The sequence below is a fragment of the Pseudomonas sp. NPDC090208 genome, from assembly GCF_044746785.1.
GTDB lineage: Bacteria > Pseudomonadota > Gammaproteobacteria > Pseudomonadales > Pseudomonadaceae > Aquipseudomonas.
The window spans coordinates 211660-327002 of the sequence record NZ_JBIVCU010000001.1; the positions used below are offsets into that span (position 1 = coordinate 211660).

Below are 115343 nucleotides of genomic sequence, written 5' to 3' on the forward strand. Positions count from 1 at the left end.
CCGTCGAGGGTGGTGTCGCAATCCGGATGGATGGCAATGCCGATACTGACACCCATGGTCGCCTCGATGCCGTCGATCTGCCGCCGCACAGAGATTCGCTCGATCAGTTTTTCCGCGACCTTGGCTGCGTGCTCCGGGTAATCGAGCGCATCGACCACCACCACGAACTCGTCACCTCCCAGACGCGCCAGCACATCGTAAGGGCGCAGGCTTTCCTTCAACTGTTCGGCGACCCACAGCAGTACCTGATCGCCGACGTCATGGCCGAGGGAGTCGTTGACGTGCTTGAAGCCATCCAGATCCAGATACAGCACCACGAGGTATTTGCCGGCGTGCTCGTTGCGCAGCAGCATGCCTTCGACCGCCTGGTACAAGCCGCGACGGTTGAGCAGCCCGGTCAGCGCATCGGTCACCGCCTGTTGTTCCAGTTGCCGATAGAGGTCGCGCACCACGGACATGTCGAGCACGCTCAGGACCATGCCTTTCTGTTCTTCCGGCAATGGCGCGCAGGACAACGCCACCGGGATCTGTCGGCCATCGGGGGAACACATGACCGCATCGTGAACGCGGTAGGTGTCGGCACGCCGGTAATGGTGATAGAAGCCGGAGTCGCGCCATTCGTTGATGACGGGGTCTTGAAGGTAGCGGCGCAATTCGGTGCTGCGCAGCTCGCCATCGGTCATGTTCAGCAGGCGGCAGATGGCCGGGTTGGCGAAGCTGATGATGCCGTCTTCGCTGACCACCAGAATGCCCTCGCCGACGTTGGCCAGCACCGAGGCGTTGAAGGCCCGTGCCGATTCCAGTTCGCGGCTGAGTTTCTGCAGGGCGCGGCGGTTGTGCTGATGCTCCAGCAGCGCCTGCACCTTGGGCTTGAGAATGTTGGGGTCGAACGGCTTGAACAGGTAATCCACAGCGCCGCTGGCATAGCCTTTATGCACGGCATCCCGGGACTGCTCATTGGCGGTCAGAAAGATGATCGGGGTCAGTCGGGTCCGCTGGCTGCCGCGCATCAACCGCGCGACCTCGAAGCCGTCCATCTCCGGCATCTGCACATCGAGCAGTACCAGATCGACGTCCACGTCCAGCAACAGACCCAATGCTTCCATGCCTGAACTGGCCGTTACGATCTCCCAGTCCTGGCGCTGCAGGACCGCCCGCATCGTCACCAGGTTTTCCGGATAATCATCTACGACCAACAGAACTGACTTGCCAATAGGTGGCTGGGATTGCACGCATTCCATGCTGCTTCTCATTCACTTGACTGCCCAGGTGACAGGCTCTGCCCATGATCCGAATGGACTTCACTCTAGTCCTGAATAAGAAAAAGGGTAGCGACGCCACTGTTATGCCATCCCTAAAGGGGCCATTAGCCGACTAACGGTATCTTCGCTGTACGGCAGGACCACCCTGCCCCACAGGAAAAATGGCGGCACATTGACGCCAGCCACTCGACGGATTCACGTTAACAAACCCTCCCCCCAACCGTATAAGGAGCACCCCTCAAACCCTTGCGCCAGACACGTTACTGGCAAAGAGACACATCGGACGAAAGACACAATGATTGATCTGGGATCGTGGAATCTGAGCATTCCCGTGGGCTCGCCCCCCGCCACTGTAGAAACCGCACAACTGCTGAGAGGCTACGACGACAAATATTTCAAATCCGGCTCATCGAACATCAGCTTCTGGGCGCCGGTGACCGGCTCGAAAACCGCCAACGCCATCTACCCGCGCACCGAGTTGCGTGAAACCTGGTCCGACGGCAGCCTGCACAACTGGCATTACTCCGACGCCGACAACTTCCTCAACGCCAAACTCAAGGTCCTGCAGGTTCCGTCGTCGGGCCGCATCGTCATCGGCCAGATTCACGTCTATGAAAGCAACCAGCCGCTGCTCAAGGTCGAGTACCAATATCGGGACGCCACCAAGGACGGCGCCATCGTCGCCAAAGTCCGCTTCCACCCCGATGACAAGAAAGCGCGCATCTTCACGATTGCCGAAGGCATTCACATCAATGAAACCTTCAACTATGAAATTCACTTGAACAAGGCCGGCCTGCTCAGCGTCAAGGCCTTCGGCATGGCCTGGAACGATCGCATCAGCGCGACCTGGAGCAAAGAACAGCTGTACTTCAAGGCCGGCGTCTATACCCAGGACAACACCGGCTACACCAGCGAGGGTGGCAAAGCGATGTTCTTCAACCTCGATATCGATCACAACAAGACGTAATGGGCACCTAACGCAGGACCTGTAGGAGTGAGCTCTGCTCGCGATGACGTATCTGCATCCAGCACTGCGGCGACTGACCTGACGCTATCGTCCGAGTGGGGCCCAGACCAAGCTCACTCCTACAAAGATCAATGCGATTCAATCCGCACCGGATCCTCAACCCGCCTTATAAGCCTTTTCCGCCGCGGCGAAGCGTTCCAGCATGTTCGCCGTCGGGCCGCGGCCTTTGCGGCTGAAGACCACGATGGCGATGCTGGCGAAGATAAAGCCCGGGATGATTTCGTACAGCCCCAGCACCTCAAAGTGTTTCCACGCCACGACAGTGATCGCACCGACGAGAATCCCGGCCAGGGCACCGTTGCGGGTCATGCCTTTCCAGATCACCGAAATCAGCACCACTGGGCCGAATGCCGCGCCGAAACCGGCCCATGCGTAACTCACCAGCCCCAGCACTTGATTGTCCGGATTGGATGCCAGGGCGATGGCAATCAGCGCCACCACCAGCACCATTGCCCGACCGACCCAGACCAGCTCACGCTGAGAAGCGCGCTTACGCAGCAGCACTTTGTATAGATCTTCGGTCAGGGCGCTGGAGCACACCAGCAACTGGCAACTCAGGGTGCTCATGACCGCCGCCAGAATGGCCGACAGCAGAACACCCGCCACCCAGGGGTTGAACAGCAGCTTGGCGAGCTCGATGAACACACGCTCATGATTGCCATTGACGGGGCCGGCCACGTCCGGGTTCGCCGAGAAATAGGCAATGCCGAAAAAGCCGACCGCCACGGTGCCGCCCAGGCAGAGAATCATCCACGCCATGGAAATACGGCGCGCCTTGGCAATCGACCTGACCGAGTCGGCCGCCATGAACCGCGCCAGGATGTGCGGCTGACCGAAGTACCCCAGCCCCCAGCCCAGAAGCGAGACGATACCGATGAAGCTGGTGTTCTTGAGCATGTCGAAATGGCTCGGATCTTCGACCTCGATGGCCAGGAGCGTCGTGTCGACGCCACCGGTCGCCAGCAGCACGATGATCGGTGTGAGGATCAGGGCGAAGATCACCAGCGTGGCCTGCACCGTGTCGGTCCAGCTCACGGCCAGGAAACCGCCGATGAAGGTGTAGGCGATCGTCGCAGCAGCACCAGCCCATAAGGCGGTTTCGTAGGACATGCCGAAGGTGCTTTCAAACAGCCGGGCGCCGGCGACGATGCCCGATGCGCAATAAATGGTGAAGAACAGCAGGATCACCAGCGCCGAGATGAAGCGCAGGATGCCGCTGTGATCGTCGAAACGGCTGGAGAAATAGTCCGGCAGGGTCAACGCGTCGCCGTTGTGCTCGGTCTGCACACGCAGGCGGCCGGCCACGAACAGCCAGTTCAGGTAGGCGCCGACGACCAGGCCGATGGCGATCCAGCTCGCCGACAACCCGGACAGATAAATCGCCCCCGGCAAGCCCATGAGCAGCCAGCCACTCATGTCCGAAGCGCCGGCCGACAGAGCAGTGACCACACTGCCGAGGCTGCGTCCGCCAAGAATGTAGTCCGACAGGTTGTTGGTGGAGCGGTAAGCCATCAGGCCGATCAGGACCATGGCGACGATATAGATCACGAAGGTGATCAGGGTGGGATTACTGACGCTCAAAAGCATGCCCCTTCTGTTGTTGTTATGGTCACGGCACGGTGGCAGCGCAGGCTCCTGAACGACCACTTGCACCAAAGGCGGGCATGCTAGTGAACGTGGCCGACAGGGTGCAACCCAAGAGCAACATCAAGTTGCACCTTCATCGAACAAAAATGTAACAGTCTGGATTTGCTGCACTTTTCTGGCGCAGGCGGCAAACCGCCACGTCGCCGTAGGAAAACGCCAGAGGTTAGGTAATACCTGATCTTTAATAGCGTTGCGCCATCCACAACCCTCGGCAGAAATATCTCGCAGAAACAGGTTGCACCCGGTTGCACCCCGCTCATCTCGCGGCTAATCTTGCTGCCAGCTATAGCCACGGCCAACGTGGCCCATAAGAGGACTAGACATGGCGACCACCACCCTCGGTGTCAAACTCGACGACCCGACCCGCGAACGACTGAAAGCCGCGGCAGCATCCATTGACCGGACGCCGCACTGGCTGATCAAGCAGGCGATCTTCAACTACCTGGAGAAGCTGGAGGGTGGTGCAACCCTGAACGAACTCAACGGTTTTGCCGGCAAGGACAACGACGACTCCGGTGACCTGCCGGCAGATGCGACCCATCAGGCATTCCTCGAATTCGCCGAAAGCATCCTGCCGCAGTCCGTGCTACGCGCCGCCATCACCTCGGCTTACCGTCGTCCTGAGCCGGAAGTCGTGCCGATGCTGCTGGAACAGGCTCGCCTGCCCGCCCCGATCGCTGACGCCACTCACAAGCTGGCTGCCTCCATCGCCGAAAAACTGCGCAATCAGAAGAGCGCCGGTGGCCGTGCCGGTATCGTTCAGGGCCTGTTGCAGGAATTTTCCCTGTCGTCCCAGGAAGGCGTGGCATTGATGTGCCTGGCCGAAGCCCTGCTGCGCATTCCCGACAAGGGCACCCGCGACGCCCTGATCCGCGACAAGATCAGCACCGGCAACTGGCAGCCGCACCTGGGCAACAGCCCGTCGCTGTTCGTCAACGCCGCGACCTGGGGTCTGCTGTTGACCGGCAAGCTGGTCAGCACCCATAACGAAGCCGGCCTGACGTCGTCGCTGAGCCGCATCATCGGCAAGTCCGGCGAGCCGATGATCCGCAAGGGCGTCGACATGGCCATGCGCCTGATGGGCGAGCAGTTCGTCACCGGCGAAACCATCGCCGAAGCGCTCGCCAACGCCAGCCGTTTTGAAGCCAAAGGCTTCCGCTATTCCTACGACATGCTCGGTGAAGCTGCACTGACCGAGCACGACGCGCAGAAATATCTGGCGTCCTACGAGCAGGCCATCCACTCCATTGGCAAGGCCTCCCACGGTCGCGGCATCTACGAAGGCCCGGGTATCTCGATCAAGCTGTCGGCACTGCACCCGCGCTACAGCCGCGCCCAGTACGAGCGCGTGATGGAAGAGCTGTACCCGCGTCTGCTGTCGCTGACCCTGCTCGCCAAGCAGTACGACATCGGCCTGAACATCGACGCCGAGGAAGCCGACCGCCTGGAGCTGTCGCTGGACCTGCTTGAACGCCTGTGCTTCGAACCGCAATTGACCGGCTGGAACGGCATCGGCTTCGTGATCCAGGCCTATCAGAAGCGCTGCCCGTACGTGATCGATTACGTCATCGATCTGGCCCGTCGCAGCCGCCATCGCCTGATGATCCGTCTGGTCAAAGGTGCGTACTGGGACAGTGAAATCAAGCGCGCCCAGGTCGAAGGCCTGGAAGGCTATCCGGTCTACACGCGCAAGGTGTACACCGACGTTTCCTACATCGCCTGCGCCCGCAAACTGCTGTCTGTGCCGGAAGTCATCTACCCACAATTCGCCACCCACAACGCCCACACGCTGTCGGCGATCTATCACATTGCCGGTCAGAACTATTACCCCGGCCAGTACGAATTCCAGTGCCTCCACGGCATGGGCGAGCCGCTGTACGAGCAGGTGGTCGGCAAGGTTGCCGATGGCAAGCTGAACCGACCGTGCCGTGTCTATGCCCCGGTCGGCACCCATGAAACGCTGCTGGCCTATCTGGTTCGCCGCCTGCTGGAAAACGGCGCCAACACCTCGTTCGTCAACCGTATCGCCGATCAGTCGATCTCGATCCAGGAACTGGTCGCCGACCCGGTCGCCAGCATCGAGCGCATGGCCACTCAGGAAGGCGGTTTCGGTCTGCCGCACCCGCGCATTCCACTGCCGCGTGATCTGTATGGCAGCGAACGGGCCAACTCGGCCGGTATCGACATGGCCAACGAACACCGTCTGGCCTCGCTGTCTTCGGCGTTGCTGGCGACCGCCCACAACGACTGGAAAGCCGTGCCGATGCTCGGCGCTCCGGTCAGCGAAGGTGCGCAGGCGCCGGTGCTGAACCCGTCCGACCTGCGCGATCTGGTCGGCCACGTTCAGGAAGCCACGCTGGAAGATGTCGACGCCGCCCTGCTCAGCGCCCTGAGCGCCGGACCGATCTGGCAGGCCACGCCACCGGCCGAGCGCGCAGCGATCCTTGAGCGCGCTGCCGACCTCATGGAAGCCGAGATCCAGCCACTGATGGGCCTGTTGGTCCGCGAGGCCGGCAAGACTTTCGCCAACGCCATCGCCGAAGTCCGCGAAGCGGTGGACTTCCTGCGCTACTACGCGGTGCAGGCACGCAATGATTTCAGCAACGACAGCCATCGCCCGCTGGGTCCGGTGGTGTGCATCAGCCCGTGGAACTTCCCGCTGGCGATCTTCAGCGGTCAGGTCGCCGCAGCGCTGGCCGCCGGTAACCCGGTGCTGGCAAAACCCGCCGAACAGACCCCGCTGATCGCTGCCCAGGCCGTGCGCCTGCTGCTGGAAGCCGGGATTCCCGAAGGTGTGGTGCAACTGCTGCCGGGCCGTGGTGAAACCGTCGGTGCGCGGCTGGTCGGCGACGAGCGCGTCAAGGGCGTGATGTTCACCGGCTCCACCGAAGTGGCCCGCCTGCTGCAACGCAACATCGCCGGTCGTCTGGACGCTCAGGGCCGTCCGATTCCGCTGATTGCCGAAACCGGCGGCCAGAACGCAATGATCGTCGACTCCTCGGCACTGACCGAACAGGTGGTCATCGACGTAGTGTCTTCGGCCTTCGACAGCGCCGGTCAGCGTTGCTCGGCCCTGCGCGTGCTGTGCCTGCAGGAAGACTCCGCCGACCGTGTCATCGAAATGCTCAAGGGCGCCATGGCCGAAAGCCGTCTGGGCAACCCGGAGCGTCTGTCGGTAGACATCGGTCCTGTGATCGACGCCGAAGCCAAGGCCGGTATCGAGAAGCACATTCAGGGCATGCGCGACAAAGGCCGCACCGTGTATCAGGTGGCGCAGGCCGACAGCGATGAGATCAAGCGCGGCACCTACGTGATGCCGACCCTGATCGAGCTGGAAAGCTTCGACGAACTGCAACGCGAGATCTTCGGTCCGGTGCTGCACGTGGTCCGCTACAAGCGCAAGGAGCTGGATCAGTTGATCGGCCAGATCAACGCTTCCGGTTACGGCCTGACGCTGGGCGTACACACCCGCATCGACGAGACCATTGCCAAGGTCATCGATTCGGTCAACGCCGGCAACATGTACGTCAACCGCAACATCGTCGGTGCCGTGGTCGGTGTGCAGCCGTTCGGTGGCGAAGGCCTGTCGGGTACCGGTCCGAAAGCCGGCGGTCCGCTGTACCTGTACCGCCTGCTGTCTACCCGTCCGCAGGACGCCATGCAGAAGTCCTTCGCCGGTCGCGATGCCGACGTGGCGCCAGACACCCGCCTGCGCGAGAGCCTGCTCAAACCGCTGAATGCTCTGAAAACCTGGGCGGCCAGCCAGCAACTGAGCGAACTGGAAGCACTCTGCGGCCAGTTCGCCGAGCAGTCGCAAAGCGGCGTGACCCGTCAACTGGCGGGCCCGACCGGTGAGCGCAACAGCTACAGCATCCTGCCGCGCGAGCATGTGCTGTGCCTGGCCGAGGATGAAGCCGATCTGCTGACCCAACTGGCCGCGGTGCTGGCGGTGGGCGGTTCGGCCATCGTGCCGGACGGCGAACCGGGCAAGTCACTGCGCAACCGTCTGCCGAAGGACGTTCAGGCACGCATCAAGCTGGTGGCCGACTGGAGCAAGGACAACATCGCGCTCGACGCGGTGCTGCACCACGGCGACTCCGACCAGTTGCGCGCCATCTGCGAGCAAGTCGCCCAGCGTGACGGCGCCATCATCGGCGTGCAGGGTCTGTCGAAAGGCGAAACCGCCATCGCGCTGGAGCGTCTGGTGATCGAACGCGCGCTGAGCGTCAACACTGCAGCGGCCGGCGGTAACGCGAGCCTGATGACCATCGGCTAACCCCCCCCCCTGTAGCAGCCTGGCTTGCCGGCGGTAGCGTCCCAAGATCGCTACCGCCGCCAATCCCGACGGCTACGGAGCGGCGCTATTTCCCACCGCAGCCAGACTGCGCTGCCTCACTCCCCCTTCAGCGGAAAGAACCGGTCTACCAGTTCGCCGCCGTCCTGCCCCAGCATCTTCGCGTACTGCTCCCTGTCGAACAGCGCTCCGGTACGCAGATCATAAGCGGGGCCACTGACAGTCCCCGGCGGCACCTCACGCAGAATGACATGCATGAAGCGGTACTGATTGCCGGTGACCTCTTCGATACGCTGGATCTGGAAATAGCGCCCCGGCAGGAAGATCGACTCTGCCTCCTCTGGCGTCGCTGAAAACGGGCTGATCGGCCGGGCGTTCAGGTATTCCTTGGCGGGCAGCTCGAACACCACCGAAGTGTCATCGAAGGCAAACGGGCCGTCGCCGGTGAACTGGGCATCCGGGTGGGCGTTGGCGAAGATTCTCGCGTTGTAGGGGTTCTCGCTGAACGAGGTGATATCGGTGTTGACCAGCACGTCGCCCGGTTTCAACTGGCTATTGCGAAACACCACGCCCGACGTACCGCGCTCACCACTGCCGCCCCGATACAACGCCACATCGTTGTTGCAGGGGATCAGTTCCAGATCTTCGCTGAAGCGTCGGATCAGACCCACCTGATCGCGGCCCTGACGCTCGCCCATCCGCAAAAAGTTGTTGAACGCCCTGGAGTCGTGGCTGTAAAGCGTGATGTTGCCGCCGATGTAGGCGTTATCCGAGTTCTTGAACACTCGGTGCTTGTTGCCCGCCTCGTCCCTGACCGCGTCTTCATTGTCGGAATCGACAAAGACATCGTCTTCGCCTTCGGCCTGAAAGACATCAAGCAAACCTTCGTGGCGTTCGGTGGCCGCCTGCGAGAGTCTTTCCGAGCGAGCCGGGTTGGCCTGCATGTACATATCCCAGAACGGCGAGGTCGTCGTCGGATAGGCTTCGTCGGTAGGTGGTGCCGGCGGCGTGCCATCCTCCCCTGGCAGGCCGCCGCCCTGCAATCGTGGCGGCAGCATCAACTCCCAGTCGCCACCCTCGTTCAAGCGCACTGGCCGCACATTGGCAAACGCATAGGGATTTTCCGCATCCACCACCGCCCAGCAACCCAAGTCGTTGAGGTAACGCACGCGATACGGCAGGTGGTTGATCTCGATCCAGGTTTCACCATCGGCACGCACAGAAACACCACGGGCCACACCGTTGCCGCCGACCACCGAAGCGCCGTCAAGGATTTCATTGCCTTCAAAACCTGCCAGGGAAAGCTGGGCGGACGACTCACCGGCTTTCACGCCGCGGGCTGCAGCCCCAATGCTTGCCAGTAACGGCAGGTTGAGGAACACGAACACTGAATCGAAGACGGCACCGATGACTCCCGCCTTACGCTGCGCAGCAGTACGCCCGTTGACCGCCTGATCAATGTGCAAACCAAGACTGGATACACCCGCACCCACGGCAACCAATGCCAGTGGCCAGCACAGCAACGAACCCACACCTGCCACCAGCGCAAGGAAACCGAGATGCCCCATCCAGATCTGCTTGCGCAGTTCGGCGTTACTGGTCAATTGCTGACGTACGTCAGCCTCCGTCTCGCGGATGGCGTGGTCACGCAATTGCGCGAAGACGTCTGCTACGCCCTCTGGCCGCCCGATCAACGGTTGAATGGACGTCCAGGTGTGCTCGCTTCGGCGCAGCAGTTCCTCACCGAACGCAGCGTGCTGCCCCGGATCACGGACAAACTCGGCGACCAGCGCCGCACGGCTTTTCGGCTCGACAATCTGCTGTTGCAACCACTGATACAGGTGCGGCTCGTCCTCGAAAACCTGAAACACCTGTGCGGCATTGGGGCGATAGAGGATCTGCCGGCCACGACCGTCGATGATCTGCAGGACGCTTCGTGAATCAGTGCCCGCCAGTTGCAGGCGATGCAGCGTCACGCCCGCCAGCGGCGCGCGATGCTCGCTCAGTGTCTGCCAGGCAATGTCGACTTGGAGATTGCCTGTCGCTGCCGCCAGGACCACGCGAAACGCGTCGTGGTCCAGCTGTCGGCAGGCGAGCGCCACGCCAGCCGCCGCGATCATCTGCGCCTTGGTCAGCATGCAGAAATCCACGCTGTATTCATCCCAGAATGCCGCCACTTTCCGCGCACAGTCGCTGGCGAAATCCAGCGCCCAGAAATCGGCCATGACCGCACTGGGCAACATGGCGACTTCGTTGGTCTCGTTGTAGTGAATGTCCGCAGGGCCAGCGAGATAGAAGCCGCCATCGACATTCAACTCGTCGCCATTGTCCTGATCATGGGGCCTGAAACGGACCATGAGCAGTTGAATGAGGGTCATCGACTCCATCGGCAGGCCAACATGCTCCCAACCGGTGAAGATCTTTGAACTGCTCTGTGCCGCAGCAAAACGGTGCCAGTACACGTTGGCGGGATCCAGCCATTTGCCGGTGTGCTTGTGGATGAGCTGACGCGCGGTGGTATAGGCCATCGCATAGACGTCGGGATAAGCCTCGATAAAGGCTGCGACGCGCTTGCGCAGCGCGCGTTCGATTTGCGTTGCAGATTGAGAAGCCAGCATGGCTCTGAGTCCTTTCAGGGTTGAGAAGCCATGCAGGTAAGCAAGTTTGTGGAGGCGCAGGGGGGTAGTTATTTATGTTTTGTGAGAGCGAATTCATTCGCGAGAGGCCAGCACATCCGACACCGCTGTATCGCCCATGCTCACGCATCGCGAATGAATTTGCTCCCACAGGGCTCTTTCAGCGCGCTGTGTATTCACCCGCAAACAGGCCTCCTGCGAGACCCACGCCGTGGTGAGTGTTTTCGCTCTCCATCACTCATATCAATCATCCTTCTACTGAAAAATCACTGCGCCTAGACTGTCGTTCATTCATCGAAGAAGGTACGCCGCCATGTCCGAGACGCTGCTCAGTTCGCGCAATCTGGCTTTCGAGCTGTATGAGGTGCTGGATGCCGAGGCGCTGACCCGCCGCGAACGCTTCGCCGAGCACAGCCGCGAAACGTTCGATGCGGCGATCACCACGGCACGGACCCTGGCCGAGAAATATTTCGCCCCGCACAACCGCAAGAACGACGAACACGAGCCGCGTTATGAAAACGGTGAGGCGAAGCTGATCCCCGAAGTGAAACCGGCGGTGGATGCCTTTCTCGAAGCCGGCTTTCTCAACGCCGCACGGGATTTCGACGTCGGCGGCATGCAGCTGCCGACCCTGCTCTCTCAGGCCTGCTTTGCGCACTTTCAGGCGGCCAATGCGGCGACCGCGTCATACCCGTTCCTGACCATGGGCGCCGCGAATCTGATCGAAAACTTCGGCAGCGAGGAACAGAAACAGCGCTTCTTGCAGCCGATGATAGAAGGCCGCTACTTCGGCACCATGGCGCTGACCGAACCTCATGCCGGCTCATCGCTGGCGGATATCCGTACCCGCGCCGAGCCCGCCGCTGACGGCAGCTATCGCCTGCGCGGCAACAAGATTTTCATTTCCGGTGGCGATCACCCGCTGTCGGAAAACATCGTCCATCTGGTCCTCGCCAAACTGCCGGACGCGCCACCCGGCGTGAAGGGTATTTCACTGTTCATCGTGCCCAAATTCCTGGTCAACGACGACGGCAGCCTCGGCCCGCGCAACGACGTGATCCTCGCCGGGCTGTTCCACAAGATGGGCTGGCGCGGCACCACGTCCACCGCCCTCAACTTTGGCGACAACGGCGCGTGCGTGGGCTATCTGGTGGGCAAGCCGCACCAGGGCCTGAGTTACATGTTCCAGATGATGAACGAGGCGCGGATCGGTGTCGGCATGGGCGCGGTGATGCTCGGTTACGCCGGTTATCTGTACTCGCTGGAGTACGCCCGCGAGCGTCCGCAGGGGCGTCTGCCGGAGAGCAAGAACCCGGACAGCGCGCCCGTGGCGATCATCAACCATGCCGACGTGCGACGCATGCTGCTGACCCAGAAAGCCTATGTGGAAGGTGCTTTCGATCTGGGTCTGTACGCCGCCCGGCTGTTCGACGATACCCAGACCGGCGAGTCCGAAGATCAGCGCGAACTGGCCCACGAACTGCTGGACCTGCTCACCCCGATCGTCAAATCCTGGCCGTCGGAGTTCTGCCTGAAGGCCAACGAACTGGCGATCCAGATTCTCGGTGGCCACGGTTACACCCGCGAATACCCGGTGGAGCAGTACTACCGTGACAACCGCCTGAATCCGATCCATGAAGGCACACACGGCATCCAGTCGCTCGACCTGCTGGGGCGCAAGCTGGCGCAGAACGGTGGCGCCGGGCTCAAGCAACTGATTCGCCTGATCGCCAACACCTGCGCAGCCGCCCAGAGCCATGCCTCGCTTGAAGCACTGCGCCAGCCGCTGGAACAACTGGTCGCCCGCCTGCAAACCATCACCCTGGAACTGCTGGGTGACCTGGCGCGGGGCGACGTCACGGCCACGCTGGCCAATTCGGCGCTTTACCTGAAGGCATTCGGGCACACCGTCATTGGCTGGCGCTGGCTGGAACAAGCCATTCGCGCCGAGCGCGGGCTGATCGAAGGCCGTCCGGCAGACGCCGACTTCTACCGGGGCAAACTGCAGGCAGCGCGTTATTTTCTGACCTGGGAAGTGCCCGCGTGCCATCACGAACTGGCGATTCTGCAAGCCCGTGATGACCTTTGCCTGTCAATGCAGAACGACTGGTTTTAAGCCGCAATCACGCCTGTGGGAAGAAGATGTCTGCCAGCACGCTGGCATCTTCACCAAGCATTTGCGCGTAGCGCTCGCGGCTGAACAGTTCGCCCGTGCGCAGATCGTAGGCCGGGCCCTTGACCTGCTCGGCCGGGATTTGCCGGAGTTGTACGCGCATGAAGCGATAGCTCGGCCCCTTGACCTCCTCGATGCGCTGGATGCGGAAGTAATTACCGGGCATGAACAGCGATTCGACCTCATCCGGACTGGCCGAAAACGGGCTGACCGGGCGGGCACCGAAGTACTGTTTGGCCGGTAGCTGGAAGACCACCGAGGTGTCATCGAAGGTGATCGGGTCGTCCGTTGCCAACGTACTTTCGCCACCCTGGCTGCTGGAAAAGGTTCGCGCGACGTAAGGGTTTTCGCTGAACGAGGTAAAGTCGGTGTTGACCAGAACATCACCGGCCTTGAGGCGACCTTCGCGAAACACCACGCCGGACGTGCCGCGTTCGCTGCTGCCGCCGCGATACAACGGCACATCGTTGTTGCACTCGATCATGCTCAGGTCTTCGATCAGGCGCCCGATCATCGTGACCTGATCATTCCCCACGCGCTCGCCACTGCGCAGCAGCCGGTTGAACGGACGTCCGTCACGGCTGTAACGGGTGATGTAGCCACCATAGAAAACATCGTCGTGACTCTTGAAGACGCGGATCTTTTCGCCGAAGGGGTCGATCACCGCGTCGTCACGGCTGGAGTCTGAAAACATCTCGTCATCCTCCGCCTGATAGATGTCCATCAACGTCTCCTGACGCAGGTTGCCCCTATCAGACAGGCGCTCCTCTTCGAAGGGGTTCACCTGCATGTAGATGTCCCAGAACGGCGAATCCGTGGTGACGAAGGGGTGCTCCGCCGTTGGCATCGGCTCAGGCTCTGGGGTGCCGGGCTCCTCGGGCATGAAACTCAGTTGCCAGCGGTCCTGCGCATTCAGGTGTACGGGGCGCACGTTGTTGAATTCGAATGGGTTGTCGGGGTCGATGATGGCCCAGGACTTCAGGTCGCTGAAGTAGCTCACGCGGTAGGCATTGCCGGCGAGCACGATCCAGTCTTCCCCGTTGCTCAGCTCATGCACCCCACGGGCATGGCCTGTAGCGGTGACCATGGGCACATCTTCCAGGCTTTGCCCGCCGGCCAGTCTCTCCAGCAGGAAGTCATCCCCCACGCTCGCCATCGCTGGCAAAGCCCTGGTCACGCGCCCCAGAGACGCCATCAACGGCAGGTTGAAAAACATGAAAATAGAATTGAAGATCGCGCCCTGCAGGCCGGACTTGCGCAGTTGCGCAGTGCGGCCGTTGAGGGCCTGGTCGATGTTCAGGCCCACGACGGCGAGTCCTGCGCCCACCACGCTCAACGCAATCGGCCACGACAGCGGAGACAACCCGCCCGCCACTTGCATGAAAGCGCCGAGAAAGCCGATCCAGTACTGCTTGCGCAGGCTCGAACCCGTGGTCAATTGGTGTTCGACGTCCTCTTCCATTTCCTTGCGCGCCTTGTCACGCAGTTGGTTGAAGACCGCTGTCGACGTCTGTGCAGCAGAGCGCCGGACCAACTGCTGCGCGATGCTCCAGGGGTGCAGCGTGTGCTGGGCGACATTCTTGATGAACAGCCCCTGAGCCTCGGGGTCACGGGCGAACTGCACCGCCAGCATCTTCGCGGCCGCAGGGTCCGCGGCCTGGTCGCGCAAGTGTTCGTACAGCGCACTTTCATCGGCAAAACACTGGAATGGCCTTACGACGTCGGGGCAATAAATGATCTGTCGCCCCTGCGGATCGGTGATGTGCAGCGCACCGCGTGACTCGGTGCCGGCCACAGTGAGCAACTGGATGGTCACCCCTTCGGGTGGCATCCGGCTTTCGCTCAGATAGCTCAGCGCGGCATCGATGTCGCGGGTGCCGACGGCGGCGCTGAATAGAGTCAGAAAATCTCGGCTATCAAGGTGGCCGCGGCTCATTTCCGAAGCCGCTGCGCCAATCAACTGGATCTTGGCGAACAGCGAGAAGTCTTCGCTGTGATCACGCCAGAACACCTTGATCTGGTCACTGCATTTCGCGGCGAAATCCAGTTCCCAGAAGTCGGCGAGCACGCTGCTGGGCCGAATCTTCACCTCATTGGTGTCGTTATAAAGGGCTTCATGGGCGTCCACCCAGTAGAAACCGCCCCAACTGTCCAGTTCGTCTGGCGACGCAGCATCGCCCACCTTGAAGCGGCGCATGACCAGCTCGACCATGGTCATCGACTCGATCGGTGGCCCGGAATGCTGCCAGCCCGATATGCAGAGCTTGTTGTCGTCGGCGTTGTTGAAGCGGTGCCAATAGATCTTGGCCGGGTCCAGATATTTGCCAGTGTGCTTGTGTACGATCTTGCGGGCGGTCTCGTACGCCAGGGCGTAGAGATCCGGGTACGCGGTGACGAACACCGCTGCACGCTTCTGCAGATACTGTTCGCTCAGGGGAATTGATGACATCGCATTGAGTCCTTTTGTCATGGGGATGTCATGCAACTAATCAGCTTGCTACGAAGAGGGGCGGTAACTATCTATCGGACAGTCACACTGCTAGCGTCTCGTTGCCGCGCGGCTGCCCGGGCAACGGCAGCCCCCGATGCCTCCTCATTTGGGAAGCACCGGGGCTGTCATCACGCACTGGCGATCCTGCGAGCCCGTGATGATGCGGCCTGTCGATGGCCAGCGACGGGTTCCAGCACTTACCTGGGTAGCGGGAACAGGTAATTCACCAGGTCCCGGGCATCCGGCCCCAGCTTCTCGGCGTATTCCTCGCGACTGAACTGGATACCGGTGCGCATGTCGTACGCCGCGCCGGTGACCTGCTCAGGGGGAATCTGTTTGAGCTCGACGTTCATGAAGCGATAGCTATTGCCGACGATCTCTTCAACACGCTGGATGCGGAAGTAGTTGCCCGGCAGGAACACCGATTCGGCCTCGCTGGGGGTCACGGAAAACGGCGTGATCGGTGTTGCATTGAGGTATTGCCGGGCGCCCAGCTCGAAGATGACCGAGCTGTCGTCGAAGGTGATCGGCCCACGCTCCGGCGACCAGATGCCGCCCACTTCGCTGCTGCAGAAGCTTCGGGCGACGTAGGGGTTTTCGCTGAACGACGTGATATCGGTGTTGACCAGAATGTCACCGACCCTGAATTTGCCTTCGCGAAACACTTTGCCGGAGGTGCCACGATCACCGCTGCCGCCGCGATACAGCGGTACATCGTTGTTGTAGTCGACCTCGTGCAAATCCTCGATCAGCCATTCGATGGTTTCGACCTGATCATCGCCCTGGCGCTCGCCGTCGCGCAGGAACAGGTTGTAGGCATCTCCATCTTCGGTGTAATCGCTGATCGCCCCGCCGAAGTATCGACCGTCCGTGGTCTTGAACACGCGGCGCTTTTCACCGATGACGTCGTAGATAACGTCTTCGCCTTCCGAGTCGGTGAGAATATCGGCGGTCGCATCCACCTCATAAACGTCGATCACCGCCTCCTGCCGTTGCCGGGCCACCAGCGACAGGCGCGCTTCCGCTTCCGGGTTGAACTGCATGTAGGTGTCCCAGAACCACGACTCCATGCGCACCGGCAATTGCGCACCCGTCGCAACCGACGTGCTGGCCGGCGTCATCAACTCCCAGTCGCCAGCCTCGTTCAGGCCGACCGGATAGACGTTGTCGAAGGCGAACGGCTCATCCGGGTCAACGACGGCCCAAGTGCCCATATCGTCCAGATACCGTACCCGATAGGGCAGGTTGTTCATGGTGATCCAGGTTTCACCGTCGGGCAGCGTCTGCACGCCACGCAGATGGCCCGCCGACGCCGAGGTGCCCGGCAACACCACATTGCCTCTCATCTCAGACACCGATTCGGCCGCCGCCCCCTCTTCCGCCGTTGCCGGCAGTTCTCGTGCAACACCGCCCATGCTCGCCAACAGCGGCAGGTTGAGCAGCAGATACAGGGAGTTGATGATCGCCCCCAACACGCCAGCCTTGCGTAGCTGAGGGGTGCGGCCATTGATCGCCTGATCGATGCTCAGACCGATGTTGGCAACACAAGCACCCACCACCACCAGTGCAATCGGCCACGCCAGCAACGACGCCACGCTGCCGGCCATGATGAAGAAGCTCAGAAAGCCCATCGCCATCTGTTTGCGCAGGCTGGCGTTGCTGGTCAGTTGCGAGTGGACATCTTCCTCCATCTCCTGACGGGCGCGATCACGCAGTTGCTCGAAGACATCGACCTGATCAATCCTGAAGCCGATCAGCGACTGGTCCGCGCCATAGGGCTGAGCGCAAAGCTGCGCCACGTGGTTGGCAAAAGCCGCCTGATCTTCGGCCTTGCGCACGAACTGCGCGATCAGTTCAGCCTGATGGGTAGATTCGGCCATCTGCTGCTTCACCCAGGCGTACAGGGCACCTGCCCTGTCGAAGCACTGAAAGACGTCCCTGCTGCTCGGTTGATACAGGATGTGCCGTCCCTGTGTGTTTCGGATCAGCAATGCCGTACGGGCATCGGTACCGGCCAGCTGGAATACCTGGATCGACACCCCGGCGGCAGGCTGCTTGTATTCCTTCAGTGCCGGCCAGGGTACATCGACCCCTCGGGAGCCCGTCACGGCAGCCAGAACGGTCTTGAGATCCTGCGGCGTCAGTTGTCGAGTGATCACCGCCGTGCTCGCCGCAGTCAGCAAGCGAGACTTGGCGAAAATGCAGAAATTCTCGCTGTGATCGCGCCAGAACCCGGACACTTTGGTCGAGCACTCGGCGGCGAAATCCATCTTCCAGAAATCCTCGAGCACGTCGCTGGGCAGCATCGGCACTTCGTTGTGGCTGCCGAAGCGGGTCTCCTTGGGACCGGCCAGATAAAACCCGCCCCACACATTCAGCTCGTCCACATTGCTTTGGTCATGAACACCGAAACGCACCATCAGCAGTTGGATCAATGTCATCGATTCTTTCGGTGGGTCCACATGCTCCCAGCCGGTGAAACTGGTTGAACTGGTGTTGGCCGAGGTAAACCGGTGCCAATAGACCCTGGACGGGTCCAGCGACTTGCCGGTGCGCTGACGGATCAGGCGTCGCGCCGCGGCATACGCCATGGCATAGATGTCCGGGTACGCAGCGATATAGGCAGCGGCGCGGCGGCGCGCCTCGCTAACGTTTTGTGCAGAGCCGGACATCAGCGCCGAGTGGGTGACATCCTTGTTGAGTGCCGACATGGCTTCCATTCCTTTTGGTTGAGAAGCCATCACGTAAGCAACCCGTCTGGTAGCAGGTGCATTAACTATGTATTTGCCCAAGGTAAATTCGGTGCGCCGCAGACACATGTAGACAAAGCTTTGACAGCCCGGCAATTCAACGGGTTAAATCCCTTGGCACGCCGACTGCATGGTCAGTCGGCGAATGCCCTCACTCAACGCTTTTTGCTGGAGTACCGCCTTTGGATGCCACCACCATCAACAGCCTGTTCCTGATCGGCGCGTTGCTGGTAGGCGCGAGTATTCTGGTCAGCTCGCTGTCCTCGCGACTGGGCATCCCGATTCTGGTGATCATCCTGGCGGTCGGCATGGTGGCCGGGGTCGACGGCGGCGGCATCATCTTCGACAACTACCCGACGGCCTATCTGGTCGGCAACCTGGCCCTCGCGGTGATCCTGCTCGACGGCGGCCTGCGCACGCGGGTAGCGAGTTTCCGCGTGGCGCTGTGGCCGGCACTCTCGCTGGCGACCATCGGCGTACTGATCACCACGGGCCTGACCGGCATGGTCGCCGCCTGGCTGTTCGACCTGAACATCATCCAGGGCCTGCTGATCGGCGCCATCGTCGGCTCGACGGACGCCGCCGCGGTGTTCTCGCTGCTCGGCGGCAAGGGCCTCAACGAACGGGTGACCGCCAGCCTGGAAATCGAATCCGGCAGCAACGACCCTATGGCGGTGTTTCTCACCGTGACCCTGATCGACATGCTCGCCAAGGGCCAGTCCGGCCTGCACTGGAGCCTGCTGGGCCATCTGGTCCAGGAATTCGGCATCGGCAGCATCATCGGCCTGGGGGGCGGCTGGCTGATGCTGCAACTGGTCAACCGTATTCACCTGGCCAACGGCCTGTATCCGATTCTGGTGATTGCCGGCGGTCTGGCAGTGTTCGCCCTGACCAACGCCATCCACGGCAGCGGCTTCCTCGCCGTGTACCTGTGCGGTCTGGTGCTGGGCAACAAGCCGATCCGTAGCCGCCACGGCATCCTGCACATGCTCGACGGCATGGCCTGGCTGGCACAGATCGGCATGTTCCTGGTGCTGGGCCTGCTGGTCACGCCCCACGACCTGCTGCCGATTGCCGTGCCGGCGCTGGGTCTGGCGCTGTGGATGATTCTGGTGGCTCGCCCACTGTCGGTGCTGGCCGGCCTGTTGCCGTTCCGTGTGTTCCATGGCCGCGAAAAAGCCTTTATCGCCTGGGTCGGCCTGCGCGGCGCGGTGCCGATCATTCTCGCGGTGTTCCCGCTGATGGCCGGCCTGCCCCACGCCCAGCTGTATTTCAACCTGGCGTTCTTCATCGTCCTCGTGTCGCTGCTGGTGCAGGGCACGAGCCTGCCGTGGATGGCGAAATGGCTGAAAGTGACGGTTCCACCTGATCCCGCCCCGATCTCCCGCGCTGCGCTGGAAGTTCACGTGACCAGCGAGTGGGAGCTGTTCGTTTATCGCCTCGGCGCAGAAAAGTGGTGCATCGGTGCCGCCCTGCGCGAGCTGAAAATGCCGGAAGGCACCCGCATCGCGGCCCTGTTTCGCGGCGAACAACTGCTCCATCCGTCGGGAAGTACGGTTCTGGAAACCGGCGATCTGCTCTGCGTGATCGGCCACGAACACAACCTGCCGGCCCTGGGCAAGCTGTTCAGCCAGGCACCGCAGCGGGGGCTGGATCTGCGCTTCTTCGGTGACTTCGTTCTTGAGGGAGACGCTCAGCTCGGGGCTGTCGCGGCATTGTACGGTCTGAAACTCGACGGCCTGGATTCGAATATGCCGCTGAGCCAGTTCATCATTCAGAAGAATCGCGGCGAGCCAATCGTCGGCGATCAGATCGAATGGAACGGAACAATCTGGACAGTTGCCGTCATGGAAGGGAACAAGATCCTCAAAGTGGGCGTCAGATTCCCCGAAGGAAGCCGCCCGGGTCCCGGGTTGTTCCTCTAAACTGCTCCTTTTTTCCGATCGTTCGACCCGGTGTCTATGTTCACGCTGCGTACTTTCCTTGCCTCAGCCCTGCTGGGGCTCTGCCTGTCATCCCTGCCGGCGCTGGCCGCCGATACTCCTCCACCTTCCGCGGCGTCGGTCCAGCAGAGTCTGGACAAGATCGCCGACCGCAAGCTGTCGGCCGATGACCAGAAAGCCCTGACTCAGGTGCTGGAACAGACATTGGGCTTTCTCGCCAGCCAGAAGGACAACCAGCAGAAGCTGGACGACCTCAAGCGCCAGCTGGCCGATGCGCCGAAGCAGACCACCGAGAACCAGAAAGAGCTGACCCGCCTCAAGGGCGTGCGGCCGTTGCCGGTGGCCCAGCGTTATGCCAATCAGGATGTGCCCGCCCTTGAGCAGTTGCTCAGCCAGCGCAGCGCCCAGCAAGCCGATCTGCAGAAGGCCCTGAACGACGCCAACACCCTGACCATCACCGCCCAGACCCGCCCCGAGCGCGCCCAGGCGGAGATCAGCAACAGCCAGACGCGCATCCAGACCATCAACGGCATCCTCAAATCGGGTCGCGATGCCGGCAAGGCCATCAATGCCGACCAGCGCAACCAGCTGAACGCCGAGCTGGCCTCGCTCAATGCGCTGATCGCCCTGCGCCGTCAGGAGCTGGCCGGCAACAGCCAGTTGCAGGATCTGGGTGGCAGCCAGCGTGATCTGCTGACCGAGAAGGTCGCCCGCCAGGATCAGGAAATCCAGGACCTGCAGACCCTGATCAACGACAAACGCCGTGCGCAATCCCAGGAAACCGTGGAGCAGCTGTCGATCGAGGCGCAGAAAGCCGGGGGCAGCAGCCTGCTGGCGACCGAAACGGCGGCCAACCTCAAGCTGTCCGACTACCTGCTGCGCGGCACCAACCGCCTCAACGACCTGACCCAGCAGAACCTCAAGACCAAGACCCAGCTCGACGCCCTGACCCAGACCGACCAGGCGCTGGACGAGCAGATCAACGTGCTCAGCGGCAGCCTGCTGCTGTCGAAGATTCTCTACAAACAGAAGCAGTCGCTGCCGCATCTGAAGCTCGACAGCGGTCTGGCCGATGAAATCGCCGACATCCGTCTGTATCAGTTCGAGATCAACCAACAACGCGAGCAGATGAGCAACCCGGCCGCGTACGTGGAAACCCTGCTGGCGACGCAGAAGCCGGAAGACGTCACCCCGGCCCTGCGCAAGACCCTGCTCGACCTGGCGACCACCCGCAGCGAACTGCTGGAGCGCCTGAACCGCGAACTGAGCGCCCTGCTCAACGAGTCGATCACCCTGCAACTCAACCAGAAACAGCTGGTCAGCACCGCCATCAGCCTGCGCGAAACGCTGGACGAACAGATGTTCTGGATTCCCAGCAACAAGCCGCTGGATCTGGAATGGTTCCAGCGCATGCAGCCACGGCTGATGAAGCAGCTCACCACCCTGCCGTGGACCTCCAGCGTCAGCGAACTGGTCGACGGTCTGACTCAGCGGCCGCTGATTTTCCTGCCGCTGCTGCTGGTGATCGGCGGTCTGGTCTGGAAGCGCAAGGCGCTGTACGGCAAGCTCAACCGCCTGCACGGCGACATCGGTCACTTCAAGCGTGACCGCCAGTGGCAAACACCGCTGGCGATCCTCATCAATATCCTGCTGGCCATGCCGCTGGCCCTCGCGCTGGCCTTGTGCGCCTTTGCCCTGCAGATCGACGCCCGTGGGCAGAACGTCAACCTCGGCGCGGCGCTGATGCAGATCGCCCTGGCCTGGCTAGTGTTCTACACCGCCTACCGGATCCTCGCGCCAGGCGGCGTGGCACAGCTGCACTTCCGCTGGGAAAAGCCCCAGGTCGAATTCCTGCGCGGCTGGATCCGCCGCCTCGGACTGGTGGTGCTGGCGCTGGTGACGGTGGTTGCGGTGGCCGAACACGAGCCGTCGGCCCTGGCGGACGACGTGATCGGCATTGCCGTGGTGCTGACCTGTTACGCGATGATGACCTGGCTGCTGGCGCGCCTGCTGCTGACCAGCCCGACCCACCAGAACGCCTCGCTGTTCCGTCGCGCCGTGGGGCTGGCCTTCACCGCCCTGCCAGTGGCGCTGTTCATCGCGGTGTGCTTCGGCTACTACTACACCGCGCTGAAACTCAGCGACCGGCTGATCGACACCCTGTACCTGCTGATGCTCTGGCTGGTCATCGAAGCCGCCTTCGTCCGTGGTCTGAGCGTCGCCGCCCGCCGTCTGGCCTACCACCGCGCCCTGAGCAAACGCCTGGCCGCGAAAGAAGCCGGCGACGGTGAAATCCCGGTAGAAGAGCCGACCCTGGACATCGAGCAGGTCAACCAGCAGTCGCTGCGCCTGATTCGTCTGGCCCTGCTCGGCGCCTTCGTCGGTGCGCTGTATTTCGTCTGGGCCGACCTGATCACCGTGTTCTCCTACCTGGACAACATCACCCTCTACGAATACACCAGCGGCACCGGCACCAATATCAGCATGGTGCCGATCAGCCTCGGTGACCTGATCGGCGCGCTGGTGATCATCGGCATCACGTTCGTGCTGGCCGGCAACTTGCCGGGTCTGCTGGAAGTGCTGGTGCTGTCCAAGCTGAACCTCAAGCAGGGCAGCTCCTACGCCACCACCACGCTGCTGTCGTACACCATTGCCGGCGTCGGTTTCGTCTCCACGCTGTCGGCCCTGGGCGTGAGCTGGGACAAACTGCAATGGCTGGTGGCGGCGCTGTCGGTCGGGCTGGGTTTCGGCATGCAGGAGATCTTCGCCAACTTCATCTCCGGCATCATGATCCTGTTCGAGCGCCCGGTGCGCATCGGCGACACCATCACCATCGGCAACCTGTCGGGTACGGTGAGCAAGATCCGCATCCGCGCGACCACCATCACCGACTTCGACCGCAAGGACATCATTGTCCCGAACAAGACCTTCATCACCGGCCAACTGATCAACTGGTCGCTGACCGACACCATCACCCGCGTCACCCTGAAACTGGGCGTGGACTACGGCTCGGACCTGGACCTGGTGCGCAAGCTGTTGCTGCAGGCGGCCGACGAGAGTCCCCGCGTGCTCAAGGAGCCGGCACCGATCGTGTACTTCCTCAACTTCGGCGAAAGCACGCTGGACCATGAGCTGCGCATGCACGTACACGATCTGGGCGACCGTAACCCGGTGCTCGACGAGATCAACCGCTTCATCAACAAGGAGTTCAAGAAGCACAAGATCAACATCTCGTTCCGGCAGATGGAGGTCTATCTCAAGAACATGCAGGGTCAGGAGTACAAGATGGTGCCCATCGAGCCCGAGCAAAAGAGCCTGCCGGGGCCGGTAGCCACCTCGACGCCGATGCCCAAAGCGCCGAAGGATGCGCCAGAGCCTCCGGACGTCAGGCTCGACTGACGCCGTTATACCCAGCAGAATGCTCGGACATTCTGCTGGAGGCACTCCGTGAAAGCCCTCGACGAGCTGATCTTCGACAACCGTTTCGCCCGTCTGGGCGACACGTTTTCCACCAACGTCCTGCCCGAGCCGATCGCCGAGCCGCGCCTTGTGGTTTCCAGCGATGCGGCACTGGCGCTGCTCGATCTGGCACCGGAAGCGGCACAGGAGCCGGTGTTCGCCGAGCTGTTCAGCGGCCACAAGCTGTGGGCGGAGGCCGATCCACGGGCGATGGTGTATTCCGGCCACCAGTTCGGCTCGTACAACCCGCGTCTGGGCGACGGTCGCGGCCTGTTGCTCGGCGAGGTGTACAACGACGCCGGCGAGCACTGGGATCTGCACCTCAAAGGCGCCGGGCAGACACCTTACTCACGGATGGGCGACGGTCGCGCGGTACTGCGCTCGTCGATCCGCGAATTTCTTGCCTCCGAAGCCCTGCATGCCCTGGGCATTCCGACCAGCCGTGCGGGCTGCGTGATCGGCTCCAGCACCCCGGTCTGGCGTGAAACCCAAGAACGGGCGGCCATGGTGCTGCGACTGGCGCAAAGCCATGTGCGCTTCGGCAGCATGGAGTACTTCTTCTACACCAAACAGAACGAGGCGCTGCAACAGCTGACCGATCATGTGCTGGAACTGCATTACCCGGAATGCCGCGAGCAGCCCGAGCCCTATCTGGCGATGTTCAAGACCATCGTCGAGCGCCAGGCCGAACTGATCGCCAAGTGGCAGGCCTACGGTTTCTGTCACGGGGTGATGAACACCGACAACATGTCGATCCTCGGCATCACCTTCGACTTCGGCCCGTTCGCCTTCCTCGACGACTTCGACCAGAACTTCATCTGCAACCATTCCGACCACGAAGGGCGTTACTCCTTCAGCAATCAAGTGCCGATTGGCCAGTGGAACCTCAGCGCACTGGCTCAGGCCTGGACGCCGTTCATCAGTGTCGAAGCATTACGTGAGGCATTGGGACTGTTTCTACCGCTGTACCAGGCGCACTACCTGGACCTGATGCGCCGCCGTCTGGGCCTGACCACGGCCGAAGATGACGACGCCGACCTGATCGCCCGCCTGCTGCAACTGATGCAGAACAGCGGCGTGGATTACAGCCTGTTCTTCCGCCACCTGGGCGACGAAGCGGTCGATGCCGCTGTCGGCAAGCTGCGCGATGACTTCGTCGACATGCTCGGCTTCGATGCCTGGGCCGACGCCTACAAGGCACGCATCACCCGCGAAGACAACGGCACTCAAGAGGAACGCCGCGCGCGCATGCACGCGGTCAATCCGCTGTACATCCTGCGCAACTACTTGGCGCAACGCGCCATCGAAGCCGCCGAACAAGGCGACTACAGCGAAGTGCGCCGCCTGCATCAGGTGCTGTGCAAACCGTTCGAGGAGCAGCCCGACATGGAAAGTTATGCACAGCGGCCGCCGGACTGGGGCAAGCATCTGGAGATCAGTTGCTCCTCGTGACCGAGGGGCTGTAGGAACGCGCTTGGCCGCGATTGCGGTGTGTCAGCAGACAGAGGCGCTGGAGATCCGGCGCAATCGCGGGCAAGCGCGCTCCTACAGGAGGATGCGGTTCATTGTTTGATTTGCGCCATGCTCGTTGGCACGGCAGACGTTCTGGGCGTGGCCTTTCTGATGGTGGTAAGGCTGCCCGGACTGCTTTCTTTGTCCTTGCGGTTGCTGCTGTCGACAATGCCGGCCAGGACGTCGTAGAGGGTATGTTTGCGCGCCGGCGCACCCCGGGTGTTGATGCCTGACAAGCCCGGCAGGGTCTGGTCGGTTTTGATACGGGCTTCGATGATCGCTTCGGCCTGCTGTGGATAATCAACGGCCTTTTCGATCCCCGGCAGGGATTTCAGGTAGTTGAGCGCCTCGTTGTAGAACCCGGTGGCCTTGCCGGTGCGGGCCTGCTCCAGGACGCCTTGTGGAATGTGCGCGTCGCGCCATTCTTCATTCAACTTCTGCACGCCATGCCAGGCCGCGCGCCGCTCGTTCAGCGTGAAGGTGCCACTGTCGTCGTAGGCGATCAGATTGAGCTGCTCACGGGACAGGTTTTCGAACGGGCTCTTGGCGCTCCTGTCGCCGCCCAAGGTGCGAGTCACAAACTCGCTGGCGCGGCGGGCACGGTCGTGCAATTCAGGGTCATTGCTCTTGGGCAGCTCCATTGCCCGCGTGCCGCTGTTGGCGTCCTTGGTTTCGATCATGAATTCGCTGATTCGCAGCACACCGTGCTTTCTCAACTCGTCATGGCTCAGCCGCGCATCACGGGCAGCCGCGCGGGTGGCGCTTTCATCCAGCTGCCGGGCGAGGGTGGAAAAACTGGCTTTGTCCGCTCCGGGCTTCACGGTCTGTGCGACCGCTGTCTCTGGTTTGCCCGGGGTATTTGTAACAGTGGCGGGCTTGTTGGCGAGCGCGGTCGAAGCCGCCGCGACGAGGTGATTGATCATTGGCAGTCCCTGTAATGATTGAGCAGGGGCTGCTGCGTCGAATACGTCCCTGTATGGCCCCTTGAGGGAGAGGCTATCGCCGGACGTGGCCGAGGCACAGTTGGGCGAACGGATAGTCCGATGGGGTTAACCGGTTATAAACCGGCGTCCAAACCGTTGTTCAAAAAGAATAAAAATTTTCGGATTGAAGTATTGGAAGCTTCTTCAACGTCGGAAATTCATGATCGCGAAATGCTCGAAAAGCGACCGGAGTCTCAATGATTGACGCCGTCAGATGAAAACTTCCACCGGCACGGAAAAACGCTCGGACAGTTGTCGAACCTGCCTGAGATTGATCTGCCGTTTACCGGAAAGAATTTCAGAAATCACAGATTGGGTCCCCACTTCTGGAAGATCACCCTGATTCAACCCATGTTCGCGCATCAGATAACGCAATGTCTCAATACCCGAAACCTGAGGCATTGGCCTGTGCTCATGATCGTAGGCCTCTATCGCGTTGCCAATCAGGATAGCCAGGCGATTGAGCGGGTGAATCTCACTCTCACCGATGATATCCAGCAGCTCGTCCAGAGAGCGGACAAGCAGATCGTATTCTTCTTCTGTCTCAGGCTTGTTCAGTAATGGCGCCACGTGATGCCAGTATTCTGTAGCCTGCTTGACCAGAGCGCTCATCGCCTACTCCTTCCATTTGCCGTTGTCGTACTCGCGGTGATCCAGAACATGTTTGATGTAAAGGCGCTGCGACGAGTAGTGGACTGACGCTATCAGCCTGATCTTATTCCCGCCAATATCAAAAACGTGGAACTGCGCGACTTTATCGGTGGCAGGAAAAATTGCCCTCATGGCAGCAAAGTCGGCGGGACGGCATGCCTTGATCAATCTGTACCAGGTATCCAGAGCTGTTGCAGCGTGAGGCCATTTTGCCTTTGCTTCCCAGATTCGCTTTTCCGTGATCACATGCATCCGATGTTCCATATCGCACTTTGCGATAGACAGCATAGCCTTCGCTGAAAAAAATCGCAAATTGCGATATCACTATGAGCGTCGAGCGCTTGCCAACCACCCCAACCCCATCGCCACATGCTCTTCGGCGCTGTCCACCAGTGGCAGCGGGCTTTCCACGCCTTCCAGCAGCAGACCGATTTCCGTACAGCCGAGAATCGCGGCTTCTGCACCTTGATCGCGCAGCGTCTCCAGCACACCAAGATAGAAATCACGCGCCGGCTTATGGAATTGCCCCACGCACAGCTCGGCAAAGATCACCCGGTCAACCTCCGCCATCGCTTCGGCATCCGGCACGATCACCTCGATGTCGAAACGCTCGGCCAGGCGCCGCTTGTAGAAATCTTCCTGCATGGTGAAACGAGTGCCGAGCAGCGCCGCACGGCTGGCCTTGCGGGCTTGTAGCGCCTGACCGACAGCATCGCCGATGTGCAGCAGCGGAATATCCACGGCAGCCTCGATGGCGGCAGCGACCTTGTGCATGGTGTTGGTCGCCAGCAGGATCGCGCCGGCCCCGGCACGCTCAAGCCCGCGCGCGGCATCGGCCAGTTGCTCGCCGGCCAGGTCCCATTGCCCGGACTTCTGCAGCGCGGCGATGCCGGCGAAGTCCACCGAATGCAGCAACAGCGGCGCCGAATGCAGACCGCCCAGACGGTCGCGCACGCCTTCGTTGAGCAACTTGTAGTAGGTCACCGTGGATTCCCAGCTCATCCCGCCCAGTACGCCGAGGGTCTGCATGTGCTTCTCCGCTTTATGAATGATCAGAACAGCCTAGGCCCGATCCATTCGTTGTGGACAGAGACAGCGGCGCGGCAAGCAGGCGGTACAGTCGCGCTTGATAACGGCAACCCATGACACCATCTACAGCGCCATTGGCCTTTATCGAGGAGCCTGCCATGTCCGAACCTTTAGTGATCCCCTGCCCGCAGTGCAATGGTCTCAACCGCATCCCCGCCGACCGTCTGGGCGATTCGCCCAAATGCGGGCGCTGCAAGCAGCCGGTGCTGCTGAGCAAGCCTTTCGACCTGACTCAGGGCGACTACGCCAGTCAGATCAAGGGCGATCTGCCGCTGCTGGTGGATGTCTGGGCCGACTGGTGCGGGCCGTGCAAATCCTTCGCGCCGACCTTTGAACAGGCCGCCGCACAACTGAGCGGCCGCGTGCGCCTGGCGAAGCTGGACAGCGAAGCCAATCAGCAGCTGTCGGCGCAACTGGGCATCCGTTCGATTCCCAGCCTGATCCTGTTCAAGAACGGTCGCGAAGTGGCACGTCAAAGCGGTGCCATGCCGCTGCAACAACTCACCGCGTGGCTCGCCAGCCAGGGAATCTGACGGTTTATTCCTCGCACGACGAAGCCTGTGCCTGCGTTTGCGGTAGGACAACTCCGAAAACGCGGGACAGCGCCCTGAGCGTCGATTTCGCGACCTAGGCTTAGCCACTTTCAATGGCAGTCAGGAGCGCAAACGATGACATTCGTGATCAGGGAAGGCGATACCACCAGCACCGGCGGCATGGTGCTAAAAACCTCGGCAAGCCAGGTCTGGGAAGAACGCAGACTGGCTTGCATGGGCGATCCGGTGTGGTGTGCCGCGTGTCAGCGCATAGGGTTTATCGCTCAAGGCAATCCGACCTATATCGATCAGATCACAGCCGTGGCGACCGACGGTCAAATCGTTCGCTGTGACTGCCCGGACGGCAGCCATCGCTTGTTGTCCAGCCAGGATCAGCTCAAGGCAGATCTGGAAGCCACCATCGACATCCCGGCGGACCTGGCAGACAGGGCCCGCAAGCGGGCGAAGCAATTGATGAAGGCGATGCAACAAAATCCTGAGCCGTAGGAACCGAGCTTGTCCCGCGACCGGCGGGGAACCCGTCGTAAAGCCTGCACATGCGATCTGTCTGATGTACCGCGTTTGCCGATTCACGACGACTTCGGTCGGACGCGACCCCGGCGCAATCGCAGGCAAGCGCGCTCCTACAGATGAACGCGGCTTATCCCGTCGCATTGTTCTCCAGCCACTGGTGCAACTCGACGAACTGCAAGCTGAGCTTGTGCCGTGGTTCGAGGTGGATCAGTGGCAGATTGGCCTGATGGGATTCGCGCATCTTCACCGAGCTGTTGAGGTAGATCGGCAGCACGGGCAGGCCTTCAGCGATCAGCTCGTCGAGCATTTGCTGCGGCAGACTGGCCCGCGACTGGAACTGGTTGACGATGATGCCCTCCACTTCCAGTTCTTCGTTATGGTCTTCCTTCAGCTCTTCGACTTCCTTGAGCAGGCCGTACAGCGCCTGGCGAGAAAAACTGTCGCAATCGAAGGGAATCAGCACACGATCAGCAGCGATCAACGCCGAAACCGCATAGAAATTCAGCGCAGGTGGAGTGTCCAGATAAATCCTGTCGTAGTCGTCATCCAGCTCGTCGAGCAACTTGCGCAGCTTGTTGATCTTGTGCTTGGCCTCAAGCTTGGGCTGCAGGTCGGCCAGCTCGGCGGTGGCGGTCACCACATGCAGGTTGTCGAAAGGCGTTTCATAGATATCGACCTGGTTCTTTTTCGAGAAAGGCCCGGATGACAGGGTCTGCTTGAAGAAGTCGGCAATCCCCATGGGAATGTCTTCACCGGTAAGCCCGGTCAGGTATTGCGTCGAATTGGCCTGAGCATCGAGGTCGATCAGCAGCGTTCGATAACCTTCATTGGCACTCACCGCCGCCAGGTTGCAGGCGATGCTCGATTTGCCGACCCCGCCCTTCTGATTGAACACCACACGCCGCATGTCGAAACTCCCTGTCGCACTGTTGCTGTAGCGAGCCCTTGATCGGCCCGGAGATGGGTCCCGAGTCTAGGCAAAGCGCATGACGGAGGCGAGGACTTCGAACAAAACCGTCGGCCAAAACTGACGAAAGCCATGTATATGGATGAAATTTCCTACTTACAAATTGCTAGATGTCGTTTTCATGAGGATCATGCGCCTGTAAAGCACATCGCTGTTTCAGCCATGCGCAAGAATCTGTCTGTAACCGCCGCGCAGGTCACTGTCGGCGCCACTGGAAGGTAATACCTGATGAACCGTGTCTTTGCGCTGGTCTGTGCCTTGTTACTGAGCGCTTGCGCCAGCCAGGTGCCGCTGCCGGCCCAGTTGCCCCACATCAAGTTCCCGCAGCAATTGCATGTCCAGCGCGAACAGGCCGGCCAGCATCTGGACTGGCAGCTGGAAATCCAGAAAGAACGCCACGGCGTGCTCTGCTCGTTGATGGACTCGGCGGGCAACACACTGTCCCGCCAGGAACTGCACGAAGACACCTGGAAGGCCGACGACCAGTCGCAGGATCCCGAGGCCCGCGAGCTGTTCGCCGCCGTGTTGTTCGCCCTGACCCCGGAAAAGGACGTGCGCTTCAACTACCCGGGCGCCGTTCTGCGCCCCCATGGCCGCAGCCTGGATGAGCGCTGGAGCGTCGACTACGCCAGCGAAGGCTTTTTCCGCATCACGCTGGAAGATGGCCTGCGTTACATCGTCAGCCCCGTGCGAGGCAAGGCCAATCAATGACCGCGTAGCTGAGCGCCCACGCCCTGAGACATCGCCCCAGACCCGCTCTCCCCCGGCGCCATCAAGCCGCTGCCGCAATAATCGACAGCGGCTTTTTGATCAAGGCTTCTTCGCGTCAATCGGCGTCTTGCCACTGCTGACGACGATCGGCTTCTCGCTGCTGAACTTGCTGGAGATCACCTTCACATCACCAAACGCACTGGCTGACTGCAAGCCATACACGTGATTGGAAATCCCCGCCCCCTCAACCTTGACCAGTTTGACGCCCTCCCTACGCAACTCTGCCTCGCTCATCCCAGCCAACCGTTGTTTCAGTCTGCGCAAATCCAGCTGCACATAATGAGTGACCTTGGCCTTCCGAGAACCACCGATCGCGGTCAGGCCGACCGTGTCCACGGCGATTGCCGACAAGCTCTTGCTGCCTGGCTTCAGATCGGTGACATAAACCAGATCAAGCCGTGACATTCTCTTCGCGGCGGCCGACGCGTCCTTACCTGGTGGAGCGGTCGGGTTGATGCGGCCCTCTTGCAGAATACCGGCACGGCCATGCTGGGTCGTGTAGTGATAAATGGAGTCCGGCCACTCATCCATGGGAATGACTCGTTCGGTGACCCTCGCAGCACTCGACCCCGGCCCTGCCTCCACCGCTGGGCGCTTGGCTGATGGCCCAGCCTGAGCATCAACCCCGACGTCCGCCGGACGCTTCTCGCCAGCCCCCGACCCAGCGCTCCCCCGAGCGTCCACCGATGGCAGCTTGGCTGCCGCGGCTCGCATCTCTTCCACCTTGACCATGGCTGCACCGTGCAACTGCTGGTGCGGGCGCGTCATGCCGTCCTTGCCCTTGGTTTCAAGGGCGGTCAGCAACTTGCTGATCTCCCTGACCTCCCGCTGCTGTTGCAGGTAGTTGAGGTAAGCAGCCGTCTCGGCAGGAGAAAGCTGCCGCAGCGCAGGATTCTGTTGCGCCTGCGCCAACAGATCGGCATCGATATGAAGGGGGCTACCGCCGCCGAGGCCGGTGTTCCGATACACCCAACGGCCCTGCGGATTACGCTCGACTTTCGGCTGGTAGTACGCGTCGGGACGGCGCGGGTCGACGACCTTCCAACTCGGTTCCAGCGCATCATTCGGGTCATAACGCACTTGAAAGGTCTGACTGCCGTCCTGAATGAAATGTTGCTTCCCGCCATGTGGGAGCGGTTTTTCCAGCACACCGTTGTAGATGCCATCCGTACGGACTTTCGTGCCCACAGGCCTGCTTTTGAGCGCCCATCGGGCATCCAGTGTGTGACCGGCCACCTTGCTACGGGCCCCAAGTCCAGGCACTGCGTCCAAAAGCATCAAGGCTGCTTCGAGACAAGGGCCCGAACGATTGTCAGCCGGCTTGCAGTCCGTCAACGCAAACATGCTGCGCCCCAGCGCCACAGGCAGCGATATCTTGAACGGTGTGAACACCAGCCCGATGTCCATCACCATGTTGGCCACAGTAAAAGCCAGTTGCAGGTTGTGCTCGGCAGTGGATGTCGTCTGCTCGTCAACACTGCCAATGGCACGTAACGCCTTGTGGTTGTAGGTCGTGTAATAGATATCTTCGGTTATCGGCCGAGTATTCAGACTGGTGGCAGAGGGCGAGGCACTTTCCAGCGCCGTACGCAACGCCTGGCGCTCCCCCAGCGGCACCCGCGCCAACAGATAATCGCGAAATGACGGGTTATTGAGAAACTCACGACGCAGGTGCGCGGCATCGGTGAACTCCTGAAAACGCTTCCCTTGCGGCCCCTCAGGGGTATACACCACGACGGCTTCGACACTGGTGGGCTCGCGAGGCCCGATCAGCATGACGTCATCCAGCACGACGCCATTGATCTCAAGCGATCTGGCTTGAATGTGATAACCATCGATGCGGGCGCGGTGACGGTCGTCAACGGGGGCATCCAGCACCGCATTGACCCAGCGCACGCCTCGGTCCCGCAGATCCGGCGCGCGTCTGGTGTTGTCGATGAAATCGCCTGCCATGCTGGCTTCGATAACGTCCACACGCATCTGCGCCGCCATGACGTTCGCATAGCGCTCGCGGCGCGCCTGCGCTTCCGGAGACGTCAGCAGATGCGTGTTGAGGAAATCCTCATAGGTTCGCCCGACGTCAAGGTCACGAAGGGTGTCATATACGTACTTGGCGGTCAGAGACGGGATCGGTTCGCCTTGCGCATCCTCGAACTTCACGGTGAGCCAGTAATCCAGGTCCAGCAGATGGAGGTTATCCAGCGCGACTTCACACAAGGTGCGATTAGTGACCTTCGGGAGCGAGGCGATCACCCCAATACTGACCGGCGGCTCTCCGGGACTCAGCAGGACGGGTCCATAGTCGGCCGGGCGAGAATCGGTCGTGATGACTCTGATCTGGTCAGGGTCCAGCGTGCTCCCCAGGTCAGCGGTGAGACGCGCGGTCAACTGCTCCTTCGCATATTCGAGCATGCGTTCGCGCTGGCCAAATTCGCTGACGTTCGGCAGCCCGGACTGCTGCGCTTCGTTAGAGGCCTGCAAGTACACACCCAGAGCCTCGTTACGCGCCCGGCGATCCGCTGGAGAAGCATCTTTCAGCCACTGCGGATAGTCCTTCTGATAGTCGACAGGTGCCCGCTGCTGCAGGTATTCCTCAACAGAAAACCAGCCACCGATCCGCTCTGCCACTACGTCGCCGACCACCTGACGAATGCCGGCGGCCTCGGTTTCAGACTGCATGCCCAACGACTGTCGCTCATGGGGCTGCAACGGCGCGCCCAGCGCAAGGTAAAGGCTGTCGCTGCCACGCGTGCACGGGATGACCCCTCCGTTGATCATGTCCTGCGCTTCATAGTTGCCGTTGCCATCGTGCCAGAGCACGACGGCGCGAGGATCGACATCACTCAGGTCGACGGGGCGCTGCTCAGGCTCGACAATCAGCAGCGTTCGATTGCAGCGCTCTTCCAACAGGCCCTGCAGCACACCGATAGCTGCTGCATCGGCATCAGGATTGAACAGCCTGGTCCGGTAGATGGCGTCCAGCGCGTTGTCGCGGCGAATCTCTTTTTTTGCCGCCTCGGCGGCCTCTGCAAAATCGACCGGCACTGTCGCATGGCTGACCAGGGATGCCTGCTCGCTTTCACTCATGGGGTTTTGCTGTCGCAGTTCATCCAGGCGAGCATCGGACAGCTCGGGAAAGCGGGCATTCAACGCGCCCATGACTGCCGACTTCGGCGCCGCCGCCTGGTGCTGCCAGAAAGGCAAGAACGGATTGCGACTGACTTCTGCCGGATCAGCCCTGAAGTGGTGGCCTTTCATGTGCGCGTCGAATAACAGCGGCTGGTTTTCGCGAGCCAGAGCGCCCATCTGCTGGCGGATGGTAACGATTTGCCCCGCGAGGCTTTCCGCACCGGGAAAATCCCCGCCCGCCCCCAGGCGTGAATCACGGGGTAACTGCCTCAGAACCAACTCCAGCAATTGCTCCTGATTGTTGGCGCCAGCCCTGCGGTCCCCCACGAAAACGAACTCACCGTTACTGAGTCGGGTGATACTCACCGTCTGCTTGATGTCTTCGATCCGCCCGCCTTTTTGATAGCTTTCAAGACGGTTGCCTGTATCGTCAAAAATGTTCAACGCGGTATCGGCCGGCCAGTCGGGCAACTGCGTGAGCAGGGCAAAGAACAATGGGCTCTTTTCTGGAATGAACCCCTTCTCCGGCAAACGCGCGCACAATTGAGCGACCGCAATGTCAGCCATGGTGCGCTGTTGTTGCTCTGCACTTTGCTCGACGCCCGCCACGAACAAGGGTTCGTCATCCAGTGCCGCGACACTCTCGGTCGTTGATTCGACGGTATCCGTGCCGGCAGTCGTTTCGCTGGCAACCTGCAATGTTGTGGCAGAGAAAGACATGTTGGTCTGCGCCGGGTTTTCAGCGGTGACAGCGGATGACGACGCCAGCGTGCGCCACAGTCGGGGAACATCTGTCCGAGCCGGTAGCGGGAGTGCCTCGGCACCCGGCATCAGCCATGACGACGATGTATCCGCGGCGATGTCTTTCACAGACTGCTCAGGCCCTGCGGGTGGTTTCAACAGTTCAGGAAACCGACTGGGATGTTTGCCCAAGGTCGAGTCTTGAGGCGGCTTATGACTTGCGCCCATCGGGGGCTTGTTATCCGTAGACTCGGCGTTTCGCGCCTGTCGGCCGAGAGTTGAAGCATCATTGGAGGCGATCGCTGTATTTGCCACGCAGGTCAGTAGTTGAGCCAAGGCAAGAAAGCCTGCAGCGTTGTTTTTTCTATCGATATTTCCTGAGTGTGCCCCGAGATGCCTGGCCAGCTGATTTACCTTATCGTCCTGCTCCGCTTTCGATCCCTGACGGCGATCATTCCTGGCCAGGTGTGCCCCCGTCATATGTCTATGCTGAACAGCAGGAGGTATATAAGAACCGCGAGATATATTCGACATATAAGGCACTCACTCTCAAAAATTGATTTGGCAATCATTAATCAGCATGGATAACGGCCAAAAATCCTAGAGAGCTGCGAAAATCAAGGCTTTCCTAAATCGCTCATACGTCCATCAATAAACATTTATTGATATAACAGAGCCGATAAACATTCTTAAAATTTCATCACACTCTGCATTTAATTCATGCACCAACAAAGTGCGCCTCGTCATGTATTGGTTATTGAACGCTCGCACTTTCGGTACATCGCAGGCGGTCATCCCGCCTGCCGTGTCACCAACTCGACAAATGCCTTGGCCATCGGCGATTTCTGGTCCTTGCGCTGCACCAGCCAGACCGCCGAGGTCGCTTCCGGGTCCAGCAGCGTGCGGTAGGCCACGCCGTCGATGCGCATGCGCCGGTACGACGCCGGCAATACGGTGACGCCCAGTCCTGCCGCCACCAGCCCGATGATGGTCATGGCCTCGCCCGCTTCCTGAGTAAACATCGGACTGAAACCGGCGTCCCGCGCCAGGCTCAGCAGCTGCGCATACAACCCGCTGCCGTAGCTGCGCGGGAAGAACACGAAAGGCTCATTGGCCAACTGGTGCAGGTAAATGCCCTGCTCGCTGCCTTCGGCCAGCGGATGGTCGGAGCGCAGGATCGCCACCAGAGGCTCGCGCAACAGTTCCACCGCCACCAGTGAATCCGGTAACGGCAGCGGGCGCATGATGCCGACCTGCATCGACTCCTCCTCCAGCCGCTCGGCCACCTCGCGACTGCTCATCTCCTGCAACGCCAGATGCACCGACGGGTACTGCTGGCGAAAGGCAAAGATGGCCTGGGGAATGCTCGACGTGAACGGCGCCGACGCGGTGAAGCCGATCTTCAACTCCCCCAGCTCCCCCAACTGCGCGCGGCGGGCGACGTCCGAGGCTTTCTCGACCTGCGCCAGCACCAGCCGCGCCTCGTCGAGAAACAGCCGCCCGGCTTCGCTCAGCGCCACTCGTCGGTTGGTGCGCTCGAACAGGCGCGCACCCAGTTCCTGCTCCAGCGCCTGAATCTGCTGGCTCAGTGGCGGTTGTGAGATGCCCAGCGATTCGGCGGCGCGTCCAAAATGCAGCTCTTCGGCGACGGCGATGAAATAGCGCAGATGACGTAATTCCATGGCATTTCCATTAGGTCGTAAAACCTATCAAACGGGTCGAACAATATATTGGATGGAATCGTTAGCCGGCTATATGCTTTTTTCCATCGCCCCTCCCGTAGCACCTTGAGGTCCACTGTGAATACTGCTGCATCCCCCGCCACGTCTGCGCCTGATCTGATCAAAGCCGCCATTCCGCTGGGTGATTCCTACATCGAAAAAGACACTCCTGCGTTCATTCGCACCGTGCTGGCGTTGTTCTCCGGCGGCTTCGCCACCTTCGCCCTGCTCTACTGCGTGCAACCGATGATGCCGGTGCTGTCCCGCGACTTTTCCATCAACGCGGCGCAAAGCAGCCTGATCCTCTCGGTAGCCACCGCCATGCTCGCCATCGGCCTGCTGATCACCGGGCCGATTTCCGACCGCCTCGGGCGCAAGCCGGTAATGGTCGTTTCGCTGTTTTCCGCCGCACTGTTCACCATCGCCAGCGCCGTAATGCCGAGCTGGGAAGGCGTGCTGGTGACGCGGGCGCTGGTCGGTCTGTCCCTAAGTGGTCTGGCGGCGGTGGCGATGACCTACCTGAGCGAAGAAATCCACCCGCAGCACATCGGCCTGGCGATGGGCCTGTACATCGGCGGCAATGCCATCGGCGGCATGAGCGGTCGATTGATCACCGGCGTGTTGAGCGACTTCGTCAGCTGGCATGCGGCGCTGTCGATCATGGGCCTGATCGCGCTGGGCGCAGCCTGTGTGTTCTGGAAAATCCTGCCGCCGTCGCGCAACTTCCGCGCCCGCCCGCTCAATGGCCGCAGCTTGCTCGAAGGCTTTGTCCTGCAATTTCGTGATGCAGGACTGCCGTGGCTGTTCCTCGAAGGCTTCCTGCTGATGGGCGCGTTCGTCACCCTGTTCAACTACATCGGCTATCGCCTGCTGGCCGATCCGTACAACCTCAGCCAGGCGGTGGTCGGGTTGTTTTCGGTGGTCTATCTGTCGGGCATCTACAGCTCGGCGAAAATCGGCGCGCTGGCCGACAAACTGGGGCGTCGCAACGTGCTGTGGGCGGTGATCGTGCTGATGCTCGCCGGCGTCGCGCTGACCCTGTTCACCCCGCTGACAGTGGTGGTCATTGGCGTGCTGATGTTCACCTTCGGCTTCTTCGGCGCCCACTCCGTAGCCAGCAGCTGGATCGGCCGCCGCGCCGTCAAGGCCAAGGGCCAGGCCTCGTCGCTGTACCTGTTCAGCTACTACGTCGGCTCCAGCATCGCCGGCACCGGCGGCGGCGTGTTCTGGCACTACGCCGGCTGGAACGGCATCGGCCTGTTCATCGGCATCCTGCTGCTGATCGCCCTGGGCGCTGCGCTGAAACTGGCGAAAGTGCCGCCGTTGCCGATGAATGTGCAGGTTTGATTGGGCTGTCACCTTCACACAAGAACAAAGCTTGTTTCCCACCTATCGCATCTTGATATCCTGATGGCAAAGCGTGAACAATCAATTCACGCTTTGCTGCTATGATCAGAACATTTCAGCACAAGGGCCTTAAAGCCTTTTTTCAGACAGGAACGACCAAGGGAATTCGTGCAGATCACGCAAAACGTCTGCGCTTTATTCTGGGTGCGCTAAGCATCGCTTCGGGGCCTGAAGAACTGGACTTGCCTGGCTTCAGGCTACATCCGTTGAAAGGATCATTGACCGGTTACTGGTCGCTGACGGTAAGCGGAAACTGGCGAGTCATTTTTAGATTCATCGAGGTTGACGTCGAGTTGGTCGACTACCTCGACTACCACTGAAGGAGTGGCCTGCGTGGACATGCACAATCCTCCCCACCCCGGCGAAATGCTGCAAGACATGTTGCCGGAGTTGAATATCAAGATTGCCGAGATGGCCCGTCGTCTTCATTTTTCGCGGGAGATGCTTTCTCGCGTCATCAACGGTCGGGCCCCCGTGAGCCCGGATCTTGCGGTCAGGCTGGAGCGTTCGGGGTTGAGCACTGCACGCTTCTGGCTGGGCCTGCAAATGAACCATGACCTCTGGCAGGCGGAGCATCGGGAACAGCCTGCCGTAGGCCGTCTGGTTGCCGCGTAAGTCGGACTGGGTGCATCGCCTCGACCTGTGGGAGCGGGCTTGCCCGCGAAGCTTCTGTCGGGTCAATGCGGTGCTGACTGACCCACCGCTTTCGCGGGCAAGCCCGCTCCCACAGGATTTGTTACGGCAGTGGCATTGATCCGCTTCAATCCAGCCGCCAGACCACGCTGGCCTGCAGGCGAGCGTCCTGTTTTTCCAGGATCAGCGACTGCATGACCGCGCCGTCGCGCTCGGCCTGGATCAACCAGTCGAGCAGCACGGACGGGTCGCCACTCAGGGTCAGGCGCAGGGTCTGCTGGTCTTCGTCCAGTTGCAGTAACTCCAGCCCGGTAGCCGTTGCGCGGTCGTTGAGGCGGCGTGACAGCGGCTGGTCGCTCGACGCCGACTGCGCGGGGGCGGCCTGCTGGATCTGCCCGGCCAGTGCCAGGCGCTGACGATAGAGTTTTTCGGCCTGCTCCAGTCTGTTTTGCGCCGGCTGCCACAGGCCGTTGAATCCGAGCACCACAAGCAAAAAGACGCCGAGCAAGGTCAGCATGCGCCGGTCTCTCGGGGCCAGTTGTTGCCAGCGTTGTTGCGCCATCGCGGGCCATTTCATGGTGTATCCGCCCCCATGATCAATACGGCCTGCACACCGTCACGGACCTTGCTGGCGCTGTCCAGGCGGATGAGCAGTCCTGCCTGTGCTGCGCGCTCGCGCAGACGCTCCAGCTCCTTGAACGACGCTGCAGACAGGGTCAGCTTCCAGCCCTCACCCGCGCCGAACTCCGTGCGCAGCACCTCGACGTCGCCGCCGCCGATGACCTGCTCGGCCAACTGGACCAGCCGTTTCATTTGCCCCTGCTCCTGCACGACACTGCCTTGCGCAGCGCTGAATTGCGCGTCGAGATCGACGATGCGGGTCTGCTGTGGATACAGCGCCTGAAACTGCTGGACACTTTGCGCATAAAGGCGCTCGGCAAGGCTTTCCAGATGCTGACTGCGGATCAGCAGCGCCGCCCATGACAGCCAAAACACGCAGGCCGCCGCTGTGACAAACGGCGCCCAGCGCCAGCGCTTGCGCTGCGGTCGGAATTCACCCTGAAGCAGATCGATGGCTTTTTCCGAACGCAACAGCTTGCCGATTTCAGCCTGCGCGGAAGGCTGATCGACATCATAGCGACAGACATTGTCAGGCAGACGTGACTCGATGATGTGCAGCGCAGCATCGGTCAGGGCCAGACGTGCTTCCAGCGCTCCGCCCAACAGCCAGCGGCCTGCCCATCGCAGCACATAAGGCTGATCATCGGGCAGCAAATCCGCATCGATCTGCACGCTGAGCGGTTGAATGCCAGCCTCATGCAGCGTCTGCAAAATACGCTGGAACAGCCGGGCGTTGATCACCAGCAACGGATAGCGGCGTTGTTCGTCAGGCACGCCCACGGCGATATGCAGCGCATCGAGGTCTTCGCCCAACTGCTCTTCGACGGCATACGCCAGCGCCTGCGCGGACGGCCTGCGGCGCCCCGGCCACAGCGGGCTGCGCAGCCAGCTACAGGCCTCCATGGGCAGCACGACGCGCACACGTTCGCCATGGAAAATCTGCCCGGCCTCCTCCAGCGTGCCGGTGCGCAGGGGCTGAGCGTCGGACCAGCAACGCACCGGCCAGGGCGACTCCACGTCGCGCAGCCCGGGGGGTGTGAGATACAACCAGTGGCTCATGGTGTCGGGTACTCCGCAGGCGCCAGCAAACGACGTTGAATGACCCGGACCTTCCGGGTGTTGGCGACACGTTCCACGTCAGTGACCAAGCGCAACTGGTTGCCGGCAAGACCGACATCGGCGGTGATGCGAAAGCGTCGGCTGCTCACGCCGAGACCATGGCTGGATATCCCCAGGCCATCGAGGCCGGGCGCGCGGACGAATGCCTGTGCGTCGGCATAGCCTTCGACGGGCCGCTGGCTGACTATTTGGCGGGCACGGCTCAGGCTGAAGCCTTCAAGACTGGCCAGCACCTGCGCCGATGCTGTGTTGACGTTCAACGGGGTGTCCACGGGCAGGACCGCGACGTAGGGCAACAGACGGCGCAAATCGTCAGCGGACAGATCCGGAATCAGGCGCAGTTGCGAAGGATCGGTCAAGGTCGTGTCTTGCAGCAGCGTGAGGTCGACATCGGCTACCGCCAGGGTTGCCAGCAAACGACGCCAGCGGCGCAAAACGATCTCATCGACCTCTCCGGGCACCGTCAGCCGGCTTAGGTTGAAACGCCCGCCCAAGTCCTCGATCACCAGCCGGGTTTCCAGGTCCGGCAAACGAATCTGCCCGGCCTGGCTGGCCCATGGCTGCTCGACATGGACATTGCGCGCTTCGCCATCATCAGCCACTCGCAGCAGCTGCAAGGCGCGGTCTTCCAGAGTCAGTGCCGCCTGACGCAGTTGCAATTGATGGATCTGCTGCGCAGTGCCCAGCAGGGCCAGTCGCTGGCTGCGCAACAGGCCACCCACCACCAGCACGGCCAGACTGGTGATCAACAGTACGCTGATCAGGGCAATGCCTTGCTGACGAGTCCGTCTGACAACCTTGCTCACAGCCCCTCCACCAGCGGAATGACACGGCGGATCTGTGGATAAGTGCCCACGCTCAGGGTCATTTCCAGCGCGCGAGGACGGTTTGCGCCGGGCCTTGCCGGCCACTCCCGCAGCCAGCCGGCCTTGTCGTCGTACAGGCGCCAGTCGAGATGACTGACGCCGCCAAGCAGTGCCTGTTTCTGCACACCTGGCAGGTCGAGGCTACGGCTGTAGCGCCACAGCCGACCCTGCTCCAGCACGTAACTGACTTCCTGACGGTCACTGCGCAGATGATCCAGCGGGTTGCGCCAGTTGCCACGTTGCAGGTTGAGCACGCCCTCACGGATCGCCACTGGTTGTGCCGACGCGGGCACGACAATCTGCAACAGATCACGCTCGATGACCGCCACCGCACGGCGCAACGCACGCAGGCTCTGCTCCTGCGCTTGCATCTGTTCACGTACCCGAAACACCCCATCGAACAGGCGCCAGCAGGCGAGACCGAGGATGGCAAAGATCGTCAGGCTGACGAGCAACTCCAGCAAGGTGAAACCGTCTTCGCGGCTCATGGTTGCGCCGCGCCTTCGACCCAGCCGCTGATGCGATAAACCGCGGTCTTGTCCGCCCCCTCAAGCACGGCCAGATCGATCTTCAGGCGACGCCCCGCCCCCTCACGCTCGACCCGCTGTTCCACCGTCCAGGACTGTCCGGCGAAGAGCTGCTGCAGACGCTGCTGTCCCGGCTCGGGCGGTTGCAGGCGCAGCTCGGTCAGACGGTTGTCGGCGATCCAGCTGGCGAACAGGCGGCTCTGTGCGTCGCCGCTGCGCTGCAAGACAAACTGGCTGGCAGACAATACCGCTGCGGCCAGCAAGGCGAAGACCGCCAGCGCGATCATCACTTCAAGCAAGGTGAAACCGCGCTCAGCCCTCATGGATCACCACGTCGTTCAGGCCGTCGCTGGACAGGCTCAGCCAACGGCCCTGCACGGTCTCGTAATGCAGGGCGAAGGGGCTGATTTCGTCGCTGCTGAGGATGAGCAACTGCGGCTCGATGGCGCTGACGCTCAAGCGCAAAGGCTGGCCCTCCAGCTCCAGGCGCAGTTGCAGCTCACCCGGCAGCGGGTGCGCATCACCCAAAGGCGCCCACACCGAAGACTGCCAACCCATGACCTGATAGCTGTGGCTGTCGAAACGCAAGCCATACTCACGCCCTTCGCTGACAGCCCGCTCGCGCAACTGCGCGATCACGCCAAGCAACTCTTGCGCCTGCACGCGTGCCTGCAACGCCGGGCTCGCCGTCAGACCGACACCCACCAGCGTCAGCAACACGCCGATCAGCAGCATGACCAGCATCAGTTCCAGCAGCGTGAAGCCGCGACTGCGCGAGCGCATTACGGTTCGCTTCGCCCGATGTCGGCGGCGTAGCCGTCGCCGCTCACCACACCATCGGCACCGTAGGAGTACAGATCAAAAGGCGCCCCTCCGGTGCCCGGGCTCAAGTATTGATAGGGCGTGCCCCAAGGGTCTTCGGGCAGACTCTTGAGATAACCGCGCGGGTTCCAGTTCTTTGCCTGCGGCGTGCCGGACGGCTTTTTGATCAGCGCCTCCAGCCCCTGCTGGGTCGAGGGGTAGCTGAAATTGTCGAGCCGGTACATTTCCAGCGCGGTGTTCAGCGCCTGAATATCGGTGCGGGCGGCGGTGACCTTGGCCTGGTCCGGACGGCTCATGAATTGCGGAATCACCATCGCGCCGAGCACGCCGATGATCACCACCACGACCATGATTTCGATAAGGGTAAAGCCGCCCTGCCGGCGGCGTGCAACGATAGCCATGGTTTCAGTTCACCAGTTGGTTGAGGTTAAGGATCGGCATCAGGATGGCCATCACGATCAGCAGCACCACGCCGCCCATGGTCACCAGCATCGCAGGCTCGAACAGGCTGACCAGCACGGCAATCCGCGCGGCCAGGGTCTTTTCCTGCTGCTCGGCGGCGCGCTCGAGCATGTGGTCGAGTTCGCCGGCGCGTTCGCCGCTGGCGATCATGTGCAGCATCAAGGGCGGGATGTCGCCGCCCTGTTCCAGGCTGCGAGTGAGCGTCTCGCCTTCGCGCACCCGGCGGGCAACGTCGTGCATGCGCGCCCGGATCGGCAAGGTGCCGATCACCGCTGCGGCAATCTGCAGAGCGTCGACCAGCGGCACCGCGCTTTTGCCGAGAATCGCCAGCGTGCTGGCGAAACGCGCAGCTTCGGTGGCATAGAGCACACGACCAATGAGCGGCAAACGCAGCAGCCGTTCCTGCCCGCGCCGCCGCCATTTCGGCTGACGCCACGCCCATCCACCCAGCACGGTCAGCGCGATCAGCACTACGCACAGCGCCAGCCCGTAGCGGCGCACACCGCCACTCACGGCAATCAAACCCTCGGTCAACAACGGCAACGGCTGACCACTGTCGATGAACACTTTGATCACATCGGGCACCACGTAACCGAGCAGGAAGGTGACGATGGCCAGCGAGGCGCACAGCAGGATCAGCGGATAGACCAGCGCCAGCTGGATCTTCTGGCGCGACTGCTGACGTGCCTCGGTGTACTGCGCCAGTTGCTCAAGCACCGGGCCAAGGTGACCGGACCGCTCACCAGCCGCGACCGTCGCCCGAAACAACGAGGGGAAAGCGCGGGGAAACAACGCCAGCGCCGACGCCAGATCGTAGCCTTCGGTGATCCGCGCCCGGACCGCCGTGACGATCTGGCTGACCCGACGCTTTTCACTCTGCGCAGCCACCGCCCGCAAGGCTTCTTCAAGGGGCAAACCGGCCTGGATCAGTGTCGATAATTGCAGCGTCAACAAGGCCAGCTCTGCGCTACGCAACCCAACACTGCGCGTACCGTTGCCCCCGGATACCAGCCCACCCGTGGTGGGCTTCAGCGCCGTCGGCAGCAGGCCGCGCTCACGCAGCAACTGGCGGGCGTGGCGAGGGTTTTGCGCCTCGATCTGCCCGGAGCAGCGGCGCCCGTTGGCATCCTGAGCCTGATAGTCGAACACCGTCATGCGGCGTCCTCGTGGGTCACCCGTAACAGTTCATCTAGGCTGGTTCGACCCTCCAGCACCAGTCGCTGGCCATCCTGAAACAGACTGCGCGAGGTTGTACGCGCCTCGGCGGCCAGCTCCGGTTCGCTGGCGTTGCTGTGGATAAGATCCGCCAGACGCGGCGTAATGCCGATCAATTCATACACACCGATGCGCCCGCGATAACCCTGGCGGCACTCGGCACAGCCCTCGGCGCGGAACAGCGTCGGAGCCTCCCCAGGCGCAATGCCCAGGCGATGACATTGCGCCTCGTCAGCCTGATACGCCGTCTTGCAGGCATCGCATAACGTGCGCAGCAGGCGCTGAGCCAGCACACCGAGCAGCGACGACGCCAGCAGGTAAGCGTCCACGCCCATGTCGAGCAACCGGGTCACCGCGCCCACCGCGCTGTTGGTGTGCAGGGTCGACAGCACCAGATGCCCGGTCAGCGACGCCTGAATGGCGATCTCCGAGGTTTCCCGGTCACGGATTTCACCCACCATCACCACGTCAGGGTCCTGTCGCAGAATGGCGCGCAGACCACGGGCGAAGGTCATTTGCACCTTCGGATTGACCGGGGTCTGACCGATGCCCGGCAGGTGGTATTCGATGGGGTCTTCAACCGTGAGGATATTGCGCGTCTGGTCGTTGAGCCGGGTCAGCGCCGCGTACAGGCTGGTGGTCTTGCCGGAGCCGGTAGGGCCGGTGACCAGAAACAGACCGTGGGGCCGCGCCAGGATCTGTTCGAAACAGGCCAGGGTGTCCGCCGGCATGCCCAGTTGCTGCAGATCCAGCCCCGCCTTGCGCTTGTCCAGCAGGCGCAGGACCACGCGCTCGCCGTGTGCGGAAGGCAGCGTCGAGACGCGCACATCGACCTCGTGGCCGGCCAGCCGCAACGCCATGCGGCCGTCTTGCGGCACGCGCTTTTCGGCGATGTCCAGCCGCGACATGACCTTGATTCGCGACACCAGCAGGTTCGCCAGCTCGCGTCTGGGCTTGAGCACTTCGCGCAACTGGCCATCGACGCGGATGCGCACCGACAGGCTGTGCTCGAAAGTTTCCAGATGGACATCCGACGCCTTCTCGCGCACCGCCTCGCTGAGCAGCGCGTTGATCAGGCGGATGATCGGCGCGTCACCTTCCTGCTCCAGCAGATCGGCGGTCTGCGGCAACTGATCGGCGATCTCCAGCAGGTTCAGCTCTTCGTCCAGCCCCTGTGCCACGTCCTCGGCAGCACGCTGCCCGTCGCTGTAAACCGCGGCCAGGCGAGTCGCGAACGCGGCGGCATCGACTCGCTGCCAGTGCACATCGTCGACGCCGGTCAGACGCACGGCTTCGGACAGGGCCGTCAACGGCGCGTCATCACGCACCCAGAGCCGCGCATGCTCCTGCGAGTCATCGCGCATGACGCCGAAACGCCGGGCAAAGCCGAACGGCAGTGGCGAGTTCATGGCGTCACCCTGGATTCGCGAAGATCCGTCACGGGCGCGTCCAGTTCGGCGTCGAACAGTTCTCGGGCTTCACGGGGCAGCAGCAACGCGTTCTTGCCATTGCCGCCCAGATCGCGCAGTTGGCGGTAACGGTCCTGACTGGTGCGGGCGATGTCCTCCTTGCCGCGAACGATGGTCGGCCGCAGGAAGATCATCAGATTGGTCTTCTCCCGCGTGTCGCTTTCCCAGCGGAACAGCGCGCCCAACCAGGGAATGCTGCGCAGCAGCGGCACGCCGCTCTGACGCGTGCGTACGCTGTCCTTGATCAACCCGCCGATCACGATGATCTGGCCGTCGTCAGCGAGAATCGTGCTTTTCAGGGCGCGCTTGTTGGTGATCAGGTCGTTGAGGCCCTCCACGGAGCTGGCGATTTCGGAGTTCTCCTGCTCGACCTCCAGACGCAGGGTTTCACCGTCGTTGATGTGCGGCCTGATCTTCAGCTTGATGCCGATGTCCTGGCGAGTGACCGTGGTGTACGGGTTTTCCGAGCCGCTGCCGGGGGTCTGGTACGAACCGCTTTTGAACGGCACGTTCTGCCCCACCAGAATCTCCGCCTCCTGATTGTCCAGAGTCAGCAGGCTCGGAGTGGACAGCACGTTGTTGCGGGTGTCGCTGGCCAGCGCGTTGATCAGCACGGCAAAGCGTTCGTTACCGACACGCAGCACAGCGCCGTCGGGCAGTTTGTAATCATCGGCGCTCATACCGGGCAGGCTGATTCCGGCTCCCGCAAAGCTGATGCCCCCTTGGGCATTGCCGCCATTCACGCCCCACTGCACGCCCAGGGCGTTGCTGATATCGCCGGAGACTTCGATGATCGCCGCCTGAATCAGCACCTGCGAGCGCGGCTGGTCGAGCTGCCGCACAATCTGCTCCAACGTGCGCAGTTGCGCGGGCTCGGCAATCATCACCAGCGCGTTCTGGCTGTCATCGGATTTGACCGTGGCTTTCTGCGCAGGCGCGGCCTGTTTGGCGCCGCCTTCCGGCCCCAGGCCCTGGCCCATGGCATCCAGCACCTCGGCCAGTTGCCGGGCATCGCTGTGACGCAAACGCACCACTCGCGAGTTATCCGCGCTGGCCGCAGCCGGGGTATCCAGATCGCGCGCCAGAGTACTCAGACGCTGACGGGTAGGCGCATTGCCGACGACGATCACGCGGTTATTGCGCGCATCCGCCACCACCTGACCACCTGCGTCCATGCCCTGCTTGCCCAGCGCCTGCTCCAGCACCTTCGCCAGTTCTTCAGCCAGGCCGTGCCGCAACTGCACCACGGTGTGGCCGCTCTTTTTTCCGGAATCCAGCTCGGCCACCAGCGCGGCCACGCGCCTTACGTTATTCGCGGTGTCGGTCAGCACCAGCGCATTGCTCGACGCCGACGGACCGACGTAGCCGTTGACCGACACCAGCGGGCGCAACAAGGCCGCCAGATCGGTCGCCACGCTGTTGTTCAACGCGATGACCTCGGTGACGAACTGCCCGCCCTGCGCCGTGCGGCTGTCGGTCTGACCGGCACGGGATTTCGCCTCAGCCACCGGTGTGATCAGAATCCGCTCACCCTCGTCGATCACCGTGAAGTTGTGGGCGTCGAGCACGGAGTAGAACAGCCGGCGCACACCCTCGCGATCCAGCGCCTGATCGGACATCACCGTGATTTTTCCCTGCACCCTCGGGTCGAGCACCACAGTGGCGCCGAGGATCGACGACATCTCCCGCACCACGTCACGCAACTCGGCATCGTTCATCGCCAGTTGCCAGCGCTGGTCGTCCTGCGCCAGCACTTGCCCGGACATGAGTACGGTCATAAAAAGCATTGCCGCCAGCCGCTGAAAACGGTTGTGGAGAAGTGGCAGGTTCATCATTCGTCCCGAGGTACGACGGCCAGGGGCCGAAGGTAAGAAGAAGTGCTGTGGGTGGGACTGGATGTCACTTTGAGAACTTGCTGCGGCGCCGTGTTCAAGGCCACCACCTCCTCTCGACCGTTACGCCATAGAAGCACCCGGTCGATTTCGATACGTCGCAACACACTGCCGCCAGGTAGGCGCTCGCCGGTCCGATAGACGCGCTGCCCCTGATCGGTTGCCAGCAATGCACCAGAATGCTCGGGTCCGGAGACGAAGGTGCCGCGCAAGATCAAGGCTTCGCGGCTCGGTGAGGGAGTACCTTCAGGGCGCAACCCCATGACCGCGATCAACGCGGCAGGGTCTGCACCAGATGACGACACGGCAGCCTTTGCCGTTGTCGGAGGAACCCAAGGCGCTGACGCGAGCGCCTGTCGATAACCATGTTCGCGCCATGCCAGCCAGCCGCCGCAGACCGCAATGGCTACGATCGTCATGCACCCGGCTTGAAGAAAAGGCCTGTTCACAGCCACATGCGCCTGATGACCGGATAACCCGCCAATTGGTGTTTGATCACCGCAGCCACATGCAGCCCCAGCAATACGGCGAGCCCGGCACAACTCCAGATATGCAGCCGAAAGAAGAAACGCTGCCACTGCGGATCGCTCAACCAGGGATCGAATTGCAACATGCCGAAGACGCCGAATGGATAAGGCATCATCAGCACACCGCTGATCAGCACCACCGCAGTCACAAGATAAATCAAGCCATGCACCAGACAGGCCGCCCATTCCTGCACCGTGTGCAGTTGTCGAGCCAACGAAGTTGCCCGGGCGACCGCCAGACACAGCCTGACGATAAAAACTGGAATGAATATGAGCGTCAGCGATACATTGAATTCGGCAATGGCCGCTTTCAATTTCGACGACTCGTCAAAGAGCGTTACCAGCGTACCGGTGATCAGCGCCCATAAAATAATGGCGGCAGAAATCCAGTGCAGACTGATACGCAACCGACAATAAGCGGCGGAAGATGACATGAACAAATCTCCAGAGGCATGACAACTTCGAGCGGCGTCAGATCGCCGCCCGAAGTTTCAGGACGTGGACTTACTTCATCATCCAGGCTTCTTGCCAATCTGAACCGGTACCCGGCTTGTAGTGGTGGCCGTTGCTCTTGCACCAGCCGGCCGCCGGGAACGGCTTGCACTCATAGACCTTGCCGTCTTCCGGCTGCAGCACAGTGGTGCCCGCCACATATCCCTCGATACCTTCCGGGTAGACCGCGTCGTAGGCCTGCCCACCGCCCTCACCGGTCAGCTCCAGCGACTCCAGGCTCTGTCGAGTGGTTCGACCATCGGTGGTGCTGCCGATCAGCTTGATCTGGTGAGCCCCCGGCTCGCTCAACAGCGCGATCTCCAGCGCGGCACTCCCAGGCTCGATGGTGCGAATGACCGAACCCACAGCCTTATGGCCGGCATCGAATACAGTGGCTTCAATGTTCATTCTGCGGTTGCTGACCACGGTCACCGGCAGAACCGCCCGCCCCTTGACCAGCTCAACGTTCTTGTCGAAAGACTGAATGCTCAGTGCAGCCTCGGCATCCTCCACCAGTTCCGTCTGCAGTTCGAAACGGTTCACACCGCTTTCAGCCTTGGCGTACAGGTTATTGGCGCCCTTGATCGGCTTGATGCTGCCGTCATCACCACGGATACCCGCACGCACCAGCGTTTGAGTCGTGTTGACCTGCTCGGCCAGCTTGAACGACCAGTTTTCCGGCTTGCCGTCTTCCTTGTTGGTGATGGTCAACTGCGAACTGTAAGCAGCGTTCTCGCCATCAGCGGTCAACGCGCGGACCTTGACCTTGTCACCGACCCACAGATCGGTACGCGGTGTGATATTGCCCACCGGGCGCCAGCCATCCGGGTTTTCGGCTTCAGCGACGATGTTCACATCGACCACGTCATGGAAGGCGCCTGGAGTATCGTGAACGGTCCAGATCCCGAGGATGACGTGATGACCGCTCTTGTCGCCCGGAATCTGGCAGGTGTGTTTCTCGCGGGCCGGGCCTTCACTGCCTTGCGGCTTGTCGTTTGGCAGCTTGCCACCGGCGTCGACAGTGCAGAACGGGGTCAGATCGAACGACTCACGGGCGAGCGCCGCGTTAGGGTTCCAGCCGTTGCGGGTGATGAAGTATTCGTATTTGGTCGCCGGGTGAGTTGCTTTGTAATACCAGTCGAAACCGAGGGTGCGGTCCTTGATTTCAGTCTTGTGCCAGCGCGTCGCCGACTGCGCGTCCAGCGCCGCGAACTGTGACAGCGCACCACTGGCGATCTTGCCGTCGGGCACCCCGGTCTGCGGGAAGCCCTTGGCGGTTTCGCCGACGCTTTGCGGCTCGTACTGCGCCCCTCCACAGTCCTTGTTCAGGCCCTTCTGGCAGGCAAACGCCCGGGAAGGCGGATCGTTCAGATAACCGTGGGCCACAACCTGCTGCGAAGCCATCAGGGCAGCGATCATGACGAACGAAGAGGCACATCCTGAAACCGCGATCAGTTTCGACATTTCTGGTTCATCCCTTGTAATTAAGAAAAAAGACTTTCGTGCTGTTACATCGCTCGTCGGGGAATAGCGCCCATGCTGCCAACAATTGACAGTGGCTTTTATCTCAACTAAGAAGAGCCACCGACCCACTTTCACCGGTCGCTTCGACTACATGCCGAGGCCCATTCCAGAGCGGTCAACGCGATATTTCCCAAGAACTGTCATTGCATGACGATTTCAGGCGAGCAACGATTTAGCGGAGGGGAATTTAACGAGAATATATATTTATATATGTAGGAATGTTCTTCAGGCCAATAGCGATATTTCCGCATGACACATAGGGAAAGTGCTACATACGAGTGACGACAGCCCAGAACCATTCTGTCGGGCTGCGCCGCTTTACAGTGGGTCCGTATTGCGGATGCAAAAACGCCCGGCATCACCGGGCGTTTCAGGGCAGGCAGTCCAGCCGTCAAACGTGGTATTGCGCCGACAGCTCGTGTACGGCCTCGATAAAGGCGCCGGCGTTGGCCGGGTCGACTTCCGGGGTGATGCCGTGACCGAGGTTGAACACATGACCGGTGCCGGGGCCGTAGCTGGCAAGGATGTTCGCCACTTCCTGGCGGATCGCTTCGGGACGGGCGTAAAGCACGGTCGGGTCCATGTTGCCTTGCAGGGCGACCTTGCTGCCGACACGGCGACGGGCTTCACCGATGTCGCAGGTCCAGTCCAGACCCAGAGCGTCGGCCCCGGCATCGGCGATGCTTTCCAGCCACAAGCCACCGCCCTTGGTGAACAGGATCACCGGCACCTTGCGACCTTCGTGCTCACGGATCAGGCCGCTGACGATCTTGCGCATGTAGGCCAGGGAAAATTCCTGATAGGCCGCTGCCGAAAGGCTACCGCCCCAACTGTCGAAAATCTGCACGGCCTGCGCACCGGCAAGAATCTGGCCGTTGAGGTAGCCGGTAACGGCCTGGGCCAACTTGTCCAGCAACAGGTGCATGGCTTGCGGGTTGTCGTAGAGCATGGCCTTGGATTTGCGGAAGTCCTTGGACGAACCGCCTTCCACCATGTAGGTCGCCAGCGTCCACGGGCTGCCGGAGAAACCGATCAGCGGCACGCGGCCATTGAGCTCACGACGAATGGTGCTGACTGCGTCCATGACGTAGCCCAGGTCCTTCTGCGCATCCGGAATCGGCAGCGCTTCGATGTCGGCCAGGGTGGTGACGGTTTTCTTGAAGCGCGGGCCTTCGCCGGTTTCGAAGTACAGCCCCAGGCCCATGGCATCCGGTACAGTGAGGATGTCAGAGAACAGAATGGCCGCATCCAGTGGATAACGCTCCAGCGGCTGCAGGGTGACTTCGCAGGCGAATGCCGGGTTCATGCACAGGCTCATGAAGTCCCCGGCCTTGGCGCGGCTGGCGCGGTATTCCGGGAGATAGCGACCGGCCTGGCGCATCATCCATACAGGCGTGACGTCGACAGGTTGCTTGAGCAGGGCGCGAAGGAAACGGTCGTTCTTCAAGGCAGTCATGGCAGGATCCGACAGAAAAGTGCGGGCATTTTCTCAGACCACGACGCAAAAGGCACGGCAAGTGCCGTGCCTTTTGTCTATGGGGGCGATTTGCCGCAGGATCGCCGACAGCGCCTGCACGCCTGTGGGAGCGAATTTATTCGCGATGCGGTCGGACAGTCGACACATCGATGTCGTCTGTAACGGCCTCTCGCGAATGAATTCGCTCCCACACAAATCGCCGGCAAGCCGGTGTAGCAGGGCTCAGACGCCCAGGTAGTCCAGGATCCCTTCGGCGGCGTTGCGGCCTTCGAAGATGGCGGTCACGACCAGGTCGGAGCCACGCACCATGTCGCCACCCGCGAAGATTTTCGGGTTGCTGGTCTGGTGCTTGAACTTGCCTTGCTCCGGTGCAACCACGCGGCCCTGGCTATCGGTGTCGATACCGAACTGCTCGAACCATGGCGCCGGGCTTGGACGGAAACCGAAAGCGATGACCACGGCGTCGGCCGGGATGATCTCTTCGGAGCCCGGAATCGGCTCGGGGCTGCGACGGCCACGGGCATCCGGCTCGCCCAGGCGGGTTTCGACCACTTTCACGCCTTCGACCTTGTCTTCACCAACAATGGCGATCGGCTGGCGGTTGTAGAGGAACTTCACGCCTTCTTCCTTGGCGTTCTTCACTTCCTTGCGCGAACCCGGCATGTTTTCTTCGTCGCGACGATAGGCGCAGGTCACGGCCTTGGCGCCTTGGCGGATCGAAGTGCGGTTGCAGTCCATTGCGGTATCGCCGCCGCCCAGTACCACGACCTTCTTGCCTTTCATGTCGACGAAATCTTCCGGCGACTTTTCAAAGCCCAGGTTGCGGTTGACGTTGGCGATCAGGAAATCCAGCGCGTCGTGTACGCCTGGCAGGTCTTCGCCCGGGAAGCCACCCTTCATGTAGGTGTAGGTGCCCATGCCCATGAACACGGCATCGTACTCTTCCAGCAGTTGCTCGACCGTGACGTCCTTGCCCACTTCGGTGTTCAGGCGGAATTCGATGCCCATGCCGGTGAACACTTCGCGGCGGTTGCGCAGCACGCTCTTTTCCAGCTTGAACTCAGGGATGCCGAAGGTCAGCAGACCGCCGATTTCCGGGTTCTTGTCGAAGACCACCGGGGTCACGCCGCCGCGCACCAGCACGTCGGCACAGCCCAGACCGGCAGGGCCGGCACCGATGATCGCAACGCGCTTGCCGGTCGGCACCACGCGCGACATGTCCGGACGCCAGCCCATGGCGAAAGCGGTGTCGGTGATGTACTTCTCGACCGAGCCGATGGTCACTGCGCCGAAGCCGTCGTTCAGCGTACAGGCGCCTTCACACAGACGGTCCTGCGGGCACACGCGACCGCAGACTTCCGGCAGAGTGTTGGTCTGGTGCGACAGCTCGGCGGCGGCAAGGATGTTGCCCTCGGACACCAGCTTGAGCCAGTTGGGAATGAAGTTATGCACAGGGCATTTCCATTCGCAGTACGGGTTGCCGCAACCCAGGCAGCGGTGAGCCTGATCGGCCGATTGCTGGGGTTTGAAGGGTTCGTAGATTTCCACGAACTCTTTCTTGCGTTGACGCAGCAGTTTCTTCTTCGGATCTTTGCGCCCGACATCGATGAACTGGAAGTCGTTACTCAGACGTTCAGCCATTTGGAGCCTCTTCGCGGCAGCTTCAAGCCCTAAGCTTCAAGCTGCAAGAAAATCAAATTCGGTTCTGCACACGAAGCTGCAAGCTTTCAACTCAAAGCTTGCAGCTTGTGGCTGCGTTACTGCGGGTTGGCGCGAGTGCTGGACAACAGCGACTTCAGGCTTGCGGCCTTCGGCTTGACCAGCCAGAAGCGGCGCAGGTAGTCGTCCAGGTTCTCCCAGAGATTACGGCCCCATTCGCTGTTCGTCTCGGTCACGTACTCGGCCAGCACGCGCTCCAGATGGCTGCGATAGGCTTCCATCGCTTCACCGCTGATGCGCTGGATTTCCACCAGTTCGTGGTTGACGCGGTCAACGAAGGTGTTGTCCAGGTCAAGCACGTAGGCGAAACCGCCAGTCATGCCGGAACCGAAGTTGTAGCCGGTCTTGCCCAGTACGCAGACGAAACCGCCAGTCATGTATTCGCAGCAGTGGTCGCCCGTGCCTTCCACGACGGTGTGAGCGCCGGAGTTACGCACCGCGAAACGCTCGCCTGCGGTACCGGCTGCGAACAGCTTGCCGCCCGTGGCGCCGTACAGGCAGGTGTTGCCGACGATGGCGCTGTCCTGGGTTTTGAACGGGCTGCCTTTCGGCGGCACGATCACCAGTTTGCCTGCGGTCATGCCTTTACCGACGTAGTCGTTGGCATCGCCTTCCAGGTACATGTTCAGGCCGCCGGCGTTCCACACACCGAAGCTCTGACCGGCAGTGCCCTTGAAACGGAAGGTCACCGGCGCGTCTTTCATGCCCTGGTTGCCGTGCAGCTTGGCGATCTCGCCGGAGATCCGCGCGCCGATGGAACGGTCGCAGTTGCAGATTTCCAGCTCGTACTCGCCACCGCTCTTCGAGGCAATGGCCGCCTTGGCCATCTCGACCATTTTCTCGGCCAGCAGGCCCTGGTCGAACGGCGGGTTGCGCTCGACGCCACAGAACTGCGGCTTGTCGGCCGGCACATGGTCGCTGCCCAGCAGCGGGGTCAGGTCCAGGTGCTGCTGCTTCTCGGTTTCGCCCGGCAGGATGTCCAGCAGGTCGGTGCGGCCGATCAGCTCTTCCAGCGAACGCACGCCCAGTTTCGCCAGCCACTCGCGGGTTTCTTCAGCCACGTAGGTGAAGAAGTTGATCACCATGTCGACGGTGCCGATGTAGTGATCCTTGCGCAGCTTGTCGTTCTGGGTCGCAACGCCGGTGGCGCAGTTGTTCAGGTGGCAGATACGCAGGTATTTGCAGCCCAGTGCGATCATCGGCGCAGTACCGAAGCCGAAGCTTTCGGCGCCGAGGATGGCGGCCTTGATCACGTCCAGACCGGTTTTCAGACCACCGTCGGTCTGTACCCGGACCTTGCCGCGCAGGTCGTTGCCGCGCAGGGTCTGATGGGTTTCGGCCAGGCCGATTTCCCACGGAGCGCCCGCGTATTTGATCGACGACAGTGGCGAAGCGCCGGTGCCGCCGTCATAGCCGGAAATGGTGATCAGGTCGGCGTAGGCCTTGGCCACACCGGCAGCGATGGTGCCGACGCCGGCTTCCGCGACCAGCTTGACCGAGACCAGTGCCGACGGGTTGACCTGCTTGAGGTCGAAAATCAGCTGCGACAGGTCTTCGATCGAGTAGATGTCGTGGTGCGGCGGAGGCGAAATCAGGGTCACGCCCGGTACTGCATAACGCAGCTTGGCGATCAGGCCGTTGACCTTGCCACCCGGCAGTTGTCCGCCTTCGCCCGGCTTGGCGCCCTGGGCGACCTTGATCTGCAGCACGTCAGCGTTGACCAGGTATTCCGGCGTCACACCGAAACGACCGGTAGCGATCTGCTTGATCTTGGAGCTGCGGATGGTGCCGTAGCGCGACGGATCTTCACCGCCCTCACCGGAGTTGGAACGCGCGCCCAGGCGGTTCATCGCTTCGGCCAGCGCTTCGTGAGCTTCCGGCGACAGTGCGCCCAGCGAGATGCCCGCCGAGTCGAAACGCTTGAGGATCGCTTCCAGCGGCTCGATCTCGTCCAGGCTCAGCGGGGTTTCCAGCTCCTTGACCTTGAACAGGTCGCGGACCATCGACACCGGACGGGTGTCCACCAGCGTGGTGTATTCCTTGAACTTGGCGTAGTCGCCCTGCTGCACGGCGGCTTGCAGGGTTGCCACCACATCAGGGTTGTAGGCGTGGTATTCGCCGCCGTAGACGAACTTCAGCAGGCCGCCTTGCTGGATCGGCTTGCGCGGGCTCCAGGCTTCGACGGACAGGGCTTTCTGCTCGGCTTCGATGTCGACGAAACGCGCACCCTTGATGCGGCTCGGCACGCCACGGAAGCTCAGATCGCAGACTTCTTCGGACAGGCCGATGGCTTCGAACAGCTGCGCACCACGGTACGAACCGATGGTCGAGATGCCCATCTTCGACAGGATCTTGAGCAGGCCCTTGGTGATGCCTTTGCGGTAGTTTTTGAAGACTTCGTACAGGTCGCCCAGCACTTCGCCGGTACGGATCAGGTCGCCCAGCACTTCATAGGCCAGGAACGGGTAGACCGCCGACGCACCGAAGCCGATCAGTACGGCAAAGTGATGCGGATCGCGAGCGGTCGCGGTCTCGACCAGGATGTTGCTGTCGCAGCGCAGGCCTTTTTCGGTCAGGCGGTGGTGTACCGCACCGGTGGCCAGCGAAGCGTGGATCGGCAGTTTGCCCGGGGCGATATGGCGGTCGCTCAGCACGATCTGGGTACGACCGGCACGCACGGCTTCTTCAGCCTGATCGGCGACGTTGCGCACAGCGGCTTCCAGGCCGGTGGCCTCGTCGTAGTTCAGGTCGATGACCTGGCGGTCGAAGCCTTCACGCTCCAGGTTCATCAGCGCGCGCCATTTGGCAGGCGAAATGACCGGCGAGCTGAGGATCACGCGGGAGGCGTGCTCAGGCGATTCCTGGAAGATGTTGCGCTCGGCACCGAGGCAGACTTCCAGCGACATGACGATGGCTTCGCGCAGCGGGTCGATCGGCGGGTTGGTGACCTGGGCGAACTGCTGACGGAAATAGTCGTACGGCGTGCGCACACGGCGCGACAGCACGGCCATTGGCGTGTCGTCACCCATGGAGCCCACGGCTTCCTGACCCTGCTCGCCCAGCGGACGCAGCACCTGATCGCGCTCTTCGAACGTGACCTGGAACATCTTCATGTACTGCTTGAGCTGATCCGGGTTGTAGAAGGCCGAACCATGGTCGTGATCTTCCAGGGTCGCCTGGATGCGCAGCGCATGCTTGCGCAGCCACTGTTTGTACGGATGGCGCGACTTCAGACGGCTGTCGATGGCGTCAGTGTCGAGGATCTGACCGGTCTCGGTATCCACGGCAAAGATCTGGCCCGGACCGACACGGCCCTTGGCGATGACGTCTTCCGGGGTGTAGTTCCACACGCCGATTTCCGATGCCAGGGTGATGTAGCCGTTCTTGGTGGTCACCCAGCGCGCCGGACGCAGACCGTTACGGTCGAGCAGGCAGACCGCGTGGCGACCTTCGGTCATCACGATACCGGCCGGACCGTCCCACGGCTCCATGTGCATGGAGTTGAATTCGTAGAACGCGCGCAGATCCGGGTCCATGGTCTCGACGTTCTGCCATGCCGGCGGTACCAGCATGCGCACGCCACGGAACAGGTCGATGCCGCCGGTGACCATCAGCTCCAGCATGTTGTCCATGCTCGACGAGTCGGAACCGACGCGGTTGACCAGCGGGCCCAGTTCGTCCAGATCCATCAGATCGTTGCTGAACTTGGTGCGACGGGCCTGAGCCCAGTTGCGGTTACCGGTGATGGTGTTGATCTCGCCGTTGTGGGCGAGGAAGCGGAATGGCTGAGCCAGCGGCCATTTCGGCAGGGTGTTGGTGGAGAAGCGCTGGTGGAACACGCAGATCGCGGTCTGCAGACGCTCGTCACCCAGGTCCGGATAGAATGCCGTGAGGTCACGCGGCATCATCAGACCCTTATAAATGATGGTCTTGTGCGAGAAGCTGCAGATGTAGTGGTCGGTGTCGGCGGCGTTGGCCACGGACGAGCGACGACGGGCGCAGAACAGCTTGATGGCGAATTCCTGATCGCTCAGACCCTCACCGCCGATGAACACCTGTTCGATCTTCGGCAGGCGCTCCAGCGCCAGACGGCCGAGCACGCTGGTGTCGACAGGGACCTGGCGCCAGCCGATCAGGGTCAGACCCTCGGCCAGGATCTCGCGGTTCATGTTCTCGCGGGCGGCTTCAGCCTTGGCGTCGTCGCGGTTCAGGAAGACCATGCCCACGCAATACTGGCGCGGCAGTTCGGCAGCGAAATGCTCTTTGGCCACGGCGCGCAGGAACGTGTCGGGTTTTTGCATCAACAGCCCGCAACCGTCACCGGTCTTGCCGTCGGCGTTGATCCCACCGCGGTGGGTCATGCAGGTCAGGGCTTCAATAGCCGTCTGCAACAGATGATGACTGGGCTCGCCCTGCATATGGGCAATCAAGCCGAAACCACAGTTATCCTTGAACTCTTCTGGTTGGTACAGACCTGCTTTCATAGACACATTCTCACCAGGCTGCCTCTTAGCGAGGCAAATTTCTTTTCAATTCAACCATTTACCGTCCACGCTGAACGTACGCCAGCTTTGCGGGAGCAAAAGGGAGGTCATTGTACACACCGACACAAAGCCTCACAAATTTAGCGACGAAACGTCGCAAATTTATGTCGCAATCATGAAAGGTTTTAAAGCGATTCTCGTGCTAGCCAGAGCTTTGTTGCGAGTCTGACCAAAGAGAGCCCGAAGTTCAATGGGTGTCTGAGACGCAGACACCGCAAGGCGCGCTGCTCTTTGGCAGCACGCTCATGCGTGATTTTTCGGGGAGCCAAGCGCGCGACCCGGGTAGGGTCGCTGCGTCATCAGCGAGCTGCGGCCAGTTCCTGTTGGATACTGCCGACAGTGCGAGGCCAAGGTTTACCAGCCTGAACCTTGGCTGGCAAGACCTTGATGGCGGCGAGTGCCGCATTGCGGTCGGCAAAACTGCCGTAAGTCACCACGTACAGAGGCTTGCCCTGCAGGGTTTTCTTGAAATAACGGTACTCGGCGCCCTGCTCTTTCACGTAGCTCTGCGCAGTGGCTTCCGAGCTGGTGCCGAGGATCTGCACCACGTAATGACCTGGCGCCTGCCCTGCGTACCAACCACCACCGGCGACAGCCGGAGCGGCAGCAGCAGGCTTGGCGGCAGGAGCCGGTTTTGCAGCCGGTGCCGGAGCCGGAGCCGGTTTGGCCGTGGCAACCTGAGTCGGTGCCGGAGCTGGCTTGGCAGCCGGAGCATGTGCCGGTTTGGCCGCTGGAGCTGGAGCCGGACGCGGTGTCGGTACCGGCGTCTGGGCCATCGCCATGGTCGGTGCAGGACCCGCCGTGGCACCGGCAGGCGGTGCAGTGGTGGTCACGGTCGGCGGCTGCAACGGCTGATTGGCCGCCGGGCCACCGTCTTCACCGTCGCCTTCGCCGGAACCAGCGGCTTCAGCCAGCGGACCGCGCATGACTGGCTGCGAATTGCCGACCAACGGTAGCGGCATCGGCTGCGAATTGCCGGCGAACTCGATGGCCGGGCCACCGTTGTTCGATTGTTGCGTCGGCGCCTGGCCCTGACCCAGCGGCAATTGCGCCTGAGTACCACCCGGAGGCGTCGGTGCGCTGTTACGCCCAGGAATCATCACGGCCGCCAGCACCGCTGCGACAACCACTCCCCCCAAAGCCAACACGTGTTTCTTAGGCATCTTGAACCCCATACTTGGACGCTTGACCGCAGAGCGGCTGGCGATCATGGCTTCGATCATCGAGTCGCGCGCGACCTGGTTGATCGCGCCCGGCCATCCATTGGACTGTTCGTGAATATCGGTGATCTGCTCGGCAGTGAACACCTCGATCCCCCGGCCAGCACCTTCCAGACGCTGCTCCAGATACTCACGGGTTTCTTCTTCGGTGTACGGCGCCAGCTCGATCACATGAAAGCGCTCGCCCTCGACACCGCTGTCGGCACACAACTGGTCCAGGCGATCGATGATCGACGCCTCGCCGAACAGGAATACGTGCGGACGCCCTTCCGGAGTGCCCGCCGCCAATTCCAACAACGCTTCGAGTGCGGATTCGCCCAGTTGTTCGGCGTCATCCACCAATACATAGACTTCCTGACCGGTCAGCGCCAGTTGCACGACCTGAGTCAGAATGGCGCGCATCTCCGGCTGAGCCACGTTCAGCGCCTGAGCCACCTGACGCAGCACGCCGGCAGCATCGCCAGCGCCACGGGCGGAAACCACCACGCTTTGTACCGACTGCTTGTTCGTGCTCGCGACCAGCGCCTGACGCAGCAGGGTCTTGCCGCTGCCATGGGGGCCGGTCACCAGCAGCAGCAATTCGCTGTAACGGGCCAGATGATGCAATTGCCCCAGCACGGGCTTGCGCTGGGCCGGGAAAAACTTGAAGCCGGGGACCCGCGTGGCGAAGGGGTCATGACTCAATTGGTAATGACCTAGGAAGGCCTCATCGGCGTGCAAACTAGTCATGGATTTTTCATTAACCTCTAAGCTGATCCACCAGGGCGCGGTAGTCCGCAACCAGTGTGGCCTGTAGTACTTCTTTTGGATATTCGTCAGTCACCACCGCCTCGCCCATGTGGCGCAACAGCACCAGGCGCAAGCGACCGTCGATCACCTTCTTGTCCACCGCCATGTGCTCGAGGAAATGCTCCGGGGTCATGTCTTCAGGCGGCACGACCGGCAGGCCGGCACGCTGAAACAGACGGATGCCACGATCACGTTCCTGCTCGCTGATCCAGCCCAGGCGCGCCGACATCTCCAGCGCCATCACCGTACCGGCGGCAACTGCTTCACCGTGCAGCCAGACGCCATAGCCCATGTGGGTTTCGATGGCATGACCGAAGGTGTGACCCAGATTCAGCGTGGCACGAACACCCGATTCTCGCTCGTCGGCACCGACGACGGCCGCTTTGGCCGCGCAGGAGCGTTCGATGGCGGTGGTCAGCGCGGCTTGATCAAGCCCGCGCAGACGATCCATATGCTCTTCGAGCCAGGTCAGGAAAGGTTCGTCACAAATCAGACCGTATTTGATGACTTCCGCCAGCCCAGCCGACAGCTCGCGCGCCGGCAGACTGTTGAGCGAAGCGGTGTCGATCAGCACGGCATTGGGCTGGTAGAACGCGCCGACCATGTTCTTGCCCAGCGGATGGTTGATCCCGGTCTTGCCGCCCACCGAGGAGTCTACTTGCGACAACAGCGTGGTCGGCACCTGAATGAAGTCGACCCCACGCTGGTAACAGGCGGCAGCAAAGCCGGCCATGTCACCGATCACGCCGCCGCCCAGAGCGATCACCGTGGTCCGGCGGTCGTGCCGTGCGGTCAACAGCGCGTCGAAGATGGTTTGCAGGGTTTCCCAGTTCTTGAAGGCTTCGCCGTCCGGAAGGACGATCGGCAGAACGTTATAGCCCGCCAGCGTCTTGCGCAGGCGCTCCATGTACAGCGGCGCGACCGTGCTGTTGGAAACGATCGCCACCTGCTTGCCGGCGATGTATGGCGTGAGCAGTTCAGGCCGATCCAACAAGCCTTCGCCAATATGAATCGGGTAGCTGCGCTCGCCAAGCTCGACCTTGAGTGTCTGCATGTGTCCCCACACTGTTTAACAATTGGACGCCGGTGCGCGCACTCGTGGGAGTCGGCACGGGCCAGGGCGCAGGACCTTGGGTCGGCCCTGCTTTTTATGGTCGCCGAGAATAGCGCATTTCCGCCTGCGCTTTAACGGGGAGGAAGCTCTGCCAACAGGGCCAGGATGTCAAGAACCACCATGCGCGGCGGCCGCTCATCGGTCTCGATGATGACATCGGCGATTTCCCGGTACAGCGGATCACGGATCGCCAGCAGGTCGCGCAGCACCTTTGCCGGGTCCGCGGTGCGCAGCAGGGGGCGGTTACGGTCACGCGCCGTACGCCCTACCTGCTGTTCAACGGAGGCATGCAGATAGACCACTCGGCCACCGGCATGCAGGGCACGACGGTTTTCTTCGCGCATGACGGCGCCCCCACCCGTTGCCAGCACCACGCCATCAGCGGCGCAAAGCTCGGCAATCATGGCCTGCTCGCGATCACGAAAGCCCGCTTCTCCTTCCTTGTCGAAGATCCATGGGATATTGGCACCTGTTCTCAGCTCGATTTCCTTGTCGGAATCCTTGAACGGCAGTCGAAGCTCTTTGGCCAGCAGGCGACCGATGGTGCTTTTGCCAGCCCCCATCGGTCCCACAAGTATTAAATTTCGCACAGAATCAACGACTCACAGCAATCGCCTGGTTGTTCATGATACGCGGAGTGAGGAACACCAACAGCTCGGATTTTTTCTCCGAGACCACATCCCGCCGGAAAAGGCGGCCAACATACGGCACATCGCCCAAAAATGGCACCTTGTCGACGACTTTACTCTGCGTATTGGAGAACACACCACCAATTACGATGGTCTCGCCGTCGGAAACCAGCACCTTGGCGTTGACTTCGTTCTTCTTGATCGGCGGCACGCCCAGGACGGTGTTGACGTAGTCAGGTTCGTCCTTGGTGACTTTCACTTCCATGATGATGCGGTTGTCCGGGGTGATCTGCGGCGTCACTTCCAGCGACAGCGAAGCTTCCTTGAACGACACCGACGTCGCGCCACTGGAGCTGGCCTCCTGATACGGAACCTCGGTACCTTTCAGGATTTTCGCGGTTTCCTTGTCCGAGGTGACCACCTTCGGCTGCGAAACCACCTCGCCGTTACCGGTTTTTTCCATGGCACTCAGTTCGAGGTCCAGCAGCGTGTTGTTGGTCACGAAACCCAGACCGATGGTCGATGTCGCGTCCGATACGCCCATGTCGACGTAGGGGCCGTTGGTTGCGTTGGCACCGCTGACGGTACCGGCGCCGCCACCGACAAAGTTGCCGCGGGCCGCAGAACCGCCCCAACGCACGCCCAAGGCCTTGTCGTAATCGACGTTGGCTTCGACGATGCGCGCCTCGATCATCACCTGACGCACCGGGATGTCCAGCTGCGAGACGATGCGACGCAGTTCGTCCAGGCGGTCCTGGGTCTGGTAGGCAATGATGTTGTTGGTGCGCTCATCGACCGTGATCGAGCCACGCTCGTCGGTCTTGGACTCGCCACTGGTCACCGACTGGAACAGCTTGGCGATGTCGGCTGCCTTGGCGTAGTTGACCTGCAGCAGCTCGCGACGCAGCGGCGCCAGTTCGGAAATCTGCTTGAGCGATTCCAGCTCCTGACGTTCGCGCGCAGCGATCTCGTCGGCTGGCGCCACCAGCAACACGTTGCCGATCTTGCGCTTGTCCAGCCCCTTGGTTTTAAGCACCAGATCCAGCGCCTGATCCCACGGCACGTTCTGCAGACGCAGGGTGATACCGCCTTGAACCGTGTCACTGGCAACCAGGTTGAGGTTGGTGAAGTCGGCAATCAGCTGCAGCACCGAGCGCACATCGATGTCCTGAAAGTTCAGCGACAGCTTCTCACCGGTGTACACCAGCTTCTCCGCGTTACGCCGCTCAAGATCTTCGTTGGTCAGCGGACGCACGCTGATGGTCAGCTTGTTTTCGGTCTGGTAGGCGGAATAGTCGAAGGCACCGGACGGCTCGATGGAAATGCTCGCCTTGTCGCCGCTGACACTGGAATTGACGAACTGCACCGGCGTGGCGAAATCCTTCACGTCCAGACGTACACGCAGCGGCTCGGGCAATTGCGTACGGGCGAAGTCGACACGGATCTTGCCGCCCTGCTCCTGGATATCCGGCGCAATGCCTGCATCGCTCAGCTCGATGACCACATTGCCTTCACCCAGCTCACCGCGCTGGAAGTCGACATTCTTCACCGCACGCGGACCCGGCGTATAAGCGCGGGGAGCGGCGCTGACCGATGCCGGCGGCACACTGACACGCGGCGCACCCTGTGCGGTGCTCGGTTGCGAACCTTGCGCGGCAGCGGCGCCCTGGCCGACCACGACGAACAGATTGTTACCTTCGACCCGCGAGCTGTAAGGCGCCAGCGTGGTCAGGTTGATAATCACCCGGGTGCGGTCCTTGGCTTCGACCACCACCACGCTGTGGGCATTGCCCGAGCCGAGGTCACGGCTCTTGACCGCCAGACGGCTGGTCACGCCCGGCAGATCCAGGGCGATCCGCGCCGGCTGCTCGGTGGTATAACCTCGCGGCGCTGCCACCGGGCCGTCGAAGGACAGTTTCAATTCGACCCGATCCCCCGGCAATGCGGCGACATCCAGCGTCTTGAGGTTGGCCGCCTGGAGAATCGGTGAAAGCATCGCCATCCATAGCGATACGCCGATAATCGAAAGAATCCTAGTCATGTTCACATTCCACCACTGTGCCGATCCGAAGGTGTTTCGCTTGCTTGCCGTCTTCATGAACGCTCCTTGAGCGAAATGGTGCGCGGTCGTTCAAGCCACGCGCCTTCGCCATCGGGAACGATTTCCACCACCTGTACTGCCGACTCGGTGATCGCGACGATCCGGCCGTCGTTGCGACCCAGATAATCACCGACCTTGACCCGATGGACGCCACCCGCACCGCGCAACAGCGCGAACATGCCGGTTTCGTTGCTCAACGTGCCGACCATGTCGAAACCGTCGATATTGAAGCCTTCGAGGAATTGCTTGACCCGCGCCGGATCAGGCTGCACCAGCCGCGAGCCTTTCTGGCGGTTGACCAGATCGACCTTGATCGGCGGCTGGAACGGGCTGCGCAGACTCGCAGCCGCATAGGTGAACGCCTCGTAGGGCCGGAACTTCGGCATGGGCTCGATAGCACCGACCGGACGGGCGCGCACGTCACTCATGAATTGTTTCAGATCGTCGAACTCGCTGGAGCTGTCACAGCCCGCAAGCCCCATCAGCGCCACGCCGATGCACAACCAACGCACCGCGCTCATTTCGCCGTTCCTTTGTTATCGATGTTCTGAAGGCCCTTGTCGTTGTAGCGATAGGTCTTGGCCAGAATGCTCATGCGCAGCTTGCCCGGCGACTTGGCGTCCACCGGTTTGATCTCGAAGTCATGCAGCGTGACGATGCGCGGCAAGCCGGCCACGCCGCTGACGAAGGTCGCCAGGTCGTGATAGGTGCCGGTGACCGTGATCTGGATCGGCAGCTCGATATAGAACTGCTGGGCCGCTTCCGGCAGCAGCTTGATCTCTTCGAACTCCAGCCCGCTGCCCAGCCCCGTGCGAGTGATGTCTTCCAGCAGACCGGGCACTTCAGTATCGCTGGGCAGTTGCCGCAGCAAGGCACCGAAGGTGTTTTCCATCTCGACCATCTGGGTCTTGTAGGCGTTGAGGTTGGCGGCCTGATAGGCCTTGGTGGAGAACTGCTCCTTGAGCGTGGTCTCGTCCGCGCGGGCCTGATCGAGCTGGGCCTGCATGTCCTGGATGTAGAAGAAGTACCCGAGCGCCAGCACCAGTACCAGCAACAGCGCACCCGCGATGGTTTTCACCGCCGCAGGCCACGAACCCAGGTTGTTGACGTCCAGATCGTTGATATCGATCTTGCGCAGGCTGTCCAGCCATTCGTTCACATTCATGGCTTGCCCCCCTGCACCACGGGATCAGCCGCAGGCTGCGTCTGACGCACGGTCAACTGGAAGGAGTTGGACTGGTCGACCGAACCAGCGGCGCTGTTGGCCTTCACCTCGGTCAGGCTCGGCGCCTCCAGCCAGTCGGACGCGTCCAGATTGCGCAGCAGGTCGGAAACACGGTTGTTCGACTCGGCCGCACCGGAAATGCTGATCAGCTTGTCGGTCATCTTCACTTCGTTGAAATACACGCCATCGGGCAGCGTCCGCGCCAGTTGATCGAAAATCCGCCCGATGATCGGCCGGTTGCCCTGCAGGTCCTGGATGATTTTCATCCGTTCGAGCAACTGCTTGCGGCGGGTCTTGAGCTCGCTGATTTCCTTGATCCGCGCATCCAGCTGGACGATTTCGGTCTTGATGTACTGATTGCGCGCATTCTGGTGGCTGATGGCACTGCTCAAATATTGATCAGCCAGCAGAATCGCACCGATGCCGACAACCAGAACACCGGCCAGGGCCAGCAGGAAACGCTTCTTGCGCTCTTCGCGCAGTTGTTCACGCCAGGGCAGTAAGTTGATCCGTGCCATCAGTCGAAGCTCCTCAAGGCCAGACCACAGGCGATCATCAGAGCCGGCGCATCACTGGCCAGCGCACCGGCATTGACCTTGGCGCTCAGGGCCATGTCGGCAAAAGGGTTGGCGACCATGGTCGGCGTGCCCAGACGCTCCTGAATCAGACGATCCAGCCCGGCGATGGAAGCAGTACCACCGGCCAGCATGATGTAATCGACGCGGTTGTATTGCCCAGCGGCGAAGAAGAACTGCAGGGAACGGGAGACCTGCTGAACCACGGCATCCTTGAACGGCTGCAGCACTTCCAGCATGTAGTCGTCCGGCAGGCCGCCCTGTTTCTTGGCAAGACCCGCCTCGCCGAGGGACAGGCCGTAGCGGCGCTGGATCTCTTCAGTGAGCTGACGCCCGCCGAACAGTTGCTCGCGGGTGTAGATGATGCGGCCGTTGTGCAGCACGCTGAGGGTGGTCATGGTCGCGCCGATGTCGATCACCGCGACCGTCAGCTGGTCGTGATCCTGCCCCAGCTGCGCCGACAGCAGACCGAAGGAGCGCTCCAGCGCATAGGCCTCGACGTCAACCACTCGCGCGGTAAGTCCGGCCAGCGCCAGCGCAGCCTCGCGAACTTCGACGTTTTCCTTGCGGCAGGCAGCCAGCAGCACTTCAACCCGCTCGGGGTTGCGCGCCGAATAGCCCTGGACCTCGAAGTCGATGGCGACTTCTTCCAGCGGATAGGGAATGTACTGATCGGCCTCGATCTTGAGCTGGTTCTCCATTTCATCATCGGAGAGCCCGGCGTCCATCTCGATCGATTTGGTAATGACCGCAGAGCCGGCGACCGCTACCGCCGCGATTTTGACGTTGCTCTTGGCCTTGACCAGCACACGCGTCAACGCATTGCCGACCCCTTCCAGCTCGGCAATGTTCTTCTCGACCACTGCGTTGGCGGGCAGCGGCTCGACCGCGTAAGACTCGACCTTGTAGCGGGTACCGGAACGACTCAGTTCAAGGAGTTTTACCGAGGTGGAGCTAATATCGATCCCTAGAAGGGTATTGGCCTTCTTACTAAAGAGTTCGAACACAACCGATTCCCTATGCCTTTCCGTCACTTACGGATATTTTTTTGTCCAACACCACTGTCGGCAGCCTTGACAGTAGCGCAAATAACGCTCGGCGACGAAAAATGCTTATAATGCCCAGCGTTTTTTTCGTGTAGCAAAGCTTCAAGGCGTGTTCATTTGTGAATGCCTGCGCTTAACCCATTCTTTTTCCTGGAAATCCAAAAGCCTTGATACGCCTGCTGAAGTTTTTCTGGTGGTCCCTCGTCGCTATCGTCTGCGGGCTGCTGCTCGGTTTGAGCGGTGCCTTCCTTTACCTCGCCCCGAATCTGCCTTCGGTTGATGCCCTGCGCAACATCCAGCTGCAGATCCCGCTGAGGGTATACAGCAGCGATGGCAAACTGATTGCCGAATTCGGTGAAATGCGCCGTTCTCCCATCCGTTTCGCCGACATTCCGCCCAACTTCATTCATGCGCTGCTCTCGGCCGAAGACGACAATTTCGCCAACCATTACGGCGTCGACCCCAGCAGCCTGATGCGCGCCGCCAGCCAGCTGGTCAAGAGCGGCCACATTCAGTCCGGCGGCTCGACCATCACCATGCAGGTCGCGAAGAACTACTTCCTGACCAGCGAGCGCAGCTTCTCACGAAAAACCACCGAGATTCTCCTGGCCTTGCAAATCGAGCGCCAACTTACCAAGGACGAGATTCTCGAGCTGTACGTCAACAAGATCTATCTGGGTAACCGCGCCTACGGTATCGAGGCCGCAGCGCAGGTGTACTACGGCAAATCCATCCGTGACCTGAGCGTCGCGCAGATGGCCATGATTGCCGGCCTGCCCAAGGCACCGTCACGATTCAACCCACTGGCCAACCCGGTCCGCGCCAAAGAGCGCCGCGACTGGATTCTGGGCCGCATGTTCAAACTGGGCAAGATCGACCAGAACACTTACCAGACCGCCCTCGCCGAGCCGATCAACGCCAGCTACCACGTCCAGAGTCCGGAAGTGAACGCGCCGTACATCGCCGAGATGGCCCGTGCCGAAATGGTCGGTCGCTACGGCAGCGAAGCCTACACAGAAGGCTTCCGCGTCACCACCACCGTACCGAGCGATTTGCAGGAAGACGCCAACAAGGCGGTGCAGGACGGCCTGATCGAATACGACCAGCGTCACGGCTACCGTGGCCCGGAAAGCCGCTTCTCCGGCCAGACCCGCGACGGCTGGGTGCAGGAACTGAGCAAGCAACGTCCGATCAGCGGCCTGGAGCCAGCCATCGTCACTCAGGTCGACGCCAAAGGCCTGCACGTCCTGACCCGCAACGGCGAGAAGGAAGAAACCGTTGCTTGGGACAGCATGAAATGGGCGCGCCCGTTCCTGAACACCAACACCGCTGGCGCCTCGCCACGGCAGCCATCGGACGTGTCCCACGTCGGCGACCTGATCCGCGTGCAACGCCAGGCCGACAACTCGCTGAAATTCAGCCAGATCCCGCAAGCGCAAGGCGCGCTGGTGTCGCTGGATCCGCATAACGGCGCGATCCGCGCACTGGTCGGTGGCTTCGCCTTCGAACAGAGCAACTACAACCGCGCCATGCAGGCCAAGCGTCAACCGGGTTCGAGCTTCAAGCCGTTCATCTACTCGGCAGCGCTGGACAGTGGCTACACCGCTGCCAGCCTGGTCAACGATGCGCCGATCGTGTTCGTCGACGAAGCGATCGACAAGGTCTGGCGACCGAAGAACGACACCGGCACTTTCCTCGGCCCGATCCGCCTGCGCGAAGCGCTGTACAAGTCGCGTAACCTGGTATCGATCCGCCTGCTGCAGAGCCTGGGCGTCAACTCGACGATCAACTACATCACCCGCTTCGGCTTCAACAAGCAGGATCTGCCGCCGAACCTGTCGCTGGCCCTGGGCACCGCCACACTGACGCCGATGGAAATCGTCAGTGGCTGGAGCGCCTTCGCCAACGGCGGCTACAAGGTCAATCCGTTCCTGATCGACAAGATCGAGGACCGCGAGGGCAAGACCCTGTTCGTTGCCAACCCGGCGACCGTTCCGGCCAACGACCCGAACCCGAAAGCCGTCAGCGAAACCGCGCTCAGCGATGCCTCGACCTTCGCTGCACCGCAGACGCCTGCGCTGACCACCAACGCCGCGCCTAACGCACTGGACAGCAGCGGCGCTGTAGCACCGGCACCGGTCGTGGCCGAGCGCATCGTCGATGGCCGCACCACCTACATCCTCAATAGCATGCTGCAGGACGTGATCAAGCGCGGCACCGGTCGTCGTGCGCTGGCGATGAACCGCCCGGACATCGCCGGCAAGACAGGTACCACCAACGACTCCAAGGACGCCTGGTTCTCCGGCTACAACGGCGACTACGTGACCACGGTCTGGACCGGCTTCGACCAGCCGGAAAGCCTTGGCCACAAGGAGTTCGGCGGCACCGTGGCGCTGCCGATCTGGATGAAATACATGAGCGCGGCGCTGAAAGACAAGCCGCCCCATGTCCAGGCCGAGCCTGATGGCATTCTCAACCTGCGGATCGATCCGTTCAGTGGTCGCCTGGCCTCACCGAGCACGCCGAATGCATTCTTCGAGCTGTTCAAGAACGAAGACATGCCTCCAAGCGTCAACGAACTGGGTGGTGGCGCACCTGGCGGCATTCCGGGCAACCCGCCCGGTGGACCTGCACGCGCCCCGGGCACGCCTTTGCCAGCAGACGAATCGGCGCCGATCGATTTGTTCTGACGGCGAGCACCTTGTAGCAGTCCGGCTTGCCGGCGGTAGCGACATTACGAACGCCACCGACCGCAAGCCGGACTGCTACAGAATGGAACGCACTGAACTGCAGGAGTGAGCTTGCTCGCGATTGCCGAGTATCAGACACCTGCGAAGCGGCCGAACGGACGCCATCGCGAGCAAGCTCACTCCTACACGGCAACGGTGTTAAGCCCATAAAAAAACCCGGCACATGGCCGGGTTTTTCATGGGCGACTGTTTTTAGCCGTTGAACACTTCATCCACGCTTTTCAGCGGGTAGTGCTTCGGATACGGCTGGGTCGCTACGCCGCTTTCGATGGCTGCCTTGGCAACGGCATCGGAAACGACTTCCAGCAGGCGCACGTCCAGTGGTTTCGGGATGATGTACTCACGACCGAATTCCAGCTTGATGCCGCCGTAGGCGTCGCAGACTTCCTGTGGCACCGGCAGCTTGGCCAGTTCGCGCAGGGCGTTGGCCGCAGCGATCTTCATTTCTTCGTTGATGCGCTTGGCGCGAACGTCCAGAGCACCGCGGAAGATGAACGGGAAGCCCAGTACGTTGTTGACCTGGTTCGGGTAGTCCGAACGGCCGGTTGCCATGATCACGTCGCTGCGCGTGGCATGAGCCAGCTCTGGCGAGATTTCCGGATCCGGGTTGGAGCAGGCGAACACGATCGGGTTAGCCGCCATCGACTTCAGGCCTTCCGGGCTCAGCAGGTTCGGGCCGGACAGGCCAACGAACACGTCAGCACCGTCCAGAGCGTCGGCCAGGGTGCGCTTGTCGGTCGCGTGGGCGAACTGCGCCTTGTACTGGTTCAGATCGGAACGGTCGGCGTGCACCACACCGTTACGGTCGATCATGAAGATGTTTTCGATCTTCGCGCCCATGCTCACCAGCAGTTTCATGCAGGAGATGGCCGCGGCACCGGCGCCCAGGCAGACGATCTTCGCCTCTTCCAGGGTTTTGCCGGCGATTTCCAGAGCGTTGATCATGCCGGCTGCGGTCACGATCGCAGTACCGTGCTGGTCATCGTGGAAAACCGGGATGTCGCACTGTTCGATCAGGGCCTTTTCGATCTCGAAGCACTCAGGTGCCTTGATGTCTTCCAGGTTGATGCCACCGAAAGTGATGGAGATGCGCTTGACGGTGTCGATGAACGCTTGCGGGCTTTCCGAGTCGACTTCGATGTCGAACACGTCGATGCCGGCGAAGCGCTTGAACAGCACGCCCTTGCCTTCCATGACCGGCTTGGAAGCCAGCGGGCCGAGGTTGCCCAGGCCGAGGATCGCGGTGCCATCGGAGATGACCGCTACCAGATTGCCCTTGCCGGTGTATTTGTAGGCCAGTTCAGGATCGCGACCGATTTCGCGGACCGGCTCAGCGACGCCCGGGCTGTAAGCCAGCGACAGATCGCGTGCTGTAGCGGTGGCCTTGGTGAGTTCGACGCTCAGTTTTCCCGGACGGGGATTGGCGTGATATTCGAGAGCGGCAGTTTTCAAATCTGACATGGGGGCATTCCGCTTTTTTGCTGTTGGACAGACGGACCGAGGAGCATACGCAACTCAGAAAGTCCTAACAAGACTGACGAGTCACCTGTGTCAAGAGGTCGCTTCTACGACTTTCAGCGTAGAGCGACGAGACACAGCGACGTCAGTTATCACAATAAAGCGGAATATTGTCTACAAATTTATTTGATGTTTGTATTCAACATCACCGGATAAGTGATCGGCATCATCCAGCGCGACTGCCCCGACTTGAGACCGCCGCGCCGCGAACGGTCGACGACCCAGCCGCGCGCCTCGATCTGCTTGCCCTGGAGCCGTTGCAGCGACGCAACATCGAACTGGCTCAGCAACTCAGGCGCAATGCGCAGCACCAGCCCGCCCTGCAGCTCGATCCACGCGCCACCACCATTACGCTGTACATCGTCGACCCGCCCGGACACCACGGCAAAGCCTCCGGCATTGATCTGATCCGCCGATTGCACTGGCGAATTGCGCCACAGACCCAGCCCGGCCTGACGAGCGGTGTTTTCCGCCGCCTGCTGACAGCTCACCAACGCGACGTTGGGCGCGACAGCTACCAGATAACCCAGCCCCTCCGACAGCAATTGCGCCTCGAGGTTGGCGCCATTACGGCCGTAGACGTTGGCCAGTGTGCGCCCGTAATGATCGGCGGCCTGCTCGCCGACCCGCAGCTGCACCTGCCCGTCACTTTCGTCCACAAGCGTTTGCAGACGGCGCTTGGCCGCTTCGGCAAAGGGCTGTGCCGACTGACCTTTTTTGCCAGTTTCTGGCGCATTCAGTCCAATCATGCGCACGCTGCGCCCGTCACTCAGACGCAGGGTGTCGCCATCGACCACCCGCTGAACCTGAGCCGTGGGCAAGGACGCCGGCGCCGAACACAGGGCGCTGGCAGTGGACAGCCAGATCGCGGGCACAAAAAAGGCGCCCACAAGGGACGCCTTTTTCAGTAGCCCGGAACAGCTCGGAGAGCGATCCAGAATAGCCACTCTTACTTCGCTTTAGCAGCGCCGAAAGCACCGAAACGCGACTTGAAGCGGTCAACACGGCCGCCGGCGTCCAGAGTCTTCTGCTTACCGGTGTAGAACGGGTGGCACTCGTTGCACACGTCCAGGCTCAGAGGCTTGGCCAGAGTGGAACGGGTTTTGATGACGTTGCCACAGCTGCAGGTTGCGTCAACGGCTTCGTAAACTGGATGGATATCAGCTTTCATGGATATTTCCTCAGGCTAGCGTGCCGCCACCCAACACTATTGTTGAATACCGCACGGAATTAGGCCGCGCATATTAACAGAAGACGCAAATGACGCAAGGGAACGCTGACGCCGGTCGTCTGTTAAGATCGCGGCCTTCGTCATACGCCGTAACAGGATATCCCCCGCGTGCCCGACGCCATCTTGCGCCTCGCCCTGCCTTCGCCGCTGCGTCGCCTGTTCGACTACCGCGCCCCCGCCGGTGTCCCGCGCAGCGCCTTGCAGCCGGGCATGCGCCTGCGGGTGCCGTTTGGCCGTCGCGAGATGATCGGCATTCTGGTGGAGGTCACCGACCACAGCGAAGTGCCGGCCGACAAGCTCAAGCCGGCCATCGCCCTGCTGGACAACCAGGCGCCGCTGCCCCCCGCGCTGTTCAAGCTGTGCCTGTGGACCGCGCAGTACTACCAGCACAGCCTTGGCGACACGTTGAGTTGGGCGCTGCCGGTGTTGCTGCGTCAGGGCGAGCCCGCCGAGGTGCGACAGGAACGTTTCTGGCAGATCGCCGAAGGCGCCAGCGTCGATGACCCGCGCATCGCCCGCGCGCCCAAGCAGAAAGAAGCACTGAAAACCCTGGCCCAGCACCCCCACGGCGTGGCGCATCAACTGCTGAGCAAGCTGATGCTCAACCGCGAGAGCCTGAACCTGCTGCTGGCCAAGGAACTGGTCACCGTGGAAGTGCGCGGGCATGCGCCGACCGAGCGCCATGAACACTGGCTGGCGCAGCCGGAACTGCCGCTCAACAGCGAGCAACGCGCCGCCTATGAGGCCATTCGCGCAGGCTTTGGCAGTTTCCATGCATCCTTGCTCGCGGGAGTGACCGGCAGTGGCAAGACCGAGGTCTACCTGCAACTGATCCGCGAAACCCTGGAAGCCGGCAAGCAGGCGCTGGTGCTGATCCCGGAAATCAACCTCGGCCCGCAGACCCTGGCGCGTTTCGAGCAACGCTTCAACGCCCGCATCGCCCTGCTGCACTCGGCGGTCAACGACCGCGAACGGCTGGACGCCTGGCTGGCTGCCCGCGATGGCGAGGCCGACATCATCATCGGCACGCGCTCGGCGCTGTTCACGCCGATGAAGAACCCCGGCCTGATCATCATCGATGAAGAACACGACGGTTCCTATAAACAGCAGGAAGGCCTGCGCTACCACGCCCGCGACCTGGCGCTGGTGCGCGCACGGCAAGAAGACATCCCCATCGTGCTGGGTTCGGCCACGCCGTCGCTGGAAAGCCTGCACAACGCCCACACCGGTCGCTACGCCCTGCTGCGCCTGAATCAGCGGGCTGGTGGCGCCCAGCAGCCGCGCTTCTTGCGCCTGGACGTCAAGAGCCGGCCGCTGGACAGCGGCATTTCCGGCCCCATGCAGCAGGCCATCGGCCAGACTCTGGCGGCGGGCCAACAGGTGTTGGTGTTCCTCAATCGCCGGGGGTTTGCGCCCACCCTGCTGTGTCACGACTGTGGCTGGCTGTCGGAATGCCAGCGCTGCGATGCGCGCATGACGGTGCATCAGCGCTCCGGCGAGTTGCGCTGCCATCATTGCGGGCATGTCGAGCGAGTGCCGCGCAATTGCCCGGCCTGCGGCAAGGTCGATCTGCGCCCGGTCGGTGCAGGCACCGAGCGTGCCGAGGAACGTCTGGCGATTCTGTTCCCTGACTATCCGGTGCTGCGCGTCGACCGCGACAGCACTTCGCGCAAGGACGCGATGAACCAGCTGTTCGCCACGATTCAGAAAGGCCAGCCGTGCATTCTGGTCGGCACGCAGATGCTTGCCAAAGGGCACCACTTCCCCCGGGTGACGCTGGTGTCGATCCTCGATGCCGACGGCGGGCTGTTTTCCGGCGACTTCCGCGCCAGCGAGCGCATGGCGCAACTGATCGTGCAGGTGGCGGGACGCGCCGGACGTGCCGAAGAGCCGGGCAAGGTGATCATTCAGACTCACCTGGCCGAGCACCCGCTGCTGGTGCAACTGACCGAGCAGGGCTATTTCGCCTTCGCCGAACAGGCCCTGAGCGAACGCCGCGCCGCCGGGCTGCCGCCGTTTTCTCATCTGGCACTGTTGCGTGCCGAAGCCCACAAACCGGGGCAGGCCGAGGGTTTTCTCGACGAGGCGTGCACAGAAGCCGAGCATTTGCTCAAGGAAATGGCGCTGGGTGGGATTGAACTGTTGGGCCCGGTTCCGGCTCCGATGGAGCGTCGGGCCGGTCGTTACCGCGCGCAATTACTGATTCAGGCCAACGCGCGAGCACCGCTGCACAAGCTGTTGGCGACCTGGCTGCTGGCACTGGAGAGCATGCCGAGCGGGCGCCAGGTGCGCTGGTCGCTGGATGTGGATCCGGTGGATTTGTATTGATCCTGCCGCCCTCATCGCGAGCAAGCTCACTCCTACAATGACTGCGGCGACTTGTAGGAGTGAGCTTGCTCGCGATAGCGGTGCGTTATCCACCGCAGCAGCATCAGGCCGGACACCATGAAAGGAAAGCTCGCCCCGCAAGGATGAAGATTCACAACCGCGCATCCAACGCGGTTGGCAAGGTGGCTCCAGCAACGGATAATGCCCAGTTTTTCCACCCGCGCATCGAAGCGCTGCCGCGCTTGCGGTCGAAAGAGAGCATCATGAAAGACACCATTCGCCAGCTGATCCAACAAGCTCTGAGCCAACTCGTCACCGAAGGCGTATTGCCGGAAGGGCTGACGCCGGCGATCCAGGTGGAAAACGCCAAGGACAAGAAGAACGGCGACTTCGCCAGCAACATCGCGATGATGCTGGCCAAGCCTGCGGGCATGAAGCCACGCGATCTGGCCGAGAAAATCGTCGCCGCGCTGCCGGCTGACGAACAGATCAGCAAGGTCGACATCGCCGGCCCCGGCTTCCTCAATTTCTTCCAGAACACCCAGGCCCTGGCCTCGCGTCTCGACGAAGCGCTGGCCGATGCCACCCTGTCGGTGCGCAAGAACGGTCCGGCCCAACGTGTGGTGGTCGACCTGTCGGCGCCAAACCTGGCCAAAGAGATGCACGTCGGCCACCTGCGCTCGACCATCATCGGTGACGGCGTCGCCAGCGTGCTGGAATTCCTCGGCGACACCGTGATCCGGCAAAACCACGTCGGCGACTGGGGCACCCAGTTCGGCATGCTGCTGGCCTATCTGCAGGAAACCCCGGCCACCAGCGACGAACTGTCTGACCTGGAGAACTTCTACCGCGCCGCCAAAGGCCGTTTCGACGAATCCGAAGAGTTCGCCGAGCGCGCCCGTGGTCTGGTGGTCAAGCTGCAGGCCGGTGATCCGGAGTGCCTGAGCCTGTGGACCCGCTTCAAGGACATCTCGCTGTCGCACTGCCAGGAAGTCTACGAGCGCCTGAACGTCAAACTGACGCCGAAAGACGTCATGGGCGAAAGCGCCTACAACGACGATCTGGCCAACGTGGTTGCCGACCTGAAAAAGGCCGGCCTGCTGGTCGAGAGCAACGGCGCGCAGTGCGTGTTCCTCGATGAGTTCAAGAACGCCGAAGGCGACCCGCTGCCGGTCATCGTGCAGAAGGCCGGCGGCGGTTACCTGTACGCCACCACTGACCTGGCGGCCGTGCGCTACCGCAGCAACGTGCTGAAAGCCGACCGCGCGCTGTACTTCGTCGACCAGCGCCAGGCCCTGCACTTCAACCAGGTGTTCGCCGTCGCTCAGCGCGCCGGTTTTGTCACCAACGGCATGCACATGGAACACATGGGCTTCGGCACCATGAACGGCGCCGACGGCCGTCCGTTCAAGACCCGCGATGGCGGCACGGTCAAGCTGGTCGACCTGCTGAACGAAGCCGAAGAGCGTGCCTACGCGCTGGTGAAAGAGAAGAACCCGGACCTGGCCGAAGACGAACTGCGCACCATCGCCAAGGCCGTGGGTATCAGTGCGGTGAAATACGCCGACCTGTCCAAGCACCGCACCAGCGATTACAGCTTCAACTTCGACCAGATGCTGAGCTTCGAGGGCAACACCGCGCCGTACCTGCTGTACGCCTACACCCGCGTGGTCGGCGTGTTCCGCAAGCTCGGCCAGCCGTTCGACGCCAGCAAGGGCCAGATCATTCTGGACGCCCCGCAGGAACAGGATCTGGCTGCGCGCCTGGCGCAGTTCGGCGAAACCCTGAACAACGTCGCCGACAAAGGCACGCCGCACGTGCTGTGCGCCTACCTGTACGATCTGGCCGGGCTGTTCTCCAGCTTCTACGAAAACTGCCCGATCCTCAGCGCCGAGAACCCCGAGCAACAGCAAAGCCGCCTGCGTCTCGCCCATCTGACCGGCCGCACTCTCAAGCAAGGCCTGCAACTGTTGGGTCTGGAAACTCTGGAGCGTATGTAACTTGGCAGTCAAAAAGAAACCTGCTCCCAAGCGCGGCGCCAGCCGGTACGAGGCACCCGCAAAGAAGCCGATTCCGGGTTGGCTGTGGCTGGCGATCGGCCTGTCCGTCGGCGCCTTCATCGTTTTCCTGATGAAGCTGGAGCCCGGTGGCGGCGACGACGTCAAGCGGGTCAAGGCCGAAGCCAAGGCAGCGAAAATTGCCGAAGCGAACAAGACGCCGCCGAGCCCGACGGCGCCGGTCAAGCCCAAGTACGATTTCTACACGCTGCTGCCGGAGTCGGAGGTCATCGTGCCCAACGAGGCGGTGCCGGAGAAAACGCCGCCTGCCGTGGTGGCACCACCAACCACGCCGGTCACCCCTGAACAGGCGGCGAAGATCGACACCGCCCGCGCCCAGGCAGCCCTCAGCGGCCTGACGCCACCGCCGGCGCCACCTGTGGCGAAACCGGCACCGGTGACCACGTTCTTCCTGCAGGCCGGCTCGTTCCGCAAACAGGCCGATGCCGAGAAGGTGCGTGCGCAGATTATTCTGCTCGGCCAGACCGCGACAGTGGAGTCCGGCACGGTCAAGGACGAAACCTGGTACCGCGTGCTGGTCGGCCCGTTCAGCAACCGCGAACAGCTGACCACCGCGCAGAAGCAACTGGCCGGTGGCGGGTTCAGCAACCTGTTGCTGCAGCAGCGGCAGAGTCGCTGACGATTTACATGCCCCCTTGTGGGAGCCGGCTTGCTGGCGAATACGGTGGATCAGCGACGAAAATGTCGACTGACACAGCGGGTTCGCCAGCAAGCCGGCTCCTACAGATCGGCGGCCTGTCAGTTCACGCGTAGACAACTCCTGTCCCCCTGCCATTCATCCCCCAAATCCTCGCGCAGTTGAAATACCCGTCCCTACCCCCATATGGGTTTGCATCAGGGCATTTTCGCCCCGCTGCGTGGAGACTCTCCCCTTGACCACCATCGTTTCAGTACGCCGCCAAGGCAAAGTCGTCATGGCCGGTGACGGCCAGGTTTCCCTGGGCAATACCGTCATGAAAGGCAACGCCAAAAAGGTCCGTCGCCTCTATCACGGCCAGGTCATCGCCGGCTTTGCAGGCGCTACCGCCGATGCTTTCACTCTGTTCGAGCGTTTCGAAGCGCAACTGGAAAAACACCAGGGCCACCTCGTGCGTGCTGCCGTCGAACTGGCCAAGGACTGGCGTACCGACCGTTCCCTGAGTCGCCTGGAAGCCATGCTGGCTGTGGCGAACAAGGACGCATCGCTGATCATTACCGGCAACGGTGACGTCGTTGAGCCCGAAGACGGCCTGATCGCCATGGGTTCCGGTGGCGCCTTCGCCCAGGCCGCTGCCCGCGCACTGCTGCTGAAGACCGAACTCTCGGCCCGGGAAATCGCTGAAACCGCTCTGCACATCGCCGGCGACATCTGCGTGTTCACCAACCACAACATCACCATTGAGGAGCAGGACCTCGCCGAATAAGCCCGACAGGAGCCGCAATTCATCGCGGCTGCCGGACACGTTCGTCAAAGAGGACCGTTGAAAACCATGTCCATGACTCCCCGTGAAATCGTCCATGAACTCAATCGCCATATCATCGGCCAGGACGATGCCAAACGCGCCGTCGCCATCGCGCTGCGTAACCGCTGGCGCCGGATGCAGCTGCCCGAAGAGCTGCGCGTAGAAGTCACCCCGAAGAACATTCTGATGATCGGCCCGACCGGCGTCGGCAAGACCGAAATCGCCCGTCGTCTGGCCAAGCTGGCCAACGCGCCGTTCCTGAAAGTCGAAGCGACCAAGTTCACCGAAGTCGGCTATGTCGGTCGTGACGTCGAGTCGATCATTCGTGATCTGGCCGACGCGGCGATGAAGCTGCTGCGCGAACAGGAAATGACCAAGGTTCGTCATCGCGCCGAAGACGCCGCCGAAGAGCGCATCCTCGACGCGCTGCTGCCACCGGCACGCACCGGATTCGCCGAAGAAGCGGCGCCGACTACCGATTCCAACACCCGTCAGCTGTTCCGCAAGCGCCTGCGCGAAGGTCAGCTGGACGACAAGGAAATCGACATCGAAGTCGCCGAAATGGGCGGTGTCGATATCTCCGCGCCGCCAGGCATGGAAGAGATGACCAACCAGCTGCAGAGCCTGTTTGCCAACATGGGCAAGGGCAAGAAGAAGAGCCGCAAGCTCAAGGTCAAGGACGCGCTGAAGATGGTCCGCGACGAAGAAGCCAGCCGTCTGGTCAATGACGAAGAGCTCAAGGGCAAGGCGCTGGAAGCCGTGGAACAGCACGGCATCGTGTTCATCGACGAAATCGACAAGGTCGCCAAACGCGGTAACGTCGGCGGCGCCGATGTCTCCCGTGAAGGCGTGCAGCGCGACCTGCTGCCGCTGATCGAAGGCTGCACCGTCAACACCAAGCTGGGCATGGTCAAGACCGACCACATCCTGTTCATCGCTTCCGGCGCGTTCCACCTGAGCAAGCCGAGCGATCTGGTACCGGAGCTGCAAGGCCGTCTGCCGATCCGTGTCGAACTGAAGGCGCTGAGCCCGCAGGACTTCGAGCGTATCCTGAGCGAGCCGCACGCGTCGCTGACCGAGCAATATCGCGAGCTGCTGAAAACCGAAGGCCTGAACATCGAGTTCCAGCCTGACGGCATCAAGCGTCTGGCCGAGATCGCCTGGCAGGTCAACGAGAAGACCGAGAACATCGGTGCCCGTCGTCTGCACACCCTGCTGGAGCGCCTGCTCGAAGAAGTGTCGTTCAGCGCCGGTGACTTGGGCAGCGCCCAGGACACCGCGACGATCAAGATCGACGCCGAGTACGTCAACAGCCACCTGGGTGAGCTGGCGGAAGACGAAGATCTGTCGCGTTACATCTTGTAATTACCGTACGCCCCTCCTGTAGGAGTGAGCTTGCTCGCGATAGCGTCTGATCAGGTCAACACACCGTTGCCTGACACACCGCATCGCGAGCAAGCTCACTCCTACAATGTTCAGTGCAAGGCATACCCTCGATGACACGCATCCCCTCTGCCATCCAGCTGCACAAAGCCTCGAAAATCCTCACGCTGAAGTACGGCCCCGGTGAGGAATATCACCTGCCCGCCGAGTTTCTGCGGGTGCATTCGCCATCGGCCGAGGTACAGGGTCATGGCAATCCGATTCTGCAATTCGGCAAGCTCGGTGTCGGCCTGACCAAGATAGAACCGGCTGGTCAGTACGCACTGAAATTGACCTTCGACGACGGTCATGACAGCGGATTGTTCACTTGGGAGTACCTGGAGCAACTGGCGCAACGCCAGGAGCAACTCTGGGACGATTACCTCGCAGAACTGAAAGCCGCCGGCAAATCCCGCGACCCTTCCGAGCAAGTCATCAAGCTGATGTTGTAGCCACCGCTCTAGCTCGCCGCTCGGCGTTTTAGGACGCGCTTTCTAAACCTATCTGCTTCAATGCTCCGCGCAGCGGTCCATGACGGACGCTGCTTGCGATTTTAATAAATCTCGCGTAACCAATGATTCTGGCAGGCTCTCTGCATCGGATTTTTCGCAGAAGCTTGTCGGTGTCATACGTAGCCGTCGTACGAAAACGCAGCCGTCAGTGCCGCACCGTACGTACGCGTATACACCCGTTTGTGTTAATCATCGGTCACCCGAGAGCAGTGCTGGCATTGGCCTGTAGCGCTATACAGGGATGTCGGTACTCGTCTCAGGACAATGGAGCGTCGTAGATGAGTAACAAGAGTAATGATGACCTGCCGCGTCAAGCCTCTGAACACACCCTGGGATTGAACCCTGTTGTCGGCTTGCGGCGTAAAGATCTGCTCACCACGGCACGCATGGTCCTCACTCAGGCCATCAGGCAACCGTTTCATAGCGCCAAGCATGTGGCCCATTTCGGGCTGGAACTGAAAAACGTCATGCTCGGCAAATCCACCCTGACTCCGGAAAGCGACGACCGCCGTTTTGTCGACCCGGCCTGGAGCCAGAACCCGCTGTACCGTCGCTATCTGCAGACTTACCTGGCCTGGCGCAAGGAGCTGCACGACTGGATCGAAGACAGCAGCCTCTCCCCGCAAGACACCAGTCGCGGTCATTTCGTGATCAACCTGATGACCGAGGCCATGTCGCCCACCAACGGCGCAGCCAACCCGGCAGCGGTCAAACGCTTCTTCGAGACCGGCGGCAAGAGCATCCTCGACGGCCTGTCGCATCTGGCCAAGGATCTGGTGAACAACGGCGGCATGCCCAGCCAGGTCAACATGGATGCCTTTGAAGTCGGCAAGAACCTCGGCACCAGCGAAGGCTCGGTGGTGTACCGCAACGATGTGCTGGAGCTGATCCAGTACAAGCCGATCACCGAGCAGGTCCACGAGCGGCCGATGCTGGTGGTGCCGCCGCAGATCAACAAGTTCTACGTGTTCGACCTCAGCCAGGACAAGAGCCTGGCGCGCTTCTGCCTGCGCAACAACGTGCAGACTTTCATCATCAGTTGGCGCAACCCGACCAAGGCACAGCGCGAATGGGGTCTTTCGACCTATATCGACGCAGTGAAAGAGGCGGTCGACGTGGTCTGCAAGATCACCGGCAGCAAGGACGTCAACATGCTCGGTGCCTGCTCCGGCGGCATCACTTGCACCGCGCTGCTTGGCCATTACGCGGCGCTGGGCGAGCAGAAAGTTCATGCCCTGACCCTGCTGGTCAGCGTGCTCGATACCACGCTGGATACCCAGGTCGCGCTGTTCGTCGACGAGCAGACCCTGGAGTCGGCCAAGCGCCACTCGTACCAGGCCGGCGTGCTGGAAGGCAAAGACATGGCCAAGGTGTTCGCCTGGATGCGACCCAATGACCTGATCTGGAATTACTGGGTCAACAACTACCTGCTCGGCAACGAGCCGCCGGTGTTCGACATCCTGTTCTGGAACAACGACACCACGCGCCTGCCTGCCGCGTTCCACGGCGACCTGATCGAGATGTTCAAGAACAACCCGCTGGTGCGCCCGGGTGCGCTGGAAGTCTGCGGCACGCCAATTGACCTGAAACAGGTCAAAAGTGACATCTTCTGTCTGGCAGGCACCAACGACCACATCACGCCATGGGTGTCGTGCTACAAGTCGGCGCGGCTGTTCGGCGGCAAGACCGAGTTCGTGCTGTCCAACAGCGGCCACATTCAGAGCATCCTGAACCCGCCGGGCAACCCGAAGGCGCGCTACATGACCAACTCCGAGCTGCCGGAAGACAGCGCCCGCTGGCAGGAAGATGCGTCCAAGCACACCGACTCGTGGTGGCTGTACTGGCAGGCGTGGCTGGCCGAGCGTTCCGGCAAACTGAAAAAATCACCCGCTACACTGGGGAACAGAGCGTATCCGGCGGGCGAGGCTTCGCCGGGGACGTATGTGCATGAACGGTAGGTGAAAGGCTTGGTGCATCCCTGTAGGAGCTGGCTCGTCCTGCGAGCGGACCGGGGTCGCGCACGACCGAAGCAGTCGTCAAACCGGTGAATGCGGCACATCTGGTAAACCGCGTGCACTGATTTTACGACGACTACGTCGCCGGTCGCAGGGCAAGCCAGTTCCTACAAGGATCGCGAGCAAGCCAGCTCCTACAGGTACGTGGTGTGCAACGTACCTACAGGGGTGGCAAGAAACGGCAAGCATTGAACACGGAACCACCCATGGCAGTTTCAGGACCGGAAAAAGCGCGGGACAGCATGACCGGCGTTTTAACCCACAGGGCTTCGCGCATGCCGCAACCGTTTGTATTTCGCACCATCGACCTGGATGGTCACAACATCCGCACTGCGGTGCGACCCGGCAAGAGCCATCTGACGCCGCTGCTGATTTTCAACGGCATCGGCGCCAACCTTGAGCTGGTGTTTCCGTTCGTCGAGGCCCTGGACCCGGATCTGGAGGTCATCGCCTTCGACGTCCCCGGTGTCGGCGGCTCGTCCACGCCGCGTCGGCCGTACCGTTTTCCCGGTCTGGCGAAACTGGCGGCGCGGATGCTCGACTATCTGGATTACGGCCAGGTCAATGCCATCGGCGTGTCCTGGGGCGGCGCGCTGGCCCAGCAGTTCGCCCATGACTACCCGGAACGCTGCAAGAAACTGGTGCTGGCAGCCACCGCCGCTGGCGCGGTGATGGTGCCGGGCAAGCCGAAGGTGTTGTGGATGATGGCGAGTCCACGACGCTACATCCAGCCGTCCCACGTGATCCGCATCGCCCCGGACATCTACGGCGGCGCGTTCCGTCGTGACCATAATCTGGCCGCCAATCACGCGGCCAAGGTCCGTTCGTCCGGCAAGCTTGGCTATTACTGGCAACTGTTCGCGGGGCTGGGCTGGACCAGCATTCACTGGCTGCACAAGATCCGCCAACCGACGCTGGTGCTGGCCGGCGACGACGATCCACTGATTCCGCTGATCAATATGCGACTGCTGGCCTGGCGGATACCCAACGCCCAGCTACACATAATCGACGACGGCCACTTGTTTCTGATCACCCGCGCCGAAGCCGTCGCACCGATCATCATGAAGTTTCTCGAACAGGAACGGCAGCGCGCCGTCATGCACCCCAGTCCTGCGCCCGGGATGCGCTGACCGAGAGAGCACTGCTGTTATTCGAACAAAAGGAAATTGCTTCACCGACTGCGCCCTTCGGCCGGATTGCCTGGGGCGCGAGTGGACTTGTTGATGGCCTGACGAAGGAGTGTTGACCCATGCGCGATAAACCGGCGAAGAACCCCTACCCCACGCCTGCGACCTACATCAACGCACAGAGCGCGATCACCGGCCTGCGCGGCAGGGATCTGTTTTCGACATTGCGCAGCGTCGCCTTGCAGGGCCTCAAACACCCGGTCTACACCGCGCGTCACGCCCTGGCGCTAGGCGGCCAGCTGGGCCGGGTGATCCTCGGCGACACCCCGCATCAGCCGCATCCACAGGACAGCCGCTTCAACGACCCGACCTGGGCGCACAACCCGCTGTACCGGCGCGGCCTGCAGGCGTATCTGAGCTGGCAGCATCAGGTGCGCAGCTGGATCGATAACAGCGGCCTGCCCGAAGACGACCGCTCGCGGGCGCAGTTCATTTTCGCCCTGCTCAACGATGCGCTGGCGCCGACCAACTCACTGCTCAATCCGCTGGCGGTGAAGGAGCTGTTCAACTCCGGTGGTACCAGCGTGGTCAAGGGCCTGAGCCACATGTTCGACGACTTCCTGCACAACAACGGCCTGCCCAGCCAGACCACCAAGGACGCCTTCGAGATTGGCCGTACGCTGGCTGTCACGCCCGGTGCAGTGGTGTTTCGCAACGAACTGATGGAGTTGATCCAGTACAACCCGATGAGCGAAAAGCAGTACGCCAAGCCGCTGCTGATCGTGCCGCCGCAGATCAACAAGTACTACATCTTCGACCTGAGCCCGACCAACAGCTTCGTTCAGTACGCGCTGAAAAACGGCCTGCAGACCTTCATCATCAGTTGGCGCAACCCAGACGTGCGTCACCGCGAATGGGGCCTGTCGAGCTATGTCGAAGCCGCCGAAGAAGCCATGAACGTGTGCAGGGCGATCACCGGCGCGCGCGAGGTCAACCTGATGGGCGCCTGCGCCGGCGGCCTGACCATCGCTGCCTTGCAAGGCCATTTGCAGGCCAAGCGGCAGATGCGCCGGGTCGCCAGTGCGACCTATCTGGTCAGCCTGCTGGACAGCCAGATCGAGAGCCCGGCAACGCTGTTCATTGACGAGCAGACCCTGGAAGCGGCCAAGCGCCGCTCCTATCAGCGCGGCGTGCTGGACGGTCGCGACATGGCCAAGGTGTTCGCCTGGATGCGCCCCAATGACCTGATCTGGAGCTACTGGGTCAACAACTACCTGTTGGGCAAGGCGCCACCGCCGTTCGACATCCTCTACTGGAACAACGACACCACGCGCCTGCCCGCCGCGCTGCACGGCGATCTGCTGGATTTCTTCAAGCACAACCCGCTGAACCATCCCGGCGGTCTGGAAGTGTGCGGCACGCCCATCGACCTGCAGAAAGTCACCGTCGACAGTTTCAGCGTGGCCGGCTTCAACGACCACATCACGCCGTGGGACGTGGTCTATCGCTCGACCCTGCTGCTGGGCGGCGAACGGCGCTTCCTGCTGTCCAACAGCGGCCATGTGCAAAGCATCCTCAACCCGCCGGGCAACCCCAAGGCCAACTTCGTCGAGAACGGCAAGCTGAGCAGCGACCCGCGTGCCTGGTATTACGACGCCGAGCGCACCGAAGGCAGCTGGTGGCCGACCTGGCTGAGCTGGGTGCAGCAGCGTTCCGGCGTTCAGCGTGAAACGCTGACGGCACTGGGCAACCAGAACTATCCGCCAATGGAGGCGGCGCCGGGGACGTACATCAGAGTCCGCTGAGCACCGCTATCTCTGTAGGAGTGAGCTTGCTCGCGATAGGCCGTCAAGTCCGAGATGACCGGAGACTGACACACCGCTATCGCGAGCAAGCTCACTCCTACAGAAACCTTTTAAGTCTGCTGCACGAACATAGAAAACTGGATGAAAACCCGCGACCGCATACTCGAATGTGCCCTGCAGTTGTTCAATCGCCAGGGCGAACCCAACGTGTCGACACTGGAAATCGCCAACGAACTGGAGATCAGCCCCGGCAATCTCTACTACCACTTCCACGGCAAGGAGCCGCTGGTGATGGAGCTGTTCGAGCGCTTTCATGCCGAGCTGGCGCCACTGCTTGACCCACCCGCCGACGCGCGTCTGGAGGCCGAGGATTACTGGCTGTTTCTGCACCTGATCGTCGAGCGCCTGTCGCACTACCGCTTTCTGTTCCAGGACCTGTCGAACCTCGCCGGACGCCTGCCCAAGCTGGCCCGGGGCATCCGCAACCTGCTCAACTCGATCAAGCGCACCCTCGCCGCCTTGCTGGCCCGACTGAAAGCCGAAGGCCAGGTGACCAGCGACACCCAGGCGCTGGGGCAACTGGTGGAGCAGATCACCATGACCCTGCTGTTCTCGCTGGACTACCAGCGCATCCTCGACCGTGAAGGTGAAACGCGGGTGGTGGTCTACCAGATCATGATGCTGGTGGCGCCACACCTGAAGCCGGGGGCGCGGCATGCAGCGGAGAAACTGGCGCTGCATTATCTCGAAGACTGAAACCGCCCTCACTACCAGGAACTGAAACCGCCCGCCCCCTGTAGGAGCTGGCTTGTCCTGCGACCGGCTGCGAAGCAGTCGTAAAACCAGCGTACGCGGCGTAACTGACACGACCAATGCGCATGGTTTGACGACGGGTTCCCCGCCGGTCGCAGGACAAGCCAGCGCCTACAGGTCCACGCCGAACGCTCCGTAGCAGTCCGGCTTGCCGGCGGTGGCGATCCATCACAGGAAAGCCGGGCTGCTAAGGGCGAGCCATTTTCAGCCGTGCAGAAAGGCCGAAGCCCGAGCTGTTTTCACAGATCGGGCTTCGTGTGGACCAGCGCTGAATCAGGACTGGCTGGGTGGTGTCGACGGCGCGGAGGTGGCCGACGGTGCGGCGGCCGGAGCGCTGGGTGCCGGAGTGGCTGGTGCAGTGCTGGCGGCGGTTGGCGCTGGCGTTGCGGCGGCCGGTTTGGCGGCTGCTGCAGGCTTCGCGGCGGCAGGTTTTTTCGGCGCTGCCGGTTTTTTCGCGGCCGCAGGTTTGGCGGCTGGCTTGGCGGCTGCAGGTTTTGCCGCTGCTGCCGGTTTGGCCGCGGCAGCAGGTTTCGCTGCAGGCTTGGCTGCGGCTTTTGCAGCCGGTTTGGCGGCTGGTTTGGCGGCTGTGGTTTTCGCCTTGGCAGCGGTCGAGGCAGCTGCCTTGGACGCTGCCGCTACCGGTTTGGCCGCAGCCTTGGCAACTGCAGGTTTTGCCGCTGCCGTCTTGCTCGCTGCCGTGCTGGCAGCTTTCGCAACCGGCTTGGCTGCTGCCTTGGCCAGTGGCTTGGCGGTGGTTTTCGCCGCAGGCTTGGCAGCCGGTTTGGCCGCTGCGGTTTTCGAGATCGGCGTGACCGAAGCACCGGTCAGTTTCTCGATCTGCTTGGTCAGCAGGTCGACCTTGCTGTGCAGCGCCTTGACTTCACTGCGGCTCGGTACGCCCAGGCGGGAAATCGCGCTGTTCAGACGCTTGTCGAACGCGCCTTCCAGTTCGCCCCATTTGCCCAGCGCCAGATCCTTCACGTCGCCGACGCGGGATTTGGTGGTGGCCTTGGCCGTGTCGACAGTCTTGCCGACGGTGGCCTTGGTTTCTTTCTCGGCTTTCTCGCCGTCTTTCACCAGCGATTCGAAAAGCTTACTGCCGTCATTGCTGATCTTCGAGTAAGCGCCTAAACCAGCCAGCCAGATTTGGCGGGAGTATTTTTCAACCTCACCAATCCAGGAGCTGCCTTCTTTTTCGGTTTTCTTCTTGCCAGCCATCCCGCTCTCCTTATTGTTTACGCGCGACACGTTCGAGCAATGCCGTCAGCTCATCGAGCTTAGCAGAGAGTGTCTCAACATCATGTTTAGACGGAATGCCGATGCGATTCAAGGCGCTGGCGACGCGGCGGTCGAAGGCACTTTCGATTTTGTCCAGCTGCAGTTCGACACGGCCTTTGACCTTGGTCACTTCATCCTTGACCGAGTCGATTTCACTGTTGGCGGCGTCGACCTTTTTATCGATGACTTTCTTGGCCTTCAGCTCGGTTTGTTCGCCAGTCTTGATCAGCTCTTTGACGTACTCGGCGCCTTCCTGTCCGGCCTTCACATAAGCGCCCAGGCCTGCGAGCCAGATCTTGCGCGCATACAGACGCACCTCGGAAAACGCCTTGGTTTCTTCGGCTTCGATTTTCTTTTTCAGGGTAACTTTGGCCATGGTGCACCTCACGCTCGAAAGGGATAGGAGGAACCGCCCCATGGAAGTTGGGGCATGGGCGCAAAAGTAGAGAGAAAAATTAGAAAGCACACCCTAGGTTCAAGGACGTGCAACTCGAAATTACGGGGGAGAGCTACGCACCCACTGCAGGAGCTGGCTTGTCCTGCAACCGGCGACGGAGTCGTCGTAAATCCGGTAACCGCGGAGTGTCAGAATCAACGCGATCGCAGGATTTACGACGGGTTCCCCGCCGGTCGCAGGACAAGCCAGCTCCTACAGGTCCTGCGTTCAGGCCGTCAGTGCCTTGTCGAGCTGGCGCGCGACCTCGGACTGGATCTGGCTGCTCATCATCAAAAGGAAGCCTTTCAGCTCGATGTCGACCCGCACCAGCGCGTCTTCGACCTTGACGGTGCCTTTGGCGCCCTTGCCTTCCAGCGACATGGTGTCGCCACTCCAGCTGTGGTCGATGCCGAATTTTTCCGCCAGTTTTGCCGACAGCACTTCGGCTTTCTCGCGGGCCTTGTCCTTACCCAGCGCATGCGGGCGTTCTACGGTGATCCGGGCCATGGGCAGGCTCCTTCCTCGGAGGTGAATCGTGGCGCCACTATACCAGCGGGAGGCGGCGAAGAAACTGTTGCCGGCAAGCCTTGTCAAGACAAAGCCAGCCCCGACGATTAGAATGGCCGCACTTTATTCCGGTGACAGCGATATGAACGATCCGCGCAAAGGCAGCGATGCCGAACCCACCACCCATTTCGGCTACAAAACCGTAGCGGAAAGCCAGAAGGCCGAGAAAGTCGCCGAGGTTTTCCACTCCGTCGCCGCCAAGTACGACCTGATGAACGACGTGTTGTCCGGTGGCATGCACCGCCTCTGGAAACGCTTCACCATCGAGCTTTCCGGCGTTCGCACGGGCAACCGCGTGCTGGACATCGCCGGCGGTACCGGTGATCTGGCGAAGAAGTTTTCCCACCTGGTCGGCCCGACCGGTGAAGTCGTGCTGGCCGACATCAACGCCTCAATGCTCAAGGTCGGCCGTGACCGCCTGCTCGATCGTGGCGTGGCCGGCAACATCAAGTTCGTCCAGGCCGACGCCGAGAAGCTGCCGTTCCCGGACAACTACTTCGACTGCGTGACCATCGCTTTCGGCCTGCGCAACGTGACCCACAAGGAAGACGCGATCCGCTCGATGCTGCGCGTGCTCAAGCCGGGCGGCCGCCTGCTGGTGCTGGAGTTCTCCAAGCCGACCAACAAGGTCATGTCCAAGGTCTACGACGCCTACTCGTTCGCCTTCATGCCGCTGGCCGGCAAGCTGATCACCAACGACTCGGAAAGCTACCGCTATCTGGCCGAATCGATCCGCATGCACCCGGACCAGGAAACCCTGAAGTCGATGATGGTGGAAGCCGGTTTCGACCGCGTGACCTACCACAACATGACCTCCGGCATCGTTGCCCTGCATCGCGGTATCAAACCCTGATGCTGATCAGCGGCTTGCTCGCCAGTGTCGAGCACGGCATCAACCGTGTGCTGCAAATGGACAGCACCGCCCTGCCGCGCCTTGACCGGCTCGGTGGCAAGGTGGTGGCGGTCGAATGCACCAGCCCGGCGTTTCACCTGTTCATCCTGCCCAGCGACGAAGGCCTGATGCTGGCCGCCAACTGGACCGGTGGCGCCGACGTCACCCTGCGCGCCCCGGCGGCGAGCCTGCTGCGTCTGGCCCTGAGCAAGGACAAGAACGCCGTGCTGCACAGCCCTGAAGTCGAGCTGGATGGCGAAAGCGCCGTGCTGCTGGAGCTGACCGGCGTGCTGCAGGACCTCGACCTGGACTGGGAATACGAGCTGCAACGCTGGCTCGGTCCGGTGGCCGCACCACTGATCGGCGGGCATCTGCGCAACAGCGCGCGCTGGACCGGCGACAGCTTCGCCAGCCTGAGCCGCAACATGGCCGAGTACCTGGCCGAAGAGTCACGCACCCTGGTCGGCAAACGCGAGGCCGAAGCCCGCTTCGCCGAACTGGATCAGACCAAACAAGACCTGGAACGCCTCGAAGCCCGCTTCGAGCGTCTGGCCCAATCCCTCAAGTCCAGCGATAACGCATGAGCCTGCTTGCCGTCCGCCGCCTGTTTCGCATCCAGCGTGTCGTAATCCGCTACCGCCTCGATGACCTGCTGTTCGACCTCCCTCTGCCCTGGTGGCTGCTGGCCGTACGTTTCGTGCTGCCGTGGCGCTGGCTGCCGCGTCGACCCAGCGAACTCAGTCGCGGCGCCCGCCTCCGCCTGGCGCTGCAGGACCTCGGGCCGATTTTCATCAAGTTCGGCCAGTTGCTCTCGACCCGCCGCGACCTGCTGCCCGAAGACATCGCCGACGAGCTGATGAAGCTGCAGGACCGCGTGCCGCCGTTTGAATCGGAAAAAGCCATCGCCATGATCGAAGCGCAACTGGGCGCGAAGATCAGTCAGGTGTTCAGCCGTTTCGACGTCGCCCCGCTGGCCTCCGCCTCGGTGGCGCAGGTACACGCCGCGCAGCTGAAAAGCGGCGAGGAAGTGGTGGTCAAGGTGGTGCGTCCCGGCCTCAAGCCGGTGATCAGCTCGGACCTGGCCTGGCTGTTCATTCTCGCCCGTGTCGCTGAGCGGCTGTCCGCCGACGCCCGCCTGCTGCACCCGGTGGACGTGGTCGCCGACTACGAAAAAACCATCTACGACGAGCTCGACCTGTTGCGCGAGGCGGCCAACGCCAGCCAGCTGCGCCGCAATTTCGAAGGCTCGACCATGCTCTACGTGCCGCAGGTCTACTGGGACTGGTGCCGGCCGAAAGTGCTGGTGATGGAGCGCATCTACGGCGTGCAGGTGACGGACCTGGCGACCCTCGCCGACCAGCGCACCGACATGAAAAAACTCGCCGAACGCGGGGTCGAGCTGTTCTTCACCCAAGTGTTCCGCGACAGCTTCTTCCACGCCGACATGCACCCCGGCAACATCTTCGTCAGCACCGTGTCGCCGTGGGATCCGCAATACATCGCCATCGATTGCGGCATCGTCGGCAGCCTGACCCCGGAAGACCAGGACTATCTGGCGCGCAACCTGTTCGCCTTCTTCAAGCGCGACTACCGCCGCGTGGCGCAGTTGCACATCGACTCGGGCTGGGTGCCGGCAGAAACCAAGCTCAACGAATTCGAAGCAGCGATCCGCACCGTCTGCGAGCCGATTTTCGAGAAGCCGCTCAAGGACATTTCCTTCGGTCAGGTGCTGATGCGCCTGTTCCAGACTGCTCGCCGCTTCAACATGGAAGTGCAGCCACAGCTGGTGCTGTTGCAGAAAACCCTGCTCAACATCGAAGGCCTCGGCCGTCAGCTGTACCCGGAGCTGGACCTGTGGACCACCGCGCAGCCATTCCTGGAACGCTGGATGCGTGAGCGCGTCAGCCCGAAAACGCTGTTCGGCAACCTGCAATCCCAGGTCGAGCAGATTCCGCATCTGGCCAGCATGACCCGCGACCTGCTGGAACGCCTGTCGCAGCCGCATCAGGCCGATCCGCCGCCACCGCACGTGCGCAAGGGCGATCATTGGGCCCTGCGCCTGCTGGGTGCGGCGCTGCTTGCCGGTGGCGTGGTGATGGCAATCACCCATACTCAATCGACGGACGAACTGATTGCCGTGAGTGCCTGGCCGGCTCTGCTGATGCTGGTTTCAGGGCTCTATCTGGTCGCGCGCCGATAGCCATCGGCGCAGGCCGCTGGCACACTAACCCCTTTTACAGAGCGGCCGGAGCCGACGATGAAAGACTGGCTGGACGAGATCAAATGGGACAGCGACGGTTTGGTCCCGGCAATCGCGCAGGATCACAAGACCGGGCGTATCCTGATGATGGCCTGGATGAACCGTGAAGCGCTGACCCTGACCGCGGCGGAAAACCGTGCTATCTACTGGTCGCGTTCCCGTGGCAAGTTGTGGCGCAAGGGCGAAGAATCCGGGCATGTGCAGAAGCTGCATGAACTGCGCCTGGACTGCGACGCCGACGTCATCGTGCTGATGGTCGAGCAGATCGGTGGCATCGCCTGCCATACCGGCCGCGAAAGCTGCTTCTACCGTGTCTATGAAGACGCCGGCTGGAAAACCGTCGATCCGGTCCTCAAGGACCCCGACGCCATTTATCACGCAGGACACTGAACATGACCGATACCCTGTCTCGCCTGGCCGAAGTGCTCGAAGCACGCAAGGGCGCGGCGCCTGACTCCTCCTACGTCGCCAGCCTCTATCACAAGGGTCTGAACAAGATTCTGGAGAAGGTCGGCGAAGAGTCGGTCGAAACCATCATTGCCGCCAAGGACGCCGCCGTCAGCGGTGACTGCAGCGATGTCATCTACGAAACCGCCGACTTGTGGTTCCATAGTCTGGTGATGCTGTCTGCACTGGGCCAGCATCCGCAAGCCGTCCTCGATGAACTGGACCGCCGTTTCGGCCTGTCCGGCCACGTCGAGAAGGCAGCACGTTCGGCGGAATAAGCACAAGGGCGCCTGCGCCCGGAAATTTCTTGAGAGGAACCTGCCATGGGCATTTTTGACTGGAAACACTGGATCGTTATTCTCGTGGTCGTCGTACTCGTCTTCGGCACCAAGAAGCTCAAGAACCTCGGTACCGACGTCGGCGAATCGATCAAGGGCTTCCGCAAGGCCATGAACGACGACGAAAAACCTGCCGAGCAACCGCCGGTGCAGCCACAGCAGAACGCCCAGAGCGCGCCGCTGAACCAGCCGCACACCATCGACGGTCAGGCACACAAAGTCGAAGAGCCCATCCGCAAAGACTAGGTCGTGACGCATGTTTGGTATCAGCTTCTCTGAACTGCTGCTGGTCGGTCTGGTTGCCCTGCTGGTGCTGGGCCCCGAGCGACTGCCGGGCGCCGCGCGCACTGCCGGGCTCTGGGTCGGGCGTCTGAAACGCAGCTTCAACGCGATCAAACAGGAAGTCGAACGCGAAATCGGCGCCGACGAGATTCGCCGTCAGTTGCACAACGAACACATCCTTTCGCTGGAAGAAGAAGCGCGCAAGATCATGCAGCCGCAGCAGCCCCAGCCACCGGCTCAGCCTGTGGCCCAGGCCGCACCGCCGGTCGCTGAAACCGTGCCGCCCGCAGCGCAGCCGACGGTCGCGCCGAGTGCTGCACCTGAAACGGTTGCCACGCCAAGCGCGCCCTCCGCCAACGATTCGTCACAGCCACCACGAGCCCCATGAGCGAAATTCCGGAAAACGACCAGCAGATGCCGCTGGTGTCGCACCTCACCGAACTGCGTTCGCGCCTGCTGCGTTGCGTGCTGGCGATCTTCGTGATCTTCGGCGGGCTGTTCTACTTCACGCAGAAGATCTACACCTTCGTGTCGGCGCCGTTGCGCAAGTTTCTGCCTGAAGGCGCGACGATGATCGCCACCGATGTGGCCTCGCCGTTCCTGACGCCGTTCAAGCTGACCATGATGGTCGCGCTGTTCCTCGCCATGCCGGTGATCCTGTACCAGATCTGGGGCTTCATCGCGCCCGGCCTGTACAAGCACGAAAAGCGCGTGGCGGTGCCGCTGCTGATCTCCAGCATCATTCTGTTCTACGCCGGGATGGCCTTTGCCTATTTCCTGGTGTTTCCGCTGATTTTCCACTTCTTCGCCAGCGTGACCCCGGAAGGCGTGTCGATGATGACCGACATCGCCAGTTATCTGGACTTTGTCATGACCCTGTTCCTGGCGTTCGGCGTGGCGTTCGAGATCCCCGTGGCCGTGGTGCTGCTGGTGTGGATCGGCATCGTCGACGTGAAGTACCTGAAAAAGATCCGCCCGTACGTGATCATCGGCTGCTTCGTGGTCGGCATGATCCTCACACCGCCGGACATCTTCTCGCAGACCCTGTTGGCCGTGCCGATGTGGCTGCTGTTCGAGATCGGTGTGCTGTGCAGCGGCATGGTCAGCAAACGTGGCGAGCATGAGGACGAAGAGTCGGCGAGCGACAAGCAGGATCAGCCGCCAGCGACCCGCCCATGAACCTGTTGTTGCTCGAAGACGCCGACTTCATTTCGGCGGACCGCGTGGTCCTGCGTGACCGGCGCCTGCGCCACATGCAGGAAGTGCATCGTTCGGAAGTCGGTGACAGCCTGCGGGTTGGCCGGGTCGGCGGCCTGCTCGGCAGCGCAGAACTGCTGCGCCTGGAAGACCGCGAAGCGGAGCTTTCCGTCAGCTTCGACCGCGAACCGCCGGCCAAGCTGCCGCTGACCCTGGTCCTTGCCCTGCCGCGCCCGAAAATGCTGCGCCGGGTGTTCCAGACCGTCGCCACCATGGGCGTGCCGCGCCTGATTCTGGTCAACAGCTATCGCGTCGAGAAAAGCTTCTGGCAGACGCCATTCCTGCAGCCGGCCGCCATTCGCGAGCAACTGGTGCTCGGCCTGGAACAGGCCCGCGACAGCGTCTTGCCGGAGGTGGTCATTGAAAAGCGCTTCAAGCCCTTCGTTGAAGACCGCCTGCCTGCCATCGTCGGTGACACGCTGGGGCTGGTCGGCCATCCCGGCGATTTTCCTGCCTGCCCGCGTGCGGTGGATCAGCCTGTCACGCTGGCCATCGGCCCTGAAGGTGGCTGGATTCCCTACGAAGTCGAGTTGCTGCGCGCTTCCGGGCTGAATCCTGTGCAGCTGGGAGAGCGTATTCTGCGAGTCGAAACCGCCGTCACCGCCCTTCTCGCCCGGTTGTTCTGACCCCCCACAACTTGCCCTGCACACGCGTTTCGCTTGCCCTGCTCCCCTTGTAGGAGCGTGGCTTGTCCCGCGACCGGCGACGGAGTCGTCGTAAAGCCTGCGCACGCGGTGTGTCAGAGAAATCGTGTGCTCAGGTTTTACTGCCGCTGCGCGGCAGGTCGCGGGACAAGCCGCGCTCCTACAGGTGCAGATCACATCGAGCGGGCTGGTACGGCCAAATGCCATGACAACCCTGCCACTTCCGCCGTACGGCGTTACAGTTCGTCGCGCCGCCGCCGATAATCCGGCATCGATAAAAACAACGCGAAAGGAATCATCATGTATCGCTGGATTGCCCAACACCTCGGAAACGTGAGTGTCAGTCGCAAGCTCGCCATCGGCTTCGGGCTGGTGCTGCTGCTGACGCTGGTCATCACCGCCACGGGCTGGTCCAGCGTGACGACGCTGATCGATCGTGGCAACAAGCTGGCGACCATTTCGCAGATCAGCGAACAGACCCTCGACCTGCGCTCTGCGCGCATGCGTTATGACACGCAATACAACGCCGATGCCGCGACGGCTGTCATGACCGCGCTGAACAAGCTGGACGGCGACCTGAAAACCGCCCGCAGCATGCTCAGCAGCGCCGGCGACCTGCAACTGCTCGACGCGCAGATCCAGGCCGCAGGCGACTACCGCCGCAGCTTCGCCGACATGAGCAAGGCCATCGAAACCCGCGAAGCCAGCCGTACCAATCTGGGTGCGACCGCTGACGCCGCCGTCGATGAAGTCAGCAAGATCGAAGAAGCGCTGCTGCAGCACGACAACATCCTGCAATTCAATGCCGCCGTCGGCGTGAGCAAGCAGATCCAGCAAGCGCGCTTTCAGGTGCGCGGCTACACCTTCAGTGGCAATCCGGATTTCGAGAAGAACGCCAACGCCGCCATCGACGAGGCCATCGTCGGCGTCAACAGCCTGGCCGGCGACGTGTCATCGCAATACATCCCGCAGCTGCAACGGGCCAATCTGGCGCTCAAGGGCTACCGTGAAGCCGTCGGCCAGTACCGCAATGCCCACCAGATCAGCCGCCAGGCCATGGACAAGATGGCCGCACTGGGTCAGGACCTGCTCGACCTCAGCGACAAACTGGCCGCCTCGCAGAACGCCAAGCGCGATGCCGACAGCCATTCGGCGCAGCTGACGCTGAGCATTGCCACGGCGCTGGCGCTGTTTTTCGGGGTGCTTGCGGCCTGGGCCATCACTCGCCAGATCGTCCTGCCGCTGCGTCACACCCTGGTGGTCGTGGAGCGTGTCGCGTCCGGCGATCTCAGCCACAACCTTTCGGTCGAGCGGCGTGACGAACTGGGTCAGCTGCAACGCAGCATCCAGCGCATGACGGTCAGCCTGCGCGAACTGATCGGTGGCATCAGCGACGGCGTCACGCAGATCGCCAGCGCTGCCGAGCAGCTGTCGGCGGTCACTGAACAGACCAGCGCTGGGGTCAACAGCCAGAAAGTCGAGACCGATCAGGTGGCCACCGCCATGCACGAGATGACCGCCACCGTGCAGGAAGTCGCGCGCAATGCCGAAGAAGCCTCGGAAGCCGCCGTAGCCGCCGATCAGCAGGCCCGCGAGGGTGATCGGGTGGTCGGTGAAGCCATCGCCCAGATCGAGCGCCTGGCCAGTGAAATGAGCCATTCCACGGAGGCCATGGGCGAACTCAAGCGCGAGAGCGACAAGATCGGCAGCGTGCTCGATGTGATCAAGTCGGTGGCCCAGCAAACCAACCTGCTGGCCCTCAACGCCGCCATCGAAGCGGCCCGCGCCGGGGAAGCCGGGCGTGGTTTTGCCGTGGTCGCCGACGAAGTGCGCAGCCTGGCCCAGCGCACGCAGAAGTCCACTGAAGAGATCGAGGAGCTGATCGCCGGCCTGCAAAGCGGCACCCAGCAGGTGGCGACGATCATGGACAACGGTCGCGAACTGACCGTCAGCAGCGTCGAACTGACCCGTCGCGCCGGTGGTTCGCTGGAAAGCATTACCCGCACGGTGTCGGCGATTCAGGCAATGAACCAGCAGATCGCGGCCGCCGCCGAACAGCAGAGTGCCACTGCCGAAGAGATCAACCGCAGCGTGCTCAACGTGCGCGATGTCTCGGAGCAGACCTCGGCCGCCAGTGAAGAAACCGCTGCGTCGAGTGTCGAACTGGCGCGGCTGGGCACGCATTTGCAGGGATTGGTGGGGCGTTTTCGGGTGTGACCTGCACGCCACATACTCGCGCAATACACAACACCCGTGGGAGGGAGCCCTGCTCGCGAAAGCGTCCCGTCAGACGGCAAAGCACTGGCTGACACAACGCATTCGCGAGCAGGGCTCCCTCCCACAAGGGTCCTGCGTCAGTCATGAGAATGTGACCGGCTTCACCTTCAGAATCCGCTCGGAAATCTCCTACAGCCAACTCAGGTCACCTCCCCCGCCCGCCTGCCGATGCGCTTCCAACGCTCATTCGCAGGAGGTGCCTCATGTTGCAGGGAATCAATCGAGCGCTGGCCAATACCAGCGTCAAACTCAAGTTGCTGCTGGGTTTCGGCCTGGTCCAGCTATTGGCCTTGTCCATTGCCGTCACCGGCTGGCATGGCCTGGACACCATGATCGACCGCGCGGAGTCGTTGAGCGCGCTGGCGCAGCTCAATTCCAGAACCAAGGATCTGCGCGTCCAGCGCCTTCTGTTTCGTGAGGAAAACACCCCCGAAAGCAGCAACCGTGTGATGAACCTGATCACGGAGATCAACGGTTACCTGCTGACCATGCGCAATGAAAACCCGCCGACAGACGTTCTGGCTCTGCTCAACCGGCAAAGCGAGACCATGCGCGTTCTGGAGCAGTCGTTCAAAGACCTGGGCCAGATGCTGCAACAACGCGAAGCCACTCGCGCCCGCCTGAAGACACTGTCGAACAGCGCCATCGAATCTGTCGGAATGGTGGAGGCAGAGGTTCTGAAAGCGGTAAGCATGGAGCAGAACAGCGGGGAACGCCTGACCGAATTCAACAACGTTCTGCAACTGCGCCGGCTGATCGAAAGCGCCCGCTACGAGGCTCGGGGCTATGTTTTCACTGGTCAGCCGCAGTTTGAAACAGCGGCAGACCGATCAATCGCCGACGCCCTGAAGAGTATCGAGCAGATCGCCAAAGATCAGGCCGACCACAGCTTCACCGCCTTGCATACCGCAAGGCAGACCATCCTGGATTACCGCAAGGAACTGGCGGCGTTCAAAGGTTTGCAGGCCAACGTCGTCGCGGTGCACGAAGCCATGCGTGTCATGGGCGAAGAGTTGCTGACGTCCATTCGTAATATCAGAACCCTGCAAATCACCCAGCGCGACAACGACGCCAGACAGTCACGCACAATGCTTGGTGCCGCTGCCGGGCTTGCCATTGTCTTTGGCCTGCTCGCCGCGTGGCTGATCACCCGCCAGATCGTCGAGCCCCTGCGCCAGACCCTGATCGCAGCCGAGCGCATTGCCCAGGGCGATCTGAGCAAGGATCTGCAGGTCTGCCGGCGTGATGAAATGGGCGCCCTGCAACAGCGCATGCAGGACATGATCGTCAGCCTGCGCCAGTTGATCAGCGGCATCGGCGACGGCGTCTCTCACATCGCCAACGCGGCCAGGCAGTTATCGGCGGTGACCGAGCAGACCCGGTCCGGGGTCAACACACAGAAGGAAGAAACCGAGCAGGTCGCCACCGCCATGAACCAGATGGCCGCCACGGTGATGGAGGTGGCGCGCAACGCCGAAGAGGCCAGCGAGGCGGCCTGCCAGGCCGATCAACAGGCACGGGAAGGCGATCAGGTGGTCAACGACGCCATTGCGCAGATCGAGCGTCTGGCGGCCGAGGTCAGCAACTCGACTCAGGCCATGGAACAACTGAAACAGGAAAGCGACCGCATCGGCAGCGTGCTGGACGTGATCAAGTCGGTCTCGCAGCAAACCAACCTGCTGGCCCTCAACGCCGCGATCGAGGCGGCCCGGGCCGGTGAGGCCGGGCGCGGCTTTGCCGTGGTGGCCGATGAGGTGCGCAGCCTGGCTCAGCGCACGCAGGAGTCCACCGAGGAAATCGAGGTGCTGATCGCGGCATTGCAGAACGGCACGCAACAGGTGGTCAGCACCCTCGACGCCAGCCGCGAACTGACCGACAGCAGCGTCGAGCTGAGCCGACGCGCCGGCGGCGCACTGGACAGCATCACCCGCACGGTGTCGACCATTCAGAACATGAACCAGCAGATCGCCACTGCCGGCGAGGAACAGAGCGTGGTCGCCGAACAGATCAACCGCAGCGTGCTCAATGTCAGCGACATCGCCCAGCAGACAGCGGCATCCAGCGAACAGACCGCAGCGGCCAGCGTTGAGCTGGAGCGGTTGGGGATGCAGTTGCAGGGGTTGGTGGGCAAGTTCAGGGTTTAGGCCCCAAGGTCGGACCCGGCCGTTGTAGGAGTGAGCTTGCTCGCGATTGCATCTTCACAGGCGACATAGATACCAGCCCAAAAACCGCCATCGCGAGCAAGCTCACTCCTACAGGTTCACAGCGTGCCGGGCCGGATCACAAACAAAAACGCCGCCGAGAATTGCTCTTCGGCGGCGTTTTCGTTCAGCGGGTCATTCAGGCATTGGCGAACGCGTGTTCGTTGACATGAGTGGCCGGCTGCAGTGGCAGCAGCGGTGCATGGGGGTCGGCCTTGACCGAGGCCCGCCAGGCGTCCAGCCACGCGGCATTGCCTTCGGCCCAGACCAGCTCGTGCAGACGCGCCAGCGCCACCGGGTCGCTGAGCAGTTGCAGACGCTCGTGGTTGCTCAGGTTTTCCGGACCACCCTTGACCGCATGACGGACGCGCTCGATACGCATCCACTCGATCGGCTCGGCCTGGCGGTGACGGGACGTCGCCAGCGCGCAGGCCAGGGCGTTCTGCTGCGGGTCGACCACGGCGCGGACAAAGCCGTCGTTCAGCGCATGCCAGCGGTTTTCGTGGGTGTACTGATCGGTGGAGACCAGTTCCTGTGGCGGCGTGTGCTCTTCCGGAATCAGGAAATAGCTCTCGTCTTTCGCCTTCAGGCCCAGTTTGGTCCGGCTGGAAATCACCGACACCGGAATCGACAGGATCAGCGAACCGACAATCGGCGTCAGCCACCACAGGAAGCTCGGGTTCAACCAGATCACCAGCGCGGCCCAGGCAAAGCCCAGCACCGTCTGCGGACCGTGACGCTTGGCCGCTTCGCTCCATGGCGTGGAGTCGTCGTCACGTTGTGGCGAGTTCCAGGTCGCCGCCCAGCCGAGGAACGCGGCGAGGACGAAACGGGTGTGGAAAATCATCCGCACCGGCGCCAGCAGCATGGAGAACAGCATTTCCATGAGCATCGACAGGGTGACCTTGATCCGGCCGCCATAGCCCTCTGCACCCTTCGCCCAGATCAGGACGATGCTGAGCAGTTTCGGCAGGAACAGCAGCACGATGGTGGTGGAGAACAGCGCCACGGCTTTTTCCGGGTGCCACTGCGGCCACAATGGATACAGCTGACGCGGCTCCAGGAAGTAGGTCGGCTCCATCAGCGTGTTGACCGCCAGCAGTGCCGTCGACAACACCAGGAACAGGAACCACAACGGCGCCGACAGGTACGACATCACGCCGGTCAGGAACACGGCACGGTGTACCGGGTGCATGCCCTTGACCAGGAACAGGCGGAAGTTCATCAGGTTACCGTGGCACCAGCGACGGTCACGCTTGAGTTCGTCCAGCAGGTTCGGCGGCAGTTCTTCGTAGCTGCCCGGCAGGTCGTAGGCAATCCACACGCCCCAGCCGGCACGGCGCATCAGCGCGGCTTCGACGAAGTCGTGGGAGAGGATCGCACCGGCGAAGGCACCTTTACCGGGCAACGGCGCCAGGGCGCAGTGCTCGATGAATGGCTTCATGCGGATGATCGCGTTGTGACCCCAGTAGTGGGATTCGCCCAGTTGCCAGAAGTGCAGACCGGCCGTGAACAGCGGACCGTACACGCGGGTGGCGAACTGCTGCATGCGTGCATACAGCGTGTCCATGCCCGAGGCTTTCGGCGCGGTCTGGATAATACCGGCGTCCGGCGTGGCTTCCATCAGGCGCACCAGACTGGTCAGACACTCGCCGCTCATCACCGAGTCGGCGTCGAGTACGACCATGTAGCGGTAATCGCCACCCCAGCGACGGCAGAAGTCGTCGAGGTTGCCGCTCTTGCGCTTCACGCGACGGCGGCGACGACGATAGAAAATCTTGCCGAAACCGTTGGTTTCGCGGCAGACGTCCAGCCAGGCCTGTTGCTCGGCAACGGCGATGTCGGTTTCGTTGGTGTCACTGAGGACGAAGAAGTCGAAACGGTCCAGGTCACCGGTAGCGGCCACCGACTCGAACGTCGCACGCAGACCGGCGAACACGCGCGGTACGTCTTCGTTACAGATCGGCATCACCAGCGCGGTGCGGGCACCGGCTTCGATCGGCTCGTTGCCGGCGCTGGCACCGGAGATCCGGTACTTGTCACGGCCTGTGAGCAGTTCGAGGAAGCCCATCAGCGCGGTCCAGAAACCGGCGGATACCCAGCAGAACAGAATCCCGAACATCAGCAGGATGGTGGTCTGCAGCGCGTACGGCATCACCTGCACGGCGGTCTGCCACAGGGTCTGATGGCTGATTTCGTCGAACGACACCAGCGACCAGCCCTGATACGGCAGGATGCCTTTCATATAGAAGCCGGCGACGATGGTCTGACCCAGCATCAGTAACAGCAGGATGTAGCGGCGGATCGAGCCGACGGTACGCCAGCGCGACTTCGGCAAGTCACGCGGCAGGTCGTCATGGGTCGGTGGCGGCGGGTTGGTTTTCCCGGTCATCCGGCGCCAGGCGCGGTGCAGAATGTTGGTGCGCCACGGCTCCGGTACCACCTTGGTCCGGCGGATCGGCGGCGCGGCCTTCAGGCACACCCGGCCGCTGGCGTCGACGGTCAGCATTTCGGCTTCGCGCAGTTCGTCAGCGGTGGTCAGGGTCAGGCGACGCTCCACCGAAGCCTGAGCGGCTTCGGCAGGATCGTCGACAGTCTTCGCCGAAAGGCGTTCGTGCAGCTCGGCGAACGAGGTGCAGCTGGCCAGTTCGGCCCGCTGCTCGTCGCTCATCGGCAAATGTGCGAGGTACTCGCCAAGAGACTCAGGCACGGCGTGTGAATTACTCATCGGCTGGCAACTGGTAGCTCCAGGTCTCGGTCAGGACTTGTTGAATCATGGCCGGGCCCGGTTGGGTGGATGCAGCCTCTACAGCTGGCTGCGGGGTTTCTTTACTGCCTTTGTTGGCTTTTGCAGCGTCGCCCAGAGCGGCTTCAGGCCGGGAGGCTTCGTCGCTCGGCTTGGCTTCCGCCACCTTGGCGGCGTCGGCCTTGGCAGCATCGGCCTTGTCGGCTTTGCCTGCATCCTTGCCCTCGGCCTTGGCGTCCGCCTTGGCCACTTTCGCGTCTTTGGCGTCTTTCGCATCGCCGGCCTTCAGGGCGTCGGTCTTGACGATTTCCGCCTTGTCGTCCTTCGGTGCTGCCGCTACGACAGCAGGCTTGGCCTCGGCTTTTTTCTCAGACTTCTTGTCTGTTTTGTCCGCGGTGATCACCGCAGGTTCCTTGCCTGGCTCTGCCGGTGTTTCACGCAGCAGGTAAGCGCGCATTTCCACATTCTTGTTCGCGTCTTTGACTTTCAGACGCAGCGTCAGACGCCAGCCTTTGGTGACCGGGTTGTAACGCAGGTTGTTCTCGACCAGCTCGGTGTTGTCGTCAGTGGTGACCTGGCTGCGAATGGCCGGGTCTTCACCCAGTTTGGCCAGGGTCGGGCCGACGAAATCGACCAGATACGCCACGCTGCCGTCCGGTTGACGGATCAGGTTGGACTGCTTCACGTCACCGGTGGAACGCAGGGTCTGCTTGACCCAGCCCAGATCCGGCGAATGGATGGAATCTTCGTCCATGGTGAAGTGCAGGCGGTAGTTGAACTCCACCGGCTGGCCTGGCTCAGGTTGAGCTTCCGGCTTCCAGAACGCCACGATGTTGTCGTTGGTTTCGTCGGCGGTCGGAATCTCGACCAGATCGACGGTGCCTTTGCCCCAGTCGCCTTTCGGCTCGATCCAGGCGCTTGGACGCTTGTCGTAGCGGTCGTCGAGGTCTTCGTAATGGCTGAAGTTGCGGCCACGTTGCAGCAGGCCGAAACCGCGCGGGTTTTCTACCGAGAAGCTGCTGACTGCGAGGTGTTTCGGGTTGTTCAGCGGACGCCAGATCCACTCGCCGTTGGCCGCCTGGATCGACAGACCGCTGGAGTCGTGCAGCTCGCGACGGTAGTTGAGGACTTTCGACGGCTGGTTGGCACCGAACAGGTACATGCTGGTCAGCGGCGCAACGCCGAGCTTGCCGACCTTCTCACGCAGGAACATGCGCGACTGCACGTCAACCAGGGAGTTGGTGCCTGGGCGCAGGGTCAGCTTGTAGGCACCGGTGGCGCGTGGCGAGTCGAGCAAGGCAAAGATCACCAGATGGTTGTCATCGGCGCTCGGCTTCTCGATCCAGAATTCGGTGAAACGCGGGAATTCTTCACCCGAGGACATGGCGGTGTCGATGGCCATGCCGCGTGCGGACAGACCGTAGACCTGGTTCTTGCCGATGACGCGGAAGTAGCTCGCGCCCAGCATGGTCATGATCTCGTCCTGCTTGTCGTCCCGATTGATCGGGTACATGACGCGGAAACCGGCCCAGCCGAGGTTCTCGGTGGCCTTGGCGTCGAACTTCATGCCGCCGAAATCGAAGCGGTTCGGGTCGTATTTGATCTCGTTGACGGTGGTTGCCGTCACTTCGTTGATTTTCACCGGGGTGTCGAAGTGCATGCCCTGGTGATAGAAGGACAGCTTGAACGGGGTCTTGTCATTGGCCCATTCAGCCTTGTCCTGCAGGAAACGGATCTTCTGGTAGTCGGCAAACTTCATGTCGCGGAATTCCGCGGGAAGGTTGCTCTTGGGTGCTACGAATTTCTGTCCGGCCAGTTCTTTGGCCTTTGTCGCCACGTCGTCGAGATCGAACGCCCACAGCTGACCGGCGCCGAACAGGCAGAACAAAGCCGACCCGGCAAGCAAGGCGCTGCGCAGGCGCATGCCAGGGGTCTTTGGTGCATTACATGGACTAACAATCACGAGCAACCCTCGCCGAAAACAGATGAATAAACCAACGGCCAGCGATCAGATGCCGGGTTGGCGAGCATTGTTCCGACTGCGAAAGGGGCCAATGATTCCCCAAACGTTGTCGGACCAATCTGCGTTTTTACCGATTTGACAGACAATCGGCTGTCTTTGTAGCGCGCGATTATCTAGCAGCCTGCGTTACAACGCATCAGGGGAAACGAAGTATTTATGGCTTTTTGCCTATTAAATCCGGGCGGACCAGACAAAACCGGGACTTTACGTCTCCAGTAAAAATGTCACAGGGCCATCATTGACCAGATGAACCTGCATATCCGCACCAAATTGGCCCGTTTCCACCGTGCCGTGCGAGCTTTTAGCCTTCTCTACCAGGTAATCGAACAACTCGGCACCCAGAGCGGGCGGCGCGGCGCTGGAAAAGCTCGGGCGCATGCCGCTCTTGGTGTCGGCCGCCAGGGTGAACTGGGAAACCAGCAGCAATCCACCACCGACATCGCTGACGGACAGGTTCATCTTGCCCTGCTCGTCAGAGAACACTCGGTAGTTAAGCAGCTTGTGCAGCATTTTGTCGGCGCTCGCGCGGGTGTCTTGCGGTTCGATGCCGATCAGCACCAACAGACCCTGATCGATGGCCCCGACTGTTGCGCCAGCAACATCGACGCGTGCACCGCGCACGCGTTGCAGCAAACCTTTCATTCAATACCTTCCACGCATTTCTGGATCCCCACAATCTGTGTGGGAGCCGGCTTGCTGGCGAATGCGTCGGGTCAGACAGAAAATCAGTGCCTGACACTCCGCGTTCGCCAGCAAGCCGGCTCCCACAGTTTGATCCTCTTGGGCCCTTACGCCTCTTCCGGCGGCAGATCCAGCAAACGCCGCGCCACCTGAGACGCCGCCCGTACCAGCGCATCGGTGATGCCCGGCTCGGACGCGGCGTGACCGGCATCGCGGATCACCTGCAGTTCGCTGTTCGGCCAGGCCTGATGCAGCTCCCAGGCATTGTCCAGCGGGCAGATCACGTCGTAGCGGCCATGCACGATGATACCCGGCAGGTGAGCGATCTTCGGCATGTCACGAATCAACTGGTTGTCTTCGAGGAACGCATTGTTGGTGAAGTAATGGCACTCGATGCGGGCAATCGACAGCGCGCGCTGCGGCTCGGAGAAGCGATCCACCACCAGCGGGTTCGGGCGCAGCGTCGCGGTGCGGCCTTCCCAGGTGGACCAGGCCTTGGCTGCGTGCATCTGGGCGATCTGGTCGTTGCCGATCAAGCGCTTGTGGAACGCGCCGAGCAAATCACCGCGCTCGTCCAGCGGGATTGGTGCCAGGTAATCCTGCCAGTAATCCGGGAACAGGCGGCTGGCACCTTCCTGATAGAACCATTTGATCTCCTGCGGGCGGGCCAGAAAGATGCCGCGCAGAATCAGTGCATGAACACGATCGGGGTGAGCCTGGGCGTAGGCCAGCGACAGGGTCGAACCCCACGAGCCGCCGAACAGCACCCATTTGTCGATGCCCAGGTGCTTGCGGATGCGCTCCAGGTCCTCGACCAGATGCCAGGTGGTGTTGTTTTCCAGACTGGCGTGGGGCGTGGAACGGCCGCAGCCGCGCTGGTCGAACGTGATGATGCGGTACAGGGTCGGATCGAAGTAGCGACGGCTCTGCGCGTCGCATCCCGCACCCGGGCCACCGTGGATGAACACCACCGGCAGGCCTTCCGGCGAGCCGCTTTCATCGACATACAGCACATGCGGCTCTTCTACCGCCAGATCGTGCCGGGCGTAAGGTTTGATCTGCGGGTACAAAGTCTGCATAGGTGCTCCAAAAGTCCAATTCAGGGGCTGCTATCTATCTGCCGCCGGGCATCATAAACCCGAATCGCCGAATGAGCATGCTTGCCTGTTTCACGGCATCTGTCACCTCTGTTTTCGTGGCCTGGCGCAGGACTGACATCAATGCCGTGCTACTCATATGACGAGAGTGGAACGATCAATGCAGGCAATTGGCCGAAGTAAACGGCCGCGAACCAGAGCGTTCCACCCGAGTCGAACCGAGGGGTGCGCCGCCGCACATTTCATCCATTTCGGCAGGAAATAACCGACGACACACCCTACAGTCAAACAACCCGTTTTATCGTCCAACCAACTTGAGGTCGTACCCGATGTCTCCGGAACCCAACGTTCGTGACGCTGAAGTGGCAGCCTTTCGTGAAGCAGTGCTGACCAAACTGGAATATGCCGTGGGCAAGGATGCCGACCACGCGTTCGACCATGACTGGTTCATGGCCATCGCCCTGGCGACCCGCGACAAAATGGCCGAGCGCTGGATGAATCACACCCGGTACATCTACCGGCAGGAAAAGAAACGCGTCTATTACCTCTCGCTGGAATTTCTCATCGGTCGGCTGATGTTCGACAGCCTGAGTAACCTCGGCATTCTGGAAACCGCCCGCGAAGCATTGAAGGGCCTGAATGTGGATCTGGAAAGGATCCGTACTCTGGAACCGGACGCTGCGCTGGGCAACGGCGGCCTCGGCCGTCTGGCCGCGTGTTTCATGGAGAGCATGTCGACCCTGGGCATCGCCGGCCATGGCTACGGCATCCGTTACGAACACGGCCTGTTCCGTCAGGCCATCGTCGACGGCTGGCAGCAGGAGCAGACGGAAAACTGGCTGGATTTCGGTAACCCGTGGGAGTTCGAACGCCCGGAAGTGATCTATCAGATCGGCTTCGGCGGCAGCGTACAGCCCAAACTGGACGTCACCGGAGCTCCGGTGCTGGACGCCTCCGGCGAAACCCGCCAGTGCTGGCACGCCGGCGAAACCGTACGGGCGATTGCCTACGACACCCCGGTGGTCGGCTGGCGCGGCAAGGCGGTCAACACCTTGCGCCTGTGGCGGGCGCGGGCGGTCGAAGACCTGCATCTGGAACGCTTCAACGCCGGGGACCACGTCGGTGCCGTGGCGGAAGTCGTGCGCGCTGAAAGTATTTCCCGCGTGCTCTACCCCAACGACAGCACCGAGGCCGGCCAGGAACTGCGCCTGCGGCAGGAATACTTCTTCGTTTCGGCTTCGCTGCAAGACTTGCTGCGCCGCCACAAGAACATGGGCTACGACATCCACAGCCTGCCGGAACACGCGGCGATCCAAATGAACGACACTCACCCGTCGATCGCCGTGGCCGAACTGATGCGTATCCTCATCGACCTGTACAACGTCGAGTGGGACGAAGCCTGGCGCATCACCGTCGGCACCCTCGCCTACACCAACCACACCCTGCTGCCCGAGGCGCTGGAAACCTGGTCGGTGGGCCTGATGGAACGCATGCTGCCGCGGCACATGCAGATCATCTACATGATCAACGCCCAGCACATCGATGAAGTGCGGGTCGAGCACAAGGACGACCCGGACCTGTTCGGCCTGCTGCGCTCGGTGTCGCTGATCGAGGAAGACAACGGCCGCCGCGTGCGCATGGGTAACCTGGCGTTCCTCGGCTCCCACAGCGTCAACGGCGTGTCGGCACTGCACACCCAGCTGATGCGCAAGACCGTTTTCGCGCAACTGCACAAGCTCTATCCGGAGCGGATCAACAACAAGACCAACGGCATCACCTTCCGCCGCTGGCTGTTCCAGTCCAACCCGCAACTGACCGCGATGCTGGTCAAGGAGCTGGGCGAGCAGGTCCTCGACAACCACGAGACCGCCTTGCTCAAGCTGGCACCGCTGGCCGACAACAGCAAATTCCAGAAGGAATTCGCCGCCCAGCGCCTGCACAGCAAGAAAGCCCTGGCAGCCATCGTTCAGGAACGCATGGGCATCACCCTCAATCCCGAAGCGCTGTTCGACGTTCAGGTCAAACGGATTCACGAGTACAAACGCCAGTTGCTCAACCTGTTCCACACCGTGGCGCTGTACCAGGCCATGCGGGCCGACCCGAGCACCAACTGGGTGCCGCGGGTGAAGATCTTCGCCGGCAAGGCGGCCGCCAGTTATCACTCGGCCAAGCTGATCATCAAGCTGGCGAACGACATCGCCCGCACGGTGAACAACGACCCGACCCTGCGCGGCCGGCTGAAAGTGGTGTTCATGCCCAACTACAACGTCAGCCTGGCGGAAAGCATCATTCCGGCGGCAGACCTGTCCGAGCAGATTTCCACGGCGGGCCTGGAGGCCTCCGGCACCAGCAACATGAAGTTCGGCCTCAACGGCGCGCTGACCATCGGCACGCTGGACGGCGCCAACGTGGAGATGAGCGAGCAGGTCGGGCTTGAACACATGTTCATCTTCGGCATGACCGCCCAGGAAGTCGAAGCGCGCAAACATGCCGGCGAGTTCAATGCCCACGGCGACATTGCAGGCTCCGCACGCTTGAACGACGTGTTGCAGGCGATTCGTGGCGGGGTGTTCTCGCCGGACGATCCGTACCGTTACACCGGGCTGATCGACCAGTTGATCAGCTACGACCGCTTCTTCGTCTGCGCCGATTTCGAGTCGTACTGGCAGGCCCAGTCGCGGGTCGAAGCACGCTGGCACGACTCGAAGGAATGGTGGCGCTCGGCGGTGCTCAACACCGCACGTATGGGCTGGTTCTCGTCGGACCGGACCATCCGCGAGTACGCCAACGAGATCTGGAACGCTCTGGATTGACACGCTTCACGCCAGCCCTGTAGGAGCTGGCTTGCCCTGCGACCGACTGCGCAGCAGTCGTAAATCCGGCGAATGCGGTCTCACTGACAGACCGCGTGTACTGTTTTTACGACGACTACGTCGCCGGTCGCAGGGCAAGCCAGCTCCTACATGGATGGCTTTTGATTCTGGCCGAAGGCCGTAGGAGTGAGCTTGCTCGCGATTGCGTTCTATCAGACGGGGATTTTGTGTCTGACACACCGCAATCGCGAGCAAGCTCACTCCTACGGTAGGCGAACCATCGGACACAAATTGTTTCCTCGCCCGATATACTCCTGCCCATCGCCGTTCAGCGGCTGAAACAGGATGTCGTCGCGTGCAATGGATTTTCATGGTGGCCGGTCTGGCCGCTGGCGGGATGCTGGATGAGTCGGTCATCGGCGCCCTTATCGGCGCGTTGCTCGGGCTGGTGCTGGCGCAGAGTTTCCGCGTCACGACCCTGAGCCGGCTAAGCGCCGCACAGCAGACGCAACTGACCGAAACCCGTCAGACGCTCGACGCCCTGCAACAACGCCTGAGCCAACTGGAACATGGCCCCTTGCCGCCTGCCGAGGCTCCTGTCGCCGAGCCGCTGAATATCCAACCGGTGTCCACCGACGGCCCGGAGTTGCTCTGGGACCTGCCGGATCTGCAAACGCCCGAGCCTGTCCCTTCCACCGATACCGATTCCGAATGGCGACGACCTGAGCCAACGCCTCCACCTGCCCGCCCGGCCGTGCAGATCAAGCCGACCGCGCCCGTCGAGCCCAACCCGTTCGACAGCGCGCTGTCCCGCGCCAGAGGCTGGCTGCTCGGCGGCAACACCGTGCTGCGCGTCGGCGTGGTGCTGTTGTTTCTGGGGCTGGCGTTCTTGCTGCGCTATGCCACCGAAGGCATGGTCGTGCCCATTGAAGCGCGTTATGCCGGGGTTGCGCTGGCGGCGGTGGCACTGCTCGGTCTGGGTTGGTGGCTGCGCGGACGCAACGCGGCGTTTGCCCTGACGCTGCAGGGCACCGGCATTGCCGTGCTGTACCTGACGGTGTTCGCGGCGATGAAAGTCCATACCCTGCTGGCACCGGGGATGGCTTTCGCCCTGCTGGTGGCGGTGACGCTGTTTTCGGCCATTCTCGCCCTGACCCAGAACGCGCTGGCGCTGGCCTGTGTCGCGGCCCTTGGCGGTTTTGCCGCGCCGCTGCTCACGTCTACCGGTGAAGGCAGCCATGTCGCGCTGTTCAGTTACTTCGCCCTGCTCAACGCCGGCATCTTTGCCATCGCCTGGTTCAAGGCCTGGCGCCCACTGAACCTGATCGGCTTCGTCGGCACCTTCGGCATCGGCTGCGCCTGGGGCCTGAAGGCTTACACCCCGGCGCTGTTCTGGAGCACCGAGCCGTTCCTGATTCTGTTCTTCCTGATGTATCTGGCCATCGGCCTGCTGTTCGCCCGGCGCAAGCTGGCCGAACACGCCGACGGCCCGCAGGACGACAGCCGCGCCGCCGTGCTGCGTTGGTCGGCGCAACACAGCCATTACGTGGATGGCACGCTGCTGCTCGGCACGCCCATCGCCGGCTTTGGCTTGCAGTACGCGGTGATCAAACACCTGGAATTCGGCGCCGCGTTCAGCGCCTTGGTCATGGGCCTTCTTTATATGGGCATCGCGCGCCTGCTGGCCGGACGCGCGCCGGGCCGGGCGCTGTTGCTGGTGGAAACCTGCCTGGCGCTGGGCGTGGTGTTCGCCACCCTGGCGATTCCGCTGGGGCTGGCGGCGCAGTGGACCACAGTCGCCTGGGCCATCGAAGGCGCAGCGGTGTTCTGGCTGGGCATGCGCCAGAACCGTCTGCTGGCACGTGGCTTCGGCCTGCTGCTGCAACTCGGTGCCGGGTTCGCCTTTGTCGGCGTGGTCGGTCGCTGGTTCTCGGCGAGCTTCAATCATGGCGATTTCTGGACGCCGCTGATCATTTCACTGGCCGGGCTGATCAGCGCCTTTTGCGTACAGCGCATCGGCACCCTGCGGGTACTCAGTGTCCGATTACTGGAGCCGCTGTTGCTGATCTGGGGTGCGCTCTGGTGGTCGGTGGCGCTGTGCATGAGCACCCACTATCTGCCGAGCGATCTGGATATCACCCTGCTGTTGCTGTTCGGCGCACTCAGTGTGGTCCTGTGGACACTGGCCGCCTTGCGCCTGAACTGGTCAGGACTGGCGCAACTGTGCACGCTGCTGACACCTGCCAGCGGCGTGTTGCTGGGCCTGATGCTGATCGACACCGATTACAACCCGTCCGCCGACTGGGGCTGGTTGAGCTGGCTGGCGGTGTTCGTCGTGCATCTGTGGTCGCTGCGCAAGCTGGACGACCGTTTGCCGTCAGCACTGCGCAGCGCTGCCCATGTGCTCGGTTGCTGGCTGATCATTGGCGTGCTCTCGCTGCAATTGCGCTACGGCCTGATGGTGCTGTCGGACGCCTACAACGCCTGGCGCTGGCTGGGTTGGGCGGTGCTGCCGAGCCTGTACCTGCTGGCGATGACGGCCCCGCTCAACTGGCCGTGGCCTGTCAGCGCCTACCCGCGCGACTACCGCGTCCGTGCTGCGGCGCCGCTGGCGGTGTTGATGCTGGCGTGGTTCTGGCTGGCGAACGGCTTCAGCGAGGGCGCCGCCGATCCGCTGCCTTACATTCCACTGATCAACCCGCTGGAGTTGGGCCTGCTGATCAGCCTGGTCGGCATCGTCAAATGGACTCGCCAATACCTGTCGCAACTGGGCTTCGGCCCGGCCCAGGCCCGCCGCGGCGCACTGGTGATCGCCGGGGCTTCGCTGTTTGCGCTGGTCACGGCGATGGTCACGCGCAGCGCCCACCACTGGGCGAACGTGCCGTGGCACAGCGACGCGCTGTTCGAATCGATGCGCGTGCAGGCCGGTCTGTCCATCGTCTGGACCCTGATGGCCCTGGCGCTGATGATCGGCGGGCACCTGCGCGTCCGCCGTGATCTGTGGATCGTCGGTGCCGTGCTGATCGCCGTCGTGGTCGCCAAACTGTTCTTTATCGAGCTGAGCAACCGCGGCGGTCTGGAGCGGATCATCTCGTTCATCGGCGTCGGCATTCTGCTGTTGGTGGTGGGCTATTTCGCCCCGTTGCCGCCGCGTCAGACCGACGCTGCCCCGCCCCCAGACGACGCCGGCCCCAGTGAACCGGCCACCCCGCGGGAGCAGCCATGAAACATTCGAGGAGTCCATCGTTGAGCCGCCTTTTCATCGTCATGCTGAGCCTGTCGGCCGCGCTGTCGAATACGTCGCCAGCTCAGGCAGAAGACCTGCCGGATGACTTCGCCAGCCATACGCCCATGACCCTGAGCGGCGAAGGGCCGTGGTATCGCCTGGAGTTGCCGCTGAATCTGCAACTGCACGCCCGCCAGAGCAGCCTCAACGATGTCCGCGTGTTCAACGCCGACGGTCAGGCCCAGCCCTACGCCCTGACGCTTGGCCAGCCCCAGCAGGAAGAGCAGACGCCGGTCACGGTGAAGGGCTTCCCGCTGTACAACAACGACAACGCCCGGGATGCCGAACCGAAGATTCGCGTCGAGCGCAGCACCAACGGCACCCTGGTCGAAGTGCAGCCGCAGGGTGAAATCGAGGCTGGCGAAGAAATCCTGCGCGGCTGGCTGCTGGACACCAGCGCAATCAAGGCGCCGCTGGATCAGTTGATCCTCGACTGGGACAGCGAACATGACGGCTTCCAGCGCTTCAGCATCGAGGCCAGCGATGATTTGCAGCACTGGAGCCGCTGGGGCGAGGGCCAAGTGGCGCGGCTGTCGTTCGCCGACGAGTTGGTCGAACAGCGCGTCATTACCCTGCCGGGCCGCAGTGCGCGCTATCTGCGTCTGCTGTGGAACGTTCCACAATCGGCCCCGAACCTGACCTCGGCACAAGTGGTCAGCATTCACCCCGGCGCGCTGCCGTTGAGCTGGTCGCCGAAGATCGGCGGCGATGTGGAAAAGCCCGGCGTGTATGTCTGGCAACTGCCAGTGGCATTGCCGCTGGAGCGCATGCGGGTCGACATCACCCAGCCCAACAGCCTCGCCCCCGCCACCCTGTATGCCCGCCGCGACAGCCAGGCGCCGTGGCACGTGATCGACAGCGGCTTGCTGTATCGCCTGACCCAGAATGGCCAGGACGTGGTGCAGGACGAAATGAAACTGCCCGGCGAAGTCGTCCAGCAGCTCAAGCTGGAAGTCGACGACCGTGGCGGCGGTCTGGGTAACGAAGCACCGATGCTGAGTTTCGCCGTGCGCGCCACGCAACTGGTGTTCCTCGCCCGCAGCGCGCCGCCCTATAGCCTGAGCATCGGCAACGCGACAATCAAAAGCGCCAGCCTGCCGTTGAACACTTTGGTGCCCGGCATCACCCCGGAAAAACTGGCGACGCTGGGCAATGCCACGCTGACGCTCACTGCGCAGGCCGACAAGGTGCCAGCGGCGCCGCCGGCCAAGGGGCCGGACTGGAAACGCATCGGCCTGTGGGCGGTGCTGGTGCTGGGGGTTGTTCTACTCGGCTGGATGGCGCTCGGCTCGCTGCGCGCGGCGAATAAAAATCGCGGAGGCTGAACCGATCCCGCAGCCGATAAAATGCACACGATGTCCGTCGATTCGTCATCCACGACCGGCTACGCTCGTGTAGCCCGTGAACTCATTCACTACGAAACCGGTCTGACAGGCAGTATTCAGTCGCCACACACGCTAAACTGTGCGCGTTTTTTATTCCCCATCCTTCGGAGCTATCCATGTCCCGCGTTACCCTGAGTCGCTATCTGATTGAGCAGACCCGCAGCAATAACACCCCTGCCGATCTGCGCTTCCTTATCGAAGTGGTGGCGCGTGCGTGCAAGGAAATCAGCCACGCGGTATCCAAAGGCGCCCTGGGCGGCGTCCTCGGCAGCATGGGTACCGAGAACGTGCAAGGCGAAGTGCAGAAGAAGCTGGACGTGATGTCCAACGAAATCCTGCTGGAAGCCAACGAATGGGGCGGTCACCTGGCCGGCATGGCGTCCGAGGAAATGGACAATGCCTACCAGATCCCCGGCAAATACCCAAAAGGCGCCTACTTGCTGGTATTCGACCCGCTGGACGGCTCGTCGAACATCGACATCAACGCCCCGGTCGGCACCATCTTCTCGGTACTGCGTTGCCCGAACGAATACCTGAGCCAGAACGAAGCGCTGAACGAAAAGGCCTTCCTGCAGCCAGGCAGCAAACAAGTCGCCGCCGGTTATGCCATCTATGGCCCGCAGACCATGCTGATTCTGACCCTGGGCGACGGCGTCAAAGGCTTCACCCTGGACCGTGAAATGGGCAGCTTCGTGCTGACCCACGAAGACATCCAGATCCCGGCGTCCACCCAGGAATTCGCCATCAACATGTCCAACCAGCGTCACTGGGAAGCCCCGGTGCAGCGCTACGTCAGCGAGCTGCTGGCCGGCGAAGAAGGCCCGCTGAAGAAGAACTACAACATGCGCTGGGTTGCCGCGATGGTCGCCGACGTACACCGCATCCTGACCCGTGGCGGTCTGTTCATGTACCCGCGCGATGCCCGCGAGCCTTCCAAGCCAGGCAAGTTGCGCCTGATGTACGAAGCCAACCCGATGTCGTTCCTGGTCGAACAGGCCGGCGGCGCGTCCACTGACGGCCATCAGCGCATCCTCGACATCCAGCCGGAAGGCCTTCACCAGCGCGTTGCGGTGTTCCTCGGCTCGAAGGAAGAAGTGGAACGCGCCACCGCGTATCACAAGGAATGACGCCATGAGCGCGCCCTGGCTGCCTCTGCTGGAGTGGTGGTTCGGCTCTGCCGAATCGCCCAGCGAGATAGCCAGGGCAAAAAACGCGCTCTGGTTTGGCAAGAAGAAATCCCAGGACACCGATGCGGCCCACCGCTTCGGTGGTCTGGTGGAACAGGCGCTCAAGGGCGGCCTGTCCGACTGGACCTCAACCCCGCAAGGCTGGCTCGCGCTGGTGCTGTTGCTCGATCAACTGCCGCGCATGATCTTTCGCGATACCCCCGATGCCTTCGCCGGCGACAGCCGCGCCCAGACACTGGTCAAGCACGGCCTCAAGCTGCACCGCGACCAGGCCCTCACTCCGATCCAGCGCACGTTCATCTATCTGGTGCTGGAACACAGCGAAAACCTCGCCGATCAGGACGAAGCCATCCAGCGCTTCGCCGCCCTGCTCCCGCTACTGCCTGCCACCGACCGCGACTATTTCAAGCAGAACCTGGACTACGCCAGAAAACATCAGGTGGTGATCAAACGCTTCGGCCGCTTTCCCCATCGCAATGAGGTACTGGGCAGGGAATCCACGGATGAGGAAATCGAGTTTCTGAAGGAGCGCGGGTCGAGATTTTGATGCCGCAGGGTCTAATTTGTCTGTGGGCACCGGCTTTTCTGTAGGAGCTGGCTTGTCCTGCGAGCGGCGGGGAACCCGTCGTAAAACCTGCGCACGCGTTCTATCTGTCACACCGCATTCATCGGATTTACGACTGCTGCGCAGCCGCTCGCAGGACAAGCCAGCTCCTACAGACAAACCAGCGCCTACAAAATCGAGCGCAACGCCTACAGAGCAAGGATGTTGTTCTTGCCCTACGGAACCAGACCCCGCCTTTCTCTTCTAAGCTTTCGGCATTACGTCAGCGAAGTGCGCTGCAACGTTGCCTCCCTTCGATTCAGGAGCTTCATCATGTCTTTGCGCTCTCTCGCCCTGTTGTCGGTCTGCGTGCTGCTCGCCGCCTGCAACAAGATCAATCAGGAAAACTACTCGAAAATCACTTCGGGCATGCCCAAGGCGGAGGTCGAGAAGCTGCTCGGCAGCCCGACCGAATGCTCCGGCGCGCTGGGTGTGTCGAGTTGTACCTGGGGCGATCAGAAGACCTTTATCAGCGTGCAGTACGCCGGTGACCGGGTCGTGCTGTTTTCGGGGCAGGGGCTGAAATGAATACCCGCCGGGTCGTGCGCAGTATCGCGATCGCAACGGCGGCTTTGTGGCTGGCCGGCTGCGCGACGCCGGAAGGCGATTCCATGGCGCCGCGAACGGTTGATCATGTCGACCTGAAACGCTATCAGGGCACCTGGTATGAGCTGGCGCGGCTGCCGATGTTTTTCCAGCGCAACTGCGCGCAGTCCGAAGCCCATTACAAGCTCAAGGATGACGGCAACATCGCTGTGACCAACCGCTGCCGCACGCAGGACGGTCAATGGGAACAGGCCACCGGCACCGCATCGCCGCAGGTCGAAGGCAAGACCGACAAGCTGTGGGTGGTGTTCGACAACTGGTTCTCGAAACTCGCGCCCGGCGTCGCCAAAGGCAACTACTGGGTGCTGTACATCAGCGACGATTACAAGCAGGCGCTGGTCGGCAACCCCAACCGCAAGTACCTGTGGCTACTGTCGCGCACCGCTCATGTCCCCGAATCGGTGCGCAACGAGATGCTGATGAAGGCGCAGCAGCAGGGGTATGACACCACCCGGCTGATCTGGCGGGTGGAGGATGCGAAGATGCCGAAGCCGCAGGATTGAACTTGTAGGAGTGAGCTTGCTCGCGATGGCGCGGCGTCAGTCACCGAATGTTTGACTGGATGACTGCTATCGCGAGCAAGCTCACTCCTACAGGAGATTGCATTTCACATCGGCGCTCGGGCTGCCTGTCAGCCCTTAACCCAACAACTCCCGCAGCACCCGCG

88 protein-coding genes and 1 pseudogene (2 of these 89 only partly in view) are annotated in these 115343 nt (G+C 61.8%); 42 read left to right on the plus strand and 47 right to left on the minus strand.

Annotated elements, in window-relative coordinates:
* A protein-coding gene (locus ACIPL0_RS00895; protein WP_400594751.1) for an EAL domain-containing protein crosses the window boundary here: on the minus strand, positions 1-1241 show its 5' portion. It extends 910 nt beyond the left edge of the window; 1241 of the gene's 2151 nt are visible here — the first part of the coding sequence; the start codon lies at positions 1239-1241; its stop codon lies off the left edge, out of view.
* A gap of 316 nt (positions 1242-1557) precedes the next feature.
* Between ACIPL0_RS00895 and ACIPL0_RS00900 the strand changes: the two genes are divergently transcribed.
* Complete coding sequence (locus tag ACIPL0_RS00900; protein ID WP_400594748.1) at positions 1558-2229, plus strand: polysaccharide lyase family 7 protein; 672 nt, start codon at positions 1558-1560, stop codon at positions 2227-2229.
* A 156-nt stretch (positions 2230-2385) separates the two neighbouring features.
* Here the strand turns inward: ACIPL0_RS00900 and putP are convergent, their stop codons facing one another.
* Positions 2386-3870, minus strand: a complete 1485-nt coding sequence (gene putP, locus ACIPL0_RS00905) for a sodium/proline symporter PutP (protein WP_400594746.1) — start codon at positions 3868-3870, stop codon at positions 2386-2388.
* Positions 3871-4258: 388 nt separating this feature from the next.
* Between putP and putA the strand changes: the two genes are divergently transcribed.
* Entirely contained in the window at positions 4259-8212 is a 3954-nt protein-coding gene (putA, locus tag ACIPL0_RS00910) for a trifunctional transcriptional regulator/proline dehydrogenase/L-glutamate gamma-semialdehyde dehydrogenase (RefSeq protein ID WP_400594743.1), read from the plus strand.
* Between the two features lie 116 nt (positions 8213-8328).
* Here putA and ACIPL0_RS00915 read toward each other — a convergent pair whose 3' ends face one another.
* A complete protein-coding gene (locus ACIPL0_RS00915) occupies positions 8329-10848 on the minus strand; it encodes a dermonecrotic toxin domain-containing protein (RefSeq protein ID WP_400731259.1) in 2520 nt (839 codons plus the stop codon).
* A gap of 331 nt (positions 10849-11179) precedes the next feature.
* Here ACIPL0_RS00915 and ACIPL0_RS00920 point away from each other — a divergent pair, with 331 nt between their 5' ends.
* Positions 11180-12982, plus strand: coding sequence for an acyl-CoA dehydrogenase (locus ACIPL0_RS00920; protein ID WP_400594737.1), 1803 nt, complete (start codon positions 11180-11182; stop codon positions 12980-12982).
* 7 nt (positions 12983-12989) lie between these two features.
* Here ACIPL0_RS00920 and ACIPL0_RS00925 read toward each other — a convergent pair whose 3' ends face one another.
* Together ACIPL0_RS00925 and ACIPL0_RS00930 are read right to left on the minus strand one after the other, a co-directional pair.
* Positions 12990-15488 carry a dermonecrotic toxin domain-containing protein gene (locus tag ACIPL0_RS00925; protein WP_400594734.1) on the minus strand — a complete coding sequence of 833 codons (2499 nt, stop codon included), beginning with the start codon at positions 15486-15488 and terminating at the stop codon, positions 12990-12992.
* Between the two features lie 239 nt (positions 15489-15727).
* Positions 15728-18241, minus strand: a complete 2514-nt coding sequence (locus ACIPL0_RS00930) for a dermonecrotic toxin domain-containing protein (RefSeq protein ID WP_400594731.1) — start codon at positions 18239-18241, stop codon at positions 15728-15730.
* A gap of 221 nt (positions 18242-18462) precedes the next feature.
* On the opposite strand from ACIPL0_RS00930, the gene ACIPL0_RS00935 reads away from it, so the two are divergent.
* Genes ACIPL0_RS00935 through selO form a run of 3 tightly spaced genes read left to right on the plus strand, consistent with a single transcriptional unit; the run spans position 18463 to position 25134 of the window.
* A complete protein-coding gene (locus tag ACIPL0_RS00935; protein ID WP_400594729.1) occupies positions 18463-20205 on the plus strand; it encodes a potassium/proton antiporter in 1743 nt (580 codons plus the stop codon).
* A gap of 36 nt (positions 20206-20241) precedes the next feature.
* On the plus strand, positions 20242-23622 hold the full coding sequence (mscK, locus tag ACIPL0_RS00940) for a mechanosensitive channel MscK (RefSeq protein WP_400595189.1): 3381 nt from the start codon (positions 20242-20244) through the stop codon (positions 23620-23622).
* A 48-nt stretch (positions 23623-23670) separates the two neighbouring features.
* Positions 23671-25134, plus strand: coding sequence for a protein adenylyltransferase SelO (selO, locus tag ACIPL0_RS00945; RefSeq protein ID WP_400594726.1), 1464 nt, complete (start codon positions 23671-23673; stop codon positions 25132-25134).
* 110 nt (positions 25135-25244) lie between these two features.
* Here selO and ACIPL0_RS00950 read toward each other — a convergent pair whose 3' ends face one another.
* The 4 genes from ACIPL0_RS00950 to ACIPL0_RS00965 form a co-directional block, all read right to left on the minus strand.
* On the minus strand, positions 25245-26117 hold the full coding sequence (locus ACIPL0_RS00950) for a hypothetical protein (protein WP_400594724.1): 873 nt from the start codon (positions 26115-26117) through the stop codon (positions 25245-25247).
* A 270-nt stretch (positions 26118-26387) separates the two neighbouring features.
* A complete protein-coding gene (locus ACIPL0_RS00955; protein ID WP_400594721.1) occupies positions 26388-26789 on the minus strand; it encodes a type II toxin-antitoxin system HigA family antitoxin in 402 nt (133 codons plus the stop codon).
* A 3-nt stretch (positions 26790-26792) separates the two neighbouring features.
* A complete protein-coding gene (locus ACIPL0_RS00960) occupies positions 26793-27080 on the minus strand; it encodes a type II toxin-antitoxin system HigB family toxin (RefSeq protein WP_400594718.1) in 288 nt (95 codons plus the stop codon).
* A 72-nt stretch (positions 27081-27152) separates the two neighbouring features.
* A complete protein-coding gene (locus ACIPL0_RS00965; RefSeq protein ID WP_400594715.1) occupies positions 27153-27857 on the minus strand; it encodes an aspartate/glutamate racemase family protein in 705 nt (234 codons plus the stop codon).
* A gap of 158 nt (positions 27858-28015) precedes the next feature.
* Between ACIPL0_RS00965 and trxC the strand changes: the two genes are divergently transcribed.
* Positions 28016-28450, plus strand: coding sequence for a thioredoxin TrxC (gene trxC / locus ACIPL0_RS00970; RefSeq protein WP_400594712.1), 435 nt, complete (start codon positions 28016-28018; stop codon positions 28448-28450).
* Positions 28451-28585: 135 nt separating this feature from the next.
* On the plus strand, positions 28586-28957 hold the full coding sequence (locus ACIPL0_RS00975; RefSeq protein ID WP_400594709.1) for a PAAR domain-containing protein: 372 nt from the start codon (positions 28586-28588) through the stop codon (positions 28955-28957).
* A gap of 154 nt (positions 28958-29111) precedes the next feature.
* Here ACIPL0_RS00975 and ACIPL0_RS00980 read toward each other — a convergent pair whose 3' ends face one another.
* Positions 29112-29891 (minus strand): ParA family protein, encoded by a 780-nt coding sequence (locus ACIPL0_RS00980; RefSeq protein WP_400594706.1) that lies wholly within the window; start codon positions 29889-29891, stop codon positions 29112-29114.
* Positions 29892-30179: 288 nt separating this feature from the next.
* Here ACIPL0_RS00980 and ACIPL0_RS00985 point away from each other — a divergent pair, with 288 nt between their 5' ends.
* Positions 30180-30662, plus strand: a complete 483-nt coding sequence (locus ACIPL0_RS00985; protein WP_400594703.1) for a DUF3261 domain-containing protein — start codon at positions 30180-30182, stop codon at positions 30660-30662.
* Between the two features lie 99 nt (positions 30663-30761).
* Here ACIPL0_RS00985 and ACIPL0_RS00990 read toward each other — a convergent pair whose 3' ends face one another.
* Together ACIPL0_RS00990 and ACIPL0_RS00995 are read right to left on the minus strand one after the other, a co-directional pair.
* Complete coding sequence (locus ACIPL0_RS00990) at positions 30762-34784, minus strand: dermonecrotic toxin domain-containing protein (RefSeq protein WP_400594700.1); 4023 nt, start codon at positions 34782-34784, stop codon at positions 30762-30764.
* A gap of 599 nt (positions 34785-35383) precedes the next feature.
* Positions 35384-36274 carry a LysR substrate-binding domain-containing protein gene (locus tag ACIPL0_RS00995; protein ID WP_400594698.1) on the minus strand — a complete coding sequence of 297 codons (891 nt, stop codon included), beginning with the start codon at positions 36272-36274 and terminating at the stop codon, positions 35384-35386.
* 156 nt (positions 36275-36430) lie between these two features.
* Between ACIPL0_RS00995 and ACIPL0_RS01000 the strand changes: the two genes are divergently transcribed.
* The 3 genes from ACIPL0_RS01000 (at position 36431) to ACIPL0_RS01010 (ending at position 38335) form a co-directional block, all read left to right on the plus strand.
* Complete coding sequence (locus ACIPL0_RS01000) at positions 36431-37660, plus strand: MFS transporter (RefSeq protein ID WP_400595187.1); 1230 nt, start codon at positions 36431-36433, stop codon at positions 37658-37660.
* Between the two features lie 101 nt (positions 37661-37761).
* On the plus strand, positions 37762-38040 hold the full coding sequence (locus ACIPL0_RS01005; protein ID WP_400594695.1) for a type II toxin-antitoxin system RelE/ParE family toxin: 279 nt from the start codon (positions 37762-37764) through the stop codon (positions 38038-38040).
* Positions 38041-38053: 13 nt separating this feature from the next.
* Entirely contained in the window at positions 38054-38335 is a 282-nt protein-coding gene (locus tag ACIPL0_RS01010) for a HigA family addiction module antitoxin (protein ID WP_400594692.1), read from the plus strand.
* Positions 38336-38480: 145 nt separating this feature from the next.
* On the opposite strand, the gene gspM is transcribed toward ACIPL0_RS01010, so the two are convergent.
* The 24 genes from gspM to ACIPL0_RS01130 form a co-directional block, all read right to left on the minus strand.
* Entirely contained in the window at positions 38481-38930 is a 450-nt protein-coding gene (gene gspM / locus ACIPL0_RS01015; protein ID WP_400594690.1) for a type II secretion system protein GspM, read from the minus strand.
* Entirely contained in the window at positions 38927-40033 is a 1107-nt protein-coding gene (gene gspL, locus ACIPL0_RS01020) for a type II secretion system protein GspL (protein ID WP_400594687.1), read from the minus strand. The genes gspM and gspL overlap by 4 nt, the downstream gene beginning before the upstream one ends.
* The gene (locus ACIPL0_RS01025; RefSeq protein ID WP_400594684.1) at positions 40030-40899 is read right to left on the minus strand and encodes a general secretion pathway protein GspK; all 870 of its coding nucleotides are present in this window, start codon (positions 40897-40899) and stop codon (positions 40030-40032) included. The genes gspL and ACIPL0_RS01025 overlap by 4 nt, the downstream gene beginning before the upstream one ends.
* Entirely contained in the window at positions 40896-41447 is a 552-nt protein-coding gene (locus tag ACIPL0_RS01030) for a type II secretion system protein GspJ (RefSeq protein ID WP_400594681.1), read from the minus strand. The genes ACIPL0_RS01025 and ACIPL0_RS01030 overlap by 4 nt, the downstream gene beginning before the upstream one ends.
* Positions 41444-41809, minus strand: coding sequence for a type II secretion system minor pseudopilin GspI (gene gspI / locus ACIPL0_RS01035; protein WP_400594678.1), 366 nt, complete (start codon positions 41807-41809; stop codon positions 41444-41446). The genes ACIPL0_RS01030 and gspI overlap by 4 nt, the downstream gene beginning before the upstream one ends.
* Positions 41799-42269, minus strand: coding sequence for a type II secretion system minor pseudopilin GspH (gene gspH, locus ACIPL0_RS01040; RefSeq protein WP_400594675.1), 471 nt, complete (start codon positions 42267-42269; stop codon positions 41799-41801). The genes gspI and gspH overlap by 11 nt, the downstream gene beginning before the upstream one ends.
* A complete protein-coding gene (gspG, locus tag ACIPL0_RS01045) occupies positions 42269-42709 on the minus strand; it encodes a type II secretion system major pseudopilin GspG (protein WP_400594672.1) in 441 nt (146 codons plus the stop codon). The genes gspH and gspG overlap by 1 nt, the downstream gene beginning before the upstream one ends.
* 4 nt (positions 42710-42713) lie before the next feature.
* Positions 42714-43925: a type II secretion system inner membrane protein GspF gene (gspF, locus tag ACIPL0_RS01050; RefSeq protein ID WP_400594669.1), complete on the minus strand. Its 1212-nt coding sequence runs from the start codon at positions 43923-43925 to the stop codon at positions 42714-42716.
* Positions 43922-45394, minus strand: coding sequence for a type II secretion system ATPase GspE (gene gspE, locus ACIPL0_RS01055; RefSeq protein ID WP_400594667.1), 1473 nt, complete (start codon positions 45392-45394; stop codon positions 43922-43924). Before gspE ends, gspF begins: the two co-directional genes overlap by 4 nt.
* Entirely contained in the window at positions 45391-47232 is a 1842-nt protein-coding gene (gene gspD / locus ACIPL0_RS01060) for a type II secretion system secretin GspD (RefSeq protein WP_400594664.1), read from the minus strand. Before gspD ends, gspE begins: the two co-directional genes overlap by 4 nt.
* Before the next feature lie 53 nt (positions 47233-47285).
* Positions 47286-47765 (minus strand): type II secretion system protein N, encoded by a 480-nt coding sequence (locus tag ACIPL0_RS01065; protein WP_400594661.1) that lies wholly within the window; start codon positions 47763-47765, stop codon positions 47286-47288.
* A 26-nt stretch (positions 47766-47791) separates the two neighbouring features.
* A complete protein-coding gene (locus ACIPL0_RS01070) occupies positions 47792-48307 on the minus strand; it encodes a cytochrome b (RefSeq protein WP_400594659.1) in 516 nt (171 codons plus the stop codon).
* 70 nt (positions 48308-48377) lie between these two features.
* Positions 48378-49829, minus strand: a complete 1452-nt coding sequence (gene gbpA, locus ACIPL0_RS01075) for an N-acetylglucosamine-binding protein GbpA (protein ID WP_400594657.1) — start codon at positions 49827-49829, stop codon at positions 48378-48380.
* Between the two features lie 451 nt (positions 49830-50280).
* Complete coding sequence (hemE, locus tag ACIPL0_RS01080; protein WP_400594655.1) at positions 50281-51345, minus strand: uroporphyrinogen decarboxylase; 1065 nt, start codon at positions 51343-51345, stop codon at positions 50281-50283.
* A gap of 243 nt (positions 51346-51588) precedes the next feature.
* Positions 51589-53007, minus strand: a complete 1419-nt coding sequence (locus ACIPL0_RS01085; RefSeq protein WP_400594653.1) for an FAD-dependent oxidoreductase — start codon at positions 53005-53007, stop codon at positions 51589-51591.
* Positions 53008-53123: 116 nt separating this feature from the next.
* The gene (gene gltB, locus ACIPL0_RS01090; protein ID WP_400594651.1) at positions 53124-57569 is read right to left on the minus strand and encodes a glutamate synthase large subunit; all 4446 of its coding nucleotides are present in this window, start codon (positions 57567-57569) and stop codon (positions 53124-53126) included.
* Positions 57570-57928: 359 nt separating this feature from the next.
* Entirely contained in the window at positions 57929-59578 is a 1650-nt protein-coding gene (locus tag ACIPL0_RS01095) for an AAA family ATPase (RefSeq protein WP_400594649.1), read from the minus strand.
* A gap of 10 nt (positions 59579-59588) precedes the next feature.
* Positions 59589-60692, minus strand: coding sequence for a 3-dehydroquinate synthase (gene aroB / locus ACIPL0_RS01100; RefSeq protein ID WP_400594647.1), 1104 nt, complete (start codon positions 60690-60692; stop codon positions 59589-59591).
* A gap of 131 nt (positions 60693-60823) precedes the next feature.
* Positions 60824-61342 carry a shikimate kinase AroK gene (gene aroK / locus ACIPL0_RS01105; RefSeq protein ID WP_400594645.1) on the minus strand — a complete coding sequence of 173 codons (519 nt, stop codon included), beginning with the start codon at positions 61340-61342 and terminating at the stop codon, positions 60824-60826.
* A 4-nt stretch (positions 61343-61346) separates the two neighbouring features.
* Positions 61347-63422 carry a type IV pilus secretin PilQ gene (pilQ, locus tag ACIPL0_RS01110; RefSeq protein WP_400594642.1) on the minus strand — a complete coding sequence of 692 codons (2076 nt, stop codon included), beginning with the start codon at positions 63420-63422 and terminating at the stop codon, positions 61347-61349.
* 53 nt (positions 63423-63475) lie between these two features.
* A complete protein-coding gene (locus ACIPL0_RS01115) occupies positions 63476-64003 on the minus strand; it encodes a pilus assembly protein PilP (protein WP_400594639.1) in 528 nt (175 codons plus the stop codon).
* On the minus strand, positions 64000-64647 hold the full coding sequence (gene pilO / locus ACIPL0_RS01120; RefSeq protein ID WP_400594636.1) for a type 4a pilus biogenesis protein PilO: 648 nt from the start codon (positions 64645-64647) through the stop codon (positions 64000-64002). Before pilO ends, ACIPL0_RS01115 begins: the two co-directional genes overlap by 4 nt.
* Positions 64644-65225 carry a PilN domain-containing protein gene (locus ACIPL0_RS01125; RefSeq protein WP_400594633.1) on the minus strand — a complete coding sequence of 194 codons (582 nt, stop codon included), beginning with the start codon at positions 65223-65225 and terminating at the stop codon, positions 64644-64646. Before ACIPL0_RS01125 ends, pilO begins: the two co-directional genes overlap by 4 nt.
* Entirely contained in the window at positions 65225-66289 is a 1065-nt protein-coding gene (locus ACIPL0_RS01130; RefSeq protein WP_400594630.1) for a pilus assembly protein PilM, read from the minus strand. The genes ACIPL0_RS01125 and ACIPL0_RS01130 overlap by 1 nt, the downstream gene beginning before the upstream one ends.
* Positions 66290-66498: 209 nt before the next feature.
* On the opposite strand from ACIPL0_RS01130, the gene ACIPL0_RS01135 reads away from it, so the two are divergent.
* The gene (locus tag ACIPL0_RS01135; RefSeq protein ID WP_400731278.1) at positions 66499-69018 is read left to right on the plus strand and encodes a penicillin-binding protein 1A; all 2520 of its coding nucleotides are present in this window, start codon (positions 66499-66501) and stop codon (positions 69016-69018) included.
* Positions 69019-69270: 252 nt separating this feature from the next.
* Here ACIPL0_RS01135 and ACIPL0_RS01140 read toward each other — a convergent pair whose 3' ends face one another.
* The 3 genes from ACIPL0_RS01140 to rpmE all read right to left on the minus strand — a co-directional run bounded on the left by ACIPL0_RS01140 (position 69271) and on the right by rpmE (position 71767).
* Positions 69271-70539, minus strand: a complete 1269-nt coding sequence (locus ACIPL0_RS01140) for a malic enzyme-like NAD(P)-binding protein (RefSeq protein ID WP_400594627.1) — start codon at positions 70537-70539, stop codon at positions 69271-69273.
* A gap of 179 nt (positions 70540-70718) precedes the next feature.
* The gene (locus ACIPL0_RS01145) at positions 70719-71486 is read right to left on the minus strand and encodes a thermonuclease family protein (RefSeq protein ID WP_400594624.1); all 768 of its coding nucleotides are present in this window, start codon (positions 71484-71486) and stop codon (positions 70719-70721) included.
* A 59-nt stretch (positions 71487-71545) separates the two neighbouring features.
* Positions 71546-71767, minus strand: a complete 222-nt coding sequence (gene rpmE, locus ACIPL0_RS01150) for a 50S ribosomal protein L31 (RefSeq protein WP_400731262.1) — start codon at positions 71765-71767, stop codon at positions 71546-71548.
* A 168-nt stretch (positions 71768-71935) separates the two neighbouring features.
* Here rpmE and ACIPL0_RS01155 point away from each other — a divergent pair, with 168 nt between their 5' ends.
* The 10 genes from ACIPL0_RS01155 to ACIPL0_RS01200 all read left to right on the plus strand — a co-directional run bounded on the left by ACIPL0_RS01155 (position 71936) and on the right by ACIPL0_RS01200 (position 85312).
* Positions 71936-74155: a primosomal protein N' gene (locus ACIPL0_RS01155; protein WP_400594618.1), complete on the plus strand. Its 2220-nt coding sequence runs from the start codon at positions 71936-71938 to the stop codon at positions 74153-74155.
* A gap of 263 nt (positions 74156-74418) precedes the next feature.
* Entirely contained in the window at positions 74419-76155 is a 1737-nt protein-coding gene (gene argS / locus ACIPL0_RS01160; RefSeq protein WP_400594615.1) for an arginine--tRNA ligase, read from the plus strand.
* A gap of 1 nt (position 76156) precedes the next feature.
* Positions 76157-76852, plus strand: coding sequence for an SPOR domain-containing protein (locus ACIPL0_RS01165; protein ID WP_400594612.1), 696 nt, complete (start codon positions 76157-76159; stop codon positions 76850-76852).
* Positions 76853-77105: 253 nt separating this feature from the next.
* Positions 77106-77636 carry an ATP-dependent protease subunit HslV gene (hslV, locus tag ACIPL0_RS01170; protein ID WP_037016051.1) on the plus strand — a complete coding sequence of 177 codons (531 nt, stop codon included), beginning with the start codon at positions 77106-77108 and terminating at the stop codon, positions 77634-77636.
* A gap of 66 nt (positions 77637-77702) precedes the next feature.
* The gene (gene hslU, locus ACIPL0_RS01175; protein ID WP_400594609.1) at positions 77703-79040 is read left to right on the plus strand and encodes an ATP-dependent protease ATPase subunit HslU; all 1338 of its coding nucleotides are present in this window, start codon (positions 77703-77705) and stop codon (positions 79038-79040) included.
* Between the two features lie 131 nt (positions 79041-79171).
* Positions 79172-79549, plus strand: a complete 378-nt coding sequence (locus ACIPL0_RS01180) for a gamma-butyrobetaine hydroxylase-like domain-containing protein (protein ID WP_400594606.1) — start codon at positions 79172-79174, stop codon at positions 79547-79549.
* A 338-nt stretch (positions 79550-79887) separates the two neighbouring features.
* Positions 79888-81567: a class II poly(R)-hydroxyalkanoic acid synthase gene (gene phaC, locus ACIPL0_RS01185; protein WP_400594603.1), complete on the plus strand. Its 1680-nt coding sequence runs from the start codon at positions 79888-79890 to the stop codon at positions 81565-81567.
* 332 nt (positions 81568-81899) lie between these two features.
* Complete coding sequence (phaZ, locus tag ACIPL0_RS01190; protein ID WP_400595183.1) at positions 81900-82754, plus strand: poly(3-hydroxyalkanoate) depolymerase; 855 nt, start codon at positions 81900-81902, stop codon at positions 82752-82754.
* Between the two features lie 119 nt (positions 82755-82873).
* Positions 82874-84556 carry a class II poly(R)-hydroxyalkanoic acid synthase gene (gene phaC, locus ACIPL0_RS01195; protein WP_400594600.1) on the plus strand — a complete coding sequence of 561 codons (1683 nt, stop codon included), beginning with the start codon at positions 82874-82876 and terminating at the stop codon, positions 84554-84556.
* 141 nt (positions 84557-84697) lie between these two features.
* Complete coding sequence (locus tag ACIPL0_RS01200; protein WP_400594597.1) at positions 84698-85312, plus strand: TetR/AcrR family transcriptional regulator; 615 nt, start codon at positions 84698-84700, stop codon at positions 85310-85312.
* A 330-nt stretch (positions 85313-85642) separates the two neighbouring features.
* On the opposite strand, the gene ACIPL0_RS01205 is transcribed toward ACIPL0_RS01200, so the two are convergent.
* The 3 genes from ACIPL0_RS01205 to ACIPL0_RS01215 all read right to left on the minus strand — a co-directional run bounded on the left by ACIPL0_RS01205 (position 85643) and on the right by ACIPL0_RS01215 (position 87590).
* Positions 85643-86587 carry a phasin family protein gene (locus tag ACIPL0_RS01205; RefSeq protein ID WP_400594595.1) on the minus strand — a complete coding sequence of 315 codons (945 nt, stop codon included), beginning with the start codon at positions 86585-86587 and terminating at the stop codon, positions 85643-85645.
* Between the two features lie 10 nt (positions 86588-86597).
* Positions 86598-87023 carry a phasin family protein gene (locus ACIPL0_RS01210; RefSeq protein WP_400594592.1) on the minus strand — a complete coding sequence of 142 codons (426 nt, stop codon included), beginning with the start codon at positions 87021-87023 and terminating at the stop codon, positions 86598-86600.
* A 288-nt stretch (positions 87024-87311) separates the two neighbouring features.
* Positions 87312-87590: a polyhydroxyalkanoic acid system family protein gene (locus tag ACIPL0_RS01215; protein ID WP_400594589.1), complete on the minus strand. Its 279-nt coding sequence runs from the start codon at positions 87588-87590 to the stop codon at positions 87312-87314.
* 142 nt (positions 87591-87732) lie between these two features.
* On the opposite strand from ACIPL0_RS01215, the gene ubiE reads away from it, so the two are divergent.
* The 12 genes and pseudogenes from ubiE to ACIPL0_RS01275 all read left to right on the plus strand — a co-directional run bounded on the left by ubiE (position 87733) and on the right by ACIPL0_RS01275 (position 98191).
* A complete protein-coding gene (gene ubiE / locus ACIPL0_RS01220; RefSeq protein ID WP_400594586.1) occupies positions 87733-88503 on the plus strand; it encodes a bifunctional demethylmenaquinone methyltransferase/2-methoxy-6-polyprenyl-1,4-benzoquinol methylase UbiE in 771 nt (256 codons plus the stop codon).
* Positions 88503-89126, plus strand: coding sequence for an SCP2 domain-containing protein (locus tag ACIPL0_RS01225; RefSeq protein WP_400594583.1), 624 nt, complete (start codon positions 88503-88505; stop codon positions 89124-89126). Before ubiE ends, ACIPL0_RS01225 begins: the two co-directional genes overlap by 1 nt.
* The gene (ubiB, locus tag ACIPL0_RS01230; protein ID WP_400594581.1) at positions 89123-90742 is read left to right on the plus strand and encodes a ubiquinone biosynthesis regulatory protein kinase UbiB; all 1620 of its coding nucleotides are present in this window, start codon (positions 89123-89125) and stop codon (positions 90740-90742) included. Before ACIPL0_RS01225 ends, ubiB begins: the two co-directional genes overlap by 4 nt.
* 57 nt (positions 90743-90799) lie before the next feature.
* A complete protein-coding gene (gene hisI / locus ACIPL0_RS01235; protein WP_400594578.1) occupies positions 90800-91192 on the plus strand; it encodes a phosphoribosyl-AMP cyclohydrolase in 393 nt (130 codons plus the stop codon).
* A gap of 2 nt (positions 91193-91194) precedes the next feature.
* Positions 91195-91527, plus strand: coding sequence for a phosphoribosyl-ATP diphosphatase (locus ACIPL0_RS01240; protein ID WP_400594575.1), 333 nt, complete (start codon positions 91195-91197; stop codon positions 91525-91527).
* Positions 91528-91572: 45 nt separating this feature from the next.
* Complete coding sequence (locus tag ACIPL0_RS01245; RefSeq protein ID WP_400594572.1) at positions 91573-91833, plus strand: twin-arginine translocase TatA/TatE family subunit; 261 nt, start codon at positions 91573-91575, stop codon at positions 91831-91833.
* A 10-nt stretch (positions 91834-91843) separates the two neighbouring features.
* Positions 91844-92257 (plus strand): Sec-independent protein translocase protein TatB, encoded by a 414-nt coding sequence (gene tatB, locus ACIPL0_RS01250; RefSeq protein WP_400594569.1) that lies wholly within the window; start codon positions 91844-91846, stop codon positions 92255-92257.
* Entirely contained in the window at positions 92254-93048 is a 795-nt protein-coding gene (tatC, locus tag ACIPL0_RS01255) for a twin-arginine translocase subunit TatC (RefSeq protein ID WP_400594566.1), read from the plus strand. Before tatB ends, tatC begins: the two co-directional genes overlap by 4 nt.
* Positions 93045-93752, plus strand: a complete 708-nt coding sequence (locus ACIPL0_RS01260) for a 16S rRNA (uracil(1498)-N(3))-methyltransferase (RefSeq protein WP_400594563.1) — start codon at positions 93045-93047, stop codon at positions 93750-93752. The genes tatC and ACIPL0_RS01260 overlap by 4 nt, the downstream gene beginning before the upstream one ends.
* A 399-nt stretch (positions 93753-94151) precedes the next feature.
* Positions 94152-95987, plus strand: coding sequence for a methyl-accepting chemotaxis protein (locus ACIPL0_RS01265; protein ID WP_400595181.1), 1836 nt, complete (start codon positions 94152-94154; stop codon positions 95985-95987).
* 263 nt (positions 95988-96250) lie between these two features.
* Positions 96251-97336 (plus strand): annotated as a pseudogene (locus tag ACIPL0_RS01270) (methyl-accepting chemotaxis protein); the annotation flags it as partial.
* Complete coding sequence (locus ACIPL0_RS01275) at positions 97328-98191, plus strand: methyl-accepting chemotaxis protein (RefSeq protein WP_400731280.1); 864 nt, start codon at positions 97328-97330, stop codon at positions 98189-98191. The pseudogene ACIPL0_RS01270 and the gene ACIPL0_RS01275, both read left to right, overlap by 9 nt.
* 196 nt (positions 98192-98387) lie before the next feature.
* Here the strand turns inward: ACIPL0_RS01275 and mdoH are convergent, their stop codons facing one another.
* The 4 genes from mdoH to pip all read right to left on the minus strand — a co-directional run bounded on the left by mdoH (position 98388) and on the right by pip (position 104777).
* A complete protein-coding gene (gene mdoH / locus ACIPL0_RS01280) occupies positions 98388-100976 on the minus strand; it encodes a glucans biosynthesis glucosyltransferase MdoH (protein WP_400594560.1) in 2589 nt (862 codons plus the stop codon).
* Positions 100969-102957, minus strand: a complete 1989-nt coding sequence (locus ACIPL0_RS01285) for a glucan biosynthesis protein G (protein WP_400594557.1) — start codon at positions 102955-102957, stop codon at positions 100969-100971. Before ACIPL0_RS01285 ends, mdoH begins: the two co-directional genes overlap by 8 nt.
* Before the next feature lie 264 nt (positions 102958-103221).
* Positions 103222-103659 carry a D-aminoacyl-tRNA deacylase gene (gene dtd, locus ACIPL0_RS01290; RefSeq protein ID WP_400594555.1) on the minus strand — a complete coding sequence of 146 codons (438 nt, stop codon included), beginning with the start codon at positions 103657-103659 and terminating at the stop codon, positions 103222-103224.
* 146 nt (positions 103660-103805) lie between these two features.
* The gene (gene pip / locus ACIPL0_RS01295) at positions 103806-104777 is read right to left on the minus strand and encodes a prolyl aminopeptidase (protein ID WP_400594552.1); all 972 of its coding nucleotides are present in this window, start codon (positions 104775-104777) and stop codon (positions 103806-103808) included.
* Between the two features lie 347 nt (positions 104778-105124).
* Here pip and ACIPL0_RS01300 point away from each other — a divergent pair, with 347 nt between their 5' ends.
* From ACIPL0_RS01300 to ACIPL0_RS01330, 7 genes are all read left to right on the plus strand, one after another.
* Entirely contained in the window at positions 105125-107608 is a 2484-nt protein-coding gene (locus ACIPL0_RS01300) for a glycogen/starch/alpha-glucan phosphorylase (protein ID WP_400594549.1), read from the plus strand.
* 355 nt (positions 107609-107963) lie between these two features.
* Complete coding sequence (locus ACIPL0_RS01305; protein WP_400594546.1) at positions 107964-110834, plus strand: DUF2339 domain-containing protein; 2871 nt, start codon at positions 107964-107966, stop codon at positions 110832-110834.
* Positions 110831-112219, plus strand: a complete 1389-nt coding sequence (locus ACIPL0_RS01310; RefSeq protein ID WP_400594543.1) for a DUF3999 domain-containing protein — start codon at positions 110831-110833, stop codon at positions 112217-112219. The genes ACIPL0_RS01305 and ACIPL0_RS01310 overlap by 4 nt, the downstream gene beginning before the upstream one ends.
* A gap of 176 nt (positions 112220-112395) precedes the next feature.
* Positions 112396-113406, plus strand: a complete 1011-nt coding sequence (locus ACIPL0_RS01315) for a class 1 fructose-bisphosphatase (RefSeq protein WP_400594540.1) — start codon at positions 112396-112398, stop codon at positions 113404-113406.
* A gap of 4 nt (positions 113407-113410) precedes the next feature.
* Positions 113411-114013 carry a DUF924 family protein gene (locus ACIPL0_RS01320; protein ID WP_400594537.1) on the plus strand — a complete coding sequence of 201 codons (603 nt, stop codon included), beginning with the start codon at positions 113411-113413 and terminating at the stop codon, positions 114011-114013.
* Between the two features lie 330 nt (positions 114014-114343).
* A complete protein-coding gene (gene bamE / locus ACIPL0_RS01325) occupies positions 114344-114598 on the plus strand; it encodes an outer membrane protein assembly factor BamE (RefSeq protein ID WP_400594534.1) in 255 nt (84 codons plus the stop codon).
* Entirely contained in the window at positions 114595-115179 is a 585-nt protein-coding gene (locus ACIPL0_RS01330; protein WP_400594531.1) for a lipocalin family protein, read from the plus strand. Before bamE ends, ACIPL0_RS01330 begins: the two co-directional genes overlap by 4 nt.
* A gap of 135 nt (positions 115180-115314) precedes the next feature.
* On the opposite strand, the gene ACIPL0_RS01335 is transcribed toward ACIPL0_RS01330, so the two are convergent.
* Positions 115315-115343: the 3' portion of a formimidoylglutamate deiminase gene (locus tag ACIPL0_RS01335; RefSeq protein ID WP_400594528.1), read on the minus strand. 1336 nt of this gene lie beyond the right edge of the window; only the last 29 of its 1365 coding nucleotides appear in the window; its start codon lies beyond the right edge, outside the window — the gene reads right to left on this strand; the stop codon is at positions 115315-115317.

Excerpts from the sequence above, each read along its gene's own strand:
- ACIPL0_RS00900 (WP_400594748.1), top strand. The coding sequence starts at position 1,558 with ATGATTGATCTGGGATCGTGGAATCTGAGCATTCCCGTGGGCTCGCCC.
- putA (WP_400594743.1), top strand. The coding sequence starts at position 4,259 with ATGGCGACCACCACCCTCGGTGTCAAACTCGACGACCCGACCCGCGAA.
- ACIPL0_RS00915 (WP_400731259.1), bottom strand. The coding sequence starts at position 10,848 with ATGCTGGCTTCTCAATCTGCAACGCAAATCGAACGCGCGCTGCGCAAG.
- ACIPL0_RS00920 (WP_400594737.1), top strand. The coding sequence starts at position 11,180 with ATGTCCGAGACGCTGCTCAGTTCGCGCAATCTGGCTTTCGAGCTGTAT.
- ACIPL0_RS00925 (WP_400594734.1), bottom strand. The coding sequence starts at position 15,488 with ATGTCATCAATTCCCCTGAGCGAACAGTATCTGCAGAAGCGTGCAGCG.
- ACIPL0_RS00930 (WP_400594731.1), bottom strand. The coding sequence starts at position 18,241 with ATGTCGGCACTCAACAAGGATGTCACCCACTCGGCGCTGATGTCCGGC.
- mscK (WP_400595189.1), top strand. The coding sequence starts at position 20,242 with ATGTTCACGCTGCGTACTTTCCTTGCCTCAGCCCTGCTGGGGCTCTGC.
- ACIPL0_RS00950 (WP_400594724.1), bottom strand. The coding sequence starts at position 26,117 with ATGATCAATCACCTCGTCGCGGCGGCTTCGACCGCGCTCGCCAACAAG.
- ACIPL0_RS00955 (WP_400594721.1), bottom strand. The coding sequence starts at position 26,789 with ATGAGCGCTCTGGTCAAGCAGGCTACAGAATACTGGCATCACGTGGCG.
- ACIPL0_RS00960 (WP_400594718.1), bottom strand. The coding sequence starts at position 27,080 with ATGCATGTGATCACGGAAAAGCGAATCTGGGAAGCAAAGGCAAAATGG.
- ACIPL0_RS00965 (WP_400594715.1), bottom strand. The coding sequence starts at position 27,857 with ATGCAGACCCTCGGCGTACTGGGCGGGATGAGCTGGGAATCCACGGTG.
- trxC (WP_400594712.1), top strand. The coding sequence starts at position 28,016 with ATGTCCGAACCTTTAGTGATCCCCTGCCCGCAGTGCAATGGTCTCAAC.
- ACIPL0_RS00975 (WP_400594709.1), top strand. The coding sequence starts at position 28,586 with ATGACATTCGTGATCAGGGAAGGCGATACCACCAGCACCGGCGGCATG.
- ACIPL0_RS00980 (WP_400594706.1), bottom strand. The coding sequence starts at position 29,891 with ATGCGGCGTGTGGTGTTCAATCAGAAGGGCGGGGTCGGCAAATCGAGC.
- ACIPL0_RS00985 (WP_400594703.1), top strand. The coding sequence starts at position 30,180 with ATGAACCGTGTCTTTGCGCTGGTCTGTGCCTTGTTACTGAGCGCTTGC.
- ACIPL0_RS00995 (WP_400594698.1), bottom strand. The coding sequence starts at position 36,274 with ATGGAATTACGTCATCTGCGCTATTTCATCGCCGTCGCCGAAGAGCTG.
- ACIPL0_RS01005 (WP_400594695.1), top strand. The coding sequence starts at position 37,762 with ATGATCAGAACATTTCAGCACAAGGGCCTTAAAGCCTTTTTTCAGACA.
- gspM (WP_400594690.1), bottom strand. The coding sequence starts at position 38,930 with ATGAAATGGCCCGCGATGGCGCAACAACGCTGGCAACAACTGGCCCCG.
- gspL (WP_400594687.1), bottom strand. The coding sequence starts at position 40,033 with ATGAGCCACTGGTTGTATCTCACACCCCCCGGGCTGCGCGACGTGGAG.
- ACIPL0_RS01030 (WP_400594681.1), bottom strand. The coding sequence starts at position 41,447 with ATGAGCCGCGAAGACGGTTTCACCTTGCTGGAGTTGCTCGTCAGCCTG.
- gspI (WP_400594678.1), bottom strand. The coding sequence starts at position 41,809 with ATGAGGGCTGAGCGCGGTTTCACCTTGCTTGAAGTGATGATCGCGCTG.
- gspH (WP_400594675.1), bottom strand. The coding sequence starts at position 42,269 with ATGCGCTCGCGCAGTCGCGGCTTCACGCTGCTGGAACTGATGCTGGTC.
- gspG (WP_400594672.1), bottom strand. The coding sequence starts at position 42,709 with ATGGCTATCGTTGCACGCCGCCGGCAGGGCGGCTTTACCCTTATCGAA.
- gspF (WP_400594669.1), bottom strand. The coding sequence starts at position 43,925 with ATGACGGTGTTCGACTATCAGGCTCAGGATGCCAACGGGCGCCGCTGC.
- gspE (WP_400594667.1), bottom strand. The coding sequence starts at position 45,394 with ATGAACTCGCCACTGCCGTTCGGCTTTGCCCGGCGTTTCGGCGTCATG.
- gspD (WP_400594664.1), bottom strand. The coding sequence starts at position 47,232 with ATGACCGTACTCATGTCCGGGCAAGTGCTGGCGCAGGACGACCAGCGC.
- ACIPL0_RS01065 (WP_400594661.1), bottom strand. The coding sequence starts at position 47,765 with ATGACGATCGTAGCCATTGCGGTCTGCGGCGGCTGGCTGGCATGGCGC.
- ACIPL0_RS01070 (WP_400594659.1), bottom strand. The coding sequence starts at position 48,307 with ATGTCATCTTCCGCCGCTTATTGTCGGTTGCGTATCAGTCTGCACTGG.
- gbpA (WP_400594657.1), bottom strand. The coding sequence starts at position 49,829 with ATGTCGAAACTGATCGCGGTTTCAGGATGTGCCTCTTCGTTCGTCATG.
- hemE (WP_400594655.1), bottom strand. The coding sequence starts at position 51,345 with ATGACTGCCTTGAAGAACGACCGTTTCCTTCGCGCCCTGCTCAAGCAA.
- ACIPL0_RS01085 (WP_400594653.1), bottom strand. The coding sequence starts at position 53,007 with ATGGCTGAACGTCTGAGTAACGACTTCCAGTTCATCGATGTCGGGCGC.
- gltB (WP_400594651.1), bottom strand. The coding sequence starts at position 57,569 with ATGAAAGCAGGTCTGTACCAACCAGAAGAGTTCAAGGATAACTGTGGT.
- ACIPL0_RS01095 (WP_400594649.1), bottom strand. The coding sequence starts at position 59,578 with ATGACTAGTTTGCACGCCGATGAGGCCTTCCTAGGTCATTACCAATTG.
- aroB (WP_400594647.1), bottom strand. The coding sequence starts at position 60,692 with ATGCAGACACTCAAGGTCGAGCTTGGCGAGCGCAGCTACCCGATTCAT.
- pilQ (WP_400594642.1), bottom strand. The coding sequence starts at position 63,422 with ATGACTAGGATTCTTTCGATTATCGGCGTATCGCTATGGATGGCGATG.
- ACIPL0_RS01115 (WP_400594639.1), bottom strand. The coding sequence starts at position 64,003 with ATGAGCGCGGTGCGTTGGTTGTGCATCGGCGTGGCGCTGATGGGGCTT.
- pilO (WP_400594636.1), bottom strand. The coding sequence starts at position 64,647 with ATGAATGTGAACGAATGGCTGGACAGCCTGCGCAAGATCGATATCAAC.
- ACIPL0_RS01125 (WP_400594633.1), bottom strand. The coding sequence starts at position 65,225 with ATGGCACGGATCAACTTACTGCCCTGGCGTGAACAACTGCGCGAAGAG.
- ACIPL0_RS01140 (WP_400594627.1), bottom strand. The coding sequence starts at position 70,539 with ATGTCAGATTTGAAAACTGCCGCTCTCGAATATCACGCCAATCCCCGT.
- rpmE (WP_400731262.1), bottom strand. The coding sequence starts at position 71,767 with ATGAAAGCTGATATCCATCCAGTTTACGAAGCCGTTGACGCAACCTGC.
- argS (WP_400594615.1), top strand. The coding sequence starts at position 74,419 with ATGAAAGACACCATTCGCCAGCTGATCCAACAAGCTCTGAGCCAACTC.
- hslU (WP_400594609.1), top strand. The coding sequence starts at position 77,703 with ATGTCCATGACTCCCCGTGAAATCGTCCATGAACTCAATCGCCATATC.
- ACIPL0_RS01180 (WP_400594606.1), top strand. The coding sequence starts at position 79,172 with ATGACACGCATCCCCTCTGCCATCCAGCTGCACAAAGCCTCGAAAATC.
- phaC (WP_400594603.1), top strand. The coding sequence starts at position 79,888 with ATGAGTAACAAGAGTAATGATGACCTGCCGCGTCAAGCCTCTGAACAC.
- phaZ (WP_400595183.1), top strand. The coding sequence starts at position 81,900 with ATGCCGCAACCGTTTGTATTTCGCACCATCGACCTGGATGGTCACAAC.
- phaC (WP_400594600.1), top strand. The coding sequence starts at position 82,874 with ATGCGCGATAAACCGGCGAAGAACCCCTACCCCACGCCTGCGACCTAC.
- ACIPL0_RS01200 (WP_400594597.1), top strand. The coding sequence starts at position 84,698 with ATGAAAACCCGCGACCGCATACTCGAATGTGCCCTGCAGTTGTTCAAT.
- ACIPL0_RS01205 (WP_400594595.1), bottom strand. The coding sequence starts at position 86,587 with ATGGCTGGCAAGAAGAAAACCGAAAAAGAAGGCAGCTCCTGGATTGGT.
- ACIPL0_RS01210 (WP_400594592.1), bottom strand. The coding sequence starts at position 87,023 with ATGGCCAAAGTTACCCTGAAAAAGAAAATCGAAGCCGAAGAAACCAAG.
- ACIPL0_RS01215 (WP_400594589.1), bottom strand. The coding sequence starts at position 87,590 with ATGGCCCGGATCACCGTAGAACGCCCGCATGCGCTGGGTAAGGACAAG.
- ubiE (WP_400594586.1), top strand. The coding sequence starts at position 87,733 with ATGAACGATCCGCGCAAAGGCAGCGATGCCGAACCCACCACCCATTTC.
- ACIPL0_RS01225 (WP_400594583.1), top strand. The coding sequence starts at position 88,503 with ATGCTGATCAGCGGCTTGCTCGCCAGTGTCGAGCACGGCATCAACCGT.
- ubiB (WP_400594581.1), top strand. The coding sequence starts at position 89,123 with ATGAGCCTGCTTGCCGTCCGCCGCCTGTTTCGCATCCAGCGTGTCGTA.
- hisI (WP_400594578.1), top strand. The coding sequence starts at position 90,800 with ATGAAAGACTGGCTGGACGAGATCAAATGGGACAGCGACGGTTTGGTC.
- ACIPL0_RS01240 (WP_400594575.1), top strand. The coding sequence starts at position 91,195 with ATGACCGATACCCTGTCTCGCCTGGCCGAAGTGCTCGAAGCACGCAAG.
- ACIPL0_RS01245 (WP_400594572.1), top strand. The coding sequence starts at position 91,573 with ATGGGCATTTTTGACTGGAAACACTGGATCGTTATTCTCGTGGTCGTC.
- tatB (WP_400594569.1), top strand. The coding sequence starts at position 91,844 with ATGTTTGGTATCAGCTTCTCTGAACTGCTGCTGGTCGGTCTGGTTGCC.
- tatC (WP_400594566.1), top strand. The coding sequence starts at position 92,254 with ATGAGCGAAATTCCGGAAAACGACCAGCAGATGCCGCTGGTGTCGCAC.
- ACIPL0_RS01260 (WP_400594563.1), top strand. The coding sequence starts at position 93,045 with ATGAACCTGTTGTTGCTCGAAGACGCCGACTTCATTTCGGCGGACCGC.
- ACIPL0_RS01275 (WP_400731280.1), top strand. The coding sequence starts at position 97,328 with ATGATCGTCAGCCTGCGCCAGTTGATCAGCGGCATCGGCGACGGCGTC.
- mdoH (WP_400594560.1), bottom strand. The coding sequence starts at position 100,976 with ATGAGTAATTCACACGCCGTGCCTGAGTCTCTTGGCGAGTACCTCGCA.
- dtd (WP_400594555.1), bottom strand. The coding sequence starts at position 103,659 with ATGAAAGGTTTGCTGCAACGCGTGCGCGGTGCACGCGTCGATGTTGCT.
- pip (WP_400594552.1), bottom strand. The coding sequence starts at position 104,777 with ATGCAGACTTTGTACCCGCAGATCAAACCTTACGCCCGGCACGATCTG.
- ACIPL0_RS01300 (WP_400594549.1), top strand. The coding sequence starts at position 105,125 with ATGTCTCCGGAACCCAACGTTCGTGACGCTGAAGTGGCAGCCTTTCGT.
- ACIPL0_RS01310 (WP_400594543.1), top strand. The coding sequence starts at position 110,831 with ATGAAACATTCGAGGAGTCCATCGTTGAGCCGCCTTTTCATCGTCATG.
- ACIPL0_RS01315 (WP_400594540.1), top strand. The coding sequence starts at position 112,396 with ATGTCCCGCGTTACCCTGAGTCGCTATCTGATTGAGCAGACCCGCAGC.
- ACIPL0_RS01320 (WP_400594537.1), top strand. The coding sequence starts at position 113,411 with ATGAGCGCGCCCTGGCTGCCTCTGCTGGAGTGGTGGTTCGGCTCTGCC.
- bamE (WP_400594534.1), top strand. The coding sequence starts at position 114,344 with ATGTCTTTGCGCTCTCTCGCCCTGTTGTCGGTCTGCGTGCTGCTCGCC.
- ACIPL0_RS01330 (WP_400594531.1), top strand. The coding sequence starts at position 114,595 with ATGAATACCCGCCGGGTCGTGCGCAGTATCGCGATCGCAACGGCGGCT.